General features: G+C 53.4%; 69 protein-coding genes and 2 pseudogenes (2 of these 71 only partly in view). 46 read left to right on the top strand and 25 right to left on the bottom strand.

Going from position 1 to position 115,343, the window contains the following annotated elements:
* Positions 1–694: the 5' end (the start) of an RHS repeat-associated core domain-containing protein gene (locus tag QET93_RS02380; RefSeq protein WP_322190080.1), read on the bottom strand. The gene continues 5,117 nt to the left of window position 1, outside the view; the window shows 694 of its 5,811 coding nt (coding positions 1–694); its start codon is at positions 692–694; the stop codon falls past the left edge of the window.
* A 170-nt stretch (positions 695–864) separates the two neighbouring features.
* Here QET93_RS02380 and QET93_RS02375 point away from each other — a divergent pair, with 170 nt between their 5' ends.
* From QET93_RS02375 to QET93_RS02365, 3 genes are all read left to right on the top strand, one after another.
* Positions 865–1,173, top strand: coding sequence for a hypothetical protein (locus tag QET93_RS02375; RefSeq protein ID WP_280131704.1), 309 nt, complete (start codon positions 865–867; stop codon positions 1,171–1,173).
* 412 nt (positions 1,174–1,585) lie between these two features.
* On the top strand, positions 1,586–2,377 hold the full coding sequence (locus tag QET93_RS02370; RefSeq protein WP_280131703.1) for a hypothetical protein: 792 nt from the start codon (positions 1,586–1,588) through the stop codon (positions 2,375–2,377).
* Positions 2,378–2,462: 85 nt separating this feature from the next.
* Positions 2,463–2,822 carry a hypothetical protein gene (locus tag QET93_RS02365; RefSeq protein WP_280131702.1) on the top strand — a complete coding sequence of 120 codons (360 nt, stop codon included), beginning with the start codon at positions 2,463–2,465 and terminating at the stop codon, positions 2,820–2,822.
* A 110-nt stretch (positions 2,823–2,932) separates the two neighbouring features.
* On the opposite strand, the gene QET93_RS02360 is transcribed toward QET93_RS02365, so the two are convergent.
* Positions 2,933–3,703 (bottom strand): SpoIIE family protein phosphatase, encoded by a 771-nt coding sequence (locus QET93_RS02360; protein WP_280131701.1) that lies wholly within the window; start codon positions 3,701–3,703, stop codon positions 2,933–2,935.
* Positions 3,704–3,749: 46 nt separating this feature from the next.
* Positions 3,750–5,228, bottom strand: coding sequence for a lysine--tRNA ligase (gene lysS, locus QET93_RS02355; protein WP_280125638.1), 1,479 nt, complete (start codon positions 5,226–5,228; stop codon positions 3,750–3,752).
* Between the two features lie 253 nt (positions 5,229–5,481).
* On the opposite strand from lysS, the gene nifJ reads away from it, so the two are divergent.
* Complete coding sequence (gene nifJ, locus QET93_RS02350; protein ID WP_280131700.1) at positions 5,482–9,063, top strand: pyruvate:ferredoxin (flavodoxin) oxidoreductase; 3,582 nt, start codon at positions 5,482–5,484, stop codon at positions 9,061–9,063.
* A gap of 127 nt (positions 9,064–9,190) precedes the next feature.
* Positions 9,191–10,297, top strand: a complete 1,107-nt coding sequence (locus QET93_RS02345) for an NAD(P)-dependent oxidoreductase (RefSeq protein ID WP_280131699.1) — start codon at positions 9,191–9,193, stop codon at positions 10,295–10,297.
* A 66-nt stretch (positions 10,298–10,363) separates the two neighbouring features.
* Here QET93_RS02345 and QET93_RS02340 read toward each other — a convergent pair whose 3' ends face one another.
* Both QET93_RS02340 and QET93_RS02335 read right to left on the bottom strand, forming a co-directional pair.
* A complete protein-coding gene (locus tag QET93_RS02340) occupies positions 10,364–12,613 on the bottom strand; it encodes an inorganic phosphate transporter (RefSeq protein WP_280131698.1) in 2,250 nt (749 codons plus the stop codon).
* 253 nt (positions 12,614–12,866) lie between these two features.
* A complete protein-coding gene (locus QET93_RS02335; protein WP_280125642.1) occupies positions 12,867–13,850 on the bottom strand; it encodes an alpha/beta hydrolase in 984 nt (327 codons plus the stop codon).
* A 163-nt stretch (positions 13,851–14,013) separates the two neighbouring features.
* Between QET93_RS02335 and QET93_RS02330 the strand changes: the two genes are divergently transcribed.
* Together QET93_RS02330 and ilvD are read left to right on the top strand one after the other, a co-directional pair.
* Positions 14,014–14,577, top strand: a complete 564-nt coding sequence (locus QET93_RS02330) for a sugar O-acetyltransferase (protein ID WP_345783046.1) — start codon at positions 14,014–14,016, stop codon at positions 14,575–14,577.
* Positions 14,578–14,689: 112 nt separating this feature from the next.
* Positions 14,690–16,363, top strand: coding sequence for a dihydroxy-acid dehydratase (gene ilvD / locus QET93_RS02325; RefSeq protein WP_280131696.1), 1,674 nt, complete (start codon positions 14,690–14,692; stop codon positions 16,361–16,363).
* 83 nt (positions 16,364–16,446) lie between these two features.
* Here the strand turns inward: ilvD and QET93_RS02320 are convergent, their stop codons facing one another.
* Positions 16,447–17,133 (bottom strand): metal-dependent transcriptional regulator, encoded by a 687-nt coding sequence (locus tag QET93_RS02320; protein ID WP_322190079.1) that lies wholly within the window; start codon positions 17,131–17,133, stop codon positions 16,447–16,449.
* A gap of 427 nt (positions 17,134–17,560) precedes the next feature.
* Between QET93_RS02320 and QET93_RS02315 the strand changes: the two genes are divergently transcribed.
* Complete coding sequence (locus tag QET93_RS02315; protein ID WP_322190078.1) at positions 17,561–29,806, top strand: hypothetical protein; 12,246 nt, start codon at positions 17,561–17,563, stop codon at positions 29,804–29,806.
* A gap of 206 nt (positions 29,807–30,012) precedes the next feature.
* On the top strand, positions 30,013–31,452 hold the full coding sequence (locus QET93_RS02310; RefSeq protein WP_280133130.1) for a GDSL-type esterase/lipase family protein: 1,440 nt from the start codon (positions 30,013–30,015) through the stop codon (positions 31,450–31,452).
* Between the two features lie 40 nt (positions 31,453–31,492).
* Here QET93_RS02310 and QET93_RS02305 read toward each other — a convergent pair whose 3' ends face one another.
* Positions 31,493–31,711, bottom strand: coding sequence for a hypothetical protein (locus QET93_RS02305; RefSeq protein WP_280133129.1), 219 nt, complete (start codon positions 31,709–31,711; stop codon positions 31,493–31,495).
* A gap of 86 nt (positions 31,712–31,797) precedes the next feature.
* Between QET93_RS02305 and QET93_RS02300 the strand changes: the two genes are divergently transcribed.
* Complete coding sequence (locus tag QET93_RS02300; protein ID WP_280126065.1) at positions 31,798–33,279, top strand: MFS transporter; 1,482 nt, start codon at positions 31,798–31,800, stop codon at positions 33,277–33,279.
* Between the two features lie 6 nt (positions 33,280–33,285).
* Positions 33,286–34,146, top strand: a complete 861-nt coding sequence (locus tag QET93_RS02295; protein ID WP_280133128.1) for an ankyrin repeat domain-containing protein — start codon at positions 33,286–33,288, stop codon at positions 34,144–34,146.
* 30 nt (positions 34,147–34,176) lie between these two features.
* On the opposite strand, the gene QET93_RS02290 is transcribed toward QET93_RS02295, so the two are convergent.
* Positions 34,177–35,604, bottom strand: a complete 1,428-nt coding sequence (locus QET93_RS02290; RefSeq protein WP_280133127.1) for a cation diffusion facilitator family transporter — start codon at positions 35,602–35,604, stop codon at positions 34,177–34,179.
* The gene (gene mscL, locus QET93_RS02285; RefSeq protein WP_280133126.1) at positions 35,601–36,026 is read right to left on the bottom strand and encodes a large-conductance mechanosensitive channel protein MscL; all 426 of its coding nucleotides are present in this window, start codon (positions 36,024–36,026) and stop codon (positions 35,601–35,603) included. The genes QET93_RS02290 and mscL overlap by 4 nt, the downstream gene beginning before the upstream one ends.
* A 191-nt stretch (positions 36,027–36,217) precedes the next feature.
* On the opposite strand from mscL, the gene QET93_RS02280 reads away from it, so the two are divergent.
* The 13 genes from QET93_RS02280 (at position 36,218) to QET93_RS02220 (ending at position 49,812) form a co-directional block, all read left to right on the top strand.
* The gene (locus tag QET93_RS02280) at positions 36,218–37,375 is read left to right on the top strand and encodes an FN3 domain-containing metallophosphoesterase family protein (RefSeq protein WP_280126069.1); all 1,158 of its coding nucleotides are present in this window, start codon (positions 36,218–36,220) and stop codon (positions 37,373–37,375) included.
* Between the two features lie 166 nt (positions 37,376–37,541).
* Positions 37,542–38,993 carry an IMP dehydrogenase gene (gene guaB / locus QET93_RS02275; RefSeq protein ID WP_280133125.1) on the top strand — a complete coding sequence of 484 codons (1,452 nt, stop codon included), beginning with the start codon at positions 37,542–37,544 and terminating at the stop codon, positions 38,991–38,993.
* Between the two features lie 25 nt (positions 38,994–39,018).
* A complete protein-coding gene (guaA, locus tag QET93_RS02270) occupies positions 39,019–40,542 on the top strand; it encodes a glutamine-hydrolyzing GMP synthase (RefSeq protein WP_280133124.1) in 1,524 nt (507 codons plus the stop codon).
* Between the two features lie 190 nt (positions 40,543–40,732).
* Positions 40,733–41,533 carry an MBL fold metallo-hydrolase gene (locus QET93_RS02265; RefSeq protein ID WP_280133123.1) on the top strand — a complete coding sequence of 267 codons (801 nt, stop codon included), beginning with the start codon at positions 40,733–40,735 and terminating at the stop codon, positions 41,531–41,533.
* Positions 41,534–41,565: 32 nt separating this feature from the next.
* The gene (locus tag QET93_RS02260; RefSeq protein ID WP_280133122.1) at positions 41,566–41,970 is read left to right on the top strand and encodes a cytidine deaminase; all 405 of its coding nucleotides are present in this window, start codon (positions 41,566–41,568) and stop codon (positions 41,968–41,970) included.
* A gap of 178 nt (positions 41,971–42,148) precedes the next feature.
* Complete coding sequence (locus QET93_RS02255; protein ID WP_280133121.1) at positions 42,149–42,682, top strand: adenylate kinase; 534 nt, start codon at positions 42,149–42,151, stop codon at positions 42,680–42,682.
* Positions 42,679–43,461 (top strand): MurR/RpiR family transcriptional regulator, encoded by a 783-nt coding sequence (locus QET93_RS02250; protein ID WP_280126073.1) that lies wholly within the window; start codon positions 42,679–42,681, stop codon positions 43,459–43,461. Before QET93_RS02255 ends, QET93_RS02250 begins: the two co-directional genes overlap by 4 nt.
* Positions 43,462–43,513: 52 nt before the next feature.
* Entirely contained in the window at positions 43,514–44,116 is a 603-nt protein-coding gene (locus QET93_RS02245) for a sugar O-acetyltransferase (RefSeq protein WP_280133120.1), read from the top strand.
* Positions 44,113–44,868, top strand: a complete 756-nt coding sequence (locus QET93_RS02240; protein ID WP_280126075.1) for an HAD hydrolase-like protein — start codon at positions 44,113–44,115, stop codon at positions 44,866–44,868. Before QET93_RS02245 ends, QET93_RS02240 begins: the two co-directional genes overlap by 4 nt.
* 55 nt (positions 44,869–44,923) lie before the next feature.
* Positions 44,924–45,883 (top strand): AEC family transporter, encoded by a 960-nt coding sequence (locus QET93_RS02235; RefSeq protein WP_280133119.1) that lies wholly within the window; start codon positions 44,924–44,926, stop codon positions 45,881–45,883.
* 64 nt (positions 45,884–45,947) lie between these two features.
* Complete coding sequence (locus tag QET93_RS02230; RefSeq protein ID WP_280133118.1) at positions 45,948–46,655, top strand: hypothetical protein; 708 nt, start codon at positions 45,948–45,950, stop codon at positions 46,653–46,655.
* A 105-nt stretch (positions 46,656–46,760) separates the two neighbouring features.
* Entirely contained in the window at positions 46,761–47,840 is a 1,080-nt protein-coding gene (locus tag QET93_RS02225; RefSeq protein ID WP_280126078.1) for an acyltransferase, read from the top strand.
* A 58-nt stretch (positions 47,841–47,898) separates the two neighbouring features.
* Positions 47,899–49,812: a RecQ family ATP-dependent DNA helicase gene (locus QET93_RS02220; protein ID WP_322190077.1), complete on the top strand. Its 1,914-nt coding sequence runs from the start codon at positions 47,899–47,901 to the stop codon at positions 49,810–49,812.
* Positions 49,813–49,856: 44 nt separating this feature from the next.
* Here QET93_RS02220 and QET93_RS02215 read toward each other — a convergent pair whose 3' ends face one another.
* The gene (locus QET93_RS02215) at positions 49,857–50,816 is read right to left on the bottom strand and encodes a hypothetical protein (protein ID WP_280126080.1); all 960 of its coding nucleotides are present in this window, start codon (positions 50,814–50,816) and stop codon (positions 49,857–49,859) included.
* 11 nt (positions 50,817–50,827) lie between these two features.
* Positions 50,828–52,429: an L-aspartate oxidase gene (nadB, locus tag QET93_RS02210; RefSeq protein ID WP_280133116.1), complete on the bottom strand. Its 1,602-nt coding sequence runs from the start codon at positions 52,427–52,429 to the stop codon at positions 50,828–50,830.
* Between the two features lie 249 nt (positions 52,430–52,678).
* Here nadB and rlmB point away from each other — a divergent pair, with 249 nt between their 5' ends.
* The 4 genes from rlmB to QET93_RS02190 all read left to right on the top strand — a co-directional run bounded on the left by rlmB (position 52,679) and on the right by QET93_RS02190 (position 57,600).
* The gene (gene rlmB / locus QET93_RS02205; protein WP_280126082.1) at positions 52,679–53,263 is read left to right on the top strand and encodes a 23S rRNA (guanosine(2251)-2'-O)-methyltransferase RlmB; all 585 of its coding nucleotides are present in this window, start codon (positions 52,679–52,681) and stop codon (positions 53,261–53,263) included.
* Positions 53,260–54,111, top strand: coding sequence for a metallophosphoesterase (locus QET93_RS02200; protein ID WP_280133115.1), 852 nt, complete (start codon positions 53,260–53,262; stop codon positions 54,109–54,111). Before rlmB ends, QET93_RS02200 begins: the two co-directional genes overlap by 4 nt.
* A gap of 319 nt (positions 54,112–54,430) precedes the next feature.
* A complete protein-coding gene (locus QET93_RS02195; protein WP_280133114.1) occupies positions 54,431–55,615 on the top strand; it encodes a hypothetical protein in 1,185 nt (394 codons plus the stop codon).
* Positions 55,616–55,620: 5 nt separating this feature from the next.
* Positions 55,621–57,600, top strand: coding sequence for a glycosyltransferase family 10 (locus QET93_RS02190; protein ID WP_280133113.1), 1,980 nt, complete (start codon positions 55,621–55,623; stop codon positions 57,598–57,600).
* Between the two features lie 100 nt (positions 57,601–57,700).
* Here QET93_RS02190 and QET93_RS02185 read toward each other — a convergent pair whose 3' ends face one another.
* The 5 genes from QET93_RS02185 to gadC form a co-directional block, all read right to left on the bottom strand.
* On the bottom strand, positions 57,701–60,394 hold the full coding sequence (locus QET93_RS02185) for a glycoside hydrolase domain-containing protein (protein ID WP_280133112.1): 2,694 nt from the start codon (positions 60,392–60,394) through the stop codon (positions 57,701–57,703).
* Positions 60,395–60,453: 59 nt separating this feature from the next.
* Entirely contained in the window at positions 60,454–69,510 is a 9,057-nt protein-coding gene (locus QET93_RS02180) for a S6 family peptidase (protein WP_280133111.1), read from the bottom strand.
* 212 nt (positions 69,511–69,722) lie between these two features.
* On the bottom strand, positions 69,723–72,059 hold the full coding sequence (locus tag QET93_RS02175) for a PDZ domain-containing protein (protein WP_280133110.1): 2,337 nt from the start codon (positions 72,057–72,059) through the stop codon (positions 69,723–69,725).
* 184 nt (positions 72,060–72,243) lie between these two features.
* Positions 72,244–73,158, bottom strand: coding sequence for a glutaminase A (glsA, locus tag QET93_RS02170; RefSeq protein WP_345786064.1), 915 nt, complete (start codon positions 73,156–73,158; stop codon positions 72,244–72,246).
* Between the two features lie 58 nt (positions 73,159–73,216).
* On the bottom strand, positions 73,217–74,674 hold the full coding sequence (gene gadC, locus QET93_RS02165) for a putative glutamine/gamma-aminobutyrate antiporter GadC (protein ID WP_345783054.1): 1,458 nt from the start codon (positions 74,672–74,674) through the stop codon (positions 73,217–73,219).
* Between the two features lie 465 nt (positions 74,675–75,139).
* Between gadC and QET93_RS02160 the strand changes: the two genes are divergently transcribed.
* Positions 75,140–76,555 (top strand): glutamate decarboxylase, encoded by a 1,416-nt coding sequence (locus tag QET93_RS02160; RefSeq protein WP_280126091.1) that lies wholly within the window; start codon positions 75,140–75,142, stop codon positions 76,553–76,555.
* Between the two features lie 139 nt (positions 76,556–76,694).
* Here the strand turns inward: QET93_RS02160 and QET93_RS02155 are convergent, their stop codons facing one another.
* Positions 76,695–79,208: a pitrilysin family protein gene (locus QET93_RS02155; RefSeq protein WP_280126092.1), complete on the bottom strand. Its 2,514-nt coding sequence runs from the start codon at positions 79,206–79,208 to the stop codon at positions 76,695–76,697.
* A 220-nt stretch (positions 79,209–79,428) separates the two neighbouring features.
* Here QET93_RS02155 and QET93_RS02150 point away from each other — a divergent pair, with 220 nt between their 5' ends.
* From QET93_RS02150 to secG, 6 genes are all read left to right on the top strand, one after another.
* A complete protein-coding gene (locus QET93_RS02150; RefSeq protein ID WP_280126093.1) occupies positions 79,429–79,593 on the top strand; it encodes a hypothetical protein in 165 nt (54 codons plus the stop codon).
* 128 nt (positions 79,594–79,721) lie between these two features.
* The gene (locus tag QET93_RS02145; RefSeq protein ID WP_280133108.1) at positions 79,722–80,729 is read left to right on the top strand and encodes a DHH family phosphoesterase; all 1,008 of its coding nucleotides are present in this window, start codon (positions 79,722–79,724) and stop codon (positions 80,727–80,729) included.
* Between the two features lie 36 nt (positions 80,730–80,765).
* Positions 80,766–81,494, top strand: coding sequence for a tRNA pseudouridine(55) synthase TruB (gene truB / locus QET93_RS02140; RefSeq protein WP_280126095.1), 729 nt, complete (start codon positions 80,766–80,768; stop codon positions 81,492–81,494).
* 2 nt (positions 81,495–81,496) lie between these two features.
* Complete coding sequence (gene ribF / locus QET93_RS02135) at positions 81,497–82,441, top strand: riboflavin biosynthesis protein RibF (protein ID WP_280126096.1); 945 nt, start codon at positions 81,497–81,499, stop codon at positions 82,439–82,441.
* Positions 82,442–82,506: 65 nt separating this feature from the next.
* Positions 82,507–82,845 (top strand): aspartate 1-decarboxylase, encoded by a 339-nt coding sequence (locus QET93_RS02130; RefSeq protein ID WP_280126097.1) that lies wholly within the window; start codon positions 82,507–82,509, stop codon positions 82,843–82,845.
* Positions 82,846–82,885: 40 nt separating this feature from the next.
* Complete coding sequence (gene secG / locus QET93_RS02125; protein WP_280126098.1) at positions 82,886–83,359, top strand: preprotein translocase subunit SecG; 474 nt, start codon at positions 82,886–82,888, stop codon at positions 83,357–83,359.
* A 198-nt stretch (positions 83,360–83,557) separates the two neighbouring features.
* On the opposite strand, the gene QET93_RS02120 is transcribed toward secG, so the two are convergent.
* Positions 83,558–86,179: a DNA topoisomerase 3 gene (locus QET93_RS02120; RefSeq protein WP_280126099.1), complete on the bottom strand. Its 2,622-nt coding sequence runs from the start codon at positions 86,177–86,179 to the stop codon at positions 83,558–83,560.
* Between the two features lie 266 nt (positions 86,180–86,445).
* Here QET93_RS02120 and QET93_RS02115 point away from each other — a divergent pair, with 266 nt between their 5' ends.
* Positions 86,446–89,730 carry a VIT domain-containing protein gene (locus QET93_RS02115; protein WP_280133107.1) on the top strand — a complete coding sequence of 1,095 codons (3,285 nt, stop codon included), beginning with the start codon at positions 86,446–86,448 and terminating at the stop codon, positions 89,728–89,730.
* Between the two features lie 15 nt (positions 89,731–89,745).
* Here QET93_RS02115 and hrpA read toward each other — a convergent pair whose 3' ends face one another.
* Positions 89,746–93,441, bottom strand: coding sequence for an ATP-dependent RNA helicase HrpA (hrpA, locus tag QET93_RS02110; protein ID WP_280133106.1), 3,696 nt, complete (start codon positions 93,439–93,441; stop codon positions 89,746–89,748).
* A gap of 111 nt (positions 93,442–93,552) precedes the next feature.
* On the opposite strand from hrpA, the gene QET93_RS02105 reads away from it, so the two are divergent.
* Positions 93,553–94,155, top strand: a complete 603-nt coding sequence (locus tag QET93_RS02105) for a tyrosine-protein phosphatase (protein ID WP_280126102.1) — start codon at positions 93,553–93,555, stop codon at positions 94,153–94,155.
* Position 94,156: 1 nt separating this feature from the next.
* On the opposite strand, the gene QET93_RS02100 is transcribed toward QET93_RS02105, so the two are convergent.
* Both QET93_RS02100 and alr read right to left on the bottom strand, forming a co-directional pair.
* Entirely contained in the window at positions 94,157–94,993 is an 837-nt protein-coding gene (locus QET93_RS02100) for a deoxyribonuclease IV (protein ID WP_280133105.1), read from the bottom strand.
* 4 nt (positions 94,994–94,997) lie between these two features.
* Entirely contained in the window at positions 94,998–96,104 is a 1,107-nt protein-coding gene (gene alr / locus QET93_RS02095) for an alanine racemase (RefSeq protein ID WP_280133104.1), read from the bottom strand.
* 160 nt (positions 96,105–96,264) lie between these two features.
* On the opposite strand from alr, the gene QET93_RS02090 reads away from it, so the two are divergent.
* Together QET93_RS02090 and QET93_RS02085 are read left to right on the top strand one after the other, a co-directional pair.
* A complete protein-coding gene (locus tag QET93_RS02090; RefSeq protein ID WP_280126105.1) occupies positions 96,265–97,758 on the top strand; it encodes a carbohydrate porin in 1,494 nt (497 codons plus the stop codon).
* Between the two features lie 148 nt (positions 97,759–97,906).
* Positions 97,907–101,287 carry an autotransporter outer membrane beta-barrel domain-containing protein gene (locus QET93_RS02085; protein ID WP_280133103.1) on the top strand — a complete coding sequence of 1,127 codons (3,381 nt, stop codon included), beginning with the start codon at positions 97,907–97,909 and terminating at the stop codon, positions 101,285–101,287.
* Between the two features lie 273 nt (positions 101,288–101,560).
* Here QET93_RS02085 and QET93_RS02080 read toward each other — a convergent pair whose 3' ends face one another.
* Complete coding sequence (locus QET93_RS02080; protein ID WP_280133102.1) at positions 101,561–102,190, bottom strand: NAD(P)-dependent oxidoreductase; 630 nt, start codon at positions 102,188–102,190, stop codon at positions 101,561–101,563.
* 163 nt (positions 102,191–102,353) lie between these two features.
* On the opposite strand from QET93_RS02080, the gene QET93_RS02075 reads away from it, so the two are divergent.
* Positions 102,354–102,674 (top strand): helix-turn-helix domain-containing protein, encoded by a 321-nt coding sequence (locus QET93_RS02075; protein WP_280126117.1) that lies wholly within the window; start codon positions 102,354–102,356, stop codon positions 102,672–102,674.
* A gap of 42 nt (positions 102,675–102,716) precedes the next feature.
* On the opposite strand, the gene QET93_RS02070 is transcribed toward QET93_RS02075, so the two are convergent.
* Positions 102,717–102,971, bottom strand: coding sequence for a hypothetical protein (locus tag QET93_RS02070; RefSeq protein WP_280133101.1), 255 nt, complete (start codon positions 102,969–102,971; stop codon positions 102,717–102,719).
* 239 nt (positions 102,972–103,210) lie between these two features.
* On the opposite strand from QET93_RS02070, the gene kduI reads away from it, so the two are divergent.
* From kduI to QET93_RS02050, 4 genes are read left to right on the top strand one after another with little or no spacing between them, the layout of a single operon-like run.
* Complete coding sequence (kduI, locus tag QET93_RS02065; RefSeq protein WP_280133100.1) at positions 103,211–104,053, top strand: 5-dehydro-4-deoxy-D-glucuronate isomerase; 843 nt, start codon at positions 103,211–103,213, stop codon at positions 104,051–104,053.
* A 53-nt stretch (positions 104,054–104,106) separates the two neighbouring features.
* Positions 104,107–104,904: a gluconate 5-dehydrogenase gene (locus tag QET93_RS02060; protein WP_280126120.1), complete on the top strand. Its 798-nt coding sequence runs from the start codon at positions 104,107–104,109 to the stop codon at positions 104,902–104,904.
* Between the two features lie 21 nt (positions 104,905–104,925).
* Positions 104,926–106,371 carry an MFS transporter gene (locus QET93_RS02055; RefSeq protein WP_280133099.1) on the top strand — a complete coding sequence of 482 codons (1,446 nt, stop codon included), beginning with the start codon at positions 104,926–104,928 and terminating at the stop codon, positions 106,369–106,371.
* A gap of 37 nt (positions 106,372–106,408) precedes the next feature.
* Positions 106,409–107,563 carry an aldose epimerase family protein gene (locus QET93_RS02050; protein ID WP_280133098.1) on the top strand — a complete coding sequence of 385 codons (1,155 nt, stop codon included), beginning with the start codon at positions 106,409–106,411 and terminating at the stop codon, positions 107,561–107,563.
* A 108-nt stretch (positions 107,564–107,671) separates the two neighbouring features.
* Here QET93_RS02050 and QET93_RS02045 read toward each other — a convergent pair whose 3' ends face one another.
* A complete protein-coding gene (locus tag QET93_RS02045; protein WP_322190076.1) occupies positions 107,672–108,568 on the bottom strand; it encodes a hypothetical protein in 897 nt (298 codons plus the stop codon).
* A 781-nt stretch (positions 108,569–109,349) separates the two neighbouring features.
* Here QET93_RS02045 and QET93_RS02040 point away from each other — a divergent pair.
* Both QET93_RS02040 and QET93_RS02035 read left to right on the top strand, forming a co-directional pair.
* Positions 109,350–113,324, top strand: a complete 3,975-nt coding sequence (locus QET93_RS02040; protein WP_280133097.1) for a TIM-barrel domain-containing protein — start codon at positions 109,350–109,352, stop codon at positions 113,322–113,324.
* A 100-nt stretch (positions 113,325–113,424) separates the two neighbouring features.
* Positions 113,425–113,613 (top strand): annotated as a pseudogene (locus QET93_RS02035) (ABC transporter permease); the annotation flags it as partial.
* Between the two features lie 118 nt (positions 113,614–113,731).
* Here the strand turns inward: QET93_RS02035 and mgtA are convergent.
* Positions 113,732–115,343 (bottom strand): annotated as a pseudogene (gene mgtA, locus QET93_RS13215) (magnesium-translocating P-type ATPase); it runs 818 nt beyond the window's last position.

Here is a 115,343-nt window from a genome sequence, read left to right as displayed (position 1 = left end):
CATTGCCGTAGCAGAGAGTGTAATCGGAATTGAGCAGACGGAGGCGTTCGGAATAGATTTCCGATCCACCGAAAGGAGTACCGACGGGGCTATTGGAGAAATCGTAGTAGCGCAATTGTCCCATTTGGGTGACCAGAGCTACTTTATTGGTACCAATCGGGTTATCCGATGTGGAGGGAATGACGACACCAATGCGGCGTTGGGAAATGTGATCGAATTGCAACAGGGTGCCATTGGCGAGGGAATGGTGGGTACCAACCGCATAGAGCATGAGTTTTCCACCCGGCATGCCTTTCCATGAGGGGAAATGCCCGAAGGAGATTTCCAGATCGACACTTTGTCCTCCTGTGCTGGTTGCCCCAGGTACGGGATAATGCACGCATGTGGCGTTTTCATCTCCTTCGGGAGACGGATATCCCTGTGAAGGCTGATTCTGAGGTGCAGAAGGAGCATTCGTCGGATCAGCAGGACTCCCCTGTTCCGGCTGAGGCTGGGACTGATAAGAAACGCTAGGATAGTGATCCGTTACAAATATGGGAAGAATCGGAGGACGTGCCGGAAGCGGAATGGGGATCGGGCCTCCGCTTGGAGGCATACCGCCGCCACCGCCTCGTCGAGGGGATTTGGGACCTTTATTTTTGGGCGGTTTGGGTTTATCTTCTTCCTTTTCCGGTCCTTTGTCCGTGCCTTTCACCGGAGGCTTACCGGTCTCTTTAGGTGGTTTCGTGGTCGTATCATCGGGAGAAGGTTCTGGTGTAGGCTCAGGCTCCGGCTGAGGTTCTGGTTCGGGTGTAGGTTCAGGCTCGGGAGTCGGTTGCGGATCGGGCTCGGGTGTAGGTTCCGGCTGAGGCTTACTTTCCTCTGATGAACTGGAAGACGACTCACTGGAAGACGACTCACTGGAAGACGACACACTGGAAGACAACTCACTGGAGGACGACTCACTGGAGGACGACTCACTGGAGGACGACTCACTGGAGGACGACTCACTGGAAGACGACTCACTGGAGGACGACTCACTGGAAGACGACTCACTGGAGGACGACTCACTGGAGGACGACTCACTGGAGGACGACTCACTGGAAGATGATTCACTGGAAGATGATTCACTGGAAGATGATTCACTGGAAGACGACACACTGGAAGACGACACACTGGAAGACGATTCACTAACGGAAGATTCGCTAGACGACTCGGAGCTTGATACCAACGAACTGCTGGCTACTTCATCTGTAGATGCGAGGGAGACTATCGGATCCCCCGATACTGCTTGTTTTTTTGGTTTCATTTTATATTTATTCTCATTTAGGATTTCCCCTTCATGGAGAGTCCTTCGAGGAATGCGTATAATTGATAGAACAGTTTGATTACAAGTGATGAAAATGGGCCTAGACCGGAGAAATTCCGGAAAATTCGATGCATGTATTGCCACGATTTCTTTTGGGTACGTTTGCCTTCCGATCGCTTTCAAGAAATATTCCGGACAATATTCAAAACGTTTTGGACGTGAATGCTGTATAATCATTTTCTAGGCCCATTTTTCAAGCTGGAAAAAGAAATCCCGTTTCTGGAATGATGGCTCCCTATGAAAAACAAACAAAAAAGCAAGAACCCTCTAAAACACGGCATCGTTTTGCACGTTTTCGTGTATTATGGAGATTCCGCTCTCCTTCGTGAAACGTTCCTGTGCGCACGCATGGCCTTGCCGGAAGCCCGTCTGGTAGCAGTGGATGACGAAGCTTGTCCCTGCCCGGATGCGACGCGGAGCGAGCTGGAGAAGATGGGGGTGGAATGGCGCGTGAGCCATTGGCCCCGGGGAGGTAATCTGCGGGGCAAGTCCTGCATTCTGGGGATTCTCTCCGAAATGGAAGCAAGCATACGGCATGAAGACGATGTCCTGATTAAAATGGATGCCGATACGTGCCTGCTGGACGGAGCGGTGTTTCGCTCGTTTGCCGGAATGAAGGAAAAGGTACTGTGCGGCAGCGGAGATCCGAAGGAACGCATTTACGGCTGCCTGTATGCAATCCGGGCACATGCCTTGCGGCGGGTACGGACATATGTGGAGGGGTTGGAACTGGATCCGGTGATGCCGGAGGATGTGACGGTGGGGTTTTCCACGATGCATCTCTATCCCGATCCGGAGAGCCGCATGGTGTTCCCTATCGGCGGAAAGGGCGATGCGTGGACGGCATACCGCTGGGGTTATTATCCCGATGCCCGCCCTTACCGCGGGTGCACGATGGTAACGGTGGGGGATCCTCCCCCGGCTCCGTTGACAAAAGAACAAAGACTGCCGGTGATGCGGAATTTACGGCTCGTCGCCCAGCAGCGACTGATGGGCAACTTCGGTTTCCCCGGTAGCGGGCAGGTATGAACCAGACGCTTTTCACCGGGCGGGCAGGTATGCGCCAGGGCGGAATGATGCGGTTTTTTACCAGGGAGAGTGTTGTAATCGGCGGATGGCTACTATTCAACGGGCAACATTAAGGATAAATCCCTCGGGAAGTTACAAATTACGCCTGGTCATTTCCCGGGACAAAAAATACTCCGGGAAGCGCATCCAGCTCGGTCTCCGAACGCGGGACCGGGCATGCGCCCTGCTCCGCTCCCGATATATCGTCGAAGAATTCCGCAGGGCGGGCGTGTGCCGGAATATCACGTTCCGATGCATATGTCCGGAACTTCCGACGGAAGGATTGGAAGAGACCGAGCTGGTATGGCATCCCGGCATGCCGGAATACCGGGACGCTGCCATGGAGGAAACAGCCCTCCTGGTAGAGCATTGCCTGAAGGTGGCACTGACGACACTGGCGCAATAGACGCCGCGCAGTCCATGAGTCTGGTTTCCGTTTCAAAAAATGGGAGTCATCAGCAATCGGGAAGGATCAGAGACGTCCCTCCGGGCAAATCGACCCAAACGGAGGGTGGCTCAAATCCTGACTCCGACAATCGTGAGGTTGTCCTGATAGGGGTATTCGAGCATTTCCACTTGTTCGAGGATGTAGTGCACGAAAGCTTCGGGATTTTTCGTCTCCGGATACAGGGACAAAGCCAGCTCCTTGTTCGTGTCTACATCTTCCAGCCACTCATCGAGGCCGTCCGAGGCAACCAGCAGAAAATCCCCTTTCTGCAAGGGAAACGCTTCCCCTGGGCAGTCGATGAGATCAATTTTTTCCCCCATGACGGCAGAACGCAAAATGCTTCTCTGGCTCAAGGCGTAGTCGAGGGAAACATCCCCCCGGAGCCATTCTTCCCGGACAAGAGGCCACATCGAGTGGTCGGCATTGAGTTTGCGGGGCCGCTCCCCGCTGCGCCAGAGGTAAAGGTGCGAGTCCCCCACGCTCAACCAGTATAAATTATTGCCGGCATCGACATAGGCAACGACGAGGGTCGTTCCCATATTGCCACGCTGGGATCCCTTTTGGAGGGAGGCAAGGTGGCGGTTGGCATCCTTGAGGGCCTGGGACAAGCGAGCCGGAGGAGCCATGTCCGGATACCCGGCAAAGGCTTCCGAGAAAGAAGCCAGCGTTTCGCGGGAAGCGACCTCGCCGGCCAGGTGCCCTCCCATGCCGTCGGCCACCAGCACGAGAAAACCGCCGCCGGACACAGTCACGACATCAACGGCATCCTCCTGATGGAGCCTGGTCCCCTTCCACTGGACCATTCCATATTCCGAACCGTCTTGGAGGCGAGGAGTCATGGTTTACAGGGAAGGGGCGGCAATGAAAAAGCGAGGGAGAAAGGAATCAATCCTTCTTCTTCAATTGCGGAAACAGAATGACGTCGCGAATGCTCTGGGCTCCCGTCAGCAACATGACCAGGCGGTCGATGCCGATACCGATGCCTCCTGCGGAGGGCATGCCGTATTCCAGCGTTTCGATGAAGTCGTAATCCACCTTCTGGGTTTCCCCGGCGGCCTGGTGTTCAAGGCGTTCGCGCTGGACGTCCGGATCGTTCAATTCGGAATACCCGGGGGAGATTTCCTGACCGTTGATGACGAGTTCGTACACATCGACGACTTCCGGATTCTCCTTGTTGATCTTGGCCAGGGGGACGAGATCCTTGGAGACGTGCGTGACAAAGCAGGGGCTCATCGTTTTTTCTTCGACAAGCTTTTCGTACACCTGCTGGGTGACATCCACATCGAGCAGGTCGTCTCCGATTTCCAGATGGAGGTCGTTTTCGGCCCGGGCACGGCGCTGTTCCGGGGTAAGATCAAACCAGTCATCTCCGGCGACTCCCTTGACGAGATCGTAGTAGTCGGCTCTCTTCCATGGGCGGGTCAAGTCGATAGTATAGGGGTTGCCGTTGGGGTCGGTGTGCTCCAGTTTGAGCGTTCCGCAGAATTTTTCCGCCAGATGGCAGACCATCTCTTCGACCATGTCGGCCATAGTCTCGAAGTCGCCGCAGGCATCGTAGGCTTCCAGCATGGTGAACTCCGGATTGTGGCGGCGGTCAACGCCTTCGTTGCGGAAACAGCGATTGAGTTCGAACACTTTCGTGAACCCGCCCACCATCAGGCGCTTGAGGGAGAGTTCCAACGCAATGCGAAGCGTCAGATCCTGGTTAACGGCATTGAAATGAGTCGTGAACGGAGAAGCGGCGGCTCCGCCGGCAATGCTTTGAAGTACGGCCGTTTCCACTTCCAGATACCCGCGGTTGCAGAGGAAGGAACGGATCTCCGACACCATCCGGGAACGGGCGACAAACAACTTGGCGCTCTCTTCATTGGCAATCAGGTCCAAATGGCGTTTGCGGTAGGACACTTCCCGGTCTGCCAGGCCGTGCCACTTGTCAGGCAGGGGGCGCAGGCTCTTGGCAAGGATTTTCAGGGACGTCACGTTCACGGTCGGTTCACCGCGCTTGGTGATGAATGTCGTACCCGTGATGCCGATCCAATCGCCACGGTCCAGAAGCTTCCATAATTTCCAATCCTCTTCGCTAACGTCGGCCTTGCTCAGGAATCCCTGAATGCGCCCGCGCACGTCCGCGATCGTAAAGAACTGAGACTTGCCCATATCGCGGATAATCATCAAGCGCCCGGCAAGAGACACGGTTTTACCTTCTTCGAAGTTTTCCCGGAGATCGGCGGGATTGGTAGTGATATCAAAGCGGCTTCCATAGGGATCAATACCCATGGCCCGGATTTTTCCGAGTTTTTCTCTGCGGACGGCAATCAGGTCCGCTTCGGATGATGTTTGCACAGGCTGCTCTTTTTCAGACATGGTGCGGAGATACTAGAGGCTTCCCCCCCGTTTGGCGAGTGCATTGTGTTCAATCGCACAATTCTTCCCTCGATTTTGATCATTTTTCCCTTTTGCTTTTAGGAATCATTCTAAATAATTGTGACATCATGGTCAAAAAAGGCGCTATTTAACGTCCGGGGAGCATAATTCCTTTTACCCTCGCAAGTTGATATGGTAAATTCGCCCGCAAGTTAAGTATCGACTTAATCATTTGACAATACCCGTGCAAAATATGAGTGAGAATGCAACAATAACCTACAGCACGATTGACGCTAACGAAGCAGTCGCTTCCGTGGCCTATCGTTTTTCGGAAGTCGTGGCGATCTACCCGATCACTCCGTCCTCGCCTATGGGCGAATCTGCTGAAACCTGGGCATCCATCGACCGCAAGAACCTCTGGGGAACCGTTCCCTCGGTGGTCGAGCTGCAGAGCGAAGCCGGAGCAGCCGGCACCGTTCATGGCGCCTTGCAGACCGGTTCTCTGGCAACGACTTTCACCGCCTCCCAGGGGCTCCTCCTAATGATCCCCAACATGTACAAGATCGCAGGCGAGCTAACCCCCTGCGTCTTCCATGTCGCCGCCCGCGCCCTGGCCACGCAAGCCCTGTCCATCTTCGGCGACCACTCCGACGTCATGGGAGTCCGTTCCTGCGGCTGGGCCATGCTTTGCGGTTCCTCCACCCAGGAAGCCGCCGACTGCGCCGCCATCTCCCATGCGGCCACGCTTGAATCGCGCGTGCCCTTCATCAATTTCTTCGACGGTTTCCGTACGTCCCACGAAGTCGGCAAGATCGCCGACATCACCGACGATACCCTCAACAGCATGATCAAGCAGGAGTGGGTGGACGCCTTCCACGAACGCGCCCTCAATCCCGATGCCCCCGTCATCCGAGGCACGGCCCAGAACCCCGACGTGTACTTCCAGGGACGCGAAGTCGGCAACCAGTTCTACGCCAAGGTTCCCGCCATTGTCCAGGGAGCCATGGACAGGTTTGCCGCCGCCACCGGCCGCCAGTACCATCTGGTCGATTACGCCGGAGCCGAAGATGCCACCAGCGTCATCGTTCTCATGGGTTCCGGCTGTGAAGCCGTCCACGAAACCGTGGAAGCCATGATGGAACGCGAAGGAGCCAAGGTCGGCGTGCTCAAAATCCGCCTGTACCGTCCCTTCCCGTCTGAAGAACTTGTCAAGGCCCTGCCGAAGACAGTCCGCAAGATCGCCGTACTCGACCGCACGAAGGAACCCGGTTCCCCCGGAGAACCCCTCTACCTCGACGTTGTCCACGCTCTGTTTGAAGCCCAGAGCGCCGGCCAGCTTCCTTTCGCAGGAGGCATGCCTGCCGTCGTTGCCGGACGCTACGGTCTTGGTTCCAAGGAATTCACGCCCGCCATGGTCAAGGGAGTCTTCGACAACCTTGCCAAAGACGCCCCCCAGAACCACTTCGTCATCGGCATTGAAGACGACATTCTCGGCTGCAGCCTTCCCTACGATCCCGAATATGGCGTCGAAGCCGACGACGTCACGCGCGCCATGTTCTTCGGCCTCGGATCCGACGGTACGATCGGTGCCAACAAGGACTCCATCAAGATCATCGGCCAGCACACCGACCTCAACGTGCAGGGCTACTTCGTGTACGACTCCAAGAAGTCCGGTTCCACGACAATCTCCCACCTGCGTTTCGGTCCTCGCCCGATCCGTTCCACCTACCTCATTTCAAAGGCCAACTTCCTGGCCCTGCACCAGCCGAGCCTGCTGAACCTGTTCGACTTCCTGAAGTTCGCCGTCCCCGGCGCCACCTTCCTGATGAACAGTCCGTTCCCCGCCGACAAGGTATGGGACAAGCTTCCCGCCCGCATGCAGCAGCAAATTCTCGACAAGGGCATCAAGCTGTACGTGATCGACGCATTCTCCGTTGCCAAGAAAACCGGCATGGGTGGTCGCATCAACACCATCATGCAGACCTGCTTCTTCGCGCTATCCAACGTCATCCCTGCTGACGAAGCCATTGGCTATATCAAGAAAGCTATTGCCAAGACCTACGCCAAGAAGGGTGAAGAAGTCATTAACAAGAACATTGCCGCCGTCGATGCCACGCTGGAAAACCTCCATCAAGTGAATCTCGACGGCGCCACTGTCAATGGGCATGCCATCCCCCCGATCATGTCCCCCGAAGCCCCGGAATACGTCACAGACGTTCTGGCCACTATCATGGCCGGTGAAGGAGACTGCCTGGCTACCAGCAAACTGCCCGTCGACGGAACGTTCCCGTCCGGCACGTCCCAGTACGAAAAGCGCGATCTCGCCCTCGAAATCCCCGTCTGGGATCCCGAATGCTGCATCCAGTGCGGCAAGTGCACGGTCGTCTGCCCGCACGCCGCCATCCGCAGCAAGGTCTTCTCCCCCGAAGAACTCAAGGATGCCCCGGAAAGCTTCAAGTCCTCCGATGCTCGCCATCCCGACTGGAAGGGCCAGAAATTCGTCATCCAAGTCTCTCCGGAAGACTGCACGGGTTGCACGCTCTGCACCGATGTCTGCCCGGCCAAGAACAAGAAGGTTGAAGGCAAGAAGGCCATCAACATGGAAAAGAACGACGGCGAAACCCACACGGAAGAAGTTGCCAACTGGAACTACTTCATGAAACTGCCCGACGTGGATCCCCGGCTGGTAAAGACGGATAATGTCCGTTCCATGCAATTCCTCCGCCCGCTGTTCGAATTCTCGGGAGCTTGTGCCGGCTGCGGTGAAACGCCGTACGTCAAGATGCTCACCCAGCTCTTCGGCAACCGCCTCGTCGTCGCCAATGCCACAGGGTGCTCCTCCATTTACGGCGGCAACCTGCCGACCACCCCGTGGTCCAAGGATGCCGAAGGACGCGGTCCAGCCTGGGCCAATTCCCTGTTCGAAGACAACGCCGAATTCGGTCTTGGCTTCCGTGTGTCCCTCGACAAGCAACAGGAATTCGCCACGGAACTCCTGCTGGAACATGCCGCTACCGTCGGCCAGGATCTTGTCGACAAGATCCTCAACAACCCGCAGAAGAACGAAGTCGAAATCCAGGACCAGCGCGACAATGTCGCAGAACTCAAGTCCCGCATCGCCGGCAAACCGGAATGCGCACGCCTCCTGGCCACGGCCGACAAGCTCATCCGCAAGAGTGTCTGGATCCTCGGCGGCGACGGCTGGGCCTACGACATCGGTTACGGCGGTCTCGACCATGTCCTCGCCAGCGGCAAGAACGTCAAGGTACTCGTGCTGGACACGGAAGTGTACTCCAACACGGGCGGTCAGTGCTCCAAGTCCACTCCGCTGGGCGCCGTCGCCAAATTCGCGACAAAGGGCAAAGAACAGGTCAAGAAGGACCTCGGCCTGATGGCTATGACCTACGGCAACATCTACGTTGCCAGCGTTGCCATGGGAGCCAAGGACGAACATACCCTCAAGGCCTTCGTCGAAGCCGAAGCCTATGACGGTCCCGCCCTGATCATCGCCTATTCCCACTGCATCGCCCACGGCATCGACATGGCCAAGGGGCTCCAGCAGCAAAAGACAGCCGTGGACAGCGGTCGCATCCTCCTCTACCGCTACAATCCGGATCTTGCCGCCGAAGGCAAGAACCCGCTGATCGTGGAAGGCAAGGGACCGAAGGGCGACCTCAAGGAAGCCCTTTTGACGGAAAACCGCTTCCGCCTCCTGGCCAAGAACAACAAGGAACACTTCGAAACCCTCGTTGACAAGGCTCAGCAGGACGCCATCCACCGCTGGAATATGTACAAGGCTCTCGCCGATATGGGTTCCGACAAGGAATCCAAGTAAGCGAATCCGGTCACAAATCCTTCATCCCCCCGCAGCATCCTGCTTGCGGGGGGATTTTTTCTCCTCATTTTTTCCCGGCGATATCCCTGGGGAAGATAGGAAAGCCCACCCTTTCCGGCGGGACGGCATGGAAACCTTGTCCGTCCTCTCCCATTGTGATAAGCCCATCCCCATGGCGAGCCTTCATCAACATATCCTGGCGGAACTGGCCTCCTTCTACCGGCCTGAGGAATTTCCGGTTCTGAGGCACCAGTGCGCCCAATGGGAAAAAACACGTCCTCTGGACGGCTTGAAGGTTCTTGACGCCACACCCCATTTCCGCAATACATACGCCAAATACGCTGCACTGATCGCAGCAGGAGCCCGGCTTTCCATTGCCATCGGCCCAACTCTTCCACACGACCCGGAAGCTCTCCTCCAGGCGCAAGAATTCGGGATTCCGGTCATCTCACCCTCAGAAGCCATCCATTCCTCGTTCGATCTCGTCCTGGACTGCGCCGGCATCCTGGCGGAAGTCCCGGCGGCCATGGGATATGCCGAGCTAACCCGATCCGGCGTAGCACGCTATACTCATGCCCAGTCCCCGGTCTGGGTCGTAGACTCCGGCAGGATCAAACAAATAGAAACATGCCTCGGAACAGGGGACGGCTTCGTCCGGGCTATGGCAAACTGGGGATATTCTCTGCAAAAGCGCCGCCTCATCGTCTTCGGCTACGGCAAGGTTGGCAGAGGAATCGTGCTGATGGCCTTGCGCCAAGGTGCAGAAGTAACAGTCGTAGACATTGATACCGAAGTCCGAGAGCATTTGCCTCCGGGAGTCGGATTCATTCCCCTGAATGCACGGGAACAAGTTCGACAAGCTGTTGTTCGTGCCTTCTGCGCCGTTACGGCAACAGGCGTTCTACACGCCTTGGAGGAGATTCTATCCCCCGGAGACCTCCAATCCCCCGTCCTTCTTGCCAACATGGGCGTCGAAGACGAATGGGGGCCATCCGTCCCCGCAGAGCGGGTTCTCAACGCCAAGCAACCCGCCAACTTCTCCCTGAAAGATCCTACGCTCATGCGTTACATTGATCCTCCCATGGCCCTCCACAACGCAGGCGCACTTGAGTTGGCCCGGGGCGGCATTCCCCGGGGACTTCACCCCCCATCCCCGTCCTTGGAAATATCGTACGGTGAAATCATCCGCCGTCACGGATTGATCGGAAAAGAACTCAGCCTCGTCGGACTATAAAAATCTCTCCTCCTCCCATGGAGAGGAGAAGAGAATAGACGCAGCAGCAGTCAAAGCCCCATCGCCTCAGGCCTCCGCCCGACCAAGGGGAAACTCGCGCTGGGTATTGGCCAGGAGGTATGCCTTATGGATCATGGAACGAGCTTCATTCAACAGGCTCAGATACAGCAGTGCGGCACGCATATCCTTGACCTCCTCGGTCTGAAGCACAATGTTCGTCCGGATAGCATCCGCAAACTCATCGCCCAGAGAACGGGAAGCCTCCAGGACTTCATCCAGCAACCTGGCATCGCCGGAAGAGACAAACTCCTGAAGAGCCGGACTGATCCGTGCAATGCGGGCGCCCATTCTGCGCAGGCCCCGGACGAGTTCCTGATCCAGACCATTGTGATTATTATCAATGTAGTTGAAACCGGAACGCGTAATCACCGTCAGGGAATCGAAAGAAGAACCGGCATATTCCATCAGCTGGATATACATTCTGCCTCGGTCGGCCAAATCGCGGGGCAATTTATTAATCGCCGGAAGAACCTCCGAAGGAACCTTCTCCGCGAGATTCTTGCGCATACTGTTGGCTTCCTTCGCCAAACGCTTCAGAAGTTTCCTGTCTTCGGAATGCAGGGCATCCAGCGTACTGGCATAAATCCCGGACATGGCATTCATGAGACCGCACACCTCCATGCAGGCATTGCGGATTGCGGCCACATCGCGCATATCGGTAATAATCTTATACTGTTCCCGCTTTTGCTGGCGTCTCTTGTGAAGCCGGGCGCTCTTCACCAGCAACCATGTGGCAACGGCGATGACCACGGCAATACCGGCAACTCCGCCATACATGATCACAACTGCCACGATACAAGCCATCGTAAACGCGGCAAACGCTGTAAAAAACCACCCGGAAATCACAGTCATCACCCCGGTAATCCGGTACACGGCACTATCGCGTCCCCACGCTTTGTCGGCCAGGGATGAACCCATGGCGACCATGAAAGTCACATAGGTGGTAGACAGAGGAAGCTTCAGAGATGTTGCCATGGAAATCAGAAGTGCCGCCACCGTCAGGTTCACGGAGGCACGAATCAAGTCAAACGAAGGGGCTCCAACCGGGATCTCTTCCTCCGGCAACGGCTCGAAGCGCTTTTCGATAAAACGCCCCAGGGGAGCCGGAGTCACTCTCCGGAGGAACTTGCCGATCATGATAGCGATACGCACGACAAAACGCGCAGGAGGCACGGAACCGAAACGCTCAATCCCGCCTGCCTGACGGGCCAGGTTGACTTCCGTTTCCGTCACCGTCTGGGCTCGTTTGGAAAACGCCAGCGCCAGAACCATGATTATGCCGGCTCCGAACAAATACCTCCAGTCGGCCACAACAGGTTTGGCCAGTTCCCCCATGGTCAGAGTTGCAATGTCCCCGCCGGAGGCGGCAACCCCCTGCGCGATTTCCACCGACGAAGCGCCGGCCATGAATACGCCGATGAAGTTCACCAAGTCATTTCCGGCAAAGGACAGGGCCAAAGCCATCGTTCCGGCCAATACGGCAATCTTGAGGATATTGATCTTGAACAGGAATTGCAGTGCTCCCATCACAACCGTCCAGAAACACATGCACACGGCCAGCCAGAACCAAAGACTGGCATCAATGGAATGAATCAGTTCCTTCGTGACAAAAGAACTACCCTTCAATCCTTTGAACAGGGCAAAATACGTAATGGCCGTCAAGGCCAAGCCACACCACAAAGCCCCCACCCGGTTAAACATCTTTTTGTACCGAAACGAGAAAATAAACCGCGAAATCCACATGATAATCGCTCCGCATGTGAACGCGACCACCACCGAAGAGAAAATCCCGGAAATAATCGCCAGAGCTTTGCTGGAGTTAATATAATCCCCCAACTGTCCGGCAACGCCCGGCTCCGCTCCCAGCAGTTTGATCGCCGCCACGGCTACGGCAGCACCCAACAGTTCAAAGACCAGGGAGACCGTCGTCGATGTCGGCAAACCGTACGTATTGAAAACATCCAGAAGAATCACGTCCGTCAGCATAACCGCCAGAAAGATCATCATCACATCATGAAAGTAAAACTGCCCCGGAACGAACACACCGCTTCGGGCAATCTCCATCATCCCGCTGGAACAAATGGAACCCAGCAAAATACCAATTGAGGCAACGATGACGATCGTCCTCCGGGAGGCAGCCTTGCTTCCCACGGCGGAGTTCAGGAAGTTGGCAGCATCATTCGAGACGCCTACAACAAGATCGAAACATGCCAGCAGAAGCAGAATCCCTAAAATAAAGTAATAAATTGTGTCCATATGTTCGATTGGTGCGCCAGATCCCATGGCGGATCTTTGACGTGCCCGGACGTATACAGGAGGACGGTATCGATACTCCCGTCTTATTATGTAACATTGTTGTCACTTTGGGGCAAAAATCCCTGGGAATGCGCAATCGGGACACAAAAACCGGATTCACAACCCATGCGAGACAGGCCGCGAACCCGGTTGAGGGAAAGACGGAGGCACATCTCCTCCTCCTTGATAATTCCTGCAACACAGGAACGGATGCTTACTTGGCGCGTTGCGTCCAGCCGTGAGAATCCAGCCATTTTTCGGCTTCCTTCGGCCAGGCATCCGTCGGCTGGTTACGGATCTCCATGCCATAGCCATGTCCGCCCCGTTCATACAGGACGCGAGTAACATCCACACCGTGCGCTTTGGCCGCCAGCTCCATCAACTCGCTATTCTTGCAGGATACACCGTCGTCCTTCGATTGTTCCAGAAAAAGGGGCGGTGTTTTGTCCGTCACACGCTTGTCACCGGAATAGCGAGCCTTTACTTCAGGTGCCACCTGACTGCCAAACAGCTTATATCGGCTGCCGGCATGCCCCACGCCATCCTCTAAAGTAATCACAGGATAAATCAGCATCGCAAAATCAGGACGGCAGGGAACGGCATCCAGTCCGTCTCCCGTTTCGCCGGATAGTTTTTCATCCCAAATCGTCGCCATCATCGAAGCAAGATGTCCTCCCGCAGAAAACCCTATCACTCCGATTTTTGCAGGATCCGCTCCCATGCTCGCCGCATCACGGCGGATAATCCTCAACGCCTGCCTGGCATCGCGCAAGGGACCGGGAAACTGAGTAAACTTCCCACTCCCCTGATCCGTCACACGATACTTCACCACAGCGGCAACCATCCCCAGTTCATTCGCCCATCGGGCAATTTTAGTCCCTTCCTTCTCAATCGCAAGAATACCGTATCCACCGCCGGGAAACACCACCAGCACAGGACGCTTGTCGCTCGCCTTCCAGCCCTCGGGATAGAACATCTGAAACTTAGGACACAAAGTATCAGTAATATGCCCCGGAGCTATCACATGTTCCTTGCCTTCATCCGGAATCGACTTAAACAGGGGAAACCACTCACCGGAATACGGTCTCTCAGACGAAGACACTGCCGCAGCAGGTTCCTCGGCAGAACTCAATCCGGCGGTAGCAAAGCCCATCAGCCCTAGCCCGCACGCCAGTAACAACCCGTTTTTTATCGTCATATTCATAAAAAGGAAAGATATGCGGGTTAGTCTAACACGCTTCTCCCTCAATGCTATCCAATTCCAACATCCCCTCAAAAATTTTCATCTTGCACTCCGAACGGTCATGTTCCTATTCGGTCTTGCAGAACCGGATACGACCGGGCAGGGTTGGAAGGTAGCCATGACTGAAAAGGAAAAAATGCTGTCCTCCGCGTTGTATCATCCAATGGATCCCGAACTCATTGCCGACCGAGCTTCCATCAAAAGGATTATTCACCGATTCAATACCATGGAACCGGATCTCGTCCGGGAACGCCACGACCTGATACGCCCCTGGCTGGCTTCCCCCACGGAACACTTCCATATCGAACCTCCCTTCCATTGCGACTACGGTTACAATATCAGCATCGGGGAAAATTCCTATATCAATTACAACCTGACTGTGCTGGATTGCGGAAAAGTCACCATCGGAAAAAATGCCTTCATCGGCCCCAATGTCAGCATCTATACCCCCAACCACCCCATTGACGCCAATCTGCGCAATTCGGGCGTTGAAACGGCCTTTCCCGTTACGATCGGGGATAACGTCTGGCTCGGAGGGAGCGTTACCATCCTCCCCGGTGTCACCATCGGAGACAATGTCGTCATCGGCGCCGGAAGCGTCGTTACCAAAGACATCCCGTCCCATTCCGTTGCCGTCGGCAATCCCTGCCGCGTCGTCAAAAAGCTTTCCTCCGACGTATAAAAGAGTTCCGGGAACGTTTTTCTCCCTTGCTTTCCCGGAACGGCACGATTAGGGTTTATCCACCCAAACACCCAATGTTTGGAACTTTTCTATTCAACCATTCTATACGACCATGCGAAGCGATCGAGTCAAGGCAGGTTTCGAGCATGCCCCGCACCGCAGCCTGTTGCGGGCGACGGGGATGACGGACGAAGACCTCAAGCGTCCATTCATTGCCATTTGCAATTCATTCAACGAAGTCATTCCCGGCCATGTCCACCTCAACAAGGTCGCCCAGCTGATCAAGGAGGAAGTACGCAAAGCCGGAGGAACTCCGGTCGAATTCAACCTGCCGGGAGTCTGCGACGGTATTGCCATGGGCCATCAGGGAATGAAATTCTCCCTGGCCAGCCGCGAACTGATTGCCGACAGCGTAGAAACAATGCTGTCCGCTCACGCCTTTGACGCCATGATCTGCATCCCGAACTGCGACAAGATCGTACCGGGCATGATCATGGGAGCCATGCGCTGCAATATCCCTACGATTTTCTGCAGCGGAGGCCCCATGGCTGCAGGACAGGGAGAAGACGGTTCCGCCCTGGATCTCAACAGCGTTTTCGAAGCCGTCGCCCAGTTCAAGAACGGCAAAATCGACGAGCACCAGCTTTACAAAATGGAATGCAGCGCCTGCCCCGGAGCCGGTTCCTGCTCCGGCATGTTCACGGCCAATTCCATGAACTGCCTCTGCGAAGTCATCGGCCTTGCCCTCCCCGGCAACGGTACCTTGCTGGCTCTTTCCGAAGAACGCAAGGAGTTCTGGAAGAAATCCGCCCGCCGTGCCGTCGAAATAGCTAAAGCGGACGGTCCCCTTCCACGTGATATTGTCACCCAGGATTCTATCGACAATGCCTTTACCATCGACATGGCTATGGGGGGAAGTTCCAACACCGTCCTCCATACGCTGGCCATCGCCAACGAAGCGGGAGTCGAATACGACCTCAACCGCATCAACGATATTTCCAAACGGACTCCGAACATCTGCAAGGTAGCCCCGTCCTCCCGGTTCCATATGCAGGACGTATTGCGTGCCGGCGGCATCAGCGCCATTATCAACGAAATCGCCAAAATCACCGGAGCCCTTCATCTCGACTGTATCACCGTCAGCGGCAAGACGCTCGGAGACCAGGTCGCCGGAGCTGAAATCAAGGACGAAACCGTCATCCACAAACTCGAAAACGCCTACACGAAGGACGGCGGCCTCGCCATCCTCTTCGGCAATCTGGCAGAAAACGGAGCCGTGGTCAAATCCGCCGGAGTTCTGCCGGAAATGAAGGAGTTCAAGGGAGAAGCCATCATCTTTGAATCCCAGGAAGACGCCTGCGAAGGCATCCTCGCCGGCAGAGTCAAGCCCGGTCATGTGGTCGTCATCCGCAACGAAGGTCCCAAGGGAGGCCCCGGCATGCAGGAAATGCTGGCTCCGACGTCCTACATCATGGGACAGGGACTCGGCTCCTCCGTAGCTCTAATCACGGACGGACGTTTCTCCGGAGCTACGCATGGTGCCTGCATCGGTCATGTTTCTCCGGAAGCTGCTGAAGGAGGCGTCATCGGATTGCTGAAAGACGGGGACATCATCGAATACTCCATTCCCCAGCGCTTCCTGAAAGTCCACTTGGATGATCAGGAAATTGCCGCACGCCGGGCTCAATGGACACCGACATACAATCCCATCCAATCCTCCTGGCTCAACCGCTACCGCAAACTGGCCACCAACGCCAGCAAAGGGGCTATCCTGGAGAAGGATTAAACTTCTAATCGCAAAAAACCGATCAGCGGAGCTTCCATCCCCGGAGGCTCCGCTTTTGTTTGAACCCAACCCCCGGGTCTTTCTTAATCCCAGGGTTCCTTCCGAAGAATCCGTTCATCCGCAAAGGAGACCAGGATCGAATCCGCCAGCACGCTGGGAAGAGCTGTCCGGCGTCCATCCGAAAGTTCCAGTAAAATACCGGATTCCAATCCTTCGGACTCTACCGGGGCTACCATCTCATTCAGGCAAATACCGCGTTCCGAAAGCAACTCCAGCAAATCGCGGCGCTCGGGTACGCGCCGGATTACCGCACGAACCCCGACAGGCAAATCGACCAAACGGTAGAGCTTTTGCATGGAGACATTGCCTTCTCCTCCCGGGATGGCTCCGCCATGCGGACACCTCCGGGGATAATCCAGGAAATGATCCAGTCTTTCCGCCAGGAGAGGCGACGATGCATGTTCCAACCGCTCCGCCTCCTCATGGACTTCGCTCCAGGCATAACCAAGGTGATCCACGAGGAAAACTTCCCACAAGCGATGAATGCGAAGAAGCTGGAGAGCCTTCTTTTTTCCTTCCTCCGTCAACACCACATTCCTCTCCGGCTTCACTTCAACAAGACCTTCCTTTGCCAGTTTCTGCAACATTTCACTCACCGAAGCAGGCGACACTTCCAGCCGATCCGCAATCAACCTGTTGTTGACAGTGCCGTGACGGCGCTGCAATTCTTCGATGCTTTTCAAATAATCTTCCCTGTTACTCGTCATCATTATTTTCTCCTCATCCATCGTCGTACAAGGTATACCTGACAAACACTGGTTTCGTTCAAAAATATCCAATTCCCAGACTTCATCATCGGTACACCTCAACTCGTATGCTTAATGCGGAGAGAAAGGAATCAGCCCTAATCTGTAATGGATCTCATTTCCTGATCCTAAGGTATTTATAATTGATTATTTGGAGGGCGCGGGAAAAATTACAGTTAATTAACCCTCATGATGCCGACTTTGTTGAAGCGGTTTGGCAATCCGTTATGAGTAACAATAAGTCGCTTATTATAAATAGTTAATAATACAATAACAAGAAGAATAAACACTTATTGTAGAAACATACATTGAGGCTATTTTCTGAGAGAAATTTGGTCTTGATAACGGATTGCCAAACTGCTAGTAGGAACGGTACCCATTCTCTTTTGCGATGAAACTCAGACTACCTCTTACTCTTGCGGCAGCCATAATGGCTTGTTATTCCCATGTTTCCTTCTCTGCCGATACGGGAACTGGCTTTAGTATCAATTTTATCAGAAATGATACCTTCTCAATGGGTAGTACGGATCCCATCCAGAATGTCGGTATGCCAGGTGTTGAAATTCCGAGTGGATTTTGGAATAACATCTCCCCTGGTACAGCCAATGCGTGGTACTCTGTTGAACGTGATAATCAAGGTGGGGCATTGACTGGCATTTCGGTGGCGACAACACGTACAAGTTTTTGGTCGTCCGGTAAAACGGATACCCAGACGGATAAATTGCTCGCTTCTTATATTGATGCAGGTAGAGCTGATGCTTATACGGTTACAATTGCCGGTGTACCTTATCTGTCTTCGACGGTCTATATTATTATGTCCGGCGACAATACCCAGGTTGAACATAATACAGCCATGAATGTCAATGGGGTAAACTGGACGTTCAAAGATGGTGAAATGGTTGAGGGAACTGATGTGTGGGGAAGTTATGCCAACAATCAGGGTGCTCTTGTTCTCGGCACAAATGTCCTTGAAATCAAGGATATAACCGGGGGATCCATCTTTATCAGCAATGTGGTCAACAGCGCTGGGCGTGGATGTATCGCCGGTATTCAAGTTGTCGATTCCTATGCAGGGACTTATTTGTATCGCACTCTTGGCAGTACTGCTGCGTGGACCGATGCTTTATGGTCTGATACGGATGGAGAAACCGGGTCTCTTGCTTGGGGTGGGACAAACCATGCTGCTGTCATAAAGGCAGAAGCAGGAGGTTCGACTCTGTCTGTGACAGGTACGGTTTCGGCAGATGGCATAATCCTCAAATCGGGAAAATTGATTCTTTCCGGAGGTACGCTCAATATGACGGGAGCTGCAGCTTTTATTACGGAAGTGGGAACAACGTTGAAACTTGACGAAACCTCCGTGACTGCAACTGGCGGTTTGACGTTTCAGGGAGGCGGCATTTTCGAAGTAACGAATATTTCGAAGCTTCCTACTTTGCTTAAAATTGATGGAGGAACGTTAAATTCATTAAACGCTGTCACTGTAGGAGAAGGAGGAGACATGCGCGTCGGAGGAACTGCCGTCTTCCAAGCTCCTTCCCTGACAGTAGAATCGGGAGGAACTATATCCATTCATCGGAGTTTCTCTGAAGCCTTAAAAGTAGATTCTTTTTCGGGAAGTGGCGAACTCGTTTTGGGGACCGCTATAAGTTTCGACAAGGATACTCTTCCCGGAGTGCATGAGTTTCTGAAGGATTTCAGTGGAACATTGACTTTGGGAGGGGCCGGGGAATATTATTTTAATTATACAGGATCGACAGATTTCGGGTCAAGCATCCTTATCGGCAAGGAAGGGATGACGATACATGTGGAGAAAGGTGCCACGTTTCGTCTGAACCCTATCAATAATGGATCGAATACGTTCCAGAATGATATGATTCTGGAGGCAGGCAGCAGCTTTTACAAACAGGATGCTAGTCCGTTGATTTTGTCCGGCAATATCCGGATGAACGGCAATGTAACCGATTCAATCATCATAACCGGTCAGTGGGGGGCAAAATCGACTCTTTTCTCAGGAAAAATTTCCGGGCAGGGGACAGTTCAATTGAGGTTAAGCGGTGGGCTTACTGAAACTTTCAGGATCAACAATGCTGCCAATGACTTTTCCGGAACCTGGATGGTAGGCCGGAACGATGGAGGAGACAACATCACTCTCCAATTGGAAGCCGATGCTATTTCGATGGCTTCTGTAGAACTGACCGACAAAGGAATATTGAGAAACAATGTTGAGAGCGCCTCTCTTGTCAATTTGTCGGGAACCATGGCTAATGCTCAGATTACTTCCGGAGCAGCGGATGGAAGTTTCAATACTCTGACCGTCAAGGGAATTGCCAATTATGCCGGCAAGATCGGCAAAAACCTCAATCTGAACCTTGCCGGAGGAGTGGCGCATGTCCTGTCGGGAGATTTGAGCGCTTTCACCGGAACGATTGCCGTTGCCGACAATGCCGCCTCCAATTTGACCCTTTCGGGAAGTTCTTCCGCCGATGGAGTCAATCTGTCCATGAGTCAGGGGAATTTAACGACGGGAGTGAAAGTGAATTTGCTCTCGGCCGATTCATCGGCTTTGACTCTATCTCTGACTGCCGGAGGGCAAATTGTTGTCACGGGAACTGCATCGGCATTCGCCTCGACGACGGTAACGGGTGCTGGAATGATCGGCATGGATTTGAATTCCTCGGCGGGAACTCTTGATTTGGGCGATTTTACCATTGGAGCTACAGGTGGTTTCCTGCGAATCAATCTGTCCAATACCGATGATCTCAGTCAGTTTTCCCTGACTGCTACGGGAACGTCTTTGGATGTTCTTCGAGGATCCTTGACGGCATCCGCCGGCAACAAGTTGTATGTGGCAAGTGGTTATGCAGGGAATAATGTCTCCTTCTCCGAAATGAACCTTTTGGTGAATGAAAGTGAGTCCGGTGCCGACAAATACTATTACCGCAATGGAGATTCCGTAACTCTGTCCCAGCCGGAATATTCGATGAATTCCCTTCTGATCAACGGTGATGCCGATGAGGCGACGACGGATGAAATCATCCTGAACGGAGCGGCTCTTTCTGCGGATTCTCTGACTCTTACCTCTTCTGCCGCTTATACGATCAAGAATGGCGAGACTGCCGGCAGCCTCGCCGTAGAACAGCTTTCCCTTCTTGGGTCGGGAACGCTGACGTTGAATACAGCGTCCACGATCGGGCAGATTACAGGATCCGGTTCGCTTGTTCTGTCTCAAAATACGATCATTCAGTCGGGAACGACAACATTGGCGAGTCTGAACTTTAATGGTACAACGTTGACTTTAGGAGATGGCAGTGGAAAAGCGGAAATTATTGCCGGAAATAGATTCAACCAAACGGCAAATACCAATTTGATTCTGCAAAACGGTTCTTCCCTAACGTTGAATGCTTTCCATCTTTCGAACGGGGCTACCTTCAATTTGGGAGGAGATGGAGAAAACGATTGGGGTGTCCTGAATGTGCAGAGATATTCGGGTGCCGATGAATTCCAATCAGGTACGACGGCTTTTAATATCAAGACCGGCAATGTGATGAACATCCTGGGGGCTGTTGATGGAACTTCCGGAACGGGAGCTTTTGTCCTTGGGCATTGGAATTATACAACGTCGGTCAATGTGTCTGGTGTTTTGAATATTTTGAATGCCCATATCGGCGTTGTGTCGGCAACGAATGCTACTCTCAACATCAATGAAGGCGGTGTTGTGAACATCAAAGGTCTTGATTTGGCATACAAACGCGATGCTGCAGCCAAAATTGCCGTCGTACTCAACGAAGGCGGCATGATTAATATGGGTGAGGACGGTATCGGCAAAACAACGGGTACGGCCGACGCGTTTACGCTCACCTTGAATGGAGGAACACTGGGTATTCTGAATACCGTGGATTCCTGGACCGGAGTCAAGGCAATGACTATCGGAGGTTCCGTCACGCTTAATACGGACAAATATACACCGGACACAACAGCCCAAGGTTCCGATTACGACGGTTATCTGGGAGGGGTGGGGACGATTACGATCAGCGGCGGCCTGACGGGCGTTGCCGGTACGGCCAACTTGACGATTGCGGGAGGAGGAGAAGTCGTTCTTTCCGGAGCCAACGATGATTATCAAGGAGGTATCACTATTGAATCGGGAGCGACCTTGACGGCTACGGGCGACAATAACAAGACCCTCGGCGGAGACAATGCCGTCGTGACTCTTCAGGACGAAAGCAAGCTTGTGTTCGGCGGTACGACCATGAATGCTGATTTTGCCTTTAAAGGCAACATTGTCGGCAATGGGAAAGGTACAATCGAGTCGTCTACCAATGTCACGCTTTCCGATATCAATGTCGATGTGGAGACAGTCAATATTACCGGAGGTAAATTGATTTGGGATAATCAAACGACTTCTGAAACGAATCTCCTTCTTGGAGCAACAGTCAATATTGGACCGAATAGTACGCTCCAGCTCAAATTCCCGGGATCTACCTCCAAGCAAAACGTTGTCCAAAGTGCCGTCAATTTATCGGAGGGAGGAACTTTACAGCTGGGAACAGGGTATGTAGCAGGAGGCGGCGCAATTGTCTTCAATATCGAATTTGCCCAAGGAATTACCATCCAGCCTTCCTCCGAAGCTGTCGTCGAAAAAGCTCTTCTCCAACTACCTTCCTGGGAACGTGTTTATTCCGTATCCAAATTGAATGGATCCGGTAATCTGGAAATTTCCAGGCAAGCCGGTGTGTATACCGTGGATGAAAACAAAAGTCTTTTCATTATCTCCGGAGTAGATGACGATTCTTCCAAGTGGTTTACTGGAACGATTTCTCTGACGAATGGAGATTCCGGCGATAATGAGGTTACCAAATATTTCAGACTGGTTCTCAACCACCAGAATGCCGCGGCCAAGGCTCTGATCTCCCTGGATAATGCCGCAACAAAGCTTCGTTTGGGGGTTGCAGATGTTACGATAGCCGGTCTGAGATCGGCAAAAGCGGGAGCGATGTTGGAAAAATCAGCATCTTTGACTTCTCCCTCCAATTTGACAATCAATTACTCCGGATCTGATGCCCTGACCTTTAGCGGAAAGGTGACGGATGGCGTCAACGTGATCAAAACGGGAACGGGATCCCAGATCTTTGATGGCGATTTGACCGCTTTCAACGGTACCTTTACGGCGAAGGAGGGACAATTGACGGTGACGGGTAAAACAACGGTTGCCGGAGCAGAAGAAGGGACGACTCTTCCCGTGGTGGGTTCGGGTACCCGGTTCAATCTTGACGGCGGCAAATTGAGTTTCCCGTCGTTGATCGCCGGTTCCACCTTGACGACGACATTGGCCTCCAATGGTTCGTTGACGGGGGCGTTATCATTGGACGGCGGCAGTGTCGTTGTCCTGAATGACCAAGTCAATACACAGTATGCCGTTTCGGACGGCGGCAGCATTACTCTTGGATCAGGTGTTGTCTTTGATCTCTCATCACTAGTCTCCCTGACAACAGGACACTATATCTATCAGATGTTTACGCTGGCCGGCGGATTTGATAAATCCAAAATTTCAAGTTACGGAATGGAGGTTGACGAGGATTCCCGTGACAAAATAGACTATCAGCTGGGGGCCGGCAATATGCTCCAAGTCGTTTTTGACAAGACGGATGTCACATTGACCTGGACAGGAGATGCCGATCTCTGGCAAACGAGGAATGATGCTTCTTCTTGGACTGCCGATATTCCTTCGGTGGATACCAGTTTCCATACGGGAGACAAAGTCGTCTTTACCAATGATGCCGCCGAGAAAACGGTATCAATCGTAGGAACGGTCAAGCCCAATACCATGGAAGTAACGGGAGGGGACTATACCTTCAATGCCGGGACGGACGGCACCATTGCCGGGAGTAGTTCTTTATCACTGACGGGCGGAAGCCTGACGATGAATCTGGCCAATACCGGATGGAACGGAGCCATTTCCGTCGGATCCGCCAAACTGGTTGCCAATACGGCCGGTGCCCTGGGAACGGGGACGCTGACCCTGAACAACGGTTCTACCCTGGGCTTTGTTTCCGAAGGGTTGGATTCCCTGGCTTCGATCAATATTGCCGACAGTGCCACGACAACTCTTTTGTGGTCTGGCGACCAGGGGACGCTGAATAACCGGTTTACGCTGGGAAGCAATTCCATTCTCAAAGTCGATGCCGGAACTACGGCCGCGGCAGGGTCGTTGACCCAGGCGCTTGGTACCGGTCAGACGCTTCAGTTCAAGGGTGACTTTACGGGAGCCACGCTTGCTGTGACCGGCAGCGGCCTTCTGGAATTGCTGGACAGTGCCAAAGCTGCAACGAGTCTCACAAACGGAGTCAGTTACCAGGTCGGCAGCAACGCCGTGTTGGCTTTGTCGGGAACCGGAACATATTCTTCCGGCAACCTGACTGGTTCGGGAATTATTGAGTTGACGACAACAGGAACAACTACGCTTTCCTCATCCGGGGACAATTCTTTCAGCGGTACGCTGGTACTTAAGAATGGCAACGGAACTCATCTTGTTTTGGGGGATGCTACCCCCGGATCCGGAACATTCAATCTCTCCGGACGTCCGGATGTTCAAATGGAAGCTGGTTCCAGCATGGTTCTGAACAGTCAGTTTTCCTCAACGGATATGGCTGTTGCCAAAACTAATGCCCTGACGATCGGCAATCTTTCCGGGACTGGCACGATTCGTGGAGACTGGAACACGAGTGACGGGGGGAACGGGCATAGGTTTATTTCAGTAACTCAGACGGACGATCTTGAGTTTTCCGGGACGATTATCAGTTCCGGGTCTATTGTGACCAATGTCGGCCTGTTGAAGAACGGCAGCGGGACATTGACTCTGAGCGGAGCCAACACATCACAGGCGGATCTGGACATCAACGCCGGCGGCATCATCCTGTCGGGTGCCGGCGTCTGGAAGGGCGCCATCAACCTGACGGCTGCCGGCTCTACTCTGACTTACGCCAATACCTCCGACATCACGCAGGGAACGGCGGTCACCGCCGCCGCCGGTTCGTCCATCAACTTCACGGGCGGACAGACCTACACCCTCTCCAACGAATCGAATGCCATTGCCGGCAGCGTCTCGGTCGGAAAGGCCGGAGACGCGACAGGCACGAAACTCGTCCTTTCCGGAGGATTCGGTGCCGGTTCCATCTCCCTGGCAACCGATCAGGATGCCCTGGAACTTTCCGGCGCCGACAAGGAACTCTCCGGCGAACTCTCCGGCAACGGTTCCCTGAGCGTTACAGGAGGCACCCAGACGCTTTCTTATGCCAATTCCGCCTTTATCGGCGCCGTCTCGGTCTCGGGCGGCACGCTGCGCGCCGGGTCGAACACGGCCCTGGGGAACAGCGACATTGACGTGTCGGGCACCGGCGCCTTGGACGTCAACGGAAAAACCCTCGCCAACAAAGTCGTCCTCACAGGCGGTTCCCTGGCGGGCGGCAACGCGTCGTCCATCGGCGACCTCTCCGTCAACGTGGCCGGAGCAGCTTCCGCCAGCGTGAAAACCACGTCCCTGACCGGAGCCCTGAGCGTCGACAACCTCTCCCTCTCCTCCTACAACACCTTCGCCGCGAGCGACAACCTGATCGTCCGCAGCACGATGACGCTGGGCAGGGGCGCCCGGGCCACCGTGGCGGGCAACCTGGCTCTCGGCGGCTCGCTGCGACTGGACAGCCTGATTACGTCCCCGTCCACGGCCTCGCTGGCCATCACCGGCACGCTGACGTCGACGGCCTCTTCCGGGAACCTCACCATCGACGTTTCCCGCACCTACCTCTCGCAGCTCACCACGGGCAATTACACCCTCGCCACCTATGCCACCCAGGGCAGCCTGACGCCGGAGCAGATCCTCGCCGGCAACGCCTACGCGGACGACAGCTCCGTCATGAACTGGAACGACGTTTCCAACGTCTACTCCTTCAAGCTGGACACCGCCTCGTCCGGCGGCATGACGACCCTCGCCCTCGTCGCCTTCGTCGATACGGACAAAGCCTGGGTATGGGATGGTGCCTCCGTCGCCACATGGGATCCGTCTGCCTCCAACTGGATTCCCGTTTCCGGGGATACGAGCGGCACCAACACAGGCAAGGTCGTTTACTTCGGCTCCCCCTCCATCGGAGAAACCGACCGGACCGTCAACGTAGACGGCGAAGGAGTTGCCCCCATCTTCATGATGGTAGACACCAATACGACCTACACCTTCACGGGAGACGGTTCGATTGCCACGGACGAACTTGCCATGACCGGCATCGGTACGACCGTCCTCGAGAATGCCAAGGCCGATGGGGCGTCCAATGCCATCAAGCGCATTTCCCTGCAGAAGGGTACCGTCAAAGTCACGTCGGATGCCGCCATGGGCACGCCGGAAAGCATCTCCTTTGAAGGAGGCGTCCTGGAATACGGAACCTCCGGCCTCGCCGACGTCTCCGCCGCCATGAGCGTCAAGGACGGCTCCGGCCTCAACCTGGCCGTCTCCGAAGGGGCTTCGGCCACCGTCGGAAAACTTTCCGCCGACCTCGCCTCCGACACCTCCCTCGTCCTCAACAAGTACGGAGCCGGGGAACTCGTCCTCGACCAGGACTTCGCCGGCACGGCCAACGTCACCGGACTCTACGATCTCGCCGACACGGTCAACGTCGCCCGCGACGACAATGACGCCGGCACGCTGACCCTCACCGACGGACACACCTACGGCGCCGTCAACGTCGGCTCCGCCCACACCCTCCGCATCGCCGACGATGCGGAAGTAACGGTGAACTCCATGATCGGCGGCATCGCCGACGAAACCGGCTCCACCGGCTACGGCACGGTTTCCATCGGATCCGGAGCCGTCCTCGCCATCGGCACGGCCGGAACGCTCTCCACGGCCCTGGAACTGGGCAACGGCTCGGGCCTCGTCCTTGCCGACGGAGGAGAAGGTTCCCCCAACACCCTGGCCGGAGCCATCACCCTCTCGACCGAAGGCGACGGACAGGCCCGCGTCACCGGCGGAGGTACCGTCCTGCTGGCCGGAACGATCGCCTCGTCCGACATTGCCGGCAACACCTCGGCCCTGACCCTCGAAAACGCCTCCTTCGACGCCTCCGGAGCCTCCTTCGCCGACACGGTCAACCTCACCCTCGGCACCGCCGACGCATCCGGCACCGCCACCCTCTTCGACCTCGGAAGCGACGCCTCCAAGGCCATCGCCCTGGCCGGACTCAACGTCCTCTCCGATGCCGCCGTCAAAGGCATCGCCGGGCAGACCCTCAGCTTCGGCTCCGGCTCGCTGGCAGGCACCCTCGACGGCGACTTCACCGTCCGTCTCACGGGAGGAGCCGACGGCGCCGGCAGCGTCTCCCTCGACGTGACCGACACCGCCGACCTGGGCGGCGTCCTCTTCTCCGTCGCCGGAGGCACGTTCGGACTCAACGGCCTGGCCGGAACCAACTCCATCGCCATCTCCGGGGGCAGCCTCACCGGCGCCTCCAACTGGACCGGACGCGTCAGCGCCGACACCACCTCGCAGTACGGCGACATCGACCTGGGCGGCCTCACGGCCTCCTCCCTCAAGGAAGCCACCCTCGCCTCCGGCTACGTCGTCAACGGCATCGGACAGGGAGCCGTCTCCCTCGACACCGCCGACATCGGACTCGGAGTCGCCAACACCATCTTCCGCCACGGTTCCACCGGAGCCACGGAAGGCGCCGGCGCCACCGTCCTCAACTTCGGGGAAGGAACCCCGGACGCCAACTCCGTCACCATGGCCGGGGACTCCGTCATGGTCCTGCGCTCCGACGACGAACTCAGCCAGTACTTCCTCGACAAGCTCGCCATCATGTACGGCAAGGACGAACTCCTGCCCGACTACGCCGAACCCGAAGAAGCCTCCAACACCATCAGCCTCACCCTCACCAACGGCGCCCTCAACCTCACCGCCGGACAGATCAAATTCGATCCCCTCCTGCGCACCTGGGGGCTGAAACTCGAGTCCGTCGACTCCGCCTCCGGCTCCATCGTCGTCAGCGGCAACCTCTCCGTCTGGCAGGCCTCCAAGGAAGGTAACATCACCGGGTACGACGACCTCGTCGACTACCGCGCCGTCTACGTCAACAGGGACATGAGCATCACCCTGCCCGGCAGCGACTCGGAACCCCTCACCGTCAAATACCTCAGCGGACAGAAGGGAACCACCCTCGCCATCGACAGCGACGGGACGGGCACCGCCCGCGTCCGCTTCTACAACGACCGTGACAAGGACGGGGAACTCGTCGACTCCGTCCTCGCCGGCAACCTCACCGCCGGGGAACACACCGCCCTCTCCAAGACCGGGGAAGCCACCCTCACCATCGGGGGCACCGCCACCCTCGGCGGCAGCCTCACCGTCGAAGAAGGCGGCATCGCCCTGACCCGTGTCGGAGCCGCCCACTCCATCGCCTCCCTCACCGTCGGCGACGGAGACGCGCAAGCCGCCACCTTCACCCTCTCCGGACAGGGAGCCTCGGCCGCCGTCGGCACCCTTGCTGTCGGCCGGGACGGCACCCTCGCCCTCACCGGCTCCAAGTCCGTCCTCGAAGCAGGCACCCTGGACGAAGCCTCCGGCTCCATCCTCCTGGGCGGAGACTCCACCCTGAAACTCGCCTCCGGCGCCGCCATCGCCGGCACCGTCAAGGCCCTCGGCGGCGCGGCGGGATCGGGCACCCTCGAACTCGGGGCGGGCACCACCACCCTCACCGCCGCGGGAGCCCTCGACGGCATCGCCCTGGTCACCGGGGAATCCACCCGCCTCATCCTCGACACCCCGGACACCTCCGCCACCCTCACCGCCTGGAACGGCCTGGGCACCCTCGCCGGAGAAGGAAACCTCACCCTCACCGGGAAAGCCTCCTACGCCGGCACCCTCGCCGACTTCGGCGGCACCCTCGCCGCCTCCGGCAGGGACGCCTCCCTCACCCTCGCGGGCACCGGCAGCAAGGCGGCCGCCCTCGCCGCCTCCGGAGGGGGCTCCCTCACCCTCGACTACACCTCCGGGGACGCCACCTACTCCGGCCTCACCCTCACGGGCGGCTCCACGGCCACCCTCATCGCTGGCAACGGGGACGGGACCAACAACACCCTCACCCTGCGCCGGGGAGGCACCGTCAGCGGAGACTCCACCCTCGGCTTCATCCTCAACACCGAAGCCTCCGGCAGCCTCTCCTCCACGAGCCCCCTCGTCACCACCGGAGGCAGGGAAACCCTCGACATCGCCGAGGGAGCCACCGTCCGCCTCGCGGCCGGAGACGGCCAGGAAGTCATCCACGGCACCATGCCCCTGCAAATCGCCCTGGCCTCCAAAGTCAGCCAGCAGGGAGGCATCAACCTCGTCTTCGACGAACTCTTCGGCAAATACTTCGACCCGTCGCAGTCCCGCGTCGAAACCGTCGAGGGCACCATGATCCTCACCACCGCCGCCAACCGCAACGGCTTCTACGTCCACCAGGCGCAGAGCGAGACGGCCCGCAGCGGCGGAGCCCTCATGGACAACGCCCTGGTCACCGTCAACCCGCAGACCACCGACAGGGACAGCACCCTCGCCGCCCTCCTCAACGCCGTGGACGCCTCCATCAAGGCCCACGACCGTGCCGGAGCCAGCCGCACCATGGCCGCCGCCGCGGGCAGCACGGTAACGAGCCTCCTGGGCTCGCTGCAGGCCGACTACCGCTACCAGCAGACCCTGGTGCGCAACCGGATGACCACCATGGGGCTGCCCGACGGGTACAGCTACGAAGGAGACCTCCCCCTGTGGAACACCTGGCTGCAGGCCACCGGCACCTACAACCGCCTCAACACCGACGGGGACGAAGCGGGCTACCAGTACAACACCTGGGGAGGCACCTTCGGGGTCGACGCCAACCTCAGCAGCAAATTCACCGCGGGGCTCGCCATGACGGCGAGCTACGGGAAACTCACCTCGACGGCGGCCGACTCCCTCAGCGGAGACATGGAAGTCTACTACGTGAACCTCTTCGGTCGCTACCAGAGCGGCAAGTGGGGGCACAACGTCATCCTGACGGCGGGGTGGAGCCAGAGCGACATCGACCGCACCGTCCCCTGCGGCTCGGGCAGCTACACCGGCCACGGCACGCCCGGGGGGCAGGTGTGGGGAGCGATGTACGAAGGCACCTACGACATCAGTCTCAACGAAGAGAACAGCGCGATCCTCCAGCCCCTCGTCAACGTCTCCATCCTCAAGAGCAGCGTGGACGACTACACGGAAGAGGGTGCGGGCAGCGCGGGACTCCGCGCCGGCGGCATGGACGCCACGACGGGCACCGTCTCGGCGGGAGTGCGCTGGATGGGCCTGACGGGAGGCAACCTGTTCGGTCGCGAATCCCTGGCGGAAGTGCGGGCGCAGGTGTCGCAGGACTTCGGAGACACGCGGAACGAAGCGCAGGTGGGCTTCGTGGGCGTGCCCGGCTTCAGCCGTGGAGTGAAGGGGAGCAAGGCGGGGACGACGGGCCTGCAATTCGGTGCGGGACTGAGCATCCCGACCGGGGACCAGGGCACGATCTTTGTGGAAGCCAACGCGGACCTGCGGAGCCGGATGACCTCGGCCAACGGGAGCATAGGCTACCGGTACAACTTCTGATAGGAACAGAAGACGCAATAAAAGAGAAACACAGCGGGGCGGCTCCTCCACACAACGAGGGGTCGCCCCAAACTGTTTTAAAATGCCTGATGATTTGAAATCCAGCCCAACAATCGCCATGATCCAGTACGAAGACTATCGACAAGGACTTGATTTGGCGGACGAGGAACATTAGTATTTTTAGTACTTTAAAAAAGACCTCCATCATGATGAAACATTTCCTCCTTCTTGCCATGCTTGTCCTAGCGCCATGCCTGACGCATCTAACGGAAGCCGTCCCGTCTACACTAAAACCTGAATCACAGGACAGAGACAAGACTTCCTATACATGGACAGATCGGCATGAAGCGATTAAACTGCGCCATCAGTCCGTCAAACCGGAATATGTTATTATCGGAGATTCCATCACCCACCACTGGGGAGGGGAACCGGCAGACCGGTTCGGCCAATATGGGCAAGCCTCATGGGCAAGATTGTTTGGACCGCATACCGTCACCAACATGGGGTTCGGATTCGACTATGTCGACAACGCCTACTACCGCGTCGAACAGGGAGAACTGGACGGTATTTCCCCTCGCGTCGTTATTCTAATGATAGGAACCAACAATCTCGGGCATCGTAAAGATTCAGCCCAAGCATGTGCCGACAATACGAAAGCCCTCGTCTCACTCATCCGTCAAAAAACGCCGGCTTCGAAAATTCTCATTCTGGGAATCCTCCCCCGCCGGGAAAAAGAACTCGGCCCGGTCATCGCCGATACGAACAAGCGTCTCGCCAGCCTCGCCGACAACAAAACAATCTTTTTCGCAAATCCGGGACTGGCCCTCCAAAGCAATGAACCCGGTATCATCCGCAATACTTGCACATCAGACGGTGTTCACTTGAAACCAACGGGATATGGAATTCTCGGAGAAGAAATAGCCGGCACACTCTCTCGCATCGACTCATCCTACAAAGGCGGAAAGGTTCCACGACCCGAAACGATCGACGGCATAGCCCCCGAGCAAATCCAACTGGCCGCCATCGGCGATTCCATCACGGACAACTATCACAAAGCCCAACCTCCCTATCAGGACTTCCTTCCTATCTGGAAAGAATTTTACACCCCGTACAATGCCGTTAACCTCGGAGTCAGCGGCAATACAACCGATGATGTTCTTGCACGCATCGGCAATCAGGGCATCCTGGACCACATCTCCCCGAAAGTTGTTCAAATCATGATCGGAACCAACGATACGGGCCAGGGAATCTCGGAGGAGGAAACTTTCCGAGGCATCCGCCGGGTCGTCGATAAAGTCCGGGCTAAACTCCCGGAATCACACATTCTTCTGATCGGTATCCTGCCCAGCAACATCCATCACTGGCATGTCCCCGCAGCAGCCGAACCCGTTAAAAAATTCCAGATCGATATGAAAGTCAACGACCGGTTGGCACGCTTCTATTCCGACCGCTCCGAGGTTACTTTCCTGGACATCCGCCACGTTTTCCTCAACCCGGACGGCTCCCTCCGATCAGAGTTGTTCTACGATCCCCATGTCGTCGTCATCAACGGACAAAAAGCAGGCCCCCTTCACCCTGATACCAAAGGCCAGCGCCTCATGGCTGAAACAATCCATCCATTTATTGAACGTTTGTTTAAAAAATAGAGGTGATTCCCAGCCCGACTGAATGCTGGAGAGCGGAAGATCAATTATATATAATCACTAAATTCCAATAAGTTATATTGTCTTTTTCCTGAATTCCCGGATTCCTTTCTTCGTTCTTTCGGGAAGAAAATGCTTGAATCTGCCCGGGAACTACCCCACTTTCAGAACCGGAAAAATTCTTTTTTATATCTCTTTGATCAATGAACGCACACTGTCCCATCATGCTTGGTCTTCCCATCAGACAGGCGACTGTGCCCATTTCTTTTTCTACTTCTCCTCCGTCTTTCCGCCTCGCAGCAATCGCTCGGGGAAAAACCGATCATTAAGCCTTGCCCCTTTGCCTACATGAGCAACGACCATCAAAACGCCATCGTCAAATACTTCTCCGAATTCAAGGTTCTCAAAGAAGCATCCAGTAATTTCTGGATTACCAACCTCATCCAGTTTTTCGACGGGTTGGCATACTTTTCCATGATCACGATCTTCACGCTCTTTCTGAACAAGTATTGTGGATTTGACGATGCCTCCTCCACCCTGTGGGTCGGTCTTTATACCCTTTTCATTTCGGCGCTGGTTTTTGCCGTAGGAACGATTTGCGATATTATCGGCATCAAGAAAAGTTATACCATCGGATTGGTTTTGCTACTAATCGGGCGAATTTTCCTGGGACTCGGGACGAACTTCGCCACAGATATCATGCACTTGAAAATAGAAGACTCCAGACCTATCGTCATGGTCGGCATTTTCATCATGTCCTTCGGTACAGCCTTCATGAGTCCCGTTATCCAGACATCCATCCGGCGTTTTACAACGATCAAAGTCCGGCCAACAGGTTTTAATTTCTACTATCTTTTCATGAACATCGCCGCCTGGTTGTCCGGCTGGGCTATCGTGGACGGCTTCCGTAAAGCTTACGGCGATGTCGACGGCTGTTACTATGTCATCAACTTCGGCACAGTTATGTGCATCATCGTCTTCATCCTGACGCGCTTCCTCGACGACGATTACTATGCCGAGCCCAGCGAACGCATGCAGAAAAAGGATCAGGAGCGCAGGCCGCTCCAGCTCTTCGCCGAAGTATGGAAAGAATCCGCCTTCCGCAAGTTGATCATCTTCCTCGTACTGACGCTGGGAGTACGCATCGTTTTCACGTTGCAGTTCCTGATCATGCCCCAGTATTACTCGCGAACGATCTATGACGACTTTGCACTGGGTTTTGTCAATTCACTCAACCCGATGATCATCGTTCTGGGCTTGATTCTGCTCATTCCGATCATTAACAGATACTCAACAGTCAAGCTGATGATCGTCGGCATGTCGATCTCGGCTTTCTCCCTCGTCTTCATGGCCGTTCCCATTGAGTGGTACTACATCATTCCGGGCATCGAGACACGATCCCAGGCCTTTCTGGTTGCCATTATCACGCAGATCGTCATCTTCGCCTTTGGCGAGTTGCTGTTTTCGCCACGTTTTTCAGAGTATGTGGCACGCGTCGCCCCTAAAGACAAAGTCGCTTCCTACATGTCGATTGCCGCTTTGCCGATGTTCATTGCCAAGCCGATCAACGGTGTCATCGGGGGCTTGCTGATCAGCTATCTCTGCTACGACGGCATCGCCGCCAAAATGGACACCGGCCATATCGGATTCTGGCAATCCCCTTCGTTCATGTGGTTTATTTACCTGACTCTGGCCGTCCTCAGCCCGATTGCCATTATCCTAACCAGGAAGTCGATCGCCTCCGACCATCCGGAAGAAGATGCAGCTAAAGAGCTGGAACCGATGCCTCCGCCCCCTGCCGAAGCCGAAGCCATTCAACAAGACGCCTGATTTCCTATGACCGACCATTCTCAATCCACTTCCGATACCATGAATGAGGAATCCGACACGCAACACGGGATCCGCTGGGGAATCATTTTCCTGGATCTTTGCATCCTACTCCTTTTCAGTGGCATTCTCATGGGGATCGCCATCGGCATCCAAAAAGCATTTTCCGTCACCAATGATGCCCAGGCTCTCATCTCAACCATCCAAAAAGGCCAATTGATCGACGGTAAAGACCCCGTTTTCCTGCAGGCCCTCGGCCAAAATCATAACGGGGAAGCCGCCAAGCTTGCCAACACTCCCGATTTCAGCGGACGCACTCCTCTCATGTGGGCAGCCTACACCCACTATAACAACCCGGAACTTACCTACGCCAAGGACAAGATCCGGCATTATTACACGACCGAACTTCTCGCCGTTTCCGGCCTTGATGCCAAAGCCCGCGACAATGACGGATGGACCGCTCTGCACTGGGCATCCTGGAGCGGATTGCCCTCCGTGACTTCGCAATTAATCAAAGCGGGCCTGGATATCAATCTTGCGGAGAAGAATGGCTACACGCCTGCCATGCTGGCAGCCATGCGCGGCAATGACAAATCCATCGCATTCCTGATTGAGGCCGGAGCCGACCTCAATGCTAAAAACAAGAATGGTCAATCTGCACTGGATCTTGCCCGGCTGGCATACACTGCTTACCTGGCCAACTTCGATCTGACGAAAACCAAGGTATGGCTTCCCAACAATCCCGCTAACGATGCAGATCAAACCGAGACAAGCAGCTCAACGGGAAAATACGTCGATATACGCGGCGAAGCCTTCCGTAATACTATTCGCCTCATTGCGCAGAAAACAGGACAAACGCCTGAAGCCTGAAACAGCCGGGTACACAAAGAAATGCGGCAATTATTCTTCCGGTTCAAGAATAACAGCCACCTTGCCCATAAACGAAAGTTCGGTATGAATTCGTTTTTCAAAAACGGAAGCCAGCTCATGGCATCTGGAAATGGACAAGCCGCCCGGAACAACCGCATGGACGGCAATCATAGGGGCTCCGCTAACGATATCCGACCGAATTTCACGAATTGAAACAATGTCGGGAATCTGCTTGCCAAGTTTCTCCACAACCTGGCTGACCTCCTCTTCGGAAAGCTTCCCTATGTCCGACTTCCCCGGCCAGTCGCGTTTGTCCGGTTCAATGCGTAGCACGACTTCAGTCACATGCAATTCCTGCTCCAAATCAGCCTGGAATGCCCGGACACGTGAATAACCTTCTCTCAGGGAAATATCCGGCGGCATCTCCACATCCATGAACAGGACAAGGTCATTTCCCCTCCTGATTTCGCTAAACCCATGAATCCGGACATGGTAACGGAAAGCAAGAGCATGAGCCACCATATCAGGAGATGCATGCAAAGGCATGCTACAAGGTTCCACATGAATAAAAACATCCGCATCAGGAACAACCTTGCGCACCAGAGACTCCATCAGTTCCGTCACTTCGTGCGCGTCCTCCACATGTAACTCCGGAGGTGTTCCAATTGTCATTTCCACATAGGTTTTAGCACCTATATCCCGGGAACGAAGACTCAACAGCGGGTACTCGGGAGCACTGGTCCTCAATTCCGAACAAATCTTCTCATTCACTTCGGACGATCCTCCGTCCATCAAGGCATGGATCGAACGTTTCCCAAGCCCCCACGCCACAACGCAAACAATCCCGGCCACAAAAAGAGCCGCTGCCGCATCCGCCTTCTCCAGCATGGTACGCCAGATACTTCCCTCGTCGACAAAACGCGACAATCCCACGCAAACCAATCCCAGCAAGACGACTCCCGACGAATAAATATCCGTCGTAAAATGCATGGCATCCGCCTCCAAGGCCTGGCTCTTGTGCTCCTTCGCCACACGGCGCAACATTGCAGAACGGTTGATGTCCACGGCCAGGGACACCGCAACTACCGCAAATGCCCACCAAGTCAGTTCCAACGACCCCGCTCCAAAGATCAGACGGTCCAATGCCTCCCAGACAATCCATAGGCACGTTACCAGCAACAGCACCGTTTCCGCCAGAGCAGAAAGGTTCTCCACCTTTTCATGTCCATACTGATGGTCGTCGTCCGCCGGACGCGACGCCATCCGAACAGCATAGAACGTTATTGCCGCCGCACAGAAGTCCAATCCGCTATGCAAGGCTTCCGACAGAATACCGAGACTGTTCGTTGCAAGACCCGCCCAAATCTTGATACCCGTCAAAAAGAGCGACCACAAAACGGATGAAATGGCCGCCCTTGCTTTTTCCCGATGTGCGGAGTCGGTGGATAAAGAAGTCATTTCTGCTGTTTCAAGATATCGCGGATCTCTTCCAGCAGGACGACATCATCAGGTTTGACCGGGGCAGGAGCCGGCTTGGCTTCCTGCTGGAGACGAGCTTTGATCAAAATCTTCAACATGATGAAAATAGCCAGCGCCACAATCACAAAATCAATCACGGATTGAAGAAACAGGCCATAGCCCAGCGTCAAAGCCGGCTTACCGTCCTCCGCCGCACGAAGAACCCAAACATCTTTCGTCAAATCAAGACCGCCGGTCAACAAACCGACCAGAGGCATGATGATGTCCGCAACAAGGGAATTGACGATCTTGCCGAAGGCGCCGCCGATCACAACGGCCACCGCAAGATCTACCACATTGCCTTTCATAGCAAAAGCCTTGAACTCCTGCATGAACTTTCTGGGAATATCCTTATTAACCATATTTTTTCTCCTGTTACGAACCCTCTGTTAACAATCAAATTGAACAAAGTCAACCCCTCGGACTGAAACGTCCTCATAATTTCCCACGAGCCTCTTTTTCCTCCGGGATCCTTGATCAAATCATAGGAGCAATTGAGATTTTATCCTCCCGCATGAAAGATCGATATCTATTTTGCAGTAACAGATATACAATGAAAAAACTGACCCTTTCCCTCCTGTCCTGCTCTCTTTTCTGCACAGCGATAGCCGCACATGCCGATGAACCATACGAACCCACCGTCCATGGCCCCTATCTCCAAAGAATCGCCCCTGACAGTGCCACCGTCATGTGGACAACGGAAAAACCTACAGCCGCCTGGGTGGAACTGTGGGACAAGGATCAACCGACGAACCGGACTATCCTGATGGATTCCCGCTACGGCCTCAAGCGCACCAAAACCAATGCTCACCAGGTCGAAATCTCCGGTCTCAAACCGGGTGCCGTCTACCAATACAAGGTTTTTGCCGGAGACCGGGGTAAAAAGGGAGATCCCATCCCGCCCTCGTCAGAACCGGCAGACGGTACATTCCGTACTCTAAATCCTTCCAGCAAAACATGCGAAGTTTTCATCATCAACGATATCCATGGGGATTCCGAACGCCTCGTCAATCTGCTCGGACAGCACGTCAAACCCGGTAAAACGGATTTCTGCATTCTAAACGGGGATACCGTCTCCTACCTCAGCGGCAAGGATCAGCTCTACAAAGTAGCCGTCGATCCTGCCAAAGATTTCGCCAAGGATGTTCCCTTCGTCTTTGTCCGCGGAAATCATGAAAACCGCGGTAGCAACGCGCTGGATCTTCCCAATGTATTCCCTCCCAACAGTGGCAGCGAATATTACTTCCTGCTCCGTCAGGGTCCCGTCTGTTTCGTTGTGCTGGATGCCGGCGAAGACAAAGCCGACACCAGAAAAGAACTCGGAGGAGTCACCGATTTCGCCCCCTACCTCAAGAAGCAGGAGGCATGGCTGAAACAGGCTGTCCGGACACGTGAATTCACGACCGCTCCATACCGCGTTGCCATCATCCACATTCCTGCCCTTGTCGAAGAAGGCTATGCGGAGAAGCTCGTCCGTTCCATGTTCGTTCCCACACTGGCCAAAGCAGGTGTAGACATCATGATCTCGGCCCACACCCACAAAAACTATTTCGTACCCGGCGGCAAAGAGAAAGACGTCCCCTTCCCCATCCTCGTCAACGACAATGAAGGAGCCGTCATCATCTCGGCCAATCCGCAGAAAATGAAAGTCATTCACTACGACAAGGACAAAAAGGAGCTCCGTACCGAACAATTCTCTCCCCGCAAATAAAAACCGGCAGGGAAATACCCGGCCTCACACCATGGCCGTCGCCAAAGCATGGCCATGGTGTCCCGGAAAACGTTTTCTACGTCAGCAACAGGAATCTTTGCATGTTTTCCAATTCAAAGCACGGAATTCGTCTTGATTTTGGACCCCGAAGAGATTAGATTCGCGCATGGCGGATTTTAACATTGGTTTAAGTTTTGACGACGTGCTCCTGCTGCCCCGCAAGAGCGCCATCCTCCCTGGTGAAGCCGATCTCAGCTCCCAGCTTGTTCCCGGTTTTGATTTGAAGATTCCCGTTCTCTCGGCCGCCATGGACACAGTGACCGAGTCCGAACTGGCAATCGCCCTCGCCCGGGAAGGCGGCCTTGGAGTCATCCATCGCAACAATCTCATCGATGTGCAGGCAGCTATGGTCTCCCGCGTGAAACGCTTCGAAAACGCGGTCATTCCCAAGCCCTTCACGGTCTCCAAGGACATGACGCTTGCCCAAGTGCAAGATATCATGAACGAACACGGATTTTCCGGTTTCCCGGTCGTCGATGCCAACAACAAACTCCAGGGTATCATCACCGGACGCGACATGCGCGGCATTGACAACTACGAGGGAACCCGTGTCGATGACGTCATGACCCACCTCGACAAGCTGGTAACGGCCGCCCCTACGACCACGATCGAAGAAGCCCGCAGCATCCTCTACAAGCACCGCATCGAAAAACTGCCACTCATTGATGCCAACGGCTGTCTCGCTGGCCTCATCACCGAAACCGACATCCAGAAACGCGCCATGTTCGGCGACGCATCCAAGGACTCCAGCGGCCACCTGCGTTGCGGAGCCGCCGTCGGAGTAGGCCCTGAATATTACGAACGTGCCCAAGCCCTGATTGAGGCCGGAGCGGACGCTCTCTTCATCGACGCCGCCACCGGTCATACTACCCGCGTCATGGAAGTCGTCAGTAAACTGCGCGAACTTTCCGACAAACCCGTCATAGCCGGCAATGTCGTCACGGCTGAAGGAGCCTCCGATCTTATCAATGCCGGTGTTCAAGCCATCAAAGTAGGCGTGGGCCCCGGCTCCATCTGCACGACGCGCATCATCTCCGGCGTTGGCATGCCCCAATTCACCGCCATTAAGGAAGTAGCCGGCGTGGCCCGGCCTGCAGGAGTCACCGTCATTGCCGACGGAGGTATTCGCTACTCGGGAGACATCGTCAAAGCCCTTGCCATCGGCGCCGACCTCGTCATGCTGGGAGGTCTCCTGGCTGGAACGGAAGAAAGCCCGGGCAAAATGGTCCATTATCAGGGCCGTCACTTCAAACAATACCGCGGCATGGGCTCCATCGGCGCCATGCGCCGCGGTTCCGGAGACCGCTATGGTCAAAACAGCTCCGGCAAACTCGTCGCCGAAGGCGTCGAAGCCCGGGTTCCGTTCAAAGGAACGCTCGGCGACGTCACCTTCCAACTCATGGGCGGGCTCCGTTCCGGCATGGGATACGTCGGAGCCCGCAATCTTGCCGACCTCCGCGAGAAAGCCCGTTTCGTCCAGATCACATCCGGCGGTTTGAAGGAAAGCCATCCGCACGACATCCAGATCACGGAAGAGCCCATCAACTACAGCTGCTAATCCTTCCCCACCGACCCCAATATCCATGGACGATCGACACATCGTTGCCGTCATCGACTTCGGCTCCCAGTATACCCAGCTCATCGTGCGCCGCGTACGCGAACTCGGCTACAGTGCCAAACTGTATGCCTTGGAAGATCTGGACCATATCGTAGAACCCGGAGCCATCATTCTCTCCGGAGGTCCCAAGAGCACGTCCGATGCCGATGCTCCCGATCTTGACTACACGTGGCTGACCTCCTTCAACGTACCCATCCTGGGCGTGTGCTACGGCATGCAGCTCCTCAACATCAAGCATGGAGGTACCGTCAAACCCAGCAACAAGCGCGAGTACGGCCCCGCCGACCTCTGTCCCTGTGCCTGCGAAGGCCTCTACAAGGATGTCTCCCCAACCTCCCAAGTCTGGATGAGCCATTCCGACACTGTCGACCACATCTCGGAAGACTGTCGCATCATCGCTCGCAACCAGAGCGGCATTCCCGTCTCCCTGCAATGGGGCGAGACCTGCTTCGGCATCCAGTTCCACCCGGAAGTCACCCACTCGCATGAAGGCAACACCATCTTGCGCAATTTCCTTGCCACTGCGAAAAACCTCCAGAAGTTCGACATCGGCGACTTCAAAAACCAGATGGTTCGCGAAATCAAGGAACGCGTCGGCGACAAGCAGGTCGTCTGCGGCGTCTCCGGCGGAGTGGACAGCACCGTCCTCGCCGTCCTCCTGCACGAAGCCCAGGTCAATGTCCGTGCCATCTTCGTAGACAACGGTCTCCTCCGTAAAAACGAAGCTGACGAAGTCCGCGCCAACTTCAAGCGCATGGGCGTCGAAATTGAAACCGTCGATGCCTCGGAACGCTTCCTCAATGCTCTGGCCGGCGTACCGGAACCTGAAAAGAAGCGTAAAATCATCGGAGAACTTTTCATTGACGTCTTCTGGGACGCTGTCGGCGATGCCGAAATCCTCGCTCAGGGGACCCTCTACCCGGACGTGATCGAAAGCGCTTCCAACGCCAAGTCCAAAGCCTCTACCATCAAGACGCACCACAATCGCGTTGGCCGAATTCTGGAACTCCAGTCCCAAGGCAAGGTCCTGGAACCACTGGCGGAACTCTTCAAGGACGAAGTCCGTGCCCTCGGCGCCTCCCTCGGCATCGAACACGACATTCTGTGGAGACATCCCTTCCCCGGCCCCGGACTCGCCGTGCGTTGCCCGGGAGCCGTTTCCAAAGATCGTCTCGACATCATCCGCGACTGTGACGCCATCTTCATCGGCAAACTCAAAGAACATGGCTGGTACGACAAAATCTGGCAGGCCTACGCCGGCCTCATCCCCGTTAAGACCGTCGGAGTCAAAGGCGACGAGCGTTCCTACGAATTCGCCACCAACCTCCGTGCCATCGTCTCGGAAGACGCCATGACCGCCGACTGGGTGGAATTGCCCTACAGCCTCCTGCGGGAAATCAGCAACAAGATCCTTAACGAAGTTAAAGGCATCAACCGCGTCCTCTACGATATCTCTACCAAGCCCCCGGCATCCATCGAGTGGGAATAATACTGGAAAACAGCGTACTCCCCCCACATCAAGACAAGCTTTCTACCCTGCTGGATCTCCATTCGGCAGGGTATTTTATCGGCTCTTTCCCAGCTAGGCAAATGCAGAAATCCGTGATAGCATACATGGAAAGAAGTGCGTATACTCCGACAAAACGCACTCCATTGATTCATTTTCGAGGTGACAATTTATGAATTTAACAATGCTGGGAACCGGCAATGCCCTTGTAACAGAATGTTATAACACCTGTTTTGTCCTGGAGGAAAACGGCAAATACTTCATGGTTGATGGAGGCGGTGGAAATGCCATCCTTCAGCAACTCAAGTGCGCAGGATTAAACTGGATGGATATCAAAGAAATTTTCGTGACGCATAAACATATCGACCATCTTATGGGAATCATCTGGATGGTCCGCCTGATCTGCCAATTCATGAAAAGCGGCAAATACGAAGGTGAAGCCCATATTTATGCCCACGATGAAGTGATTGCGTTAATTCGAGACATGGCCGGGAAACTTCTCTCGGAAAAAGAAGCAAGCTTCCTTGATCATCGGTTTCATCTAGTTACCGTATCTGATGGCGAAGAACGCAAAATCAACGGCAGGAAGGTGATATTCTTTGATATCAACTCTTCCAAAGCAAAACAATTCGGTTTTTGCATGGAACTTGACGATGGGAAAAAGCTCACTTGCTGTGGCGATGAACCCTACAATTCAGGAGCAGAAAAGTATGCCAGGCATAGCAAATGGCTTTTGCATGAAGCATTTTGTTTATTTTCCCAGGCAGATATCTTTAAGCCCTACGAGAAACACCACTCTACGGTTAAAGATGCCTGTGAGCTGGCTGAAAATCTGGATGTTGAAAATTTACTTCTGTACCACACGGAGGATCAAAACATTCATAACCGCAAAGAACTTTACATGAATGAAGGGGAAAAGTATTACTCCGGTAATCTTTTTATTCCCGATGATCTGGAAACCTTGAAATTGTAATTTCAGGAGCCCCTTATCAACTTTCACGACAGATGGATATCTGGGATAAATTATATCAGGCTGCTGAAAAAGTACACCATAGCAGAGTCATTTCGCCCTTCATCGATGCAGGGGCAGTCACTGCCGCCCTATTAACAAAGTCGGGGAATATTTATGGAGGCGTCTGCATCGACACATCATCGTCATTGGGTATGTGTGCGAAAAGAAATGCCATCGCCCATATGATTACAAACGGAGAAAGCCGAATCAACAAGATCATTGTCGTAGCACCTGATGGGAAAACTGCCTCGCCATGCGGAGCCTGCCGCGAATACATGATGCAATTGGATGAACACAGCGGAGAGATTCAGATCATGTTGGACTATGAATCCGGAAAAACCGTCTTATTAAAAGAACTTCTCCCCAACTGGTCGGAGTACGACAGGTTCCTGCAATGAGTAGAAAACCCGGCACTGAACTTGAGTCTATTCTGTCCGTCCTCTCCCTGAAAAAGCAGGAACCAAAGAATCCAGACCAAGCATCGGTTGCGGCTCGTTAATTACTGGGGATTCCAACTGAAAGGCACATTTTGGTAATCAGCCCCATAGGAGAAATAAAGAGAAACACCCCTTCAACATGATTATTCTAATTACCGGAAGTACCCACACAGGCAAAACGACTTTGGCACAGCACTTGCTGGAACGGTACAAGTATCCCTATCTCTCCATCGACCATCTTAAGATGGGACTCATTCGGAGCGGGCATTGCCCGTTGACGCCAGAAAATGATGATAATGTATTAACGGAATTCCTGTGGCCAATTGTCCGTGAAATCATCAGGACAAATATCGAAAACGGGCAGAATCTGATTGTTGAAGGCTGTTACATCCCCTTTAGCTGGCACAAGGATTTTACCTCTGAATATATGACATCTATCCGCTTCATCTGCCTCGTAATGAGCGATACGTACATCCTCAATCATTTCGAAGACATCCAAGCCTTTGCCAACATCACGGAAAAACGCCTTCCCGGTAATACTCCATCCCAGGATGAACTCATTGCTGAAAACAGGGCTAATCTCATGGCTTGCAACGAATACGGTCTTCCTTACGTCCTGATTGACGAGGAATATGAAATCGGATATGAGTCGATAATTGGATTGCTACCATGAATGATCAATCTTCCCAGCACGATGGCAGCAGCCTGTTCCCTTATGAAACCGTCCATGCATTCAATGAGACGGATATCAGGATTTACAAGTATGTCATTGCCCACATGGGCCAGGTCCGCTACATGACTATCCGCGAGCTGGCAGCCAAGCTCCATATGTCCACATCGTCGATCTTGAGGTTTTGCATCAAGGTGGGATGCGAAGGGTATTCCGATTTCAAGAAACATCTGGAAAGGGAAAGGAAACTGATTCAAAAAATACCGGCCCGCAAGGATCTGCGGGAATTGCTGCTGTATTTTCAAAGGACGGCCACCAGTGCCTTCGAACAAAAAATCAGCCAGGCGGTGGAAATGGTACGTACCGCGCAAAAAGTCATCTTCGTCGGACAGGGCTCATCCGGCACTTTAGCCAAATACGGAGCCCGGTATTTTTCCAACCTGGGAAAATTTTCTATCGGTCTGGAAGACACGCATTATCCCATCACGGAATCCGAGGACGCACATACAGTCGTCATCGCCCTTTCCGAAAGCGGGGAAACGAGAGAAGTGATCGATATCGTCCAGCAGTTCCGTCTCCGGCAATGCAGCATCCTGAGCATTACCAATTCTCCGAATACTACGCTGGCCCATCTGTCGGACGAGAATATCGACTACAACGTTAAACAGCAAAGGATCAACGGAGGATACAACGCGACGACTCAAGTCCCCGCTCTGTTTATCATAGAGGCAATTGCACGGAGACTTGTTGAAGAAACTCCTCCCCGCTTCCCCAAAATTTGAAACACCCTGTTACTTGAGATGTCACGGAGCACTCCTCATGATACGGGGTACTATGACTGAACTCGAAAAATGCCTGGCAGGTGAACTTTACGACTGCCACAATCCGATCTTTCTGGACTACAAAAACAGAACCCGGGAACTGCTCGCATCCTACAATTCCCTGCCCTACGGGCGGAAACAGGAAAAAACACACCTTCTCCGGCAACTCTTCGGCAGCATGGGGACGAACGTATCAGTTGCAACACCGTTCCTCTGCGATTACGGCCGCAATATGCACCTCGGCAATAATGTGTCGATCAACATGAATTGCACGTTTGTAGACTGCAATGAAATCCGGATCGGCAACAATGTTTTGATCGCTTCCAACGTGCAAATCTACACGGCGACCCACCCAATCGATCTGGAGGAACGACTCGTTCACGACTGGAATCCGGAAAGTGGCGCCTACTTCTGCCATACCCGCGCCCTGCCGGTTCGCATCGGCAATGGATGCTGGCTGGGAGGCGGGGTTATCGTTCTCCCCGGCGTCACCATTGGAGAAGGTACCGTCATCGGGGCAGGCAGCGTCGTCACGAGGAACATCCCTTCCCATTGTGTCGCCGCCGGCAATCCCTGTCGCGTCATCAGGAACATCAATGGAACACAACAACAATGATCAAAATGATCGCCTTTGACCTGGACGGTACTATCGGGGATACAATTCCAATGTGCCTCCAGGCATTTGAAGAAGCCGTTTCCCCGCATGCCGGACATAGGTTGAGCGAAACGGAAATCGTCCAGACTTTCGGACTGAATGAAACCGGTATGATCCGCCAAATCGTCCATGACCGATGGAAAGAGGCCCTCCGGGACTTTCTCACTGCCTATCGCCGCCTGCATGATCAATGCCCATGTCCGTTCGACGGTATCCTCGAACTGCTTGATACCCTGCATGCCAGGGGAATTCGTCTTGCCCTCGTCACGGGCAAGGGAAAGGAAAGCTGTCGCATCACTCTGGAACAATTCAAAATGTCCGGTCTGTTTTGTACCATCAAAACCGGTTCGGACAAGTATTCCAGTAAAGCACCGGCCATCGTCGACCTCATGCGCCAATTCCGCCTCCGTCCGGACAACTTCCTTTACATTGGAGACACCGTATCGGATATTTCCGCCTGTCGAGAAGCCGGAGTCGATTGTCTATCTGCCGCCTGGGGAACAACGGCAGACATCCCTGCACTGGAAGCGGCCAATCCTTCCCGTGTGTTCCGCTCTGTCCGGGAACTGTGCAATTATCTGACCAAAAATATCAACCTCCCTTCAATTCCCCGGCATCCCCAGTTCAACAACCCGCCCGGCAAATCAATTTCATGCCGGAAAAATCCCTCGAATTACCGGATCAAATCGGATGAGATAAGGCCACGGAGCTGATCCCCCTTGATGCCCTCGATCACCCGGACAGGGCGGCAAACAAAAAACAAACAGTATGAACTCTACCGATCCCGTTGCCGTCGCCTTCCTGGCTATTATTCCGGTCTATCTCATCATCGGGCTCGGCTGGCTGGCCAGAAGAATGCATTGGCTGCTCCCGAACCACGAGAAGCCTATCAGCAAACTGGCTATTGATATTTGCTACCCCTGTCTTGTACTCTCCAGCATGCTCGGCAACGAGATGTTGCGCAGCCCGGCCTTCTCGCTGGAAGCGGCCGGAGCGGGCTTTGCCGGGTGCATGTTGGGAATCGCCTCAGCATGGCTCGTCGGCAAATTGTTCGGGTACCATATCGGTACTGGACTCCGTACTTTCACTCTGGCGGCAGGTATTCAGAACTACAGCTTCTTCGTCATCCCCATCATTGCGGTCATGTTCACCACACCGGGCAATCCGATGATGGGTATCCTAATGACCCATAACACCGGTTGTGAAATCGCTATCTGGACGGTAGGACTCATTATCCTCTCCGGCGGATTCAAAAATATTTCTCCGAAAGTCTTCCTGCGCGGGCCTCTGATCGGGGTAACGCTCGGTCTCTTCCTGGTTTGGACAGGCATTGACCGCTACGTAACGCCAGCCCCCATCAAACAGACGCTGCAGATGCTGGGCAACTGCGCCATTCCATTGTGCGTTTTTCTTTTCGGTGCCACCATGTACGATTCCTGGAAAAGCGTCGAATGGAAACCCAAAACAATTATCAGCGGCATCGTAGGGCGCCTGATAGTCGCCCCGGTATTGATCCTCCTCCTGGCATGGCTGCTTCCCTTCAGTACAGAGATCAAGCAGATCATGGTCATCCAATCGGCAATTCCCTCCGCCATGATTCCGGTCATCATCGCACGACAATTCGGAGGACTCCCGGGACTGGCCATGCAGGTGTGCCTGGTAACGACCTTCGTTTCCTTCCTCACCCTGCCTGTCTGGCTGGCCGTTGGCTTCAAATTTGTCCTGTAAACTCTGCAAGCCGCCGACCTGCTCCGGCCTTGACACCCGGAAGCAGCCACGGTTCAATATCGGCATGAGACTGCTTCCCGCCCTCTGCGCAGGCGCCTTCTGCGCGCTTTCCTCATGCACTTACGAATCCCGCTTGGAATCCGTACGGGAAGTTCCCGTCAAGTCCACGGATTCCTCGGCATTCGAAACCGGTCTCATGCGAGCCCAGACAACGTACATCATGTACGGAGCCATCACGGCCAAAGAACGCCGCAATCGTCTGGGACAGTATTATTACGTCACGTGGACAGACGGGCAACCGGAACTCCCGGCCCGGCTCGTCTTCGAATATCAACAAGGGAACACAGGCTCCAAAGTCCATAAAAAAATCATTTCCTTCCCTAAAGGCCGCAGCGGCGGAGAAGAAAAAACATGTTTTACGGTGATTGGGGACGAATACTTCACAAAAGGTCCCGTCCTGACCTGGAAAGTCACGTTGCTGATCAACGACAAAGAAGTCTCTTCCCGGAAGTCGTATCTCTGGGGGGACGACGATACGACTTCCGGCAAATTCTCCGTTCCGGATTCATTCGGACCGATCACTCCTTTTGGAAAGGATCCCGGGAAGTCATCCTCAACGACCGGACAACCGAAACAGACGACACCTTCTCCAACCTCCGGCAAAGACCCTGATTCCATCGTCGACCCTCTCGACATGAAGGACCAGCGTAACGATCCGACGATGCGTCCCGGGACCATGTCAGGTTCCACCCTGTTCGGTAATTCGCTATAGCAGGGAGCCGGAAGTTCCTACACTAAAAAGACCAGGGTACCGCATCTGAAAGAAACGCCGGTTAGTCACCGTAGTTAACGGTCATCTCCAACGTTTCTTTTTCCCATGAACACGGTACCGGTACAACAAGACAGAATCGTCTTCCTCGATTATCTCCGCGCAGCAGCCTGCTGCATGGTCATCCTGATCCATTCTTTTGAATTTTATTACATCGGAGAAGGTGGAAAAGTCAACTTTTCGGGACCGGAAGCAACAGGATGGGTCACGTGGTTTGCAAGTGCCCTTCGCATTGCCGTTCCTTTATTCGTCATGGTATCCAGTTATTTGCTTGTCCCTCTGAGGGAAAGTCCCGGACAATTTTATCGCCGCCGTTTTACGCGTGTCGTCATCCCCTTCGCTATCTGGTCCCTGCTATACGCACTCCTGCCGCTGTCCTGGGGAGAAATTTCCACTGACCAGGCTACAGGCAATCTCCAACGCCTGCTCTACAATTTTACCGATGCTAGCGGTCATTTGTGGTTTGTGTACATGTTGCTCGGGCTTTACCTGTTCATGCCTGTTATTTCACCCTGGCTCCGGGAATGTTCCCGAAAATTCGAACTTGCCTTTCTAGCAGTCTGGTTCCTGACAACCTTCTACCATTACGGAAGAGAACTTGTTCCGGGATTCTATGGCGAATGCGACTGGAATGAATTCGGAACCCTCTGGTATTTCTCCGGTTTTATCGGTTACGTTGTTCTCGGCCACTATATCAGAACCTACATCCACTGGAGTCCCCGGCGGAACGTCGTCACCGGACTACTCCTGTTTCTGGCAGGCTATGCCATTACAGCCGGAGTTTTCCATCATCGCACGGAAACAGCCGTTCTGGTACCGGAACTGGAATTGAGCTGGCGTTTCTGCACCTTCAACGTTGCCTTGATGTGTACGGGCATTTTCCTGCTCTTTAAGGCCCTTCCTTCCTCCCAGGGTCGCGTCTATGCATTTTTCAGGAAGGTTTCCGAAGCCAGTTACGGGATGTATTTAATGCACATCTTCTTTCTGAACATGATGTTCAAACTTCTGAACGCTTCACTTCCCTTCCCCATCAGTACTTTTGCCATCGGAATCAGCACCATTGTCATCACCTACCTGATTGCCAGACTGCTTTCTATTCCCAGATTCGGCAAATATCTGATCGGGTAAACCGGAAACCCCGGCGTGACAGGTACCGGACTCGCCATCCGTCGGCCTGAACTGTACCATGCATCTCATGCCACATCCTCTGCAAACTCCGGAATCCTTTCTTCCCCTGTTTGGAAAACAGGATTTTCGCCCCCTGCAAAGGAACATAATCCAAACAATCCTGGACGGACGCTCTTGTCTGGGGGTCCTGCCCACGGGATCGGGGAAAAGTTTATGCTACCAGCTTCCTGCAGTCATGCTGAACGCATTGACGGTAGTCGTCTCTCCCCTGATCGCCCTAATGCGCGACCAGGTAGACAGCCTCGTCCGCCTGGGAATTGCCGCAGCACGGTATGATTCCTCACTGACGGATGAAGAAAAAACCGAGGTCCTTCATGCAATTTCCTCCGTAACCTTGAGCATGGTATTCGTCGCTCCGGAATCCCTGGAAAGACAGGAACTCCAACGAGCCATGGAAGGGGTCCCCCTTGGATTGTTTGTCGTAGACGAAGCTCACTGCCTGTCAGAATGGGGGCACAGTTTCCGCCCGGATTACCTGGGACTGCCCTCTTATGCCAAAACGCGCCCTTTTCATGCAGTTCTGGCTCTAACAGCCACGGCTACCGTCCGCGTCAGGGAAGACCTGATCCGCCTGTTCGACATCCGGGCAAACGACGCCTTCTGCCTTCCGCCAAGCAAGGAAAATATCCGCCGTAGCGTACGCTTCGTCGATGAAGAGGTTCGCAATGATGCTTTGCTTGAATTTCTGCAGTCTCCCGGCAATACCCCCGGCATCATCTATGTCCGTACCCGAAAAGACACGGACAACCTGGCCGCATGGCTTCAGAATCGCCAAATCAAAGCACGTTCCTACCACGCCGGCATGCCGACGGAAGCCCGAGCCTGCATCCAGGACTCTTTCCTCGCGGGGAAAACCGATGTCCTTGTCGCTACCATCGCCTTCGGCATGGGAGTAGACAAACAGGATGTGCGCTCCGTCGTCCACTTCCATCCTCCCACATCACCGGAAGCCTACGTTCAGGAATCAGGCAGGGCAGGACGCGACGGGCAGCCCGCCCAGAGCCTTATCTTCATCTCTCCGGGAGACACGATCGCCGCCGGGAACCGGATCCGCGCATCTCTGCCGGATGAGCGGTCTTTGGAAGTCGCCCTGTCCCGCCTGCTCATCCGGGGAAGACACGTCGTTTCCTACTATGCAGCAACAACGGAATCGGATCTTCCGGAAACAGTGTTCAACAGGCTTCTCTTCGACCTGAAGAGGGAAGGCGCGCTGAAAGAAACCGGCTCCGGCTACCAGTACTACAAAGTCAAACCCCTTTTCCCGCTGGAAACTATCCTCTCCGGACGGAACCACGAAGAAACGGAACGTCTGCATTGGCTGAACGCTCACCGCGAAGGTGAAGTCGAGGATGCGGCTATTGCCTTCGGAATCTCTTTTGCCGAGGCCTGTGCCTGGCTTGCAGATCTGGACGCCACCGGAGAATGGAAGACGACTTTCCGCCAAATCGCCATAGAGCTGGAACCCTCGCCCGACGCACTGCCTCCGACCGTCTGGCGTGACCGCTACGTCCGTTTGATGTACGAACGCATGCAACACGAACAGGAACGCTTTAACATCATCATGCGCTTCCTGACTGACGGATCCTGTCTCAGTGCCAATCTCGACTATTACTTCGGATTCCCCAGTTCCCCGTGCGGTCACTGTTCCGCCTGTCGGAATGACCAGATGAAAATCCCAGAAACACGCCCTGCTACCGCCATGACGGACGAAGAACACCTGGCCCTGGCAGAACTCGTTGCCCGCAACTACCCTTCGCTGGCCCGGGCGGAACAACTCACACGCTTCCTCATCGGCCAGCCCGGCCCGGCCGCTATGCGGGCCAGGCTTTGGAGCCACCCTCTCTACGGAGCGCTGACACACCTTCCATGGGATGACGTATGGACGGAAGCCTACGCCATTCTGGGGCGTTAAATGTAATAAAGAAAGCCTACTCCGAGGCCGGCAAAACAAGCTACTTAACCCTGCAATTCCCGCCTCAATTTATCAATGTCGGACTGGAGCAACTTCTTTTCAATGCCATCTCTTTGGCGTTTGAGACGATCCGTACGAATCTTCTCGGGAGCCAGTTCGGGACGCTGAAAGGGATTGTTGTCTCCGTACTTCGACCAAGGGCCCGGCTTGATCCGGTGGAAATCTACAAACCGCCAATCGACAACGGCATGCCCTCCCTTGATGCCGAGGTGGTCACGGACGGCAGGAGAAATATCAATTCCCGCCCCGAAATTGGCCTTGTTCTTCGGAGGAGAATCTCCGAATACATACTCCCAGTCTTCCGTGGTAAACGGGCCGCAATCCTCCCATTGGGCAAAACAATATTTACCATTGTACCAGATCTGAACCCACTTGCCCTTGCAAACGCTCTTGCCCGGTCGTTCGAAATCCCGGTTGAACCACGGGATCACGCGCGACGCCTCCGGCTTGTGACGCCCCTTGGAAACATCATTGTACGGTAAGGCAACGTAAAACGGATTCTGTTTGGGAATAAATCCCGCCGGCCTATTCAATCCGCGTTTCGTCGGATCCGGATCGTCAAACCCTCCGAAACTATCTTGCCAGGAAGCATCCCAGGAACTCTTGTCATTGGAAACGGGATTGCGACACGTAGCACTTTCCCCGACCCAAAAAACCGTAGCTGTAATGTTTTTCCGCCAGGGATAAACCCCGTTAACGATGGAAGTCCGGCTTCTGGGTTCTATAATCGGTACCTTCGGGACAGCGGAGTGCGCTCTTCCGGACGAACCTGCCGATGGCATGGAAGATGTTGATACCCGGGGTGATGGCGAGGAGGGGACATTCCGGCGTGTCGGTACGGCCACAATAGGACCTTTCACCTTCCCCTCTGGAGAAGAAGGGGAAGACTGGATATCTGCATAGGATGTACCAATCAGGATGAGAACTGGAATGAAAATGCGCATCTACGGGGGAATTACCAACGTCGTATTGTGGACGGTGCGCTGTCCTTGGCAGGAGCGGGATAGTCGGACGTATAATGCAGGCCACGGCTTTCCTTGCGCCTGATTGCGCAATCCACGATAAGTGATGCTACGGCAATCAGGTTCCTGAGTTCAAGTATTTCCGGCGTAATTCTATATCCCCAATAAAATTCTTTGACTTCCCGGTGCAGCATGCGCAAGCGGGCCGCTGCCCGCTTGAGGCGCTTGTCCGTCCGGACGATGGAAACGTAATCCTGCATCAGCGTACGGATTTCATCCCAATTGTGATAGATGATAGCAAGCTCATCGGGCAGAGCCGTATCGCCATGGTGCCATTCCGGAATCGGATATTCGTGGGGTTCACCACGCCCCAGAGGAAGTTTGGTCAACATCGACTTCAAAGAACGTTTGGCTATAACGACACATTCCAGAAGAGAATTGGAAGCCAAACGGTTAGCGCCGTGTAATCCTGTACAGCCCGTTTCTCCGGCAACGAAAAGACCTCTCAGAGTAGACTGACCGTTGATATCCGTCAAGACACCGCCGCACTGGTAATGGGCAGCCGGGACAACCGGAATCGGTTCATGTGCAGGATCAATACCGTACTTGCGGCACGTTTCATAAATCAAAGGGAAGCGTTCCTCTACAAAGCCCTCGGGCTTATGGGAAATGTCGACAAACACGCACGGACTGCCTGTCCGCTTCATCTCCGAATCAATGGCTCGCGCCACAATGTCGCGGGGAGCCAGGGATTTGCGTTTGTCATAGCGGGACATGAATTCCTGTCCGTCCGCACCGATCAGCACCCCTCCTTCACCGCGCACGGCCTCGGAGATCAGAAATGAGCGGGACTCCGCCCCTTCGGCTCGCTTGTTGTAGAAACAAGTGGGATGGAACTGGACAAACTCCATGTTGGAAATTGTCGCCCCGGCACGCCAAGCCATCGCGATGCCGTCGCCCGTAGCAGAATTCGGATTGGTTGTGTACTGATACACACGACCAGTACCGCCAGTTGCCAACAAAACGCGATCGGAACGGAAAATATCCACATCTCCCGTCTCACGATTCAGAACGTAGGCTCCCAACACGCGATCTTCCGTCACGAGGCCCAGCTTGCCCGTCGTAATCAAGTCGATTGCAAAATGGTGTTCCAACAGCGTAATATTAGGGGAACGTTTGGCTGCTTCAAGCAGTTTGGTACTGATTTCCAATCCCGTCGTATCCTTTGCATGCAGGATCCGGCGATGCGAATGCCCACCCTCGCGTCCGAGTTCGTAATGATGATTTTCTTCCTGGTCGAAGGCAACTCCCCAGTCAAGCAACTCGCGAATGGCATCCGGCGCTTCCTCCACAATAACGCGGACAGCACTTTCATCGCAAAGTCCGGCACCGGCTACCAATGTGTCTTCGATATGCTCTTTAAACGAATCGTCCTTGTCCATCACGGCGGCAATACCGCCCTGAGCCTTCGCGGAACTCGATTCGAGCGCACTGCTCTTCGTAATAACAACCACGCTGCCATATTTGGCAGCCCTTAAGGCAAAACTCAATCCGGCCACACCGGATCCAATGACGAGGAAGTCGCTTGTTCTCATGTGTTGAACTCCGGGGGCGACTCTACGCCCCCCTCCGGGACAAGTCACGCCTCAATTACACTCAATCCGGTACCATACGGGAGAAGCAATATATCTCCCCGATGTCTACTTCTCCCCATTCATCTTCCCGATCACTCCCGGAAACGGGATAAGAAGGACGATTCCATACGTTTCCTCAACCTTCTATAAAAGTAACGAATACGGTCTTTTGGCTGGAAATTGAGACAGAAACAGGATAATCCCTGCACAATGAGACCGCGCGGAAACGATCACAATGCCCGTCAGAACAAGCACGTCAACCCGGCACCGACAATTGCCGTCAGGGCACTGGGAGAAGAGGTCTTGGAAGATATCGTCCGTGCCAAAACCATCCCTCTCCTCCTGATTCTTGACTGTATCCAGGATCCGCACAATCTCGGCGCCATCTTGCGGACGGCGGATGGCGCAGGCGTCGACGCCGTCATTGCCCCCAAAGATAAATCTGTCGGGATCACGGACACTGTACTCCGCGTCTCCGTCGGAGCTGCGGAAAAAGTCCCGTTCGTCCAGGTCACCAATCTGGTTCGTACAATAAAAGAACTCAAAGACCTGGGAGTCTGGATCGTCGGCACATCCGACAAGGGAGACCGCAACCTCTACGAAATGGATTTTACCGGGCCGACGGCTCTCGTCATGGGAGCGGAAGGCGACGGCATGCGTCGCTTGACGGAAGAAAATTGCGATTTCCTCATTCGCATTCCCATGAAGGGATTCGTGCCCTGCCTCAACGTATCCGTAGCAACGGGCGTCTGCCTCTATGAAGCCGTCCGCCAGCGTTCCCTGAAAACCGAATGAAGAAAGACCTGCCCGCCCTTCCCGGCCAAACCATCCGGTTCATCTCCGACCTCCACCTCGGGCATGCCAAATCCGCTATCCGCGATGTGGAACAGATACGCTTCCTGCTGGAAGGATGCCGGATACTTGTCATCTGCGGGGATTTCTCCGAAACCCGGGAAGAAGACTTCTTGGAACGCGCCGGGAAACTGCGCCGGGACTTCGAAACCATGTGCTCCGAGGCTGGCGTCGAATTGATCATCCTGGCCGGCAACCACGACCCCGATGAAGAACACAGCGTTCTTACCTGCCTGGATGGTCGCATCGCCGCCCTCCACGGCCACTGCCTCTTCAAACAGGTTTCCCCCTGGGGACGTGAGTACCTGAACAACAAGGCTCTGTACAAGCGCACCATCCGCGAGTACAAGGATGCGGATATCAACCTCGAACACAGGATGGAACTCGCCAAAACCATCGCCAAGCTCGTTCTGCCGCCAACCTGCCCTGAAGATCCGGCCAAGGTTCCGACATGGAAACGCTCCAAACCCGTTCGCTTCTTCCAGCACGCCTGTTGGCCTCCGGAAAGGCCGCTTCAGATCCTCCGCGCCTGGCTCATGATGAGAAGCCGCATTAAAGACTTTCGCAAACGCTTCCTACCGGAAGCCGAAGTCATCTGTTACGGTCATCTCCACCGCCGCGACATCCACTTCTCCCAAGACAAACTCTACGTCAACCTCGGCGCTCTTTTCCAATACGCCTCAGGCTACGCCGTAGAAGTCAAAGACTTCTCTCTGGAAGTCCGTGAAGTATCTGCCGACGGTTGGGGGCAAACAGCCTTCCGGCACACCATTCGCCCGTTGAACGAATAGCCTCTTACTGCCCGGCATGAAGGGATACTCCCTTGAACATTCAAAGTGAATGGAAAAGCTACCTTACCCTGGACAGCAAGATAGGGTATCGCCACGAGCACATCTTCTCTGGCTTTGCCATTATATACAAATAGTTCGGTAAAACTTGTTTTTCTCTGTTTGTCAAAATCGTATGCCAATGAATAATAGTCGTTTGTAAGGAATTCACAGTTCCTTGCACAAACAAACGACCAATAACGCATATGGACTGCATATTTGAATATTACCGAACATTCTCAGGTTTCTTCTTGGAACAGAAAACCCAGAAGGAGAATTTGTGATGAAATGCGTATTAATTTCATCGCCGGGCGAATTTCTGGAAGGAGCTGCCGCTCTTCATGGTGCCGGGTATGAGATTCTGCCCTATCCATCTATCCGGAACACGTCTTGCCTGACGGATGCCAAAGAACAGGAAAGTGCCCGCTACTTGGGCAGAAACCCCGCCTCGGTCGAACGTTCCCATGTTCGTTCGCTGAGAGCCTCGTTTATACGGATGCTGAGAGATCATCGCTTTGACGATGATGATATGGTCATTTTCGGGGAAAGCGACGCCTACCCGCAAATTGACAATGCCCGTTTGGAATCCGCCCTGAAACAGGAATTGGCATCCCATCTGGAAACAGATATTTTCCGGCTGTTTTTCTATTTTTCATCACACCCTTGTGCTGGCGTAACAGAAGAAGAATTTCCTGTCTTTACCCCCTTTCAGACGAAATCTCGAGACCCGGATTGCCCGTATGTGTGGGGGACACATGCCATGGTCATCCCTGCCCGAAGCCGGGAACGAGTCGCCCGAGTCTTTTCTCACTACCGTCTGCCAACCGACATTGCCTTGGGTGCGGCAGCTCATTTTGGAGAACTCAATATCCGGGTTTCCAGACATAATCTTTTCTATCAACGTCAACGCACCAGATCCATGAGCAACCGGTACATTAGCAGCTGTATCCTCTTCCGCATGGATAAGGAGGAACAAACCCGGAATTCCCTGATCCGTTTACTGAAACAATCGTATCCCGGTTTTCATGTGGCTGTTTCACCCGAAGATCCCTCCGACTCATTCCGTCTCCATCTCTCATCCCTGTTCCATAAAGAAATCCAGCAGGGGTGCGTTTCCCTGATATCCTCTCAATTCCATTCCCGCCCCTCGCCTTTCCAATGGTTTCTTCCCAAGAAATCAATCGAAGCATTCGACTTGTTCATTCCTGTAGAAACATCAGAACTTCCCGACCCTGCTTATTTCCGTTCGATTCACGAATTCCATCAACTGTTACCAAACGGTTTCAGCAGCTACCGGGGAAACTCCCCGTCCGGCGGACTTCTTTCTCCCGTTTTGAGTCGGAAAGTCATGATGCAGTTACGCCGTTACACTCAAACGGATCAGATGGACATTTCCGCCGTCATGCAACGCTTCGGCTGTTGCGACCGCCTTCCTTTTGATGAAAACAACCCCTCTTTAACTTCCTGATTGCAATGAATCCTGCATCTTTATTGGAAGGAAAACCGAAAATCGCCTTTGCCGATTTCTGGCCCAATTTCGATCCTCGCCGTAACATACTTTCCTTCATCCTCCAAACCCGGTTGAATGCCGTGCTTGAAGATGATCCCTCACATGCGGATGTCCTGATCTATTCCGTCTTTGGCGACAGTCACCGCTCTTTCCGGGGGACCAAGGTCTTCTATACGGGAGAATCACTCATGCCCCTGTGGAACGAATGCGACTATGCATTGACGTTCATGCGCGATGGAAGTGGAGCACCGGAGCGGCATTTTCGTCTACCCCATTGGATGTTCTGCAACTATATCCTGAATTCGGGCAGGATTGAACAATTTCCAAATGATTCGAAATCTCTTGTCCTCCGGCATCGAAAGTTTTGCAACTTTGTCTATTCCAACGGAAAAGCCAGTGAACGCATCCTCTTTCTGAAAACGCTGTCACGATACAGACATGTCGATTGTGCAGGCAAATGCATGAATAATATGGGAATATCCGCATCAGACAAACTCGAATTCTGTTCCGGATACAAATTTACAATCGCTTTCGAGAATTACCCTTCTCGCGGGTATGTCACCGAAAAACTTACCGATGCTTTGGCGGCCGGGAGCCTTCCGATCTACTGGGGAGCTCCAGACGTCATCCAGGATTTCAATCCCAGGAGATTTGTCCACGCACGGGATTTTCGCAACTTCGACGAATTGTCCGATTACATCCGTTACTTGGATCAGAATGAAGAAGCCTATCTATCCTATTTTCGGGAACCGATTTTTACGAAAGGACAAATGAACATAGGGAATTACAAGGCTGAAATAGAAGCTTTTTTCCGGCATTTGATCTCCACTGGTTCAATCCGAGCAACAACGCCAGGGCCACCTTTTATCTCCGAAGGTTTCATTCTCCATAACTATCCCATGATGCCCAGATATGACGACGGCAAACCATGGCTCAACGAGGTTAAAGATCCCGGACTACCATCGGATGCCTCCGGCGAAAAACCGTTCCGCATCGCGGCGTGTATCTCCTCCTACAAACGAGTAGAGGATTTTTTAAGGCAGATTTTATGCATGATGCACCAGAGTTATCCCCATTTGCATGTCTTCGCCGCCTTAAAAGGAGTACCGCCATCAGTAGCGGAAGAATTGGTATTTCCGTATGTCCAGCCTTTCATTGATGCAAAGAAATTGACGTTGCGTCTGTTTCCCAACAAGGATCAGCTTTCCAATTTCCTCGATACGGTGAAAGACATCGATATTTCCGGTTACGACTTGTTCGCCAAAATCGATGACGATGATTTCTACTGCCCGGACTACATGCGTCACATCAGCGATTTTCATGCAACTCTGCCGGAAGGGTATTCAAGCTGGTACCGGGCGGGAGGATATGCTCTTAAGAGATCGGACGGAATTCCCATTCTGTGCCGGACAAATCCATTATGTACCGGAGCTGCCCAGGTCATGTCGGCGCGTATCATCCAGGAATTGTTAATTCTGGAAAAGAATCCCGGCCTGTTGACTACAATGTTGGAAAAATGCCGGAGACAAACCGGATTTGGATCCATCGGTTTCGCCGAGGATCAGTTGTTCAAGTCTCTCATGATAGATTACGGTTGCGGCAACATCGCTCCCTTCCTGGAACGCCGGGGCATTCGGCAACACCTCATCATTCAGCATAGTAACTCATCTGTCATGAGAGGAGGAATGCTCTCCCAGGAATTCCGGCAATGCAATCGGATTCCAAATGATGAAATAAACCATGAACTCATTGTCGATCTGATCCACGACAAATGGACCTCTAGTGCAAGACTATTTCAAGGAAGGGCAAAAAGACTGGATAACTCTCAGGAGGAAGCGGATATTGTATCCTCCTCTCCTCTCGAGATTTCCCTGAAATGGGACCATTGGGGCACGGAGACTTTCACGCAAGAGACACCGGGGAGATACAGGCTACAACAATAAGATCCAACTTTGTTCTATGAACGTTACCTCCGCATCCCGCCGGTTCCCCGTCACGGAACCGGCGGTAAATATCGGTATCGTCTAGGAAATCAAGTTCCTTCTATTTTTCCAAAAGAATGAACATCCCCTTACCACCCTTCAAGGACAGGGGAGAAGACAAGTCAATGGAGGCTTCCATATTCTGAATCCCTGGCATATCGGGCAGGGATGCCTTACCGGGTACAAAACCCAGTTTCCCGGCATCCAGCGTCAGGACCGTATCCACATCCTTGTTCGTCCAGTTGGCCAGGACAACCAGAGCCTTGTCCTTCATCACATATGCCGTTGCTTTGACATCGGGAGATGAGGCAATGACCGGACAAGAGGGATTCCAGTAGCCCAGCATCCTCGCCTCCGCCATGTTCAAGGCATCGTAGATTTTCCAGATGGACGAAGGATCTCCGCTCCATCCCAGGCGCGGAGTCATACCGTGGATCATACCCCGCCAGTAATTATGGCTGTTGAGAGTTTCACTCATGATGCCGAACGGGATACCCGAGATTTCCACCATCCAGAAGTCGGGAGAACTGTTAGGAGAAAATCCTTCCCCGATCCACAGGCGATCAATAAACGGAAACAGATCGGCATAGATCAACAGAGAGTTGGCATAGCCGGCCCAGGCATTCATGTGGTTCCAACTGTGCATGTCCACGGAACGGCGTTTGCCGTCCGCATCCAGCACTCTGCGGCCACGCTTCATGGACTCGCGGTCAAGAGCGCTGTCGTCGATGTAGATACCGTCCAGGCCAATGTTACGAACCATCCAATCGAGCCCCTCCAGATAATAATTGTTCCACCGGGAATCCGGAGTTGTCAGAACGGAAAGATCCATTTCTCCCGCATATTTACCGTGGTTGAAGGCATTGTGCCAAGCCGGGACAAAATGCGTCCCGAAATTGTCTACGAGCCACTTGTCCGGTCCTTTGGGGTTTGTCACCGTCGTAGCATCCTTGCCGGGGCCGTCCATGATTATCTCTCCACCTAGGCTGCGCATAGCCCATATTTCGGGGATTTTGATGCTGATTTCGCGGGTGGTATAATAAGCTTTAACCTTCAGTCCTTCCTGATGAGCTTGCCCGATGAAGGATTTGAGATCTCCGACAGACGCATCGTAGTAGGGGTAGTTAATAAAGGGATAAATGTCCTTTTTGTGGTGGATGTTGATGATATTTGCCCCTTTGTCTCGGGCGGCCTTTACATACTCGGAGCTGACGTCGGAATTACTGTGATAATACCGTTCCTCCACCTGGTGTTTCCAGTCGAGGGGTTTCACGGGGGTTATTAACAATTCCATATTGAAATCAAGCGATTTACCAGCCTTAAGCGTACGCGGTCCCGTGAAAATCCCGGCCAGAACCTTCCCCTTGCCATCCGGAGCAATCCTGATCCCTCCCTCGCCTCCGTTACCCCAAGATTCCGGAAGTCTCAGTCGCCCATACTTGTAATACACGTTGACGAGAGGTCGTTTATAACCATCCCCCTTGAAAAGCATGCGCATTCCCGCATTCACATTACCGATCCAAAAGGAATCCTGATGTTTTTTCTCTACATTCCACTTCCAATCAATTCCCTTTTCAGGGAAAAATCCCCCCCGTCGCCCCAGCCCCATGAAATATTTGGAAGCATATTCCGTAAACGGTACTTCGAGACGGACATCCTTGACGTCCAAATCGCGATCGGACTTCAAATTCAACCGGATATCGGAAAAACCGTCGAATTCGAATGTCCCCGTACAGATCAATTCCATTCCGCTGCCAACCGATTGAGCCGTCCATACAACTTTGCCGTCCGATTCCCGGGCCACTTTGAGTTCTCCGGAAGTCCACGTCACCGGTCCCTTGTCGGTTTCAACAACCAGGCGCATACTATCGGCAAGAATATCGTTCTGCACCCGAGGGATGAGCGTGTTGGCCTCATTGTAGAAAGTCCGGGCCATGGAAGGCAGTCCATTCCGTCCCAGCCTCAGGACTCCGCCCAAATACTGGATATCAGTCCCGCTCTCAGAAGGTATGACCGCCAGCGGAGTATAAGGAGCCGTCGGTTTATCTCCGTGTCCGATAGAAGAATTCAACCAACGCAAGCGGGACATCCGGTACCCTTCGTCATCTCCATGCGCCTGAACCGGGAGCCCCTGGACATCCAACGTCACGGCGACCGTTCGGGATAGCCCTCGTCGGGGAGTAATTGTCACCGTCCCCTTGTATGGGCCAAAAGCGCTATCCGGGATATCCACACCGATCCATAACGATTGAAGGTTTCCCCGGACGACATTGACGGCACGATGAAACGGTTTTCCGTAGACATCCACGCCGCCGGCATTGAAACACGTCATCCCTCTGGGGGAAATTTCCTGTCCCTCGTCATTCTTCAGTGGAGAAAACTCGACGCTAACGTCCTTCATGTCAGCACGAGCTGCAAACAAACCAAGCTGATAGACAAAATACTCCCCGGGACTAGCCTTTAGCGTCAAGACACCACGCCGCAAAGAAGACATATCCGCCCACCTCTTCGGCAATATCCGGGAATCTCGCAATGCCATTTCCCGTTGATCCGGAAAACAGAACCATTGCGCTTCCGGTTCGCTTTGTATAAGAGCCTCCATGGCCTCCGTAGAAGCACCCACTCGCATCGGGGAATCTTCCTCGCGAATCGTCCCCTGGTGCTTCAAATCCTCGAAGGCATTGGTAATACCGGTGTCGGCCGCACCCGCTATCCAGGTACAGCACAATGTCAAAGAGATCAGAGATTGATACATTTCAAACCAAATATACGCTCCAATTCACGTAATTCTATCCTCTCCCTCTAAAAATGTACTTAGAACGTGAAGCTGGCACCGATGCCGGCAGATTGATTCGTACTCTTGTCCGCTGCTTCAATCCGGTACCGCGCAGACAATGTCCAATCCGGAGACAAGGCACAAGCAGCCGACACCTCCAAACGCAACGCCACATTCCCCGGTTCGCTTCCCGTAGCCGCCCAGGGAATAGCACCATTAGCAGATACACGCGCTTCCGGAGCATCGCGGGCAATATCCGGAAGGACGGCAGCCTCGGCATGAAGGGTCACTCCCTTACCGGCCAGAGATGTAGCATGGCTGATACCAGCCCCAAGCCGGGCACGCAACACCGACATGGAAACATCACGAAAGTCGTAAGTATACCGGCTGCCTTTCAGTGAAAAATCATCCTGTGAGGCATCAATGTACTGGAATCCGGCAAATATGTTTACATGCGTCCGTTCGGATACGGCATGGATCCAATCCGCACGCATATCAAACATCCAGGCAGAACCATCCCAGGACCCCTTGCATGCGTCTCCAGCTAAATCCGGAGATTGGAGCACTCCGTCGACCGATGATGCGGCATACCCAAATACCGTACTCAGAATCAATACATCGCGTTTCTTGGCAAAGCACAGAACATCTGCATACAAGGCACCCGACATCACGTCCTGATCGGAATCACCCAGACCACCGGACATCTTGTTCTTGCCGGAAACCGTACCGAACGATGCCCCCAGAGACCAACGTCCGTCAACATTCCAGTCGGCGCCCATATTAAGACCGTGAGCCTGATAGTCATATCCATGGAGTATCCCGTCGTCGCTCAAATTAAAGAAATGGCTGACCGTCGTCATCCAAACGGATCCTCCTCTCCGGGAATCCCCCATCCTGATCCTGGAATATCCATCGCGACCTCGAATCGAATCAGCCATGGAACCCAGTTCCAATGTTGTTGACCATAGGGTATTGGACGTTATTTCACCGATTCCGACCGGAGCTCTGGATCCATCATCGGGGTTCGGAAGAGGTGCTCCGGAAAGATAGGCAAAAATATCACGCGTCACTGTCGTTATGCGACCGTCGCGGAACAGGATGTCCAGTTTCCCTCCGTCCAGCACAGCCTGCCCTGAAGCAGACAAACCAGGAGACACCACGACGGGTCGGACATCCAGCAAGGATTCCGATACCCCGGACAAGTCCAAACGCATGGCCAACAAGCCTCCGGGCATCTGCACAAACGAGGCTCCATCGCCCAGTGAAAGCACCGGATGCACGGCATCCGCCTGCATCATAGCGTCCGTCATCCGGAAATTCAGGAAAAGAGCCTTTTGGGACACTCCGGGCAAGACTATAAAGTCACCGCCCAGCTTCACAAATCCGTCAATCGTCAAGTTACTGCCATTTTCCGCCATCAGCGAAGCCCCCAGACGTAAACCATCGCGCATCGTGTATTCCGCTCCAGTTGCCAGCTTCAAATTGGCTCCCAGGACGGCACCGTTGGCGATATCGAGCTGGTTCCTGCCAGTCAGTACCACATCGCCAGTCAAGGCTGTATTACCTGCGACGGACAATTTGGAGGAATCATTCAGCACCAGAGCACCAAAAACGCCGGAGCCCTGCCCAAGCACCATCGAAGCACCATCGCAGACACTGACATTGCCCTTCAGGACAGAATTCCCAGCAATCGTTAGATTTCCTCCCTGTTCCAGGCTGTAATTTCCGGCAACTGTCGTTTCACCCGAAACGCGCACTACTCCACCAGAAAGGATCCGAACATCGCCTTCAACGCCGGAACTGGCTTCCAGAATCAGCGTTCCTCCATGCCCCACTGACACATCTCCGTAGTAACCGGTAGATTTCTGCTGAGAATTTCCCTTCTTTAGGAAAAGGGAAGCACCATCCTTCAACACAGTCTCCGAACCAGAGGTCAAATTGCTTCCTGCCTGGAGAATCGTTTGAGAAGACGAATGGGCAACCAATCCGGCAATGGATAAATTACCTGCCGTCTCTAACGTCCCGCGGTTAATGAGAGAGCCTTCTACAGCAGCCGCTGTTCCATCGGCAACTAGGATGAGTGCATTGGAAGCCTCGTTGTCAATGTCTCCCTGCATGCGGATGGTTCCTCCACCCGGCCTGTCCAATGTAACAGTTTTCCTCCCGGACAAGGTATCGGCAATTTGCAGAGGACCGACTCCCAGTGCCGAATCGACAGTCAAAAGCAAGCCTCCCTGTTCCAACACCGTCCCTCCCGTATACTCATTCCTCACGCCTACTTCCAACACACCGAAACCGGTCTTCACCAGCTTTCCGCCGCCAACGAGAGAACCCGTCCCCGTCAGGCATACATTCTTGTTGCCGGAGACAATTACCCTTCCCGGCTCCACTCGCCCGACAACAGTCAACGTGCCGCCATTGACAATAGAAACGCGGTCACCGTTGTGAAAAGCATTATCCGGATTGGATGTCCCTCCCCAGCGATCTCCCGCACCCAAGACCCCCCATGTCATGGAACCTGAACCACCTGCATCCCAAGATAAATCTTCGGCCTTTCCGACAACAGTCAGCAGGACTTTATTCCCTTCGGATGAGGAGACGATGTATTCGGATCTCGTTCCTTTATCCTGAACGCCAAGCAGGTTCAATTCGCCAGCCAGCCCCCCGTAAGTCAACAGGGTATATGTCCCATCGCGCGTCAGGGTCACATCAATATCTACCATCGTTTGCTCGGTGACGGACAAGGTTCCCTTCACGTCGACTAAATCAAGAATTCCCCCGGCGGACGTATAGCAAAGAGTACCGCCTCCAAGAACCAGATCCCCATCAATTGTCATTTTCCCGACGGCTGAATCGGCAACATGGATTTCACCACCCTGTCCCATTTTCAGATTACCGGAAATATCCACGGCAGCCGTACCGGTCCGTCCGGCATTAAGAGAGTTACCGTTTTCCAGCACCCAATCCGTATTTCCGGTAAGATCCAGTCTACCTCCGGAATGAATGTTCAAGTCTCCCAGAGCCTTGCCCTGCATGGCAAATATGCCTCCGGACTGTACATTGACATCGGAAACGATTGACGAATTCCCAGACAGTACCAGCTTGCCTGCTTCTACCACCGTCGTCCCCGAGTAAAGCTGAGTACCGGAAAGAGTAGCCGTGCCGGTACCCGTTTTTGACAAACCGGCCAATCCCGTCAAAACCGTCCCGACATTACCGGACCGGAGTTCATACGCATCAGCCGACAGGGAACCGCCGGATACATTTCCGCCATCCACTACAAGAGAAGCCGCCTGTGCCACTCCGGAAATCGAAAGAGTGCCGTATATCGCTGTTAGAGTACCACGGAATGCCCTCGCATTCATCAAGGTTCCTGTTCCTCTTACATTCAATGCGTTAGCGACGGATTTGCCGTTCAAATCCAAAATACCACCCTGTAAAGAAATCGCGGATGAACCGAAAGAAAGCCCCCCTCCGGCAACAAGACGCCCCGCAGTCAGGACCGTTCCTCCGGAATAGGAATTGGATGTATTCATCGTCAATGTTCCGGATCCCGACATCGTCAGACTTCCGGCTCCGGCGATCATTCCCGTGCCCAGAAACGTCACATTGCCGGAAGTAGTTGCCAAAACGCTTCCCGGCGTCACCGTATTACGGATCGTCACCTGTCCCGCGCTGTCGAATACGACATTGTCTCCCGTGTAGAATCGGGAGTCGGGATGAGAATCTCCGGCTCCTGAAACAATCCATGTCCTGTCCCCCTGTTCTTCCCAGATACCGTTCCCGGCAGACCAGGCCAACGTCAGCGGAGAACCATCCACAATCAATTTCAGCGTTCCGGCATCACCTCGCAGGTAGTAATCGGTCCGTCCTTTACCGGAACGAACCACGGATGAATCCGTCAACTGCAGAAGCGATACATCCCCGGACAAGGCAAGGTAGTCCATCAAATCATATTCGCCGCGAGAATAGTTACCCAGATCCAGAGTCAGATCCGTTGTCCCCAGCACAGTGAGAGTACCGCCTACATTCACCAATTCATTAATTCCTAACAGAACATTGCCTCCATTAAACGTCAGACTACCCGAAATATCTAGTGTTCCATTAACATCGAGTACGGCTCCCTCAGTTGTGGACAGACTGCCCGCAATATCATTCCAAGTGCCTGATGCATGCCCGGCGGCAAGCGTTTGTCCAGGGCGGAGAGCCATCCCTGTCGCATTTGTTCTCAAAGAACCGCCGTCTTCAATCGTTATATTTTTCCAGACACTACCGGACACGTCCAGTACAGCTCCGGAACGGACCGTCACGGACGAGTTTTCCAACGATCCCGCAACGTTCAACAGACCGTCGGCAACAGTCGTCACTCCACTATACGTCTGACTGCCGCCCAGAGTCACTGTTCCGGAACCTTCCTTATTCAAAGTACCGGCACCGGACAAACGAGAAGAAACAGTTCCGGAGCGGACGATAAATACGGAAGCCTCCAGAATCCCTCCTGATACACTGCCCTGATCCAGCAACAGAGAATCAGCCCTAGCCGTACCCGATACAGTCAGTGCCCCTCCCTTCCCGATCATCAGACTTCCCTTGTGGAAGCCGGCATTCAACAATGAAGCCGTACCTCTGACTTCCAGATCATTATTGGTTGTCTTGCCATTCAGATCCAGAGTACCTCCCTCCAGATAAATTCCTCCAAGGCCAAATGCAGAAGCAGAACCGGCTACCAGGCGGCCTGCCGAAAGTATTGTTCCTCCCCGGTATAAATTAACCCCGTTCAAAGTCAGTGTCCCCGAACCAATCTTGGAGAGGCTTCCGGTGCCGGATATGGCATTGTTTAAAGACACTGTATCGGACCGGTTCCATCTGAGTATGCTATCGTTCTCTATGGAGCCGCTCCCCAACGACCCGGTAGTGCCACCTTCTCCGACACTCAGAATCCCTCTCCGAATCACGGTCTTTCCTCCGTACGTGTTCATGCCGGACACAACCAAAGTCCCGGTTCCATTCTGAACCAAATCGCCTTTGCCGGACACGGCATTTGCCAGAACGTATTCATTCGAACGGTTGATTTCCAGGATCGAATCATTCACTACACTACCCGATCCCAGCTTGCCGGTTGTTCCGCCATTGCCAAGTCTCAACGTTCCATTAATAATTGTCGTCGTACCCGTATACGTATTGGTACCGGTCAGCACCATCGTACCGGCACCGGCCTTCGTAAATGCCCCTACGGCAGCATTGGAATTGATGATTCTTGAAGACACCAGCAAATCGGCATCCGCAGCACCATCATCAACTTCGAATCTCGTACTGTTTTCATCGCGAAGTTTGAGTGCAACGTTGGCAATTTCCGACGATTTGGCGGACGCCTTCACTCTGATGACGGAATCCGTCCAGACATCGAAATTGCCGGAGGAAACACCATCGATAACACCACCCGTCAAATTAAATACTGTCTTTTTGAAGGTCTGATTACCGCTGTCGACCAAATACAGTGTTCCTCCGTTCAGATTGATCGTACTCACGCATTTGTTGTCGCCATTGTACCCGAGGCTATCTCCAGATTTCAAATTTACCCGCCCGGAACTATTGATTGTTAAAATTCCGCGAATCATCCCCTCACTTCCTATGTTATATTTGCCAAGCTCCAGAATACCCCCATTTACGGTTGTTCCCCCCGAATAAGTTGAATGGGCAAGAGACATGGTTCCGGTCTGATTCTTTACAAGAGATCCCGTCCCTGAGATGGAAGCATCTACACGAAAGTTGCCGGTCCTGTCAAAAACGATCATGGCATTGTTAACAATGTCCCCGGATCCCGCACTTCCGGACGCCATGCCGTTGCCTATCCTGAGGATCCCTTCTTCAATTAATGTGCCCCCCTTGTATGAATTGGCACCCGTCAACACCAGTGTTCCACTTCCCTTTTTCGTCAAGACTCCCCCTCCATCAATCGCTCCCGACTGGATCACTTCACCTGTACGGTTGAATACAAGGTTTCCCTCATTCAGTACCTCTCCCCCGCCAAGAGTTCCCGTCGAACCACCCGAGCCCACCTGAAGAGTCATCCCCGAGTAAATTTCCGTCTTACCCCTATACGAATTATCTGCCTGTAAAACAAGGATCCCGCCCGTTCCCAAACCCTGTGAATCAAAAACAAGCCCTCCCGTCCCAGACAAATTTTTCACAATCGTCAGAGTACCGGAACCACCGAAACGGAATCCTCCCGTCTCCGAAGTTAAAGTACCACTCAGCGTTACCTTCCCGGTCGTTCCCAAAGCAACTGAATTCAGCCCCAGGGAACCAAAATTGTAATCGCTTGCCGAATCAGCACCAAAATAGAGAATCCCACTAGAATCGCCATGAACATGGGCCATCGCTTCGGCGGGACTATTCCCGAGGTCAAAACCGTTGCCGTATTCCACAAGTATATTCTTCGTCTTCGATCCCAGAGCACGAATATCGGTATAGAACAATTCCATTCCAGAACTCAGCACAATGTTCCCATCGAATCCGCTCGCGGCATCGCTATTATAAATATTGGTCAAAATCAATCTCCCGGAATTGGCACCATTTCCGACATACAGTGTACCGGAACCGGACAATTTAAGATTCAACGTCAGCTCACCACCGCCTCCGCCCAGCCTCCAACCTCCATCAGTTGTCCAGGGAGCCAGGGAGTCCGTCGTACCCAACGTCCCGAGTGCCGTCGCATCCGCCGTACCCAGATTCAAATCATTCCAATCGGAAAGCAGGGGAACATTGTCAATCTTTCCGGAATTCAGGACATACGTACCGGTAGAAGTCTCGTCGATTCTATTCAGCACGGAAGCAATCTCCGTATTGTCCACTCCCAGTACGCCGCCCTTTTCCACAAGCCAATCGCCGATTCCCGTCCCCAGTGCCTGGAGAGACACTGCCTTGACAAGACCTTCTGACACCTTTTTGGAACCACTCATGGAGCTCCTTTCCCCAGCCAACACCAACGTACCGGTTCCGGTCTTGGTCAACAGGCCTGCTCCCGTCACTTGCCCCTCCTGACGAGCCACTCCCTGCCGGATATCCGCCAAATATGCGGAAAGGCTCCCTTGCAAGACAATATCCCCCTTTTGCAAGGACGATTCCCTGATTGCATAAGAACCAGAATTCGAAACATATATATGAGAATGAACGATAGAATGCGCTCCAGCCCGAAAGAGAGCCCCTCCCTTGACACTCACGTTACCCGTATTGAACACGGCATCCTGCCAGTCATTCGGATCCACATAACCCGCAGCATGAATCGTCGGAGAACCATCCACGGAAAGTGTCCCTCCATTAACAGCCCAGCTCCCCTTGTTATCCACATCGCCGGAAAGCGTCCAAACAGCTTGCTCCGAAGATGGAGCAACAACCACATTCAGCAACCCGGCAGCAGAAGAACCTCCGTCAGTAAAACTCCCGAGATACGTCGATGTTCCCCCAGAATATGTCCAGGTAGATGTCGAAGACGGTTTCAAATTGGCAAATACCGCTCCATTGTCCAAATGCGTAATGGTCGATGCTGCCATGTCCGTTCCGTACAAATCAAGGATTCCGCCACGGTGACCGAAAACAATTCCGTTGCGTATCTGCCCTGCGGACATCAGACGTACAATGACATTGCCGCCATTGAGTTTCACGCTTTCAGCAGCAGCTCCTCCCGTCCGGTTCAATACCACCAGCCCCTCCCCGCCTACATTCAAAGAAGCGCTGTTGTTGCCGGAGCCCGCGACAATAAGTGTCCCTTCTCCGATTTTGCGCCATTCGTCTCCAGGAGCTCCCGTCAACTCCGTTGTCAGTACCGCCCCCTTGTTCACGACAAATCCCGCCGAATTCAACCGCCGTGCGGCAACCCCTCCGTTGGAAAGCGTATAGTCGGAATTAAAAGTGAGGGACCCGGCTCCCATATCGACCGACCCTTGCAACACGATCTTGCCTCCCGCCCCTCCGAACACGAGGTTATGGCAGGCGTCCATCATATCGTTCGATGCCTTGTTTCCATTCGTCGACGTATCCCCGCGAAAACCGGAGGCAAGACCGACATAATTTAGCGTATTCCCTCCCTGGACGATCGTCCCGTTACCCGAGGAAGTACCGGGCACATTCCAGATAACATTTCCTCCGTTCGATATACTTGAGAACGTACGGTCATAAGAAGAGATCAAATCCACCGCCCAGAAATTACCGGAACGCATCTGGCTAAAGCCGCCATATCCTTCTCCTCCGCCCGACTGCCCGGCTCCCAGCCATTCCCACTGGTCGGTCTTCGGATTGTAAAAATAGCAGGGACTTCCGCTATCCCCGGCCCGGATGCCAATATTCATCGGAGAATCCGCCGAGGGTTCGTCATAATAATACCAGAATCGGTATGCTTCGTACGTCCGGGCATTTCCTATTACCACCGGGCTCAATGCCGGAGACAATTTAGCCTGGCCCTCAAACCGCAGTGTCCCTCCCGTCAAATAGGCATACCCTCCGGCAATGGTTTCATTAACCCCGCCCGGATAAGCTACCTGCTGGGTTCCCGACCCCACACGGACGCAAAGCCTTCCTGACATATGATCCAGATATTCCCTGTCCGTCAGGTAGGCGGCCGCTGTCGCCTCCGTCACAATCTTGGACAATCTCTGAACGCGGTAATCGTAATTATAATCCAATTGATCCCCCCAACCATTGGAAACACTGACAGTCCTGTAGGAATCGTAGAACGGCGTTCCCGACGTAGCTCCAAACCGTTTGGCAAACGTTATTTCCGCATTGTCGTAATCGTGGGAAACCGTCGCAATAAAACCGGGCCCTCCCACCAGCGCCGCTTCTCCCGCATGAGCATCGGCCACCCCATCCAAATTCATCATGTGTTCAATCGTGCCGATAACGACACCGTTCTTGTTGCGTACGACGATCTTGTCGGCATCGGCAATAAAAATTCCCTTGTTTTCCGCAAAATCGCGATACATTTGCAAATCGACGAGATGGGAAAGGATACCTGCTTCTGCAGGAATGTACAAGACAAGGGAGTACAGAGGAAGGGCCAGCTTCCAGAATCCATGATAAAAAAAGGGAACATTCATGGGAGTAGATGAGGGAGAGAGTATGAAACGGCACCGATGGGCATCAATCAAAATACCGAGAATAGGAATATAGCAAAATGTTCTTTTTTTTCAAGATAAAACCGTACTGAAAGAAGTTATTCAAATTCAATTTTTAGACAAAAAAAACGATTCCTAATTCTAAAAAAAGACAAGGAATCGTTTTATTTTTATATTTATTTTGAATCAAAAATTTACAAATTTATTTCAATCTCCATTTCGGATTGTTTCCTACTAATTGTCATATGAATTGATTTCTTATTTTTGAGCCTGTCGTAGAGAGATGCCGTATTTTTGACAGGCTGTTCATCGATAGCAATGATGACATCGTCCTGGCGGACACCGGCACGATACAGTTTCCCGGAAGGTTCCAATTTCAGGATCAGAACACCCGTTTCGCCTGAAAGTCCGTATGCGGAAACATCCCCCATTCCTTTGATGCTGCGCCCCTCCATGCCCAGGGAAGCAAAAGATTCCGTTTGGGGCATTCCTCCAGGTACAGCCGGATTGTAGGAAGGCAATACGGGTGTTTTCGCTATCTTTTTCAACCTCGGGGAAACAACGCCGAACTCCATCGGAAAATTACGGAATCCTGTTTGGAGGGCAGGAGAACCCGGCTTAACCCGGTAGTCGCCTCCCGACGGATTTACAAAAAGGGCATCTCCCATTTTTGAATGGACATCATTGCCGGACGCTTCTTGCAGACCATGCGCTTCCCGCACTCCCTTCATACCCGGCACATGGACAAAGTTGGAATCCAGTCTTTCTCCCCATGGTTTGGAGGGCATGCCGCCAGCCGGGAAATATCCGTCTACGAAGAAAATGTTGCGTTCTACCACATCGCCGGAACGCTTGTACCAAACATGAGGATGAAGAGCATTGTTGACGATAATGTTGTTGTACACTTTACGGCCAAAACCTTCCCGGAGCTTCAACCCTCTGTTGAGCAATAGGTTGTTGAAGATCTCATAATTCCCGGAACCGTCGTCGAGGTCGATATCCCAGCCATGGTCGCATCTCCAGCGGCTATTCTTGATAATGGTCGTCTTGCGGGCATCCAGAAAAGGGATATCACGAATCTCATTCCAGTTCGTTAAATCGTTCATATCAAGACCCTTGAGATTCCAAAACCGGTCGCGCCCCCAGGAATTGAACGAACCGTGGTCGGAAGTTTCCTGCACGGTATCGAAAATGTCGCACCCGTCGATAAGATGACCACCCCAGCAACCGTCTCCGATATTGATACCCGCCCTGGGGACGTTGTACAACGAACAGTGAATCACCTGAATACCTTCCGCCATAGCAATTTGCACGGGAGCAGTCTGTTTTTCCACTTGTCCGGTCCGTGTTATTAGACAGTCCTTCACCATACAGTCAGCAGGGTAATCGGCACTGCGTGGTCCGGGAGCTTTGTCCAACGTATCCCATGAAAAATTTCCAGCGTCCTTGTAGTCGCGCGGAGAACGGGAGGCATCCCTGTCCCCGACAAAAGCTACTCCATTTCCGCCAATATCGTGAATGTAGCAGGACTCAATACAAACCTTTCTATTGTAATTATTGACGAATACGGCATCCCCTCCCAGGTCGGCAAAATCCGTACCAGTAACGGAACAGCCTTCCGTTCCCTCCATCAAGATGGCCCCGTTGCGGTAAATCGTCCAATCACTCCGCAAAAGAGGTTCCTTGTTCTTCATAAAAGTACGATTCGTCTGCGTCAGAACAAGATCCCGCACATGGACGTTGCGAACCGGGTTTTCCTGTGTTCCCTTGAATTCCAGAAGACGTTCCAAAACAGTTATTTCCACCTTGGCCCGAGATAAATCCACTCCAGTCTCCGGATAAAAATACAAAATGGATTCCTTTTCATCCAGATACCACTCGCCGGGAGTATCCAGTTCTTCAAAAATATTTTCGACAAAGCGATACGTTTGGTGCGGGCCGGAAGGTCGGTTATTCTGCCAGCCTCCTTCAAGAGAAACGGAACCGTCCGCATTTTTCCCTGTAATCCTGTAATGCATCCCTCCCCACCTGCTCATATGCAGAGCGTGGAAGAAGCCCGTTTCGGGGTGCTGCCAACGGGCAATGCGTTCGGGGGAAACAGCGTCTGCAGCATAGCCGTCAAATATATCCTTTCCGCCTCTGGCATTGGGATACCTCGCCATGCGTTGACGTTTTCCATCGATGAACAGAGCGTCCATCCGGGTATTCCGGGGAACGGAAGCTTTCATGATGCCATCACGATAGGGTTCCCAGGAAATCTGAAGCGGCCTGGCACCGCTTATAATGGCCTTTCCGGGATTGAATGCCTTGATTGTCAGATTGGAGTCCTCCGGATGAAGTACAAGAGGCCGGGTCAAATAATAGGTTCCGTCCTGAAGGAAAATTGTGTTGTTTTTCTCCCCTTTCCCGGATTGAATCCGAGCGGCTTCCAATGCTGCATGGACCGATTGAAAGGGAGCATTCGCACTTCCGGTCCCGGTATCGTTTCCTGCAGGAGACACATAGATCTCAGCAGCAGGAGATGAAATCATACTTCCGACAAGAAGAAAAGACGGCAAAAAGTAAAAAAGTTCTTGAAGATTCATAGGATAAGCAGGTGTGCGTCAACCATATTTACCCCGACATTCTATCTTTCCTTTCATTAAATTTCAAAAATTCCGGGAGAGTATTCCATCCTGCGGAACACTCCCCCGGAAAAGATACGGACGGAACAAGTCAGCTCAGGAACAAATTGAGGCCATGCTCGGTAATAATGCGATTCAATGCCTTCTGTCCACGGACACTGTTGCCCGCGACATCCAGAGGCGGGGAATAAGACGCCAGAGCCAATTTGCCCGGCGCACAGGCAAGAAGGCCGCCTCCAACGCCACTCTTACCCGGTACCCCGGCCTCGTACATCCATGTCCCGGTAGAATCGTACAAACCGCTCATACACATCTCTGCAAGAACCGGAGGAACATTGGTATCTTTGACGACACGCTTCCCCGTCACAGGATTGACGCCTCCGTTGCAAAAACACGCCCCCATGACAGCCAGATCCCGCGCCGTAATCTTCACGGAGCACATGCGCGTGTACAAATCCACGATCATGTCAGGGTCATTGTAGAAATATCCGTAGCTTTTCAGCAGCCAGGCAATGCCCCGGTTGTGCTGATTCGTTTCACTTTCAGAATGATAGATCTCCTCGTCTACTGACAGGGAATGACCGGCAAAAGCCTCCAGATTGGAAATAATAGTGTTCCAGATGTCATCCGGAGTTTTCCCGGGAATCAAGCTGACGGTTGCCATGGCTCCGGCATTTACCAAGGGATTTAGCGGCTTTCCATGATGGAGTTCGACAGCCATCACGGAATTGAAAGGCTCTCCTGTAGGATTGGCCCCGATTTTGCTCAGTAATTCCCGATGACCGATTTGGTCGATCACGTATGCCAGGCTGAATACCTTGGAAATGGATTCAATGGCAAACGGGACTTCCGCATCTCCGACTTCTACGATGTCTCCGTTACAAGACACGGCGGCAATTCCAAACAAATTCGAGGAAACCTGGGCAAGCGCAGGAATGTAACTGGCATTCCTGCCACCATGGTCGTCGGCATATTCTTCCCTCGCCTGTGCGAGGGAAGAATGCATGGCCTGTGAATTCCAGGAAAATGATGTTAAGATCTCATTCATAGCGGGTAATGCCTCCTTACTTTTGTGAGTCTTCCAACTTCTTCTGTTCCCAGTTGAAGGGTTCAAAAGCATCCTCGGGATTCAGTTCACGCTTCCATGAAGGCTTGCGCAAAGCGAAGATAATAAACGGTATCCCGGCAAAGAAAATCATTCCTATCGCCAGAATCGTAATGTAAAGCAACGGGCTGCCGACAGGGATCTGGGCAGGAGGAATAAAACTTACGAGGAAGGCAGCCAGACTACCCAGCAAGCCGATCCCTCCGACAATCCACATTCCGAGGTACTTGCCGCCAGGTACGCGGAACGTACGCGGAACATCCGGTTCCGAATGGCGCAGATAGATACCGGAGGCAAACATCAGCATGTACATGATCAGATACAGGATAATCGTCAATTGGGAAATAATTTGATAAGCAGTTTGAACGGAAGGCATAACAACAAACAGAATTGACAATACCGTAACCACCCCTCCCTGAATGAACAGAATACCTGTCTGGACGTTATTGGTGTTCACCTTCTGCATGGCAGGAGGCAAGTAACCGGCCATCCCGACTTGCAGCAAGCCCTTGGATGGACCCATGACCCACGCTGTCACCTGAGCGAGTACGCCCACGGCAAGACACAGAGCCATAATCCCGCCGAACCATGACAGTCCGAACATTTTAAAGTACTCATCGTAAGTAATCAACAAACTCTGAACAAGATTGATCTTGGCTTCAGGAATAATGAAACCAATAGCCAATGTGCCGAACACAAAGATACTGACCGTAATAATCGCGGAGATCAAAATAGACAACGGATAATTCCGCCCGGGATTGCGGACTTCCTTAACGTGCACGGCAGACATTTCCATCCCTGCGTAAAACAGGAAAATACTGGCTGCCAATACAATATTGTCGAACTTCGTCAGGTCGGGGATCAACTTGTCTGCACTCATATCAATCAGCACCGGGTGGCCGGAAAGCCAGTAATAGGCACCGAAAAGGATCAATACGGCTGCAGGAATAACCGTACCGATCATCGTCCCCCATTTCGTAATCATCCCGGACATTTTCATCCCTCGGAAGTTCAGAAATGTTGCCGACCAGTAAACGGCAAGAACAATGATCAATGCATACCATTTATTGGCTGCCAAGGCTTCGTCCCACCTCTGGTCGGGACCGATGAACGCCAGAGAAACAGCGGCAAACGTCAAAACGGTCGGGAACCAAATCGTACTCTCAATCCATTGAAGCCAAATGGCTAAAAACCCCCACTTGGGACCAAATGCCTCACCGACCCATCGAAATACTCCACCTTTTTGCGGCCAGCCTGTCGTCAACTCGGCCGCTACCAGGGAAACCGGGATGAGGAAGAATGCTGCTGCAAAAATGTAATAGAAGACGGAACTGAGTCCGTACGTACTTTCCGCAGGCATGCCGCGAAGGCTGACGATGGCGGAAATGTTAATCATCGCCAAGGTGAAAACCCCCATCCCGACAAGAGATTTGGTAGGGGATCCACCAACCTTCACGGGTGAAGACCCGGAATGATTTTGTGTGGTTGTGTTCATGGAACCATATTGTTTCTAGTTCGATGCCAGGGCCTCTCTCGAAGAAAAACACCGGCTCTTGTACGACTGTCTTGAAACCATCGGCAACTTCTGCCTCCCGCCCGGGAAATCGTCCTGTGAAAAATCTACCCGGGAAGCCACTTTTCGGTATCCGGGGATATTTCCACAAGCCAGCTGCATGATCGTTTCCAGCCGCAATATATGTCTATGAAGACTCCCTTTCTCCGGCACCTGTTGAAAAAAAAATTATAAATCTATAGAGACTCGTAAAAATGACATTCCGATATAATTCTTCTGAACGAATTTTCATCGGGAGCTTTCTATTCCTACATGACAGCGCATTTCGGCCGAGTGTCTGTCTAAAAATTCACTTAAAGGAAATTAATTATGTCAACATGCGATTGCAATAAAAATAGGAATGCGGAGCCGGCACCGGCTAGCGCATCCATCTTTGGATCACCGGAAGCCGGCCGGGTTCTGCCCAAAACAAAAATTCCTTCATCCGCAATGCGCGCTGAAGATGCCTACCAGCTCGTCCACGACGAACTTCTCCTCGATGGCAACGCCCGACAAAATCTGGCCACGTTCTGCCAGACCTGGGACGAAGCCGAAGTCAGGAAACTGATGGATTTGAGTATCAATAAAAACATGATCGACAAGGATGAATATCCGCAGACCGCCGTCCTTGAAATGCGGTGCGTCGCCATGCTTGCCGATCTATGGAATGCCTCACCGGATGAAAAGCCCATCGGCTGTTCCTCCATCGGCTCCAGTGAAGCCTGCATGCTCGGCGGTATGGCCGCCCTCTGGCGCTGGAGAGCAAAACGGAAAGCTGCCGGCAAACCGATCGACAAGCCCAACCTTGTTTGCGGTCCCGTCCAGATCTGCTGGCACAAATTTTGTCGTTACTGGGACATTGAAATGCGTGAAATCCCCATGGAAAAGGGTAAGTTTGCCATGGATGTAGACCGCATGCTCGAGCAAATTGACGAAAATACTATTTGCGTCGTCCCGACCTTTGGAGTCACCTACACGGGGGCCTTCGAATATCCCGACAAGATTGCAGCCGCTCTTGACGACTTGCAAAAACGTACCGGTCTGGATATTGATATCCATGTCGATGGTGCCAGCGGCGGCTTCCTGGCTCCGTTCTGCGCTCCCGATATCCTGTTCGACTTCCGTATCCCGCGAGTCAAATCTATCAGTACATCCGGCCACAAGTATGGTCTTGCACCACTCGGTGTGGGCTGGGTCATCTGGAGAGACGTAAAGGAACTCCCGCAAGACTTGATTTTCAACGTCAATTACCTCGGCGGCGAAATTCCGACTTTCGCTATCAACTTCTCGCGCCCCGCCGGACAAATCATCGCCCAGTACTACGATTTTATCCGTCTTGGTTACGAAGGATACAAGAACATCCATACCGCCGCATACGACGTATCCACCTATCTCGCACAGGAAATTGCCAAATTGGGAGACTTTGTCTTCATCGCCAGCGGCGACCCCAAGACGAGTATCCCGGCCGTATGCTTTTACATGAAAGATGGTTACGATCCCGGTTACAACCTGTTCGAACTCTCGGACAAGCTGCGTACCCGCGGTTGGCAGGTACCGGCCTTCACCCTGCCTCCGGACTGCGAAGAAATCACAGTTATGCGAGTCATGGTACGCCAGGGATTCACCATGGACATGGCGGATCTGTTCCTGACGGATATGAAGAGGTTCATGGACTTCCTCGGCAAACATCCGCAAGCCGTTCATACCACGCCGGCAGAAGGAACCTCCTTCAACCACGCCAAATAAACAGACATCTCCGTCGCACACCGGTTCCGTACCGGAAACGGCAGAACTCGTCACAAAACAAGGGGCTGTCTCACGAAGGATTGAAAAATCCGACTGAGACAGCCCATTACTGTATTACCGCAACGCCACAACTGTCAGGTCAATTTTCAACAATCGCCCAGGTTCTGGGTTTACCGGGATCCAGTCTCTCACGGATAAAGAGATTCATCTCATCCACCGTCATAGCGGAAATGCGTTCTTCCTGTTCTTCAAAATGATTGGGAGACAAGCCGAACAAGGCATCCAGAGCCAGCATTTGGCACAGGGCACTGTTGGATTGACGGGCCAGCAACCGAGCGGATAAGGCCGTTGCCCGGGTACGCTCCAACTCTTCGACACTCATTCCGCGGTTGTAGATTTCCTGCAAAGTCACCTCAAGTAAACGCCGGGTCTCTTGCAATTTTTCCTTCGACGTCCCGGCATAGAACAGGATATTACCGGTATCCAAACCGATGAACAGAGACGAACTGGCATAATAAGCCAGCCCCGATTCTTCCCGGATGCGCATGAAAATCGGTCCTGCCATGTCAGAACACCATGATTGGAAAAGGATGGCCTGAGGACTCTCTGCCGACATGACATCTACCCCGGTCACAGCCAGGACGACAACGGATTGTTCCTTGTCCATGCTAACGACAACCTCTCCTGTCTTCTGGGGAGGAGTACTCACCATGCAGGCGGATGAGCCACCCGGAGGCAAGTCGGCAAAATAACGTTCCACCAAGGCGAATGCAATTTCCGGGTCAAGATCCCCCGACAGACAGAGGGCGGCATTGCCTGCCGTGAACAATTTCCGGTGATGCTCTCGTATGTCCTCGATTTTCAAGGATTCCAAGCTTTCCGGCGTCCCGGAAGGGGAGTTGCCATAACCGATATCCCCGTAAGCTTCCGACCTCAATCGGCGGAAGGCGACAGAAAGGGGATCCTCCATCTCTTCCTCCACTTCTGCAATCATCGTTTCACGTTCCTTTTCAAGCGCATCCTGAGGAAAAACGGGGTGAATGGCAACGTCGGACAGCAGATCCAGGACGGTTTCCAAATCCTCCGACATGGCGCTGGCTCCAATTGTAATGGAGTTATTGCCGGAGGCCGCATGGATACAGCCGCCGAGATTTTCCAGATCGTGGGCAATCTGCGAGGCATCACGGGATGTCGTCCCCTTCAACAGACATTCCGCCATCAATGAACAGATACCGGCCGTTTCCGCCGTTTCTGTCGGACTTCCGGCCTTGACGACGAAGCAGGCATTCACCAGCGGTAGCCTTCTATCCGGCTTGACGATTACTTTCAAGCCTCCCGGCAATACGCGAGAAACAATTTCTTCACTACAGTCCCGTTCGGCGTCGGACTCCTGGGAAGCATTACTGCCGATGGGATCAAGACTCACCTCCGTCAGACACTCCGGTCGGAACCACTCCGATGCAGCCCTGCGGATATCCTGCGTCGACACGCGTTCCAAAGCCTGAAGCCATTCGGCCGTGTAATTGAGGTTGCGCGTTCCAAACCACTGGGTAGCCACACCCTCAGCAAGTCCGGAAGCGGAAGCCAAACCACGCAGAAGATTCGCTTTCGTTTGCTTCAAAATACGGACGATGTCACGATCAAAGTCAGCCGAGGTCAGAGCAATTACTTCCTCCCGGATCATTCGCACAACCTCATCCCGGTGTTCCCGGTCGGTATCTGCAGAAATAACGAAAATTCCTTCATCCTGCTCCGACTGATTAATATGCGCCGTGATATCGTACACTAGGCCAAGCTTGTCGTGGAATTTTTCATATAGCCATGCCGACCTCCCTCCTCCCAGAATGCGGGCAAGAATGGCCAAAGCCGGACTATCGGGATGAGACCGCACGGGCATTCTCCAGGCAAGGCCCAGTTTGGAATAAGGAATGGCAAACTCGCGGCGCGCCGTCCGGCTTCCCCACTGGTGGCTTTCACGCGGTACAGGAACGGATGCCAAAGCTCCCGGAATGATTGATTGAGTCAATTCCTCTACCAACGCAATAACCTCCCGGGCATCCACATTACCGGCAACAGACAAGAACACATTATTGGAGCAATATCTATCCGCATGGTACTGAACAATGTCGTCGCGAGTCAGTCTATCGAACCTTTCCGGCACACCTAGAACCGGCCAGCGCAAGGGGTGTTTGCAATAGAGCGTCGAAACGAGCTGGTTGTAGGCCACGGAATCGGGATCATCATCATACATCGCCATTTCCCGCCGGACGACTTCCTTCTCTTTCTCCAGTTCCTTTTCCGGAAAAACCGGGAAAAACACAAGTTCCGTCAAGTATTTCAAAAACTCTTGCCATGAAGCGGACGGGCCATCGATGTAGTACACCGTTTTGGTCGTACTCGTATACGCATTCCACAGTCCTCCCATTTCCTGCACCTTGCAAGCCAGTTCCTGGCCGGAGTAGGACTTCGTCCCCTTGAAAACCATATGCTCAATTAAATGCGAAAGGCCGGAACCAAGCCATTTCCCTTCGCTGGTGGAACCCGTTCCAACCCAATATTGGAACGATGCGACCGGATGGGACTTCTCTTCCGTTACAAGAAGAGTCAGGCCGTTGCCTAGCTGGTGGACAACAGTGGAAGGAGAGGCGAACATGGTTTAACCATCCCACGGATGTCCCTGGCAATCAAGAATACGCTCGGGCATGGAGGACAGATTCCACCAACCACATGTGTCATGCAAAACGAACCTCACTGCATTTTCTGACAATCGACTCCAGCAGGAATTAGAATTTTGTTTGACTAGAAGCTGTCAATCATGTTTATTTCTGAAAGACCGATTTCATCCCCTTTGATCATCTAACACCAATACTACAATGAAGAACATTGCTCTCATCGCTCTGTCCGCTTTTGCCGCCGGTATCCTCGCTTCCTGCTGCTGCCAGGATCCTGGTGCTCCCAAGCTGGCCAAAATGCCCAAGTTCAACGATCTGGATCAACCCACCGATGTGGCTCCGATCGTGATGAAGTCCAAGAAGTAATTGCTTGCCGCCCATCATCCTCGACCGGCAAGATCGGAACAGGATTGAGCATTTAAAAATTTTCAAGCCGCGTTTGGCACTGTCCGAACGCGGTTTTTTTGTCTACACTTCCCTCCGTTCGCAGATTTATGAAGACCCAGCCGATTCCGCCATCCTTCCTGAAACAATTCCGGAACCTGATCCACAACGGGAAGAATTTTGCCGTCATCGCCCACTTCCGCCCGGATGGAGATGCCCTCGGTGCCACTATTGCCATGGGAGGAGCCCTGCATTTTCTCGGCAAACAGGTAACCATGCTTAACGAAGATGCCGTTCCCTCCAACCTCAAATTCATGGAGGGATCTGAAAGTATCATCCGCACGATCGACTACGCGGATCGGCCCGATGCCATTATCGTCCTCGATAATGGTGACATCAAACGCATCGGCATCCCAGGCATGGCTCTCATCCGGGACAATGTTCCCGCCCCTGTTTCGGTCAATATCGATCACCACGAAACCAACAACCGATACGCCGATCTCAACTGCATCCTCCCGGAGGAATGTTCGACGTGCGCTATCCTCTACCATTTATTTCTGGCACTGGAAATTCCGTTGTCTCCCGCCATGCGCGATGCCCTCTATATCGGCATCTCGACCGATACGGGATCCTTCCAGTATGAACGCACGACACCCGAGGTGATGGAAATCGCGGCAGACTTGCTCCGTCAAGGCGTCAATGTTCACGACATCAATCGGAAGCTCTACCAGGAAATTCCCTGGAAAAAGCTCATGCTCAACCGTGAAGTCCTCAACGGCATTCACTTGGACGCTGCAGGACGCGTTGCCAGCTTCAGCCTGACTCGTGACTGTAAAAACCGTCTTGGCGTCACGGAAGACGATACCGACGGACTGATCGACATCCTGCGTTCCATCGAAGGAGTTCTCCTTGCTATCTTCCTGGAAGAAATGGACAATGGTAAAATCCGGCTCTCTCTGCGTTCCAAAACTCCCGCCGTCTCAGTCAGTGAAATCGCTTCCCGCTTCGGCGGAGGCGGCCACGCCATGGCCGCCGGCATCCGCATGAGTTGTCCGATCGAAGAAGCCCGTGCCAAAGTATTGCCCGTGCTGGAAGAAGCCGTCTCCCTCATTTCCTGACCACCCTTATTGTTCCACAGAACCCGTCCCTACCCCATGGATCAAGCAACAGCCCCCAGCGGAGTCCTCCTCATCGACAAAGCACCCGACATGACGTCCCATGACGTCGTCGCCATCGCCAGGCGTTCCCTAGGCATCAAGAAAATCGGTCATTGCGGAACGCTGGATCCCATGGCCACGGGACTCCTCATCCTGGTCATCAACAAAGCAACTAAACTCCAGGATCTCCTCATGGGAGAACACAAGGAATACGAAGGCACTATCGTTCTCGGCGTAGAAACATCATCTTACGACGCCCAAGGAGAAATCATCTCATCCAAACCCACCGACGGCATCACGGAAACCGATATCCTCGCTGCTTTCCTGCGCTTCCAGGGTAACTTCGATCAGATTCCCCCCATGGTCTCCGCCATCAAAAAAGACGGTGTCCCCCTCTACAAACTGGCCCGTAAAGGACAGGAAATCGCCCGGGAACCGCGTGCCGTCACAGTGCAAGGCTATCAGATAGGCCGTTTGGAAATTCCGGAAATCGACTTCACCGTGCAGTGTTCCAAAGGGTTCTATGTCCGTTCGCTCGCCCATGATATCGGAGAGGTTCTCGGATGCGGTGCTCACCTAAGTGCCCTGAGACGTACGAAATCCGGAAAGTTTTCCGTTGAGGGAGCCGTCACTATCTCCGAACTGAAAACGGCTCCTAGAGAGGAACTCTACAATCGTCTGATCTCAATCCAGGAAATTGCCGCAATGCGGGGTATCGACGCCTGACCATGAAAATCTTGCGTTCCATCAACGAACTGACCGGAATCAATCGCCCCATTCACTGGGCCATGGGAGTCTTCGACGGATTGCACACCGGCCACCATGCCGTCATCGGTTCCGCCGTCAACGAAGCCCGGAAATGCGGCGACCTTGCCGGAGTCCTTACCTTTGACACTCATCCCCTGACTACTATCCGGCCAGAAGCGGCGCCCAGGCGCATTTTCTCCGGAGAGAGGGAAAAAATGGCATTTCTGGAACAACTGGGCATCGACATCGTTCTTTCTCTTCCCTTCAACGCAGCCCTGGCCTCCATGAGTGCCCGGGAATTCCTTGACTCCCTGCAATCGGCCGGCAACCTCGCGGGAATCTCCGTCGGCTGTGACTGGAAGTTCGGACATGACCGTTCCGGAGACGTAGATTTCCTGCGCGTTCGCGCCGAGCAAGACGGTTTCTCCATCTGCCCCATCCCTCCGGTTGAACGAGACGGCTGCCGTGTCAGCAGTACGGAAATCCGCCATAAAATCACCTCTGGAGATCTTAATGCCGCCTCCCGCCTTCTCGGAAGGCCCTATACTCTATCCGGTCCCGTCATTCATGGCCGAGAACTAGCTCGTACTCTAGGCGTCCCGACTGCCAATATCCGCCCCGGCAATGAAGTACTCCCACCATTCGGAGTTTACGCCGTGCGCACCATTCTGCCGGACAAGCAAAATCCCGTCCCCAGCATCGCCAACTTGGGGCAAAGACCCACGGTAGAACAACCCGGAACAGGAGAAATCCTTCTGGAAGTCCATCTCTTTGACTGGCAGGGCGATTTGTATGGGCAAGAACTTACCGTAGAATGCATTGCCTTCCTCCGTCCGGAAAAGCGTTTTCCTTCAGTGAACGCCCTCAGGGCTCAAATCGGAGCCGATTGCCAAAAAGCGCGGAAAATCCTGGCAGAAAACGATTAAGACACAGAAAAACAAGATCTCGACTTGACCTTATCGTCAATGAAGAGTTCCTTTTCCCGACCACCATGTTTGTGCAACAGCTCAAATCGAAAATTCACCGCGCCATGATCACCCGCGGCGACGTTGAATACGAAGGCAGCATCGAAATCCCATCGGATTTGATGGCCGCTGCAGGATTGTGGCCGGGGGAAAAAGTCCTCGTCGCATCCGTCACATCCGGCAACAGGCTGGAAACCTACGCTCTCGAAGGGCCTCCGGGAACCGGCAATATCATCATGAACGGCGGAGCCGCCCATCTTATCAAGACGGGGGAACGAGTCGTCATTATGTCCTTTGCCATGTCCGAAGAGCGCATTACTCCGACAAAAATTGTCTGCAACGAACATAACGAAATTATTTCCTAGCCTTTACAAAACGGTTTCACTTTTCCATACTCTTCCACTCATGATTCTCGCCTCCTTCCTCGACATTGGTATCAACCTGATTTTCGTCGCCCAGTTGATCGTTACCATCCTCCTGCTGATCGTCGTTCTCATGCAGCGGCCCAAGCAGGAAGGACTCGGCGCCGCTTTCGGCGCAGCCTTGACCGACCAGGCTTTCGGTGCCCGTACCACGGACGTACTGAAAAAAGCTACAATCTACCTGGGAACTTTGTTCATGCTGATCGCATTCGTCCTTTGCATTCTCCTTAACAGAAAATACAAGGAAAACCAACCGACCCTGTCCCAAGTGGAAAACGCACCGTCCCAAGTCGAAAAGACCGATGCGCCCAAGGATGAGAAGAAAAAGTCCGTTATGGAACTCCTTCAGGAGCAACAGCAAAAGCAAGACAAAACTCCCGCACCTACGCCAGCCGAACCCGCAACACCGGCACCAGCAGAGCCCGCCTCCGCCCCTGCCAAGGAACCTGGCAAATAAGAGTTATCTCTTCCCCGGACATATTACCTTTCAAGGCCGTTTTGTATCTCCTGCAAAACGGCCTTCTTCTTTCCCGCCAAAGATTACCGATTTCACTTCAGGTTTCCCTCAGACTTCCGTAACGGAAAAGAAGAGGGCCATTCCGGAAACATTCGGAACAGCCCCCCTCTTGGAGAAAACCTTGCCGTACAACGCAGGCTACTTCTTGGATGTCTTCCGCTTGGTTAAAGGCGTAGTCTTGGCCGACTGGGCAACCTTCGCCGGTTTTTCAGCGGCAGGAGCCTTGTCTTCGGGAGAGTCAGCCTTGGCCGTTGTCTTACGCCCAGCCTTGGCGGGGCGTTCCGTCTTGTCGAACTCGAACCCTACTTTGCCCGTTTTCGCATTGAGGACAAGGTAGGCGTCGAAGGGACGCTTCGTACGCTGGGAAATGAAGCCCTTGAGGAGAGCCGTCTTTCCTGCGGAAATAATAGCCTTAATCTCGTCGAGAGTAATCGTTCTTCCGAGAATCGTACGGGAAACGCTGACCCCCTTCGTCTTGCCGAATTCCATATCCGGAAGTTTCCAGGTCTTGGAGGTTTGCTGGATATCGTATTCCTTGCCGTTTTGGGCAACGACACGATCCACGACAACCGGTTCCTCCCTGTCGCCGGACTCGGCATCTTCGGGACGTTGCGGAAAGTAGAATTTGGCCTTGCCCTTTTCATCAAGTTCCAAGCCGGCATCGAACGGTTTGCCGAAACGCGACGTAAAGCCGGAAAGAATATCCGTCTTGCGGTTGGCGACGAGACCGGCAAGTTCATCTTCGGTCATATCCCGCCCGGAAATAGTTTTGCGAACGGAGAACTTGCAGGAGCGGCAGGAAACGGCATCCATCGTGTTCTTCAACCCTTCGGCGCCACACACGGGACACGTCCACGGCAATTCCGGCAATTCGACCTGCTGCATATCCGTCTTGAATTGCTTGACGCGTTCGACAATGTCGCCTGTCAGTTCCTTGATTCCCTTCATGAAGGATTCGCGGTCAAGAGCGGCATGCTCCATGCGTTTGAGCTGGTATTCCCATTCGCCCGTCATGCTGGGCGACGTAAGGGTTTCCAAGCCGACACGCTTTAGAAGTTCGATCAATTCGATACCGCGGCGCGTCGCCAATAGATCCCTGCCTTCCCGGGCGATGTATTCCTGGGAAATCAAGCCTTCGATAATCGACGCACGCGTCGCCGGGGTTCCCAGTCCGCGTTCGCTCATGGCTTCCCGCAGTTCGTCGTCGTTCACCAGCTTGCCAGCCCCTTCCATAGCTGCCAGAAGAGTAGCTTCCGTGTATCGGGCAGGAGGCTTGGTCATGGAGTTTTTGACATCAATGCGATCCACCAGCGCCTGCTCGTTAGGCTGGACGGGAACCAGGTCTTCCTTGCCTGTACTACCGGGTTTACGACCATAGACAGCCTGCCAGCCCGGTTCCACAAGTACGCGCCCCGTCGTATTGAATGCGTCCACAATACCTCCGGGATGAGTGATGCGCGTCGTGCGCTTCGTGTCCTCGAAAATGGCAGGGGGAAAGAAAACGGCCAGGAAGCGTGCCATTACCATGTCGAACAACTTCTGGGCATCGGCTGAAAGCTTGTCTAATTTGCCCGTCGGAATGATGGCAAAGTGATCGCTGACTTTGGAACTGTCAAACACACGCTTGTTGGGCTTCACGCGCTTATTGTCCAGAATGTCGCGGGCAAACGGAGAAAAATCGTTGTCGTCTCCGGCAACGGATCCTACAATGCCGTATACCTTGCCGACATAATCTTCCGGCAGATAGCGGGAGTCGGTACGGGGATAGGTCAGCACCTTGTACTTTTCGTAACACTCCTGGGCAAGCTGCAATGTCCTCCGCGCGGAAAACCCATAACGGTTAGCGGCATCGCGCTGGAGGGAGGTCAGATCGTACAACAGGGGAGCAATGGTGGAAACAGGTTTCTTTTCCTCCGTCACAATACCAGTCTTGCCGTCACAACGGCTACGGATTTCCTCTGCAGTCTGTTCATTCCAAATTCGTTCCGGACGAGACTGAGGCTTATTCTCGCTCTTTTTCCACGAGAGATCCACCCACTTGCCTTCATAATGTCCGGCTGCCACCTTGAAGGAGGCAATAACTTCGGAATAAGGCTCCGGGATAAAGGCCTGAATCTCCTGTTCCCGCTGGGCCAGGATGGCAAGCGTCGGCGTCTGGACGCGACCGGCAGGCGTGATGTTGAAGCCGCCTCGCGATTGCAGAATGGTCAGGGCACGCGTACTGTTGAGACCAATGAGCCAGTCGGATTCCGAACGACAAATAGCGGCGTCCGTAAGCGGAGCCATGTCTTCCTCACTGCGCATGTTGTGCCAGGCGGTAAGAATAGCCTCGTCCGTCATGGACTGCATCCAGAGGCGGCGCATCTTCTTGCTCCACTTGCCGAAGCGAACCATATTGTTAAAGATCAACTCCCCTTCCCGGCCGGCATCGCATGCGTTGACGATTTCGGTAACGTCCTTGCGACGGGCAAGCTGAAGCACTTTCTTCAAACGGTCTTCCGATTGCTTGATCGGTTCGAGTTCAAATTTATTCGGAATCACGGGCAGATAGTCGAACTTCCAGGGAAGCGACTTGCCCTCGGCCGTCGTCGGTTTTTTCTGTTCCAGAAGATGCCCGACAGCGGAAGTAATGACGGCTTGGTCATTTTCAAAAAAAGCGCCGCTCTTGTCCCGGGTAAACTTACCCAGTTCTTTGCCCAATACTCGGGCGAGGTCGGTTGCGACGCTGGGCTTTTCTGCGATGATGAGAATCTTGGACATGGGCAACGGGAAGGGGAAGGGAAATCGTATTTGGCTTCTCGAACAAAAGACATTTTTGCGCGACAGGCGTTTTGGTTGCAAATTCCTAAGCGCTCAGACGGGACATTTGTCAATTCAAGAATGCGTATTCGATGCAATATAGGACGTTTTATCGCCCGATTTGCTCCGTTACCTCAATGTTACCCTAAAATTCTTGCTGAACAGTATGCGTTCCGCTAAAGAAGGTGTAATGGGTTTCTTTTTTTGAATTCCACCTTTCCACAGCCATGAAACAAGTACCCTCCACGGTTGCAATCCTCCTTCTGGGGACCATAATTCCCTGCCTTTACGGACAGGCCTCCGCATCCGGTTCCGGCCGGGTCATTCCCGATCGGGAGGCTCTTATACCGCGCTTGGTCGTCTCCAAACCGGGAAAGGAACAACCCGTCTCTATTTCCCGGGCGGAAGTCTCGGCTCGCCTCAACGGAATTCTGGCTGAAACGACCGTGACTCTTACATTCAAGAATCCGAACGACAGAGTCCTGGAAGGAGAATTGTACTATCCTCTGCCGGACGAAGCGGCTCTGCAAGGTTATGCCCTTGACATCAACGGGCACCTCGTAGACGGCGTTCCGGTGACAAAGGAAAAAGCCCGCGTTGTCTTTGAAGAGGAACAACGGAAGAATATCGACCCCGGTCTTGTGGAATGGTCCGGAGGCAACAGTTTCAAAACTCGCATCTATCCCATCCCTTCCCAGGGAACGCGCACGGTACGTCTGCGATACACGTCCATTCTCCCCATCGGAGACAATGGCGCGCCGGTGTACCGTCTGCCTTTGAATTTCCCGCGAAAGCTCGATGCCTTCAAGTTGCGCATCGAGTCGCAAGATAACCGGAAACCAACGCTTTCGTCCCCCACACTGTCCAACTTCAACTTTCAGGACTGGCAGGGAGTCTTCGTCGCCGAATCGGAATGGAATAACCTTTCGATGACCGAAGACCTGGTCGTATCTCTACCCTCCGAACAGATCCAAGGATTGGAAAACGGCCAGCTGAAAAGCGGTCTGGAAACCTACGACGGCGAAACTTTTGCCGCCGTCTCCCTAATCATCCCACCGATAGCCGGCACCTCCCCGTCCCTGCCCTCGCCCGACACTATCGACATCGCCTGGGATGCCTCCGGTTCCATGGTCAAAGCCGATCTCGACAAAACCCTGGATCTGCTGAAAAAATATTTTGAGCAGACGGCAGACCAGGACAAAACGGTACGAGTCTTCCTTCTCCGCAACAAATTGGCCGATCCCGTCCCCTTCACTGTCTCCGGTAGCAATGCGGAAACACTGCTGAAATTCCTCCGTAGTATCCGCTACGACGGAGGTACGGGTAATTTTGACTCCTTCCTGAAAGCCGACACCCGGGCCGGAATACGTTTCGTCGTTACTGACGGCATCGTTAACCTCGGGGCCATGCAGAACGCTTCCAGCACTCCGACGGTTTCCGTACCAACATATGCTCTCATCGCCAAATCCGGAGCGGATATCAATGCCCTCCGACGCCAGAACATGAACATCCTCAACCTGACGGAGGCAACAACCGACCAGGCGTTGGAATCCATGAAGTATGCCCCCCTTACCGCCAGCGCCGTCGTAGACGGTCAACCTTGGAAGAAGGCAGCCTTCAACAAACAGGAATTCCATTACGGCGACAGCCTCGTCTGGACAGCCGTTCTCCCGGATGGAGTTCACAACGTTAAACTTGAAGTCCAAACGCCCGACGGTAAAATCGTCGCCTCCGGTACGGTGAACTTCGATACGGCCTCGGCCAGGCCGGGAACAATGCTCCGCTCATTCTACGGCCAGAATATGCTGGTCAAACTCATGCTGGAACCGTCAAGTCCGGCCACAAAGGAAGCTTTGTCCCAACTCGGGCAGGACTACGGTATCGTCACTCCCGGTACTTCGCTGCTCGTCCTGGAATCCCTCGACCAATACCTCCGTTACAAGGTTCGCCCACCTGCCTCCGCACCAAAGGAACGCCAGCTCTATGACGAAGCCATGATCAAGGTACATACTCGAAAAGAACTGGAAGCCGATCAAATCCGCCTCGATAACCTGAAAGCCGCCCTAAACGGCTGGAAAGACCTCACCACGTGGTATGCGAAGGACTTCCCGGTTGTCTCCTCCTCAAAAAGGGGGAAATCTGAAGAAGGAGATGTTTCCTATGGAAGCCCGGCGGCAGGAATGTCTGTAGAACGGGCCAGGCAATTGAACGAAGTCGATTCCGCTTGGGAAACGCCTGCTCCCGCGGCAGTCCCCGTTCTTGGACAAGAAGAAGCCGGAGATTCTTTCGCTGAAGCACCAGATTCTCTACGCCAAGGCCATGCGGCATTTAACGGACTCCTGACTGGCAACGGAGATCTCGGACGTACGGCCAGCTCTGAACGTACGACCAGCTCCAAACAGAAAGCTCCGAAAGAAGGGCCCTCCATCAGTGTCAAAGCCTGGAATCCGGATTCACCCTACCTTGCTGCTCTGGACTCTTCGAACACTCCGTTCGACACCTATCTCAAACTCAAGGAAAAACAAGGAGATTCCCCCGGTTTCTACCTCGACTGTTCCGAATGGTTCGCTAAAAAGGGAGATCGTGAAACCGCTATCCAAATCCTTACCAACCTGGCGGAAATGGAACTCGAAAACCGTTCTTTAATGCGAGTCTTGGCTTACAAATTGCGTTACCTCGGAGACCTTGCCGCCGCAAAGAACATGTTTGACAAAGTCCGTGACATGTTCCCGGAAGAACCTCAATCCTACCGCGACCTCGCCCTTGTCCTCGATGAAATGGGAGACCGTCAGGGTGCGTTCAATACTCTGAAACTTGTTCTGGAAAAACCGATGCATCCCCGTTTCCGGGGGATTGAACAAATCGTTCTCGTCGAGATGAATCGTATCATCGCCCGGGCAAAAGCAGAGGGCAGGCCGGTGGATACCCAAGGGCTGGATCCAGCCTTCATCACTCCGATCGCGACAGATATCCGCGTCGTCATCAACTGGGACACGGACAATTCGGACATGGATCTGTGGGCTACGGACCGCTTTGGCGAAAAATGCATCTACAGCCACAACCGGACGTCAACGGGGGGACATCTCTCACGCGACGTAACCGACGGTTACGGGCCGGAGGAATTCATGATTCGCAAAGCCGTTCCGGGGAATTATAAGATCGAAGCCAATTACTACGGTTCGCGTTCCCAGAAAATGCTGGCACCCGTAACCCTGTATGCAGAAGTCTACACCGACTACGCCCGCCCTGAAGAAAAGCGCCAGACTCTCGTCTTCCGGCTCAAGGACAAGAATGACGTCGTCCACATCGGCGACGTGGCTTACTCTCACGAAGAAGGAGGTTCCATAGCTGTTACCCGCGATTACCAGATCAAAAAAGGAGACACGTTGAAATCCATCGCCGAACGTGAACTGGGAGATAAGACCAGAGCCACAGAAATCGTTACACTCAACGGATGGAACCCGCCAACCCTGCCCGTGACCGGAACCATCATCAAACTGCCGGCCCGGTAATCTCCCTGACGTTTCCTACTCGGAAAGAGCTTCCCAGGCCTGCTCCAGCTTCTTGACGGAAACCCGCCCCTTGACAGCCAGTTGGGGAGCAAAGACCATGAGCCTGTATTCCTCCAGAAGGTATCCGTAATCTTCCCAGTCAACAGCATCCGCATGGGAGGCTTGCACGGCCTGCCAGCGGGCAGCTATGCCGTGGAACTGCTCGATGCGTTCCAACTCGCGAACAAGTGGTTGCCGGTCCATGCGGCGCAAACGCTCCGCAATGCCGCGGGCATAACGGACCATATCCGGCAGACGCTGCCACCCGGCCTTGAGAACAAAGTGTTCGCGTTCCAGCCAGTCCATCTGTTCCCGAAGATCCGCCACAATGCGGTCATAATAACGTTCCCTGCCCCGCGTTGCGGCCAAGTCGCGGACGGCATGGTCGGCAGCACTCCATTGTTCCCAGAACTCGCCCACTTTGCGTGCCGCATCAAAGAGGTTCTGCCGGGCACGCATAAGGGCGGCGGCAAAGTCCTCCCCGCTTCTCGGCATAGGAGATCCCATCCCGCCTTCCACCGCTACCAGGAGCATATCCTCGATGTTGCTCACGGGGGCTGCACCAATAATACCCAGAGATAATTTGCCTTCCAATCCCAGCGGAAATTTTTTCTTCAGGTGGTTGACCTGGTCCCGAATGGCCAGGAAAGCCAGGCGCATACAACCCAGGCGGTGGGAAGCTTCCGCTTCGCGCTCTGTCGGGAACACGCGGATGCCTGCGCTGTCTCCTTCATCGGTTAAAGCAACAAATCCGGGACGGCCTCCCACATCTTCACGGAGGGGAAGAGTGCCGCAATCCCAGGTTTTCATTCCCGAACGAGACCACAATTTGGCCGCCGACTTGGAGAAGCGCTTCTCGACTTGTACCTTCAGACGGCGGCGCAATTCGTCTACATCCGTTCCGATGGCAAGTTCACGCCCGGCATCATCGCAAACCCAGATTTTGGTCATCAACTCAGCCGGAATCACTTCCATGTTGATGTCCCTGGCGCCGCAATGCCGCCCGGTTTCCATTTCGACGAATTCGGCAAGACGCGATGCCAGCGGACCATCCGGCACTAATCCCTTGCGCAGGGAAACAAAAGCAGCGGCTCTCTGGCCGATCGGCTGGAGCTGAACGCGCAAATCCTTGGACAATGTCCGCAGAAGCATTTCGGCACGCACCGCCAGATTGCCCGGAACTCCCCACTCGGGAAGCCAGTCCGGAAAAGACTCTAGCTGGTCGATATGAACGCCCAAAGTCACACCGTCATCCTCCGCGCCGGGATCATGCTGGTAATACACGGGGTACTCCTGGCCGTCGCAGGAAATCTCATCCGGATAACCGTCGAGCTCATCCTCCGACCACAAAGCATACATGGCATCCTGAGGACGGATATTGAGAACCGACTCCCCTTTACCGAGAGAACGCCGCCATTTGTGGAAAGCCTTTTCCGTGCAGATATCCTGCGGGATCACTTTGTCGTAAAACTCGAAAACACCGTCTTCACACCAAACCTGGTCGGGACGGCGCAGTTTGATTTCCATGGACTTCACCTCGTCTCGGACGCGTTCAAGCTCCTTGAGAAAAGGGGGCTTTTCCCGGAAGCCATCAGCAAGCAATCCCTCCCGGATCATAATGGCACGGGCTTTTTCCGGGTAGATGCGCCCGTAATGAACGCGTCTATTGTCCAGAATAGCCAACCCTCCGCACACAACGCGTTCCGTGGCATAAACAGCCCCTTGCGCCTTATCCCACCGGGCATTGGCATAATGATATTCGCAGAGTTGCGGAGCTACCTGTTCCACCCAGACAGGATCCAGCTTGGCACAGCGACGCATCCACAGGCGGGAGGTCTCCACCAATTCGACACCCATAACCCACTCCAGGCGTTTCTTACGTTTGAAAAGCCCCGACCCCGGAAAAATGCCGAATGATCGGCCGCCGGCCCCCTTATACTCGCGCATTTCCGGGTTCCAAAATCCGAATTGACGGGGTACGCCAGCCAGAATGCTACGATGAATCATGGCAAAGCTGGCCATCCGCTCATCATCGGTTTCCAATTCGGGAATCCTGCATCTCAGCGTTTCCCGGACAAGCCGGGAAAGATCCTCGTGAAGATTGCTCCACTCGATCAGGCGCATCATGTTCAGGAAACGGGGGGCGCACCATTTGCGGAGCTGGTTACGCTTCCAGTGCGAGCCCTCGCGAAACTGCCGCACTTCTTTCCACATGGATAGCATGGAGAGAAAATCACTATCCTCATTCCTCCACCGGGCATGAGCAACATCGGCCTTGTCTGCCACATCAGCCGGACGCTCCTTCGGATCCATGATGTTCAGTCCGGCAACAATAACCAAAACTTCGGGAAGGGCTCGTTCGTATTGAGCCTCCAAAAGCATGCGCCCCAGACGGGGATCAATCGGCAGGCGGGCGAGTTTTTTACCGACAGGGGTCAGCTGCTTCTTTTTATCGACGGCCCCGATTTCCCGAAGAGTTCGGTAGCCTTCCGTTACAAGTTTCGACGAAGGAGGATCGGGCAAAGGAAATTCCCCGATCTCGGGCAATCCGAGATCTTTCATCTTCAGCAGAACTCCGGCCAGCGAACTGCGCTTAATCTCCGGATCCGTAAACGGGGTTCGTTTCTCCCAATTCTCCTCGCTGTACAAGCGGATACAGACCCCTTCGCAAATACGGCCGCAACGCCCGGCCCGCTGTCGGGCGCTTGCCTGCGACACTTCCTCAATCTGGAGCCTTTGTACCTGTCGCGCAGCACTGTACCGGCTCACGCGGGCCAGTCCGGAATCCACTACGTACACAATACCGGGAATCGTCAGGGACGTTTCCGCCACATTGGTCGCCAGCACGATGCGGCGATGCGAGCCGTCGGGATGAAAAATCCTCTGCTGGTCAGCCAGGCCCAACCGGGCAAACAGAGGCAGAATACGCGTCCGGGACAGATTCATCCCCTCCAGCTTTTCCGCCGTCTCGCGGATTTCCCGTTCGCCGGGCAGAAAAACAAGAACGTCCCCCCTGGCATCGTAATCGTTCAGCCACTTGACGGCACGCCCGACATGGTCGGGCAACTCCTCATCCTCCCAGGCGGGAGGCAGGTAATGGATATCGACGGGAAAGGTACGCCCCTCCACATTGATGACGGGAGCATCGCCGAAAAACTCGGAAAATCCTCCTGCATCCATCGTGGCGGAACTAATGATGATCCGCAGATCCTTGCGCCTCTTTGTCAGCAGTTTGAGGTAGCCCAGCAGGAAGTCTATGTTGAGACTGCGCTCATGGGCCTCATCGAGAATGATCGTGTGATACTGCCGCAAGTCGGGATCCTTCTGCATTTCGGCCAGCAGGATCCCGTCCGTCATAAATTTGAGCAAAGTCTCCTCGCTGATCTTGTCCTCGAAACGCACCTGGTAGCCGACGAGGGAACCCAATTCGCATTTCATTTCCTCAGCGACGCGACGAGCGACGGAAGCGGCGGCAATTCGTCTCGGCTGGGTACAGCCAACCCGGCCCCGCCGATTGTCTCCGGCAATCTCCAGCGCCATTTTGGGGAGCTGGGTCGTTTTTCCTGAACCCGTTTCACCGACAACCACCACAACTTGATGGGCACGCAACGCCTCCTCGATCACGGATTTGTGACGAGCCACAGGCAGATCTGGATATTCAATAGTCGCCATCGGACACAAAACGGAATTCCCAACAAACGGAAGGCGGCCTTGTACCATGCCAAACACTTTGCCGCAAGAGCGGATGTTTGACAACATCCTCCCGTTTTCTATCATGCAAGTATGCGAATTGCCCTGCTCTGCCTCATCTGTCTTCCGGCTTTTCTTCCCCTTTCCCAGGCGGCAGAATCTCAGGCCAACCGACCCTTGCCGGAAAAAATAGAAGTCGAAGACACTGATAACTGTTACCGTCTGGATACCCATTTCTACCGCTCCGCCCAACCGAACGACGAAGGTTTCGCCGACTTTCAGAAAAAGGGGATTAAAAGTGTACTCAACCTCCGCGAACACCATTCGGACAACCGGAAAGCCGCCAAAACAACGCTAAAACTCTACCACTATCCCGTCGCCGCCGGCAAACTGACTCGCAACGATCTGATGGAGTGCCTTCTGACCGTCGAACTGGCGCCCAAACCCATCGTCATTCACTGCTGGCATGGTTCTGACCGGACGGGAGTCGTCTGCGCCGCCTACCGCATCGTCAAACAAGGGTGGCCGGTCGACGACGCCATACGCGAATTTACCGATGGCCCGTTCGGCTTCCATTCAACCTTTTACGGGAATCTACCCGCCTTATTGAAATCCATCGACTGGAAAGCCTTCAAGAAGGAACTCTCCCAAAAAGCAGAGGAAGCCAGAATCAGGGCAAAAGCCCGGGAAAAGTAATTTACTCCTCCCGGAACAGGGAACTCATCAGAGCAATCTCTGCCGCGTGACCGTCGAGATCGTGCGGAGTTTCCAAATAAAATGGCAGGCGCCGCAACAGAGGGTGGTTGATGACGGCCTCCAAGGCGGGAAGACCAATCAACCCTTCGCCCACGCCCGCATGGCGGTCCTTGTTGGCGGAAAAAGGCATCATGCTGTCGTTGAGGTGGATAGCCTTGAGGCGATCCAGACCGATAACGCGGTCAAACTCGGCCAAAACGCCATCGAGATCGTGGACAATATCATAGCCCGCAGAAAAAACATGGCAGGTATCCAGACACACGCCGAGGCAATGATGGCATTCGACCAGCTCTATCACGGCAGCCAGTTCCTCAAACGAACGCCCCACTTCGGTTCCCTTGCCGGACATAGTCTCCAGTAAAATAGATGTCGATTGATCCGGAGCGATAAGGCGATTGAGCATGCCGGCAATCAATTCGATTCCCGCTTCCGCTCCCTGCCCCAAATGGTTGCCAGGATGAAAATTGTACATGCCGCCGGGAATCAGAGCCATCACGGCAAGATCGTCCCGCATGACTTCTTCCGCAAATTCACGGACACGTTCCCCGGTAGAACAGGCATTAAGCGTATACGGGGCATGCGCCAGGACCGGGGCAAAGTCATGATCGCGGGAGTAAGCAACAAGAGCGTCGAGATCGCTGCGGTCCAGTTTTTTTGCTTTGCTGCCACGCGGATTGCGGGTGAAAAACTGGAAGGTATTGGCGCCGATCGCCGTTGCCGTCCGACCCATGTTCAAAAAACCCTTGGCGGACGAAAGATGCGTTCCGATATTCAACATGGGATCAAACGTAAATGCGGGGCACTCGGGCGCTGATGCTCGTCAACACATTGCTGGGAATTGTCCCGGCGCGGACCGTCAATTCCTCCCAGCTGACGTGGGGCCCCATGATTTCCACAACATCGCCGGGACGGACTTCCTGTTCGAGATAGGAAACATCCACCATGATCTGATCCATCGTAATACGGCCCAGTACAGGACAATACTGTCCGTTCACGTACACGCGGGACCCCTTGTTGGAAAGATACTGCAGATAACCGTCGGCATATCCGATGCCGATGGTCGCCACTCGAGTAGAGTACTTGGTAATGTAGCAATGATTATAAGATACCCCATGGTTGCCCGGCAGAGTACGTACAATCGTCACGCGGCTGAACAAGGTCATCGTCGGCTTCAGTTCCTTATTGTAGGGAGAAGGCATCGGGGAATAGCCGTAGAGCAGGCGGCCTAGGCGCACCATGTTGGCCGAAGGCACCTTATAGTTGAACATCGCCGCACTGCTGCAAAGATGGCGGTATTCGTAGGCGTAAGTCGCGGAAAGTTCGTTAACGGCCTCCTTGAAACTGTCGATCTGCTGATGCGTGAAGGTAATGTCTTCCGATGCCGCCGAAAGATGGGAGAAAATCCCCTCCAGATGCAGGTGGGGCAACTGCCGCAACCTTTCCGTCAGTCCATGAAGTTCCGTCGGCAGAAATCCGCTGCGTCCCATGCCCGTATCCACACAAATATGGACATGTACCGGCTTTCCGTACAACTGGCCGAGGGAATTGAAATGTTCCGCTTCCTCCATGCTCGCCACAGCCGTCCGCCAGCCGTTCTGGACAATAACCTCGCGTTCCTCCGGGAAGCAAGGGCCGAGGATGAAAGGAACAGTCTTGCAATGGGCATCGCGCACGCGAGCCGCCTCCGCAATCGTTGCAACACCGTAGAAGGCGCAGTCCTCATCATCAAGAGCCCGCGCGACGCCCTCCAATCCGTGACCGTAAGCCTCGGCCTTGATAATAGCCATCATGGCATGGTCTGCCATGACGCGGCGTACAACATTCAAATTATGCCGGATGGCATCCGTATCAATTTGCGCCCATGCTCTCAGAAGGCTCGTAGAGGACATAGTGCAAGTGTAGAGGGAATGCCTTCCCGTGCAAGCCGTAATAGTGCCTGTTCCCGCATCGGGGGAAAATGTAAAACCAGGATTTTGAAATTTTACAAACCATTGTAAAGAAGTGTCATTATTATTCAGCACCTTTCGGCCGAAAACTGTCATGACAGACATGAGCAGTAGCAAAAAGAGCCTCGTTTTGTGCCTTCTCCCCTTCCTGTGCGGAGCAGGCCAGGCAGCGGTATCCACTCCGGTTGACAAACCCCAATACCAGCAAAGCCGCTTTGGCACCGACATCCAGCCACTCAGCCCGCAGGAAGTCAGTCCGAGCCTGCAAAAGGCCATGACGCCCAATGAACAAATCCTTAAACGATTCAAGGGGGCGGCAACACCGGAAGCATCCTTGAACGCCAACGGCGTCAGCCGGCACGGTTCTGGGGGAGGACTCCAGTTCTTCCCGTCCCAGCCTTTGAATTTCATGCCCTACCTGGACAGTCTCTATGTTCTTGGCAATACCTGTGTCGAACCGGGAGCCGTTTTTGAAGAAGACGCCCTGTCCACCAGCATGCAAAAGATCAAAAAAGAAGTCTCGCAGTACGGTGTCACCTACTCCTTGTCTCACGGTTTTGGCTACTCTTATGTTGCAGGCGAACTTCCCGACCGTAGCAACAAGCGCTCCTTCCCGGTATACAATCTGTCCCTGCAAACCAACGTAACCTTCTTCCGGGATTCCCACACGGGAAATGGACTGTTCCTGATCTCCGACCTGGAATACGGTCCGGGACTCGGCTTCAACCAGAACCGGCAAGCCCCCAACAATAGCATGGGCGCCAGCCAGCTCGTCTCCGGGTTCTACAACTTCGGCGATCCCTATTTTGAAAACCTCAGCCTTGGCTACACGGCCTTCAAAGGCAAGCTTGTCGTAATGGCAGGCCTTCTCGAAGTAGACAGTTTCCTGGATCACAATATCTATGCCGCGCCTTTCGACAACTCCTCACTGAACAACACACAAGCCCTCCCCCTTTCCTCCTCCAGCTGGGGCTACCACATCGCCTGGCAGCCGAACAAATCGTTCTACATGATGATTTCCAGCACATCAAACAACACCCCTGTCAGGCACAACCCGTTTAACTACATCAGCTCCAACAACTGGAGCAATGTTCTTGAAATCGGCTGGATCACGGAAGACCTGGCAGGACTCGGGCCAGGAGCCTACCGTATCCAACCCTTTTGGACCACCAGCCAGGGAGACAACGGCGGCGGTCTCGCCATAAACATCCAGCAACAACTCGGCAGAAACAGCACCCTCGGCTGGTTTCTGACCGCCGGTGCCGCCGATGACAATGCCGCCCGCGTCACAGGCATCCAATACAGTGCGGCCACCGGCCTCCTGTGGATGACTCCTTTCTCAAAGACCTCCTCATGGCGGATCTTTCGTTCAGCCAATAACGGATGTCTCGGCTTAGGCGTCCTCTGGCAGCGAGGTGCCAAGGACAATGGCCCCTATACCAACAACAATGAATACGGCGCCGAACTGTCCTACACCCTGCAGATGACTCCTACCATGACCATTAAACCCGACATCCAGGTCGTTCACAACCCGATCCACGGCAAACGCGGCCAGACAGACGTTGTCCTCCAGATCCAAAATATCTGGACCTGGTAAACACACCTTCTCCCCGAAGTTCAATAACCTCGTACATTCCCTGACGGGCTGGATCATCTCAGGTACCCATGTCGTGATTCAGCCCGTTTTATTTGAATTTTTAGAAAATAAGTTGATTTTCAGGGTTGTTTTTCTATACCCATAATATATGTCGCAATTTTCTACTATCTTGAAGTTCCTCTCTTTGTCCATCCTGGCAGGCATTCCGTCAGGGCAAGCCATTGATATTCTCAATGTTCCCGGTTCCGACGGAACTCCGTTTTTCCAACTCTACCTTTACAATCCGGGCGAGCATCCGGAGGCCGCCCCCGAGAAAGACGGTTCGGACTTTACATTAAATGACAGGGAAAAGGCTGCCATCATCGACGGACTTTCCTACTGGGCCTCCATCTTGGCACCCAAGGCAAAGAACCAAGCGCCTCTCAATATTGCCATTGTCACCGAGGGTGAATATGATGATAACGCCTCTGCAACGAGCGATTATCTACCCAATGGATATACCATGCTGAGTTCCGCGTTGACGGGAAATCCTCCTTTAGGGGATCCGGAATTGGACGGAGCCCTGGCTCTAATCACAATTGATCATGCCCAATATTTCAATGGCGAATGGAACACGTCTCCTATGCCCTCTTTCCCGGAAAACGGAGAAAAAGCGGATCTCCCCTCCACCCTGCTCCATGAAATGATGCATGCCTTGGGATTGGCACGCGACATCGATGCTAACAGCGATAATACCTTATTCTCCTTCACAGGGAAATCCTTGTGGAATGCCGGCCTGCGTGACATCTATGGTCATGCAGCGCAAGACGGGATGGTCATCACGGAAAAAGGCAGTAAGGAAGATGATGGAACCGCATTTGTAACAAACGGAAAATTATCTCATGTCGGAGTTTATTTTACCGGAAACCATGTCGAAGAAGTCTTGCAGGGAGCTCTTTTAGCCTGGCCGGATGACTCTACAGAAGACCGGGTCGCCGGACTTCCCGTCAACGGCTGGGAATTTGTATGGGATGAAGAAGCTGGTAAAATCGATTACTATTTCCCTGAGTTCAGCCACATCGAATTGCAGAATTCACTGATGAGCCATCAGGGCTATCGAAACTGGAATATCCTGATGGAAGCGGAACTGGCTGTCATGCAGGATTGCGGGCTGGAACTGGACCGCCGCAATTTTTACGGAAATTCTCTGTACAACGATGGACTGACCTACATCAACAAGAACCCCTACTATGCCCGAAATGCAGAAGGAACCGGATGGAAGGAAGGCCAATACAACCCTACTACCTATGGCACAGGGTTTCACATCTATGGCAGCCACAACACCATCCGGCAGACAGCCGACCTGCTTTCCTCAGGAAAATGGGGCATCGGCATCCGTATGGACGGAAGCGGAAACACCTTGACCATTGACCCAAACGTCAGGGTCCATGCCAATGGCACCGAAGGAAATGCCCTTTTGGTTGCCTACGGAAGAAACCACCATATCGTCCACAGAGGTTCATTACAGGCCTTGGGGGGCAAGGGAATTTCAGCCCGATTCGATTTCGGAAGCAACGAAATGGGAGACAAGGAAGAATGGCGGGGATCATGGATGAGATCCAAATGGCTCAATGACGAGGAGTCATGGACACAAGGCCCCTTGCTGGATTCCCTCAAGGGTGCACTGGTGGATAGTTTTGACGTCACCGGAAGCCTTGCGGGAAGCAAAGCGGCAATTTTCATTTCCAACAACGCCTATGTGGATCAGATCAATATCATGGCCGGAGCCTCCGTATCCGGAGACATCATTTCAGAATGGGATTGGAACAACGACAACCTCCAAGCCGTAAGCTCGGATAGACTCATTACAAAACTGACCTTCGGCAAAATGGCCGATGCCCTGGGACAAGCCATGGATCAGCCAGACGCATCCTTTTCCATGCGTTACGACGGAAAAATTTCCGGTCCTACCGGGATCGCCATGCGCGTGGCAGGAGGAACACTTTCCTACAACGGTAGTGCCGACATCCTGTCGGTCGTCGTAGAACACGGTGCCACCCTGACCGGTAACGGAACATACTGTGTAGATGAGCTCATAGAAAACAAAGGTACACTCTCCCCGGGCAACAGTATCGGTACCGTCAACATCCAGGGAAACTTCGTGCAGACGGAAACAGGCCGTCTCCTGATGGAATTAAATGACTCCGGCCAACATGACCTCATCGCCATCGACGGAAATGCACAAATAGAAGGAACACTGGAGCTGGCACTGCAACGCGGCTACTACCGGGATTCCTTCTCCGTTACACCTCTGGAAGTCACTGGCGACTTCCTGCCCGACTACACCCTGGTCTGTGATCCAATGTCACCGACGCTCACCGTCACCACCCGTCAGGAAAGCACCACCGGACACCACGGAATCGTCGTCACCACAAACCGTGCCGCCAATGCCTACAGCCAATACGCTGAAGTGAGTTCCTCGAGTGCCCGGGAAACGGGGCGAGCCCTGGACCACATCGCGGCAGCGTCTCCAGAAAAAATGCGCTCCCTGTTCGGTGCGCTCGACTTCTCTGCACAGGACGGCAGCGACATCCGCTTTGCACTGCCCCGCTTGTCTGCCGATGCCTACGGTGCCGCGGCACTAGCCACTCTGGATATGCAGCGGATGCTGTCAGACACCGTCTTCTCCGGCACAAAAACCTACATCAACTCCGGACAAGGAAACTACCTGTTCATCCAGCCTTACACAAACGGCAACGACCAGCCGGGAAGCATTGGATACAAATCGTATAACATCGGAACCCTGGTCGGTATCAGGCGGCAAACCAGCGAAAAACTGCATTACGGAGGACATGCCGTCTTCAATTACCTGAACATGCGTGGCGACACCAACGGCAAACTGGAAGGCAACAGCTTCATGCTGGGCGGACAACTCGAATACGCCCCCCAGCCGGAAGGCTTCAAACTGGCCCTGCTCGGCCGGGCCGGAATCGACCAAATGCGAATGAAGCGCCAAATCGCGTTCAACGGCTACGACGCCAGCCACTCTGCGGACTGGACCGGATTCTCCGGAACCATCCGCCTGCAAGGCTCGTACGACAAAGATCTGGGTTCCGTCATCGCCAGATCGCTGGCATCCCTGGACTACGGACTGGCAACGCGCCCATCCTGCACGGAAAACGGTTCGGAAGCCTCGCGCCTTGCCTTGGGTTCCAACGCCTACCAATCCCTCAGAACCCGACTCGGTGGCCAGATCATCACCAGTCCCATAACCATCAGCGGCCAATCCTCCTGGCTGGCAAAAGCCTCAGCCACCTGGAACCATGAATTCATGAACCGTGCCGGCACCACCGATACCGCTTTTGCCGCCAGCAACTACGGCTTTTCAAACAAAGTCAAATTCCCGGGCCGCGACAGCATCGCCCTGGAAGCCGGAGTCGCTCTCGGCATCAATCAAGCCATCTCCCTCCAACTCAACGCTGGCAGCGAACTCTACATACACGGAGACGAAAGCCTCTACGGTAACATCTCACTCACCTGGAAATTCTAAATCAACCTGTGTACAGTTGATTTTCCTCTTACGGCAAAGTTCTGCACTAAACTCTTGCATGATCCAAGCGCGAGTGACCAAAAGCATCTCCCACCGGCAATTTCCTATTTCGATTGCCCGGAACTCTACTTATAAAAAAGAAAAAGCGCTCATTCGGTAGCCGGAGGTTTACCTCCCGCGCTCCCCGGAACACCGCAATTTCGACGCGTTCTTTCACAAGCCGGCTTACTTTCAGGCGCCAAGCCGATGAGCCGGCTTGTCATAAATAAGCCGTTATTCGGCTACCACGGAAATCCTCTGCCGGACATGATCTCCGTTTACGGCCTCGTCCACCATCGCCACCGCATAATCCGCGTAGCTGATGGTACTCTCTCCTTTGGAGCTCAGGGGCAGCTCTTCTCCTCCCAGAATATATTTGCCGGTTCTGGCTCCATCAGCCCGGAAATCGGCAGCCGGACTGATGTACGTCCATTTCACATCATCCCTGGTACGGAGTTCTTCCAGCGCCTTGCCCATTGCGGAGGCCAAAGGCTTGAACATGTCGGGGAAATCCGAGGCATCCATAAGCTGCAGAGTATGTTTCGGGTTCACATACAGGCTACCGGCTCCTCCGACAATCAAAAGCCTTGCATCCTGCCCACTTACGATATCGCACAAATGTTTTAAGGATGTACCGTGCAGAGGCAGGGTTTCCGGAGACCATGCGCCAAACGCGTCAATGACGACATCAAAGCCCTTCAAATCCGAAGCCGTCAAATCGAAAAGATCCTTTTTGATTACCTGTGTGGCATCGGACCGGTTTTCCCCACGTACAACTGCCGTAACGTCAAGCCCTCTTTCCATGGCTTCCCGAACGATTAGTTTGCCCTCTTTGCCATTTGCAGAAACAACTGCGATTTTCATAGTACCTATCTCCATTTCTATTTTTATTTTGCCCTCTTGTCTCCAAGATGATGACGAGCGATTACTTTTTCGCTTGCATGGTATACCATATATCTCTACTTACTTTTTGTAAAGTAAGCACCTTATTGTACTTTAGTTACTCATTGGAAACGATAGATCTTTTATGAAGGAAGAACTGCCGCCTTGCCCGGTCGAAATCACTTTGATGCTTATCCGAGATCGCTGGAAAGTATTGATTATCCGTGATTTGATGGACGGAACAAAACGCTTTGGAGAATTAAAGAAGTCTGTCGGGCACGTCTCTCAAAAGGTTCTGACAGCTAATTTACGCTCCATGGAAGAGAGCGGACTGCTTACCCGGAAAGTGTACCCCGAAGTACCGCCACGGGTGGAGTACACACTGACTGAAACAGGCTACAGTCTCAAACCGGTTTTGGACGCCATGGTCGCATGGGGAACGGAGTACAAAAACAAGAACAGTTAAAACCCGGGCCATTCCGGCATTCTGCCAAATTCATGTTTTCGGCTATTTGACAATACCCGAGCATTCCTTGACTGCCTCATACAAACCCAGAACGCAGGCGGCCATGCGTTTGTAGTCGAGGGTATCGGGGTTATCTGTGGCTTCGTGGTAGCGTTTGTTGCAAAAGAAGGCGGTGTCGGTAAGCATGACGGCTGGGATGTCCGCCGCCCAGAAATTACGGACGATTGAGACGTACTGTGAACACAAAAGCTCACCACGGTTAGCAAAATCAGTACCCCAATGAGAACTCAGAATCATTTGGGAATTCTCCAGAAAAAATTCATTCTCGCACTTTAGAATAACTCCTCCATCTGTCAATAGGCTTGGAAAGCAATCCGTCAAAAGTCCGTTAAAAATCATGCCACTCAAAGAAAATCATGGACATCCGGCGTTAACATGAGAAACTGGAAGGAGTCATTGTTTTATTGATATATGGAGCTTTTACTCTCCGTATACTGGAATACAACAACATCATTTCTCAAATCTCTATTCTATCCATGAAAATCAATTTTCAGCTTCGTTACGCTGCAAATCCCCGCGATGCCAAATCCTACGATACTTCCCGGCTCCGGGAAGACTTCCTGATCGAAACCCTCTTTACCGCAGATGAAATCAACTTGGTTTATTCCATGTATGATCGTCTGATCGTCGGCGGTATTCATCCGGTAGATGAAGCCTTGAAGCTCGAACCCGTCGACGCCCTGCGTGCCGAATTCTTCACGGAACGCCGTGAGATCGGCCTCATCAATGTCGGAGGAGCAGGAAAAGTCTCCGTCGAGGGAACCGAATACGAAATCGGTCACAAGGAAGCCCTTTACATCGGCCGCGGCAACAAAGAGATTATCTTCTCCAGTTGCGACAAGACCGCCCCCGCCAAATTCTATTTCAACTCCGCCCCCGCTCATACGTCGTACCCAACGCGCAAGGTTACCAAGAAAGATGCCGTCATTCTGGAACTCGGGACTCTGGAAGAAAGCAATCACCGGGTCATCAACCGCATGATCGTCCGGGAAGTCCTGCAAACATGCCAGCTTCAAATGGGCATGACCGAGCTCAAGCCCGGCAGCGTCTGGAACACGATGCCGCCACACACTCACAACCGCCGCATGGAAGCCTACTTCTACTTTGACTTCTGCGACAAAAACGCGGTCTGTCACTTCATGGGCGAAATCGACGAAACGCGCCACATCTGGATGAAGCGCGAGCAAGCCGTAATCTCCCCGTCGTGGTCCATCCACTCTGCCTGCGCCACCAGCAATTACACTTTCATCTGGGGCATGGCAGGAGAGAATCTCGACTACAACGATATGGACGGCTGCACGGCCACCGATCTGAAATAACCCCCTCTCCCATCCTCTCCTTCTTTCTTTTCACTCCAATCTTTGTTTTACTTATGTCTCAAGGAATTGATCTCTTCCGCCTCGATGGAAAAATCGCCCTCATTACGGGAAGTTCCCACGGTCTCGGCATGGCCGTCGCCATCGGCCTCGGACAAGCCGGGGCGACCATCGTCATCAATGGTTCCAATCCGGAAAAACTCGCTCAGGCCGTCGAAGAATACGCCTCTGCCGGCATTACCGCCCATCCCTACGTCTTCGACGTCACCCGGGAGGATTTGATTGATGAAAACATCACCCGCATCGAACAGGAAGTCGGCCCCATCGACATTCTTGTCAACAATGCCGGCATCATTAAGCGCATTCCTGCTCTGGAAATGAGTCTGGAGGATTGGAACCAGGTGATTAACATCGATCTGACAGCCCCCTTCCTGATGTCCCGCCGCGTCGCCCGCGGCATGAAGGAACGAGGCTGCGGCAAAATCATCAACATGTGCTCGATGATGAGTGAAGTAGGTCGCGACACCGTCTCCGCCTACGCAGCCGCCAAGGGAGGTCTCAAGATGCTCACCAAGAATCTCGCTACGGAATGGGCCCGGTACAATATCCAGGTCAATGGCATCGGACCGGGTTACTTCGCCACCAGCCAGACGGCACCCATCCGCGTTAACGGCAATCCCTTCAACGAATTTATCCTTAAACGCACTCCTGCCGCACGATGGGGAAATCCGGAGGATCTCGCCGGTACGGCTATTTTCCTGGCTTCGGAAGCATCCAACTTTGTCAACGGACACATCCTGTATGTAGACGGCGGCATCCTCGCCACGCTTGGTAAAGCGTCCAACGAAAACTAATCCGAGATACTGTATACCGATATGACGACACAATCTCAAGGAGGCACTATGACCCGCTACCGCTGGATCATCTGCGCCATGCTCTTCTTCGCTACGACAGTCAACTACATGGACCGCCAGGTCCTGTCCCTGACCTGGGCTGACTTCATCGCTCCGGAATTCCACTGGACCAATACCGATTACGGCAATATCACAGCCTTGTTCTCCCTGGTTTATGCCATCGGCATGCTCTTTGCCGGTCGATTCGTCGACTGGATGGATACCAAGAAAGGCTATCTCTGGTCCATCGGCATCTGGTCGCTGGGCGCCTGCGTCCACGCCTACTGCGGCATTGCCACGGCAGGCATTCTCGACGGGACCTGGTTCGTCGGATTCGAAGAAGCCAAAGAAGTTATTTCCCATATCAACGATACCGCCCGCATCGTCAACGTCAGCGTTACCCTGTTTATCATCGCCCGCTGTGTGCTGGCCATCGGTGAAGCAGGCAACTTTCCGGCTGCGATCAAGGCTACCGCGGAATACTTCCCCAAGAAAGACCGAGCCTTCTCGACCAGTATTTTCAATGCGGGAGCTACAGCAGGAGCTCTACTCGCCCCGCTAACCATCCCCTTCATCGCCGCAGCCTACGGCTGGGAAATGTCCTTCATCATCATCGGCGCCCTCGGCTTCCTCTGGATGGGCTTCTGGGTCTTCCTTTATAAGAAGCCGGATCAAAACCCCAGAGTCAGTGCCGCAGAACTCGCTTACATCCAGCAGGACAAGGACGAAGTTTCCAAAGTGGAACAAACTGAAGAGAAAGAAGGCAAAAAAATCAGCCTGTTGCAGAGTTTCACCTACCGTCAGACCTGGGCCTTTGCCGTCGGCAAGTTCATGACGGACGGCGTCTGGTGGTTCTACCTTTTGTGGGCTCCCGCCTATCTCAGCAAAGTATACGGCCTTGACTCTACCCAGAGCGCCCCGATGATCTTCGTCTTGTACTTGATCACGCTGCTTTCCATCATCGGAGGCTGGCTACCGACCCACTTCATCAACAAGGGCATGAACCCCTATGCGGGCCGCATGAAAGCGATGCTCATCTTTGCCTTCTTCCCGGTGCTGGTCCTCTTTGCCCAGCCGCTAGGCTCCCTCTCGGTCTGGATTCCCGTCTGTCTCATCGGTTTGGCCGGTGCAGCCCATCAGGCATGGTCCGCCAATATCTTTTCCACCATCGGCGACATGTTCCCAAAATCCGCTATCGCCACCATCACGGGTATCGGCGGCATGGCCGGGGGACTTGGCTCCGCCCTGCTGCAAAAGGGCTCCGGCAACCTCTTCGACCACTGTGAAGACGCCCACGTCACTTTCATGGGATTCGAGGGACTGGAAGCCGGCTACTTCATCATGTTCATCATCTGCGCCCTGGCCTATTTGGTCGGCTGGATCATCATGAAAGTCCTCGTACCCAAGTACAAGCCGGTAATCATCTAACCGGATATTAGCCTCTTTCACACGTTTTGTCCCGGCAATGACATTCAAGCTACTCTCCTATCTCCTTCTGGGGACGGCCATGCTATCATGTTCGCCATCGCCCGATGCAAGCGTGACTCCCCTGCCATCCGCCCGGTTCCACAAGACCATGGACGGCAGGGAAGTATGTCTCTACACTCTCTCCAACAAGAACGGAATGACCGCCCAAATTACCAATTACGGCGGTCGTATAGTCAGCCTGTGGGTACCCTCCCGGGATGGTTCCTTCAAAGACGTCGTCTGGGGATATGAGGGATTGGACGAGTACCTGAAAGCCACGGACAAGTACGCCGGACCGATTGTCGGACGCTATGGCAACCGCATCGCCAAGGGGCAATTTACGCTGGATGGCAAAAAATACAATGTCACCCGCAACGAAAAAGGTAATCATTTGCACGGAGGCAAGATCGGGTTCGGCAACCGGATCTGGACGGCACGGCCATTCACCAACGCCCAGGGGGAAAAATGCCTGAAGCTCACCTACATTTCCCCCGACGGAGAAGAAGGATACCCGGGAACCGTCACTCTATCGGTCACTTATACATTGACCGACGACAATTCCCTGAGGATCTCGTACAGAGCCACAACGGATGCTCCAACCGTCCTGAACCCGACGAACCACAGCTACTTCAATTTGCATGGAACCAGTGCCAGTTCCACCAACTCGCACTTGCTTACTATCCACGGCAGCCGGTATACCCCCACAGACAGCCAGGCTATTCCCACGGGTGAACTGGCCGGAGTAGACAAGACACCCTTCGATTTTCGCAAGCCGGCCCCCATCGGCAAGCGAATCAACTCCCCCAACCGGGATTTGAAATTCGGCAAAGGATACGACCACAATTGGGTTCTTGACCGTCCTGAGAACGCCAAACCCGGCGAACTCATCGAAGCGGCCGAACTCTATGAACCCTCAACCGGCATTGTCATGGATATCCTGACAGACCAGCCGGGGTTACAGTTCTATAGTGGCAACTTCATGGATGGCAAGGACATCGGCAAAAGGGGGGACAAGCATAACTTCCGCAGCGGAATCGCTCTCGAATGCCAGAACTTCCCCGATGCGCCAAATCACAAAAACTTTCCGTCTTCCGTCCTGCGCCCCGGACAGGAATATTCCCAGGAATCGGTATACAAATTCAGCGTCCGGTAAGACCGGATACTATTTCATGAGCAAAAAACATCCTGTTTCGGATCATTAACTCCGGAACAGGATGTTTTGCATGGATGTCAATCCATGGGGAAACAAGAACAGGCTTTCCTACCGAATCGCGTTTCCCGTATCGCCGCCGCCTTCCCTGAAACGCAGAAGGCTTGGTTTCAGATCGACGAACAGAGTGGAAGACAGGGAAACGAGGATGTGTTCGTAACGGGAACGGTTGTCTCTGAATTCAATCCAGGATTTTTCCCCGTCTTCTTCCAATTCATACCCTTTGGCAGCCAATCTTTGGCAAAGGGCATCATAGCAATCCTTTTGCAAGCATTCGGATGGTGCCGGTCCATGGTGCATCTGGAGTAATTCCGCCGTCATTTCCAGAGATTTGATGCCTTCAGTGAGGCAGATTTCCGCTTCGATCCTTCCCTGTCCCTTTAAAGTAGTCGCTGCCAGATTGGCTGCATCCAGCATGGTAAAAACGGAAACGACCCACGATTGCCCCAGATGAGAAGAAGGAGTGAAAACGAGAATGAGGGATTCCGAATGCGTATCACCGATGGTACGAAGGAAATCTTCCCACTTGTTCCATACCTCCCCGAGACTGTCCTTCAACCCGGCTGTGGCGGCCCACTCATAAAAGGCCCCGCAATCCGGTGAGGAATGGGTACGAGCATACAAATGAGCACTCATTTCTTCCCGTTGTTGAACGATACTCTGATAACCGGGGATAAACGTGAGCAGGAAGACGATAATGCCAAGTCCGACTCCTCCTTCAAGGATTGCCAGGAATTGCCCCATCGAAGTAGGAGGAGTAGAGAATCCCAACGTACTGAGAGCGGACCCGCTGGAAATAAGAGAACGCCACCAAGTCGTTTCCGAATCCGTAACCCAGTAAATCAGGGCAAAACCAAACATCGTAATAAAAAAATAGGTGGCGATGCAGGCAAACAAAAACACCGGACCAAACCAATACAGGCATTTCTGCCTTTTTTCGGGGGACATTTTCCTGACATTCAAAACGACGAAACAGCCGTACTCGATTCGTAAGAGCGTGCGAGTCACAATTTCACTGGAAGGCAAATTGATCAAGGCGGTTTTACATGCGGACCGAACGACCATCAGGATCATCCATATTCCCAGTGCACAGACTAAGGTTTGAGTTATCCAGTTCATAGCTTGATTGATAAAAGTTCCGGTTTTCTACTGCCATAACCCTTGAAGTCACTCTCAAAGGACACAGCACAGATCATCAAGTAACTGAGCGGAGCACCGGATTTTCCTGTAATGCAACAGCTTGAAGTTAATACATCGCAATCAGCAAATTCGTTGAGCAAAACCGATAAATAAAGACCATAATGACGTCATTCCGTTTTTGAGGAACGTTGATACCCAATATTTTGGAATCACAAAACTCATTGACCAACACCAGACAAACAAAAATACCAGGATTGGCCTATAGACATCATTCGCCAGCGATACCGGTAATCTCAGAGGTCCCTTCCACACACGAAAGTAATCCATATGTTCGCAAATTCACGCATGACAGAAATCATTGATCAGATCCATTCTAATCCCTACGTATGTAGGAAACGCAGTAACACACTCTTTCGTCTTGTGAGATACGAGACAAAAGATATGATACAGAAAATCCAAATTACAGAATAGTCCGGTATCCCCATTGCACAACAACATATGGTCACAACCCGAACCTCCAGGTCGTCCCACGACTGTTCTCTTCCAGCCTCTGCACCATTTGATAGGTAAACTCCCAAAAAACAAGATAATGGAAAAACCATTTAATCATCACATCCTCCAAAAGACGGCCCTGCTTGGATGCAGTCTGTCTTTCCTTCTGTCCGGCACTGCTCCGGCAGCTTCTGCGTCGGCCTCGGCAAGTGCTACCGTAAATGCTGCCAAAGACTCCCTGCAGTATGAAACCGTTACGGATGCGCACCAGATCAATCCGACAACTGTCGAAATCCTTCTTGGGAAGGATCACCGCATGACTCTCGATTTCTACGGTGACAACATCTTCCGTATCTTCCGCGACGACAATGGAGGAATCATCCGTGACCCTCAAGCCAAACCCGAGGCAAAAATCCTCGTTGATAATCCCCGCCGCCCGGTATCGAAACTTGATATCGATAAAGACGGAGATCTGGTCAAAATTACCACGGGAAAAATCCGCATCGAGATCGACAAGAAGACATCTCTGATGAAGGTGATCAACCTGAAGGACAATTCTGTAGCCTTCGAACAGATCGCTCCCGTCGTGTTGGAAAAGCATAAAGCGGAACTGACTCTGAAAACCAGTCCGGACGAATACTTCTACGGCGGAGGCGTGCAGAACGGACGCTTTTCTCACAAAGGCAAGGTGATTTCTATCGAAAACCAGAACAGCTGGACGGATGGCGGCGTTGCTTCCCCCGCTCCTTTCTACTGGTCCACCAACGGTTATGGCCTTCTGTGGCATACTTTCAAAAAAGGCGCATATGACTTTGGTTCCAAAGACAAGTCTGTTGTCAATCTGCACCATGAGGACGGCTATCTGGATGTTTTCTTCATGATCAATGACGGCGCAACTCCCCTCCTCAATGACTTCTACCAACTCACCGGCAATCCGGTCTTGCTGCCGAAGTTCGCCTTTTACCAAGGCCACCTGAACGCCTATAACCGCGATTTCTGGAAAGAAGACGAAAAAGGTATCCTGTTCGAAGACGGCAAGCGCTACAAAGAAAGCCAGAAGGACAACGGAGGAATCAAGGAATCCCTGAATGGGGAGAAGGATAACTATCAATTCTCCGCGCGCGCCGTCATCGACCGCTACAAGAATCACGATATGCCTCTGGGCTGGATCCTTCCCAATGACGGATACGGTGCCGGCTACGGCCAGACGGAAACCCTTGACGGCAACATTCAGAATCTGAAAGACCTTGCCGGCTATGCCAAAAAACATGGTGTGGAAATCGGCCTGTGGACCCAGTCCGACTTGCATCCGAAACCGGAAATCAGCGCCCTGCTCCAACGCGATATTGTCAAAGAAGTCCGCGACGCCGGCGTTCGTGTGCTGAAAACGGACGTTGCCTGGGTAGGTGCCGGTTATTCATTCGGACTCAACGGCATTACCGATGTTGCGCAGATTATGACTTACTACGGCAACAACAGCCGTCCCTTCATCATTTCCCTGGACGGCTGGGCCGGTACCCAGCGTTATGCCGGCATCTGGTCAGGTGACCAGACAGGCGGCGCTTGGGAATACATCCGCTTCCATATCCCCACCTACATTGGATCCGGCCTGTCAGGCCAGCCCAACATCGGATCCGACATGGATGGCATCTTCGGAGGCAAGAACCTCGTGGTCAATACCCGGGACTTCCAATGGAAAACCTTCACCCCTCTGGAACTCAACATGGACGGTTGGGGGGCCAATGAAAAATATCCCCATGCCCTGGGCGAACCGGCAACTTCCATCAACCGCTGGTACCTGAAACTTAAATCGGAACTCATCCCGTACACCTATAGCATCGCTAAGGAAGCCGTCACCGGCCAGCCGATAATCCGAGCCATGTTCCTGGAGGAAGCCAACCCCTATACCCTCGGCAAGGCAACCCAGTACCAGTTCCTTTATGGCCCATATTTCCTGATTGCCCCCATCTACAAGGAAACAAAAACAGACAAGGATGGCAACGATATCCGCAACGGCATCTATATGCCGCAAGGACAGTGGGTCGACTACTTCACCGGAGATCTATATGCCGGCGGTAAAATCTACAACGAAATCGACGCACCTATCTGGAAATTGCCTGTTTTCGTGAAAAACGGAGCCATCATCCCAATGGCCAACCCGAATAACAACATCGCAGAAATCAACCCGAATATCCGTATCTACGAACTTTATCCCTACGGACATACCAAGTTCACCACATACGACGACGACGGTACAACGGAAGCATACAAAGCCGGCAAAGGGGTCAAGACTCTGATCGAATCCAATGCCGACGGTAAGGGTAATGCCGTTATCACTATTCATCCGTCAGTCGGGGACTTCAAGGGATTCGTCAAAAACAAAGCCACGGAATTCCGCATCAATGTCACTGAAAAACCCAGCAAGGTTTCCGCCAGCATCGGCAAGGATGCCGTACAGCTGGAAGAAGCAAAATCCCTCGGTGACTTCAACACCCGGGACAATGTCTTCTTCTACGATGCCGCCCCGAACCTGAACAGGTTTGCCACCAAAGACAGCGAATTCGCCAAAACGGTTGTTACTAAGAACCCTCAGCTTCTGGTAAAACTGGCCCCTTCCGACATCACCGCCAACCCGACGGTCCTCACCGTGGAAGGTTTTCGTTTCTCTCCGTCCGATAAGCGTCTCATCACATCGGGCAAATTGACTGCCCCTGCCAACGCACAAGTGAAGGAAGAGGCCCGCGAACCTTACTCTCTGACTCCGTCCTGGGAGCCCGTTGCCAATGCGGATTACTATGAAATCCAGTTCGACGGCATGATTTATTCCACTATCAAAGGCACGGAATTCCTGTTTGAAGACCTAGTCCCCGAAACGTCGTATTCCTTCGATGTACGTGCCGTCAACAAGGACGGATACTCCGACTGGGCCACAACCAAGGCCACAACCAAGGCCAACCCGCTCGAATTCGCTATCCCGGGCATCGTCGGTGAAGCCTCTGTACCCAGCCAGGGCAACTCGCTCGACAAACTGTTCGATTTCAAGGAAAAGGACGGTTGGCATACCAAGCACAGCCAGGAAGCTGTTCCGTTCGATCTCATCATGGATCTCAAGACGATCAACAAGCTCGACAAGTTCCACTACATCCCACGCGAAGACGCCGGCAACGGAACATTCCTCAAGGGTTCCGTCGCTTACAGCATGGACAAGGACAAGTGGGTCGAAGCCGGCACGTTTGAATGGCCCAAGGACAAAGAAGTGAAGACCTTCACGTTCAAAGACGCTCCCGCCGCTCGCTATATCAAGATCAACGTTACCGAAGGCGTCGGCAAATACGGTTCCGGCCAGGAAATCTATGTCTTCAAGGTGCCCGGTACGGAAAGCTACCTGCCTGGCGACATCAACAACGACGGCAAGATTGATAGAAACGACCTCACCTCGTACACCAACTACACGGGACTGAGGAAGGGAGATTCCGACTTCGAAGGTTACATCAGTAACGGCGATATCAATAAGAACGGTCTCATTGATGCCTACGATATTTCCGTCGTCGCCACTCAATTGAACGACGACGATGAAGACGAAGCTGTCGAAGAAGAAGACCAAGCCGCTGAAGAAGCCAAGAAAGACGACGAGAAGAAGGAAGAGAAGAAAGACGGCGATGAAAAGACAGAAGAAAAGAAAGTCGATCAGCTGGACGGTAAACTTGTGATCAGTACTCCCAAGAAGGACTACTCCCAGGGAGAGATCATTGAAATTACCGTCAAGGGAGACAACCTTAATCTTGTCAACGCACTGAGTTTCGCCCTCCCCTACAATCCGGCAGATTATGAATTTGTCGGCGTTGAACCCAAGAACATCCAGAAAATGGAAAACCTGACGAACGACAGGTTGCATACGAACGGAACCAAAGCCCTGTATCCCACCTTTGTCAACATCGGGGACAAAAAGACTCTACAGGGTTCCGAGGACCTCTTCGTCCTGAAGTTTAAAGCCAAACGCGACCTCAAGTTCGACTTGAAACCCATTGATGGCATGCTGGTTGACAGGAAGCTGAATTCCAAGAAATTCTAAGGTCGCCCGACTTGATTTCATTCACACCCTGCTTCGGTTGCTCATACGCCGCCGGAGCAGGGTGTTTTTCGAACTCCGGATACAAAACTCGCCCTGCTACGGGCTGCCGCAATGGATTCAATCCATCGGCTACATGCTTCCGCTGACTTATTTCAACCGTTCTGTCCGGGGAGTTCTTCTCAAAGGCAACGATTGGGTAGAATTGTGGCCGTCTTTATGGCCCGTAGCCGTGTTCGGCCTGATCGTCATGTGCTTCTCCGTCCGCTTTTTCCGCAGAACTCTTGATTGACAGTACTGCAATGCTGAAGGAGGAAAAGAGTCTTCTATGGTACCTTTTGCCGATATCATAAAGCCATGTACCCGCTCAAAGGTACATGGCTTCGGCATGGAAGAAGTGTTATGTAGGGTCAGAGAAGTTCTCCATATTTCCTGATGATCATGGCATTAACCACGACCATGTAGAGCAGGATAGTAATTGCAAGCCAGAAATAATAACTGGCAGGCAATGCCGTCAAGTCCAGCTCCCGCCCGAGAGCCGTTAATGGAAGAATGGTTCCGAAGGCAATTCCAAGGCACGTTACCAAACAAACGGGTAATGGGGCACGGCTTTGGATAAAAGGTAACTTAGGAGTTCGGATCATGTGAATAACCAAGGTCTGAGACCAGAGGGACTCGACAAACCAACCGGTATGGAACAGAGCGATAAACAGAGCCCGGTCAATACTCGCTTCATGCCATCCTCCGCCGCATACCGAAGGACATACGACAAAGAACATCAACAGGTATGTAGTAATATCGAAGATAGAGCTCGTCGGACCAATCATGAGCATGAACTTCCCGATTGAGCCGGCATCCCATTTGCGAGGCTTGCCCAAGTATTCTGGATCGACATTATCCCAGGGGATTGAAATGCACGACAAATCGTAGATCAGGTTCAACACCAGCAGTTGCAAAGGTAATACCGTCTCCCATGAACCCGACCGTATGCCCTCTCCTGCGAAGGGCTGCGACAATACGGGCCTTCTGGGAAGGGGAAAGCTTGGCAAAGATATTGTGGATATGGGCAACCTCCTCAAGTCTCCGGTCACTCATTTGATCAATCTCCTCCCCTAGAATTGCATCTCTGTCCTTCATTCCCACCTTCCGGCAAATACAGGTCGTGACAGCGTCATTATCACCTGTAAGCACCTTGACGGTGACTCCGTGCTCTCCAAGAGTACGGATAGCCGTCTCGGCTGAATCCTTGGGAGGATCAAGGAAAGCCAAGAACCCGATCAACACCATATCCCGTTCGTCATTGACGGAAAAAGCTATCTCATCCGTCTTCACATTTCTTTGGGAAACAGCAATAACGCGCATGCCGTCAACGTTAAGACTATGGGTAATCCTCAGGATTTTCTTGCGGAGTTCCTTTGTCAGAGGTTCCACTTTGCCGTCGTATTCTGTATGGGATGATATCCTGATCATCTCTTCGACCGCACCTTTGGTCACAATCTGGGTTTTGCCCATATTGTCACGAACAATGACACTCATCCTGCGCCGATTGAAATCGAAGGGGATTTCATCAATTTTGTCAAACCTGGTACATAGATCCCTAATGTCGGAATCTCCGGCATGTTCGAGGATAGCGACGTCCATCAGGTTTTTGAGACCGGTCTGGTAATAGCTATTGATAAAGGCATATCTCAGAACACGTTCGTCCTCTTCTCCATGCGTATTGAGATGATATTCCAGAAGGACTTTGTTTTACGTAATGGTTCCTGTCTTGTCGGTACAGAGAATATCCATCGCTCCGAAATTCTGGATGGAATGGAGTGATTTGACGATGGTTTTCCTGCGAGACATATTAACAGCACCCTTCGCAAGTGAAATCGTCACGATCATCGGTAACATTTCGGGAGTCAGCCCCACTGCTACCGACAAACCGAAAAGCAGGGATTCGAGCCAGTCTCCTTTACTGATCCCGTTGATAAAAAAGACGACGAGAACCATGCACAACATGAAGCGGATCAAAATCCA

This window comes from Akkermansia sp. N21116, assembly GCF_029854705.2.
Classification (GTDB): domain Bacteria; phylum Verrucomicrobiota; class Verrucomicrobiia; order Verrucomicrobiales; family Akkermansiaceae; genus Akkermansia.
This window is presented reverse-complemented; position numbering and strand designations above follow the sequence as displayed.

Coding starts and splice junctions, on each gene's coding strand:
- QET93_RS02255 (WP_280133121.1), top strand. CDS start 42,149: ATGATTATTCTAATTACCGGAAGTACCCACACAGGCAAAACGACTTTG.
- QET93_RS02150 (WP_280126093.1), top strand. CDS start 79,429: ATGAAGAACATTGCTCTCATCGCTCTGTCCGCTTTTGCCGCCGGTATC.
- lysS (WP_280125638.1), bottom strand. CDS start 5,228: ATGTCTGAAAAAGAGCAGCCTGTGCAAACATCATCCGAAGCGGACCTG.
- QET93_RS02145 (WP_280133108.1), top strand. CDS start 79,722: ATGAAGACCCAGCCGATTCCGCCATCCTTCCTGAAACAATTCCGGAAC.
- ribF (WP_280126096.1), top strand. CDS start 81,497: ATGAAAATCTTGCGTTCCATCAACGAACTGACCGGAATCAATCGCCCC.
- guaB (WP_280133125.1), top strand. CDS start 37,542: ATGGCGGATTTTAACATTGGTTTAAGTTTTGACGACGTGCTCCTGCTG.
- QET93_RS02260 (WP_280133122.1), top strand. CDS start 41,566: ATGGATATCTGGGATAAATTATATCAGGCTGCTGAAAAAGTACACCAT.
- QET93_RS02340 (WP_280131698.1), bottom strand. CDS start 12,613: ATGGACACAATTTATTACTTTATTTTAGGGATTCTGCTTCTGCTGGCA.
- QET93_RS02290 (WP_280133127.1), bottom strand. CDS start 35,604: ATGACTTCTTTATCCACCGACTCCGCACATCGGGAAAAAGCAAGGGCG.
- QET93_RS02195 (WP_280133114.1), top strand. CDS start 54,431: ATGAAATGCGTATTAATTTCATCGCCGGGCGAATTTCTGGAAGGAGCT.
- QET93_RS02200 (WP_280133115.1), top strand. CDS start 53,260: ATGAAGAAAGACCTGCCCGCCCTTCCCGGCCAAACCATCCGGTTCATC.
- QET93_RS02085 (WP_280133103.1), top strand. CDS start 97,907: ATGTCGCAATTTTCTACTATCTTGAAGTTCCTCTCTTTGTCCATCCTG.
- QET93_RS02245 (WP_280133120.1), top strand. CDS start 43,514: ATGACTGAACTCGAAAAATGCCTGGCAGGTGAACTTTACGACTGCCAC.
- QET93_RS02295 (WP_280133128.1), top strand. CDS start 33,286: ATGACCGACCATTCTCAATCCACTTCCGATACCATGAATGAGGAATCC.
- secG (WP_280126098.1), top strand. CDS start 82,886: ATGATTCTCGCCTCCTTCCTCGACATTGGTATCAACCTGATTTTCGTC.
- QET93_RS02155 (WP_280126092.1), bottom strand. CDS start 79,208: ATGTTCGCCTCTCCTTCCACTGTTGTCCACCAGCTAGGCAACGGCCTG.
- QET93_RS02330 (WP_345783046.1), top strand. CDS start 14,014: ATGACTGAAAAGGAAAAAATGCTGTCCTCCGCGTTGTATCATCCAATG.
- QET93_RS02300 (WP_280126065.1), top strand. CDS start 31,798: ATGAGCAACGACCATCAAAACGCCATCGTCAAATACTTCTCCGAATTC.
- QET93_RS02280 (WP_280126069.1), top strand. CDS start 36,218: ATGAAAAAACTGACCCTTTCCCTCCTGTCCTGCTCTCTTTTCTGCACA.
- nadB (WP_280133116.1), bottom strand. CDS start 52,429: ATGAGAACAAGCGACTTCCTCGTCATTGGATCCGGTGTGGCCGGATTG.
- QET93_RS02265 (WP_280133123.1), top strand. CDS start 40,733: ATGAATTTAACAATGCTGGGAACCGGCAATGCCCTTGTAACAGAATGT.
- QET93_RS02220 (WP_322190077.1), top strand. CDS start 47,899: ATGCATCTCATGCCACATCCTCTGCAAACTCCGGAATCCTTTCTTCCC.
- QET93_RS02180 (WP_280133111.1), bottom strand. CDS start 69,510: ATGAATGTTCCCTTTTTTTATCATGGATTCTGGAAGCTGGCCCTTCCT.
- alr (WP_280133104.1), bottom strand. CDS start 96,104: ATGTCCTCTACGAGCCTTCTGAGAGCATGGGCGCAAATTGATACGGAT.
- QET93_RS02115 (WP_280133107.1), top strand. CDS start 86,446: ATGAAACAAGTACCCTCCACGGTTGCAATCCTCCTTCTGGGGACCATA.
- QET93_RS02230 (WP_280133118.1), top strand. CDS start 45,948: ATGAGACTGCTTCCCGCCCTCTGCGCAGGCGCCTTCTGCGCGCTTTCC.
- QET93_RS02235 (WP_280133119.1), top strand. CDS start 44,924: ATGAACTCTACCGATCCCGTTGCCGTCGCCTTCCTGGCTATTATTCCG.
- QET93_RS02185 (WP_280133112.1), bottom strand. CDS start 60,394: ATGTATCAATCTCTGATCTCTTTGACATTGTGCTGTACCTGGATAGCG.
- QET93_RS02250 (WP_280126073.1), top strand. CDS start 42,679: ATGAATGATCAATCTTCCCAGCACGATGGCAGCAGCCTGTTCCCTTAT.
- QET93_RS02310 (WP_280133130.1), top strand. CDS start 30,013: ATGATGAAACATTTCCTCCTTCTTGCCATGCTTGTCCTAGCGCCATGC.
- QET93_RS02075 (WP_280126117.1), top strand. CDS start 102,354: ATGAAGGAAGAACTGCCGCCTTGCCCGGTCGAAATCACTTTGATGCTT.
- QET93_RS02225 (WP_280126078.1), top strand. CDS start 46,761: ATGAACACGGTACCGGTACAACAAGACAGAATCGTCTTCCTCGATTAT.
- kduI (WP_280133100.1), top strand. CDS start 103,211: ATGAAAATCAATTTTCAGCTTCGTTACGCTGCAAATCCCCGCGATGCC.
- gadC (WP_345783054.1), bottom strand. CDS start 74,674: ATGGGGGTTTTCACCTTGGCGATGATTAACATTTCCGCCATCGTCAGC.
- glsA (WP_345786064.1), bottom strand. CDS start 73,158: ATGCATTCTTCCCTCGCACAGGCGAGGGAAGAATATGCCGACGACCAT.
- truB (WP_280126095.1), top strand. CDS start 80,766: ATGGATCAAGCAACAGCCCCCAGCGGAGTCCTCCTCATCGACAAAGCA.
- QET93_RS02070 (WP_280133101.1), bottom strand. CDS start 102,971: ATGATTCTGAGTTCTCATTGGGGTACTGATTTTGCTAACCGTGGTGAG.
- QET93_RS02365 (WP_280131702.1), top strand. CDS start 2,463: ATGGCTACTATTCAACGGGCAACATTAAGGATAAATCCCTCGGGAAGT.
- hrpA (WP_280133106.1), bottom strand. CDS start 93,441: ATGGCGACTATTGAATATCCAGATCTGCCTGTGGCTCGTCACAAATCC.
- QET93_RS02360 (WP_280131701.1), bottom strand. CDS start 3,703: ATGACTCCTCGCCTCCAAGACGGTTCGGAATATGGAATGGTCCAGTGG.
- QET93_RS02315 (WP_322190078.1), top strand. CDS start 17,561: ATGAAACTCAGACTACCTCTTACTCTTGCGGCAGCCATAATGGCTTGT.
- QET93_RS02160 (WP_280126091.1), top strand. CDS start 75,140: ATGTCAACATGCGATTGCAATAAAAATAGGAATGCGGAGCCGGCACCG.
- ilvD (WP_280131696.1), top strand. CDS start 14,690: ATGCGAAGCGATCGAGTCAAGGCAGGTTTCGAGCATGCCCCGCACCGC.
- QET93_RS02090 (WP_280126105.1), top strand. CDS start 96,265: ATGAGCAGTAGCAAAAAGAGCCTCGTTTTGTGCCTTCTCCCCTTCCTG.
- QET93_RS02215 (WP_280126080.1), bottom strand. CDS start 50,816: ATGCGCATTTTCATTCCAGTTCTCATCCTGATTGGTACATCCTATGCA.
- QET93_RS02130 (WP_280126097.1), top strand. CDS start 82,507: ATGTTTGTGCAACAGCTCAAATCGAAAATTCACCGCGCCATGATCACC.
- QET93_RS02240 (WP_280126075.1), top strand. CDS start 44,113: ATGATCAAAATGATCGCCTTTGACCTGGACGGTACTATCGGGGATACA.
- QET93_RS02370 (WP_280131703.1), top strand. CDS start 1,586: ATGAAAAACAAACAAAAAAGCAAGAACCCTCTAAAACACGGCATCGTT.
- QET93_RS02080 (WP_280133102.1), bottom strand. CDS start 102,190: ATGAAAATCGCAGTTGTTTCTGCAAATGGCAAAGAGGGCAAACTAATC.
- nifJ (WP_280131700.1), top strand. CDS start 5,482: ATGAGTGAGAATGCAACAATAACCTACAGCACGATTGACGCTAACGAA.
- QET93_RS02345 (WP_280131699.1), top strand. CDS start 9,191: ATGGAAACCTTGTCCGTCCTCTCCCATTGTGATAAGCCCATCCCCATG.
- mscL (WP_280133126.1), bottom strand. CDS start 36,026: ATGGTTAATAAGGATATTCCCAGAAAGTTCATGCAGGAGTTCAAGGCT.
- QET93_RS02040 (WP_280133097.1), top strand. CDS start 109,350: ATGGAAAAACCATTTAATCATCACATCCTCCAAAAGACGGCCCTGCTT.
- QET93_RS02120 (WP_280126099.1), bottom strand. CDS start 86,179: ATGTCCAAGATTCTCATCATCGCAGAAAAGCCCAGCGTCGCAACCGAC.
- QET93_RS02060 (WP_280126120.1), top strand. CDS start 104,107: ATGTCTCAAGGAATTGATCTCTTCCGCCTCGATGGAAAAATCGCCCTC.
- QET93_RS02105 (WP_280126102.1), top strand. CDS start 93,553: ATGCGAATTGCCCTGCTCTGCCTCATCTGTCTTCCGGCTTTTCTTCCC.
- QET93_RS02335 (WP_280125642.1), bottom strand. CDS start 13,850: ATGACGATAAAAAACGGGTTGTTACTGGCGTGCGGGCTAGGGCTGATG.
- QET93_RS02050 (WP_280133098.1), top strand. CDS start 106,409: ATGACATTCAAGCTACTCTCCTATCTCCTTCTGGGGACGGCCATGCTA.
- QET93_RS02045 (WP_322190076.1), bottom strand. CDS start 108,568: ATGTCCCCCGAAAAAAGGCAGAAATGCCTGTATTGGTTTGGTCCGGTG.
- QET93_RS02305 (WP_280133129.1), bottom strand. CDS start 31,711: ATGGGCACAGTCGCCTGTCTGATGGGAAGACCAAGCATGATGGGACAG.
- QET93_RS02100 (WP_280133105.1), bottom strand. CDS start 94,993: ATGTTGAATATCGGAACGCATCTTTCGTCCGCCAAGGGTTTTTTGAAC.
- QET93_RS02320 (WP_322190079.1), bottom strand. CDS start 17,133: ATGATGACGAGTAACAGGGAAGATTATTTGAAAAGCATCGAAGAATTG.
- guaA (WP_280133124.1), top strand. CDS start 39,019: ATGGACGATCGACACATCGTTGCCGTCATCGACTTCGGCTCCCAGTAT.
- QET93_RS02055 (WP_280133099.1), top strand. CDS start 104,926: ATGACGACACAATCTCAAGGAGGCACTATGACCCGCTACCGCTGGATC.
- rlmB (WP_280126082.1), top strand. CDS start 52,679: ATGAGACCGCGCGGAAACGATCACAATGCCCGTCAGAACAAGCACGTC.
- QET93_RS02190 (WP_280133113.1), top strand. CDS start 55,621: ATGAATCCTGCATCTTTATTGGAAGGAAAACCGAAAATCGCCTTTGCC.
- QET93_RS02175 (WP_280133110.1), bottom strand. CDS start 72,059: ATGATTTCATCTCCTGCTGCTGAGATCTATGTGTCTCCTGCAGGAAAC.
- QET93_RS02375 (WP_280131704.1), top strand. CDS start 865: ATGAACTGGAAGACGACTCACTGGAAGACGACTCACTGGAAGACGACA.